This window comes from Nocardioides sp. NBC_00163 (assembly GCF_045206295.1).
GTDB lineage: Bacteria > Actinomycetota > Actinomycetes > Propionibacteriales > Nocardioidaceae > Nocardioides.
The window spans coordinates 5,376,199-5,491,541 of sequence record NZ_CP108155.1 but is presented as its reverse complement, the minus strand read 5'-3'; the positions used below and the strand labels follow the sequence as shown (position 1 = coordinate 5,491,541).

101 protein-coding genes (2 of these 101 only partly in view) are annotated in these 115,343 nt (G+C 67.3%); 49 read left to right on the top strand and 52 right to left on the bottom strand.

Annotated features, from left to right (window positions below):
• Together OG801_RS26270 and OG801_RS26265 are read right to left on the bottom strand one after the other, a co-directional pair.
• Positions 1-3, bottom strand: partial view of a nitroreductase family deazaflavin-dependent oxidoreductase gene (locus OG801_RS26270; protein ID WP_406031988.1) — the beginning only. It extends 375 nt beyond the left edge of the window; the window shows 3 of its 378 coding nt (coding positions 1-3); it begins with the start codon at positions 1-3; the stop codon falls past the left edge of the window.
• 1 nt (position 4) lies between these two features.
• Positions 5-352: a nitroreductase family deazaflavin-dependent oxidoreductase gene (locus OG801_RS26265; RefSeq protein WP_406031987.1), complete on the bottom strand. Its 348-nt coding sequence runs from the start codon at positions 350-352 to the stop codon at positions 5-7.
• Positions 353-539: 187 nt separating this feature from the next.
• Here OG801_RS26265 and OG801_RS26260 point away from each other — a divergent pair, with 187 nt between their 5' ends.
• The 4 genes from OG801_RS26260 (at position 540) to OG801_RS26245 (ending at position 2,109) form a co-directional block, all read left to right on the top strand.
• On the top strand, positions 540-923 hold the full coding sequence (locus OG801_RS26260) for an MmcQ/YjbR family DNA-binding protein (protein WP_406031986.1): 384 nt from the start codon (positions 540-542) through the stop codon (positions 921-923).
• A 96-nt stretch (positions 924-1,019) separates the two neighbouring features.
• Positions 1,020-1,151 (top strand): hypothetical protein, encoded by a 132-nt coding sequence (locus tag OG801_RS26255; protein WP_406031985.1) that lies wholly within the window; start codon positions 1,020-1,022, stop codon positions 1,149-1,151.
• Between the two features lie 15 nt (positions 1,152-1,166).
• Positions 1,167-1,574, top strand: a complete 408-nt coding sequence (locus OG801_RS26250; protein ID WP_406036307.1) for a putative glycolipid-binding domain-containing protein — start codon at positions 1,167-1,169, stop codon at positions 1,572-1,574.
• A gap of 124 nt (positions 1,575-1,698) precedes the next feature.
• Positions 1,699-2,109, top strand: a complete 411-nt coding sequence (locus OG801_RS26245) for an MmcQ/YjbR family DNA-binding protein (RefSeq protein ID WP_406031984.1) — start codon at positions 1,699-1,701, stop codon at positions 2,107-2,109.
• 380 nt (positions 2,110-2,489) lie between these two features.
• Here OG801_RS26245 and OG801_RS26240 read toward each other — a convergent pair whose 3' ends face one another.
• Complete coding sequence (locus OG801_RS26240) at positions 2,490-2,915, bottom strand: MmcQ/YjbR family DNA-binding protein (RefSeq protein ID WP_406031983.1); 426 nt, start codon at positions 2,913-2,915, stop codon at positions 2,490-2,492.
• A 368-nt stretch (positions 2,916-3,283) separates the two neighbouring features.
• Here OG801_RS26240 and OG801_RS26235 point away from each other — a divergent pair, with 368 nt between their 5' ends.
• From OG801_RS26235 to OG801_RS26205, 7 genes are all read left to right on the top strand, one after another.
• Complete coding sequence (locus OG801_RS26235; protein WP_406031982.1) at positions 3,284-4,210, top strand: hypothetical protein; 927 nt, start codon at positions 3,284-3,286, stop codon at positions 4,208-4,210.
• Entirely contained in the window at positions 4,195-7,692 is a 3,498-nt protein-coding gene (locus OG801_RS26230) for a DEAD/DEAH box helicase (RefSeq protein ID WP_406031981.1), read from the top strand. Before OG801_RS26235 ends, OG801_RS26230 begins: the two co-directional genes overlap by 16 nt.
• A 520-nt stretch (positions 7,693-8,212) precedes the next feature.
• The gene (locus OG801_RS26225; RefSeq protein WP_406031980.1) at positions 8,213-9,760 is read left to right on the top strand and encodes a hypothetical protein; all 1,548 of its coding nucleotides are present in this window, start codon (positions 8,213-8,215) and stop codon (positions 9,758-9,760) included.
• A gap of 674 nt (positions 9,761-10,434) precedes the next feature.
• The gene (locus OG801_RS26220) at positions 10,435-10,827 is read left to right on the top strand and encodes a DUF433 domain-containing protein (RefSeq protein WP_406031979.1); all 393 of its coding nucleotides are present in this window, start codon (positions 10,435-10,437) and stop codon (positions 10,825-10,827) included.
• Positions 10,827-11,333 (top strand): hypothetical protein, encoded by a 507-nt coding sequence (locus OG801_RS26215; protein WP_406031978.1) that lies wholly within the window; start codon positions 10,827-10,829, stop codon positions 11,331-11,333. The genes OG801_RS26220 and OG801_RS26215 overlap by 1 nt, the downstream gene beginning before the upstream one ends.
• Before the next feature lie 1,138 nt (positions 11,334-12,471).
• Complete coding sequence (gene hrpB / locus OG801_RS26210) at positions 12,472-15,021, top strand: ATP-dependent helicase HrpB (protein ID WP_406031977.1); 2,550 nt, start codon at positions 12,472-12,474, stop codon at positions 15,019-15,021.
• A gap of 37 nt (positions 15,022-15,058) precedes the next feature.
• On the top strand, positions 15,059-16,792 hold the full coding sequence (locus OG801_RS26205; RefSeq protein ID WP_406031976.1) for a helicase: 1,734 nt from the start codon (positions 15,059-15,061) through the stop codon (positions 16,790-16,792).
• Between the two features lie 85 nt (positions 16,793-16,877).
• Here the strand turns inward: OG801_RS26205 and OG801_RS26200 are convergent, their stop codons facing one another.
• Entirely contained in the window at positions 16,878-17,210 is a 333-nt protein-coding gene (locus OG801_RS26200; RefSeq protein WP_141793738.1) for a hypothetical protein, read from the bottom strand.
• A gap of 163 nt (positions 17,211-17,373) precedes the next feature.
• Between OG801_RS26200 and OG801_RS26195 the strand changes: the two genes are divergently transcribed.
• Complete coding sequence (locus OG801_RS26195) at positions 17,374-17,754, top strand: RidA family protein (RefSeq protein ID WP_406031975.1); 381 nt, start codon at positions 17,374-17,376, stop codon at positions 17,752-17,754.
• Between the two features lie 80 nt (positions 17,755-17,834).
• Here OG801_RS26195 and OG801_RS26190 read toward each other — a convergent pair whose 3' ends face one another.
• Positions 17,835-18,317, bottom strand: coding sequence for a VOC family protein (locus OG801_RS26190; protein WP_406031974.1), 483 nt, complete (start codon positions 18,315-18,317; stop codon positions 17,835-17,837).
• 579 nt (positions 18,318-18,896) lie between these two features.
• Between OG801_RS26190 and OG801_RS26185 the strand changes: the two genes are divergently transcribed.
• From OG801_RS26185 to OG801_RS26165, 5 genes are all read left to right on the top strand, one after another.
• Positions 18,897-19,910, top strand: a complete 1,014-nt coding sequence (locus OG801_RS26185) for an NAD(P)-dependent alcohol dehydrogenase (protein ID WP_406031973.1) — start codon at positions 18,897-18,899, stop codon at positions 19,908-19,910.
• A 131-nt stretch (positions 19,911-20,041) separates the two neighbouring features.
• Entirely contained in the window at positions 20,042-20,644 is a 603-nt protein-coding gene (locus OG801_RS26180) for an antibiotic biosynthesis monooxygenase family protein (protein ID WP_406031972.1), read from the top strand.
• A 136-nt stretch (positions 20,645-20,780) separates the two neighbouring features.
• Positions 20,781-21,176, top strand: coding sequence for a hypothetical protein (locus OG801_RS26175; protein ID WP_406031971.1), 396 nt, complete (start codon positions 20,781-20,783; stop codon positions 21,174-21,176).
• Positions 21,173-23,077 (top strand): caspase domain-containing protein, encoded by a 1,905-nt coding sequence (locus OG801_RS26170; RefSeq protein ID WP_406031970.1) that lies wholly within the window; start codon positions 21,173-21,175, stop codon positions 23,075-23,077. Before OG801_RS26175 ends, OG801_RS26170 begins: the two co-directional genes overlap by 4 nt.
• Positions 23,078-23,316: 239 nt before the next feature.
• Positions 23,317-25,194, top strand: a complete 1,878-nt coding sequence (locus OG801_RS26165) for a tachylectin-related carbohydrate-binding protein (protein WP_406031969.1) — start codon at positions 23,317-23,319, stop codon at positions 25,192-25,194.
• Between the two features lie 651 nt (positions 25,195-25,845).
• Here OG801_RS26165 and OG801_RS26160 read toward each other — a convergent pair.
• From OG801_RS26160 to OG801_RS26140, 5 genes are all read right to left on the bottom strand, one after another.
• Entirely contained in the window at positions 25,846-26,544 is a 699-nt protein-coding gene (locus OG801_RS26160; RefSeq protein ID WP_406031968.1) for a pentapeptide repeat-containing protein, read from the bottom strand.
• A gap of 268 nt (positions 26,545-26,812) precedes the next feature.
• Positions 26,813-27,889: a hypothetical protein gene (locus tag OG801_RS26155; protein ID WP_406031967.1), complete on the bottom strand. Its 1,077-nt coding sequence runs from the start codon at positions 27,887-27,889 to the stop codon at positions 26,813-26,815.
• 184 nt (positions 27,890-28,073) lie between these two features.
• The gene (locus OG801_RS26150) at positions 28,074-30,968 is read right to left on the bottom strand and encodes a metallophosphoesterase (protein ID WP_406031966.1); all 2,895 of its coding nucleotides are present in this window, start codon (positions 30,966-30,968) and stop codon (positions 28,074-28,076) included.
• Between the two features lie 119 nt (positions 30,969-31,087).
• A complete protein-coding gene (locus tag OG801_RS26145) occupies positions 31,088-31,687 on the bottom strand; it encodes a response regulator (protein ID WP_406036306.1) in 600 nt (199 codons plus the stop codon).
• Positions 31,688-31,752: 65 nt separating this feature from the next.
• Positions 31,753-32,901, bottom strand: a complete 1,149-nt coding sequence (locus tag OG801_RS26140; protein WP_406031965.1) for a sensor histidine kinase — start codon at positions 32,899-32,901, stop codon at positions 31,753-31,755.
• 132 nt (positions 32,902-33,033) lie between these two features.
• Between OG801_RS26140 and OG801_RS26135 the strand changes: the two genes are divergently transcribed.
• The 5 genes from OG801_RS26135 to OG801_RS26115 all read left to right on the top strand — a co-directional run bounded on the left by OG801_RS26135 (position 33,034) and on the right by OG801_RS26115 (position 39,439).
• Complete coding sequence (locus tag OG801_RS26135) at positions 33,034-35,160, top strand: MMPL family transporter (RefSeq protein ID WP_406031964.1); 2,127 nt, start codon at positions 33,034-33,036, stop codon at positions 35,158-35,160.
• 336 nt (positions 35,161-35,496) lie between these two features.
• Positions 35,497-36,804, top strand: coding sequence for an MFS transporter (locus OG801_RS26130; protein ID WP_406031963.1), 1,308 nt, complete (start codon positions 35,497-35,499; stop codon positions 36,802-36,804).
• Positions 36,805-36,835: 31 nt separating this feature from the next.
• Positions 36,836-38,068, top strand: a complete 1,233-nt coding sequence (locus tag OG801_RS26125; RefSeq protein ID WP_406031962.1) for a cytochrome P450 — start codon at positions 36,836-36,838, stop codon at positions 38,066-38,068.
• A gap of 1 nt (position 38,069) precedes the next feature.
• The gene (locus OG801_RS26120) at positions 38,070-38,276 is read left to right on the top strand and encodes a ferredoxin (protein ID WP_406031961.1); all 207 of its coding nucleotides are present in this window, start codon (positions 38,070-38,072) and stop codon (positions 38,274-38,276) included.
• Complete coding sequence (locus OG801_RS26115) at positions 38,273-39,439, top strand: NAD(P)/FAD-dependent oxidoreductase (RefSeq protein ID WP_406031960.1); 1,167 nt, start codon at positions 38,273-38,275, stop codon at positions 39,437-39,439. The genes OG801_RS26120 and OG801_RS26115 overlap by 4 nt, the downstream gene beginning before the upstream one ends.
• Positions 39,440-39,504: 65 nt before the next feature.
• On the opposite strand, the gene OG801_RS26110 is transcribed toward OG801_RS26115, so the two are convergent.
• Positions 39,505-41,148 (bottom strand): AMP-binding protein, encoded by a 1,644-nt coding sequence (locus OG801_RS26110; RefSeq protein WP_406031959.1) that lies wholly within the window; start codon positions 41,146-41,148, stop codon positions 39,505-39,507.
• Entirely contained in the window at positions 41,145-42,260 is a 1,116-nt protein-coding gene (locus OG801_RS26105; protein WP_406031958.1) for a hypothetical protein, read from the bottom strand. Before OG801_RS26105 ends, OG801_RS26110 begins: the two co-directional genes overlap by 4 nt.
• Positions 42,261-42,511: 251 nt before the next feature.
• Here OG801_RS26105 and OG801_RS26100 point away from each other — a divergent pair, with 251 nt between their 5' ends.
• Positions 42,512-43,657, top strand: a complete 1,146-nt coding sequence (locus OG801_RS26100) for an LLM class flavin-dependent oxidoreductase (protein WP_406031957.1) — start codon at positions 42,512-42,514, stop codon at positions 43,655-43,657.
• Here OG801_RS26100 and OG801_RS26095 read toward each other — a convergent pair.
• Entirely contained in the window at positions 43,645-44,586 is a 942-nt protein-coding gene (locus OG801_RS26095) for a LysR family transcriptional regulator (RefSeq protein WP_406031956.1), read from the bottom strand. The two genes, OG801_RS26100 and OG801_RS26095, sit on opposite strands and share 13 nt — an antisense overlap.
• A gap of 114 nt (positions 44,587-44,700) precedes the next feature.
• Here OG801_RS26095 and OG801_RS26090 point away from each other — a divergent pair, with 114 nt between their 5' ends.
• The 4 genes from OG801_RS26090 to OG801_RS26075 are packed head-to-tail and all read left to right on the top strand — an operon-like array spanning position 44,701 to position 47,987.
• The gene (locus OG801_RS26090; RefSeq protein WP_406031955.1) at positions 44,701-45,654 is read left to right on the top strand and encodes an ornithine cyclodeaminase family protein; all 954 of its coding nucleotides are present in this window, start codon (positions 44,701-44,703) and stop codon (positions 45,652-45,654) included.
• A 4-nt stretch (positions 45,655-45,658) separates the two neighbouring features.
• Complete coding sequence (gene dapA, locus OG801_RS26085; protein ID WP_406031954.1) at positions 45,659-46,591, top strand: 4-hydroxy-tetrahydrodipicolinate synthase; 933 nt, start codon at positions 45,659-45,661, stop codon at positions 46,589-46,591.
• Positions 46,588-47,469, top strand: a complete 882-nt coding sequence (locus OG801_RS26080; protein ID WP_406031953.1) for a fumarylacetoacetate hydrolase family protein — start codon at positions 46,588-46,590, stop codon at positions 47,467-47,469. The genes dapA and OG801_RS26080 overlap by 4 nt, the downstream gene beginning before the upstream one ends.
• Positions 47,466-47,987 carry a flavin reductase family protein gene (locus OG801_RS26075; RefSeq protein ID WP_406031952.1) on the top strand — a complete coding sequence of 174 codons (522 nt, stop codon included), beginning with the start codon at positions 47,466-47,468 and terminating at the stop codon, positions 47,985-47,987. The genes OG801_RS26080 and OG801_RS26075 overlap by 4 nt, the downstream gene beginning before the upstream one ends.
• 131 nt (positions 47,988-48,118) lie before the next feature.
• Here the strand turns inward: OG801_RS26075 and OG801_RS26070 are convergent, their stop codons facing one another.
• Positions 48,119-48,313: a hypothetical protein gene (locus OG801_RS26070; protein WP_406031951.1), complete on the bottom strand. Its 195-nt coding sequence runs from the start codon at positions 48,311-48,313 to the stop codon at positions 48,119-48,121.
• Between the two features lie 434 nt (positions 48,314-48,747).
• Here OG801_RS26070 and OG801_RS26065 point away from each other — a divergent pair, with 434 nt between their 5' ends.
• Positions 48,748-49,077: a hypothetical protein gene (locus tag OG801_RS26065; protein WP_406031950.1), complete on the top strand. Its 330-nt coding sequence runs from the start codon at positions 48,748-48,750 to the stop codon at positions 49,075-49,077.
• 151 nt (positions 49,078-49,228) lie between these two features.
• On the opposite strand, the gene OG801_RS26060 is transcribed toward OG801_RS26065, so the two are convergent.
• A complete protein-coding gene (locus OG801_RS26060) occupies positions 49,229-49,819 on the bottom strand; it encodes a hypothetical protein (protein WP_406031949.1) in 591 nt (196 codons plus the stop codon).
• A 155-nt stretch (positions 49,820-49,974) separates the two neighbouring features.
• On the bottom strand, positions 49,975-50,886 hold the full coding sequence (locus OG801_RS26055) for a LysR family transcriptional regulator (RefSeq protein WP_406031948.1): 912 nt from the start codon (positions 50,884-50,886) through the stop codon (positions 49,975-49,977).
• A 115-nt stretch (positions 50,887-51,001) separates the two neighbouring features.
• Between OG801_RS26055 and OG801_RS26050 the strand changes: the two genes are divergently transcribed.
• Together OG801_RS26050 and OG801_RS26045 are read left to right on the top strand one after the other, a co-directional pair.
• Complete coding sequence (locus OG801_RS26050) at positions 51,002-52,288, top strand: MFS transporter (protein ID WP_406031947.1); 1,287 nt, start codon at positions 51,002-51,004, stop codon at positions 52,286-52,288.
• A complete protein-coding gene (locus OG801_RS26045; protein WP_406031946.1) occupies positions 52,246-53,067 on the top strand; it encodes an alpha/beta fold hydrolase in 822 nt (273 codons plus the stop codon). The genes OG801_RS26050 and OG801_RS26045 overlap by 43 nt, the downstream gene beginning before the upstream one ends.
• On the opposite strand, the gene OG801_RS26040 is transcribed toward OG801_RS26045, so the two are convergent.
• A complete protein-coding gene (locus tag OG801_RS26040; protein WP_406031945.1) occupies positions 53,052-53,795 on the bottom strand; it encodes an SDR family oxidoreductase in 744 nt (247 codons plus the stop codon). The two genes, OG801_RS26045 and OG801_RS26040, sit on opposite strands and share 16 nt — an antisense overlap.
• A 102-nt stretch (positions 53,796-53,897) precedes the next feature.
• On the opposite strand from OG801_RS26040, the gene OG801_RS26035 reads away from it, so the two are divergent.
• Positions 53,898-54,737 (top strand): helix-turn-helix domain-containing protein, encoded by an 840-nt coding sequence (locus OG801_RS26035; protein ID WP_406031944.1) that lies wholly within the window; start codon positions 53,898-53,900, stop codon positions 54,735-54,737.
• 18 nt (positions 54,738-54,755) lie between these two features.
• Here OG801_RS26035 and OG801_RS26030 read toward each other — a convergent pair whose 3' ends face one another.
• From OG801_RS26030 to OG801_RS26010, 5 genes are all read right to left on the bottom strand, one after another.
• Positions 54,756-55,601: a hypothetical protein gene (locus tag OG801_RS26030; protein ID WP_406031943.1), complete on the bottom strand. Its 846-nt coding sequence runs from the start codon at positions 55,599-55,601 to the stop codon at positions 54,756-54,758.
• Between the two features lie 3 nt (positions 55,602-55,604).
• A complete protein-coding gene (locus tag OG801_RS26025; RefSeq protein WP_406031942.1) occupies positions 55,605-56,246 on the bottom strand; it encodes a hypothetical protein in 642 nt (213 codons plus the stop codon).
• Positions 56,247-56,289: 43 nt separating this feature from the next.
• The gene (locus OG801_RS26020) at positions 56,290-57,654 is read right to left on the bottom strand and encodes an NAD(P)-binding protein (RefSeq protein ID WP_406031941.1); all 1,365 of its coding nucleotides are present in this window, start codon (positions 57,652-57,654) and stop codon (positions 56,290-56,292) included.
• Between the two features lie 73 nt (positions 57,655-57,727).
• Positions 57,728-59,116, bottom strand: a complete 1,389-nt coding sequence (locus OG801_RS26015) for an aspartate aminotransferase family protein (protein WP_406031940.1) — start codon at positions 59,114-59,116, stop codon at positions 57,728-57,730.
• Complete coding sequence (locus OG801_RS26010; protein ID WP_406031939.1) at positions 59,109-60,629, bottom strand: CoA-acylating methylmalonate-semialdehyde dehydrogenase; 1,521 nt, start codon at positions 60,627-60,629, stop codon at positions 59,109-59,111. Before OG801_RS26010 ends, OG801_RS26015 begins: the two co-directional genes overlap by 8 nt.
• Before the next feature lie 119 nt (positions 60,630-60,748).
• On the opposite strand from OG801_RS26010, the gene OG801_RS26005 reads away from it, so the two are divergent.
• Entirely contained in the window at positions 60,749-62,338 is a 1,590-nt protein-coding gene (locus OG801_RS26005; RefSeq protein ID WP_406031938.1) for a PucR family transcriptional regulator, read from the top strand.
• A 50-nt stretch (positions 62,339-62,388) separates the two neighbouring features.
• Here OG801_RS26005 and OG801_RS26000 read toward each other — a convergent pair whose 3' ends face one another.
• The 4 genes from OG801_RS26000 to OG801_RS25985 are packed head-to-tail and all read right to left on the bottom strand — an operon-like array spanning position 62,389 to position 68,339.
• Positions 62,389-64,884: a beta-glucosidase gene (locus OG801_RS26000; RefSeq protein WP_406031937.1), complete on the bottom strand. Its 2,496-nt coding sequence runs from the start codon at positions 64,882-64,884 to the stop codon at positions 62,389-62,391.
• Between the two features lie 53 nt (positions 64,885-64,937).
• A complete protein-coding gene (locus tag OG801_RS25995; protein WP_406031936.1) occupies positions 64,938-66,743 on the bottom strand; it encodes a sulfatase in 1,806 nt (601 codons plus the stop codon).
• 38 nt (positions 66,744-66,781) lie between these two features.
• Complete coding sequence (locus OG801_RS25990; RefSeq protein ID WP_406031935.1) at positions 66,782-67,402, bottom strand: TetR/AcrR family transcriptional regulator; 621 nt, start codon at positions 67,400-67,402, stop codon at positions 66,782-66,784.
• Between the two features lie 10 nt (positions 67,403-67,412).
• Entirely contained in the window at positions 67,413-68,339 is a 927-nt protein-coding gene (locus OG801_RS25985; RefSeq protein WP_406031934.1) for a formylglycine-generating enzyme family protein, read from the bottom strand.
• 134 nt (positions 68,340-68,473) lie between these two features.
• On the opposite strand from OG801_RS25985, the gene OG801_RS25980 reads away from it, so the two are divergent.
• Positions 68,474-70,021, top strand: a complete 1,548-nt coding sequence (locus tag OG801_RS25980; RefSeq protein WP_406031933.1) for a sulfatase — start codon at positions 68,474-68,476, stop codon at positions 70,019-70,021.
• A 35-nt stretch (positions 70,022-70,056) separates the two neighbouring features.
• On the opposite strand, the gene OG801_RS25975 is transcribed toward OG801_RS25980, so the two are convergent.
• Genes OG801_RS25975 through OG801_RS25965 form a run of 3 tightly spaced genes read right to left on the bottom strand, consistent with a single transcriptional unit; the run spans position 70,057 to position 73,804 of the window.
• Positions 70,057-71,226, bottom strand: coding sequence for a family 1 glycosylhydrolase (locus OG801_RS25975; protein WP_406031932.1), 1,170 nt, complete (start codon positions 71,224-71,226; stop codon positions 70,057-70,059).
• Positions 71,223-72,029 (bottom strand): alpha/beta hydrolase, encoded by an 807-nt coding sequence (locus tag OG801_RS25970; RefSeq protein WP_406031931.1) that lies wholly within the window; start codon positions 72,027-72,029, stop codon positions 71,223-71,225. The genes OG801_RS25975 and OG801_RS25970 overlap by 4 nt, the downstream gene beginning before the upstream one ends.
• Complete coding sequence (locus OG801_RS25965; RefSeq protein WP_406031930.1) at positions 72,026-73,804, bottom strand: sulfatase; 1,779 nt, start codon at positions 73,802-73,804, stop codon at positions 72,026-72,028. Before OG801_RS25965 ends, OG801_RS25970 begins: the two co-directional genes overlap by 4 nt.
• 89 nt (positions 73,805-73,893) lie before the next feature.
• Here OG801_RS25965 and OG801_RS25960 point away from each other — a divergent pair, with 89 nt between their 5' ends.
• Positions 73,894-75,045, top strand: a complete 1,152-nt coding sequence (locus tag OG801_RS25960) for a serine hydrolase domain-containing protein (RefSeq protein WP_406031929.1) — start codon at positions 73,894-73,896, stop codon at positions 75,043-75,045.
• Here the strand turns inward: OG801_RS25960 and OG801_RS25955 are convergent.
• From OG801_RS25955 to OG801_RS25935, 5 genes are read right to left on the bottom strand one after another with little or no spacing between them, the layout of a single operon-like run.
• Positions 75,038-75,982 (bottom strand): DUF3068 domain-containing protein, encoded by a 945-nt coding sequence (locus OG801_RS25955; RefSeq protein WP_406031928.1) that lies wholly within the window; start codon positions 75,980-75,982, stop codon positions 75,038-75,040. The genes OG801_RS25960 and OG801_RS25955 overlap by 8 nt on opposite strands.
• Positions 75,983-76,018: 36 nt before the next feature.
• Positions 76,019-76,861, bottom strand: coding sequence for a dipeptide/oligopeptide/nickel ABC transporter ATP-binding protein (locus OG801_RS25950; protein ID WP_355018450.1), 843 nt, complete (start codon positions 76,859-76,861; stop codon positions 76,019-76,021).
• A complete protein-coding gene (locus OG801_RS25945; protein WP_406031927.1) occupies positions 76,858-78,681 on the bottom strand; it encodes a dipeptide/oligopeptide/nickel ABC transporter permease/ATP-binding protein in 1,824 nt (607 codons plus the stop codon). Before OG801_RS25945 ends, OG801_RS25950 begins: the two co-directional genes overlap by 4 nt.
• A complete protein-coding gene (locus OG801_RS25940; protein WP_355018448.1) occupies positions 78,678-79,619 on the bottom strand; it encodes an ABC transporter permease in 942 nt (313 codons plus the stop codon). Before OG801_RS25940 ends, OG801_RS25945 begins: the two co-directional genes overlap by 4 nt.
• A 6-nt stretch (positions 79,620-79,625) precedes the next feature.
• On the bottom strand, positions 79,626-81,155 hold the full coding sequence (locus OG801_RS25935) for an ABC transporter substrate-binding protein (RefSeq protein WP_355018447.1): 1,530 nt from the start codon (positions 81,153-81,155) through the stop codon (positions 79,626-79,628).
• Between the two features lie 131 nt (positions 81,156-81,286).
• On the opposite strand from OG801_RS25935, the gene OG801_RS25930 reads away from it, so the two are divergent.
• The 3 genes from OG801_RS25930 to OG801_RS25920 all read left to right on the top strand — a co-directional run bounded on the left by OG801_RS25930 (position 81,287) and on the right by OG801_RS25920 (position 83,177).
• Positions 81,287-81,892 (top strand): TetR/AcrR family transcriptional regulator, encoded by a 606-nt coding sequence (locus tag OG801_RS25930; RefSeq protein ID WP_355018446.1) that lies wholly within the window; start codon positions 81,287-81,289, stop codon positions 81,890-81,892.
• Positions 81,889-82,251 (top strand): DUF202 domain-containing protein, encoded by a 363-nt coding sequence (locus tag OG801_RS25925; RefSeq protein ID WP_355018445.1) that lies wholly within the window; start codon positions 81,889-81,891, stop codon positions 82,249-82,251. The genes OG801_RS25930 and OG801_RS25925 overlap by 4 nt, the downstream gene beginning before the upstream one ends.
• 80 nt (positions 82,252-82,331) lie before the next feature.
• Positions 82,332-83,177, top strand: a complete 846-nt coding sequence (locus tag OG801_RS25920; protein ID WP_406031926.1) for an SDR family NAD(P)-dependent oxidoreductase — start codon at positions 82,332-82,334, stop codon at positions 83,175-83,177.
• An 84-nt stretch (positions 83,178-83,261) separates the two neighbouring features.
• On the opposite strand, the gene OG801_RS25915 is transcribed toward OG801_RS25920, so the two are convergent.
• On the bottom strand, positions 83,262-84,311 hold the full coding sequence (locus OG801_RS25915) for an Lrp/AsnC family transcriptional regulator (RefSeq protein ID WP_406031925.1): 1,050 nt from the start codon (positions 84,309-84,311) through the stop codon (positions 83,262-83,264).
• A gap of 150 nt (positions 84,312-84,461) precedes the next feature.
• Here OG801_RS25915 and OG801_RS25910 point away from each other — a divergent pair, with 150 nt between their 5' ends.
• The 4 genes from OG801_RS25910 to OG801_RS25895 all read left to right on the top strand — a co-directional run bounded on the left by OG801_RS25910 (position 84,462) and on the right by OG801_RS25895 (position 89,338).
• Positions 84,462-85,757 (top strand): MFS transporter, encoded by a 1,296-nt coding sequence (locus OG801_RS25910; RefSeq protein WP_406031924.1) that lies wholly within the window; start codon positions 84,462-84,464, stop codon positions 85,755-85,757.
• Entirely contained in the window at positions 85,747-87,039 is a 1,293-nt protein-coding gene (locus OG801_RS25905) for an amidohydrolase (protein WP_406031923.1), read from the top strand. Before OG801_RS25910 ends, OG801_RS25905 begins: the two co-directional genes overlap by 11 nt.
• Complete coding sequence (locus OG801_RS25900) at positions 87,036-88,451, top strand: amidase (RefSeq protein WP_406031922.1); 1,416 nt, start codon at positions 87,036-87,038, stop codon at positions 88,449-88,451. The genes OG801_RS25905 and OG801_RS25900 overlap by 4 nt, the downstream gene beginning before the upstream one ends.
• Positions 88,452-88,531: 80 nt before the next feature.
• Complete coding sequence (locus OG801_RS25895) at positions 88,532-89,338, top strand: alpha/beta hydrolase fold domain-containing protein (protein WP_406031921.1); 807 nt, start codon at positions 88,532-88,534, stop codon at positions 89,336-89,338.
• Between the two features lie 15 nt (positions 89,339-89,353).
• Here OG801_RS25895 and OG801_RS25890 read toward each other — a convergent pair whose 3' ends face one another.
• Positions 89,354-89,782, bottom strand: coding sequence for a DUF309 domain-containing protein (locus tag OG801_RS25890; RefSeq protein WP_406031920.1), 429 nt, complete (start codon positions 89,780-89,782; stop codon positions 89,354-89,356).
• An 82-nt stretch (positions 89,783-89,864) separates the two neighbouring features.
• Here OG801_RS25890 and OG801_RS25885 point away from each other — a divergent pair, with 82 nt between their 5' ends.
• The gene (locus OG801_RS25885) at positions 89,865-90,410 is read left to right on the top strand and encodes a YciI family protein (protein WP_406031919.1); all 546 of its coding nucleotides are present in this window, start codon (positions 89,865-89,867) and stop codon (positions 90,408-90,410) included.
• 28 nt (positions 90,411-90,438) lie between these two features.
• On the top strand, positions 90,439-90,789 hold the full coding sequence (locus tag OG801_RS25880; protein WP_406031918.1) for a UBP-type zinc finger domain-containing protein: 351 nt from the start codon (positions 90,439-90,441) through the stop codon (positions 90,787-90,789).
• 49 nt (positions 90,790-90,838) lie between these two features.
• Here the strand turns inward: OG801_RS25880 and OG801_RS25875 are convergent, their stop codons facing one another.
• Together OG801_RS25875 and putP are read right to left on the bottom strand one after the other, a co-directional pair.
• A complete protein-coding gene (locus OG801_RS25875; protein WP_141804077.1) occupies positions 90,839-91,042 on the bottom strand; it encodes a cold-shock protein in 204 nt (67 codons plus the stop codon).
• A gap of 216 nt (positions 91,043-91,258) precedes the next feature.
• On the bottom strand, positions 91,259-92,767 hold the full coding sequence (gene putP, locus OG801_RS25870) for a sodium/proline symporter PutP (RefSeq protein ID WP_406031917.1): 1,509 nt from the start codon (positions 92,765-92,767) through the stop codon (positions 91,259-91,261).
• A 182-nt stretch (positions 92,768-92,949) separates the two neighbouring features.
• Here putP and OG801_RS25865 point away from each other — a divergent pair, with 182 nt between their 5' ends.
• Positions 92,950-93,402, top strand: coding sequence for a hypothetical protein (locus tag OG801_RS25865; RefSeq protein WP_355018435.1), 453 nt, complete (start codon positions 92,950-92,952; stop codon positions 93,400-93,402).
• A 293-nt stretch (positions 93,403-93,695) separates the two neighbouring features.
• Here OG801_RS25865 and OG801_RS25860 read toward each other — a convergent pair whose 3' ends face one another.
• The 3 genes from OG801_RS25860 to OG801_RS25850 form a co-directional block, all read right to left on the bottom strand.
• Positions 93,696-94,154: an ArsI/CadI family heavy metal resistance metalloenzyme gene (locus tag OG801_RS25860; protein ID WP_406031916.1), complete on the bottom strand. Its 459-nt coding sequence runs from the start codon at positions 94,152-94,154 to the stop codon at positions 93,696-93,698.
• Positions 94,155-94,320: 166 nt separating this feature from the next.
• Entirely contained in the window at positions 94,321-95,079 is a 759-nt protein-coding gene (locus OG801_RS25855; protein WP_406031915.1) for a class II aldolase/adducin family protein, read from the bottom strand.
• A 96-nt stretch (positions 95,080-95,175) separates the two neighbouring features.
• The gene (locus tag OG801_RS25850; protein ID WP_406031914.1) at positions 95,176-96,267 is read right to left on the bottom strand and encodes an ABC transporter substrate-binding protein; all 1,092 of its coding nucleotides are present in this window, start codon (positions 96,265-96,267) and stop codon (positions 95,176-95,178) included.
• A 100-nt stretch (positions 96,268-96,367) separates the two neighbouring features.
• Between OG801_RS25850 and OG801_RS25845 the strand changes: the two genes are divergently transcribed.
• Together OG801_RS25845 and OG801_RS25840 are read left to right on the top strand one after the other, a co-directional pair.
• Positions 96,368-97,615, top strand: a complete 1,248-nt coding sequence (locus OG801_RS25845) for a hypothetical protein (protein WP_406031913.1) — start codon at positions 96,368-96,370, stop codon at positions 97,613-97,615.
• Complete coding sequence (locus tag OG801_RS25840; protein ID WP_406031912.1) at positions 97,602-99,155, top strand: ethanolamine ammonia-lyase reactivating factor EutA; 1,554 nt, start codon at positions 97,602-97,604, stop codon at positions 99,153-99,155. The genes OG801_RS25845 and OG801_RS25840 overlap by 14 nt, the downstream gene beginning before the upstream one ends.
• A gap of 28 nt (positions 99,156-99,183) precedes the next feature.
• On the opposite strand, the gene OG801_RS25835 is transcribed toward OG801_RS25840, so the two are convergent.
• From OG801_RS25835 to OG801_RS25805, 7 genes are all read right to left on the bottom strand, one after another.
• Positions 99,184-99,339 (bottom strand): hypothetical protein, encoded by a 156-nt coding sequence (locus OG801_RS25835; protein WP_355018429.1) that lies wholly within the window; start codon positions 99,337-99,339, stop codon positions 99,184-99,186.
• Between the two features lie 137 nt (positions 99,340-99,476).
• The gene (locus tag OG801_RS25830; protein WP_406031911.1) at positions 99,477-101,033 is read right to left on the bottom strand and encodes an ethanolamine ammonia-lyase reactivating factor EutA; all 1,557 of its coding nucleotides are present in this window, start codon (positions 101,031-101,033) and stop codon (positions 99,477-99,479) included.
• A 10-nt stretch (positions 101,034-101,043) separates the two neighbouring features.
• Positions 101,044-102,168 carry a hypothetical protein gene (locus tag OG801_RS25825; protein WP_355018427.1) on the bottom strand — a complete coding sequence of 375 codons (1,125 nt, stop codon included), beginning with the start codon at positions 102,166-102,168 and terminating at the stop codon, positions 101,044-101,046.
• A 31-nt stretch (positions 102,169-102,199) separates the two neighbouring features.
• Positions 102,200-103,435 (bottom strand): MFS transporter, encoded by a 1,236-nt coding sequence (locus tag OG801_RS25820; protein WP_406031910.1) that lies wholly within the window; start codon positions 103,433-103,435, stop codon positions 102,200-102,202.
• Positions 103,436-103,445: 10 nt separating this feature from the next.
• On the bottom strand, positions 103,446-104,576 hold the full coding sequence (locus OG801_RS25815; RefSeq protein WP_355018425.1) for an ABC transporter ATP-binding protein: 1,131 nt from the start codon (positions 104,574-104,576) through the stop codon (positions 103,446-103,448).
• A gap of 27 nt (positions 104,577-104,603) precedes the next feature.
• On the bottom strand, positions 104,604-106,382 hold the full coding sequence (locus tag OG801_RS25810; RefSeq protein ID WP_355018424.1) for an iron ABC transporter permease: 1,779 nt from the start codon (positions 106,380-106,382) through the stop codon (positions 104,604-104,606).
• Positions 106,379-107,368, bottom strand: a complete 990-nt coding sequence (locus OG801_RS25805; protein WP_355018423.1) for an extracellular solute-binding protein — start codon at positions 107,366-107,368, stop codon at positions 106,379-106,381. Before OG801_RS25805 ends, OG801_RS25810 begins: the two co-directional genes overlap by 4 nt.
• Before the next feature lie 437 nt (positions 107,369-107,805).
• On the opposite strand from OG801_RS25805, the gene OG801_RS25800 reads away from it, so the two are divergent.
• The gene (locus OG801_RS25800; RefSeq protein WP_355018422.1) at positions 107,806-108,546 is read left to right on the top strand and encodes a FadR/GntR family transcriptional regulator; all 741 of its coding nucleotides are present in this window, start codon (positions 107,806-107,808) and stop codon (positions 108,544-108,546) included.
• Here the strand turns inward: OG801_RS25800 and OG801_RS25795 are convergent.
• From OG801_RS25795 to OG801_RS25780, 4 genes are all read right to left on the bottom strand, one after another.
• Positions 108,537-109,820, bottom strand: coding sequence for an MFS transporter (locus tag OG801_RS25795; protein ID WP_406031909.1), 1,284 nt, complete (start codon positions 109,818-109,820; stop codon positions 108,537-108,539). The two genes, OG801_RS25800 and OG801_RS25795, sit on opposite strands and share 10 nt — an antisense overlap.
• Positions 109,813-110,901, bottom strand: a complete 1,089-nt coding sequence (locus OG801_RS25790) for an MFS transporter (protein ID WP_406031908.1) — start codon at positions 110,899-110,901, stop codon at positions 109,813-109,815. The genes OG801_RS25795 and OG801_RS25790 overlap by 8 nt, the downstream gene beginning before the upstream one ends.
• 110 nt (positions 110,902-111,011) lie before the next feature.
• Positions 111,012-112,040 (bottom strand): cupin domain-containing protein, encoded by a 1,029-nt coding sequence (locus OG801_RS25785; RefSeq protein ID WP_406031907.1) that lies wholly within the window; start codon positions 112,038-112,040, stop codon positions 111,012-111,014.
• A 47-nt stretch (positions 112,041-112,087) separates the two neighbouring features.
• Positions 112,088-113,122: a cupin domain-containing protein gene (locus OG801_RS25780; RefSeq protein WP_406031906.1), complete on the bottom strand. Its 1,035-nt coding sequence runs from the start codon at positions 113,120-113,122 to the stop codon at positions 112,088-112,090.
• A 222-nt stretch (positions 113,123-113,344) separates the two neighbouring features.
• On the opposite strand from OG801_RS25780, the gene OG801_RS25775 reads away from it, so the two are divergent.
• Together OG801_RS25775 and OG801_RS25770 are read left to right on the top strand one after the other, a co-directional pair.
• The gene (locus OG801_RS25775; RefSeq protein ID WP_406031905.1) at positions 113,345-114,739 is read left to right on the top strand and encodes a vWA domain-containing protein; all 1,395 of its coding nucleotides are present in this window, start codon (positions 113,345-113,347) and stop codon (positions 114,737-114,739) included.
• Between the two features lie 81 nt (positions 114,740-114,820).
• Positions 114,821-115,343 carry the 5' end (the start) of an NAD(P)/FAD-dependent oxidoreductase gene (locus OG801_RS25770; protein WP_406031904.1) on the top strand. It continues 713 nt past the right edge of the window, so the window shows 523 of its 1,236 coding nt (coding positions 1-523); it begins with the start codon at positions 114,821-114,823; the stop codon falls past the right edge of the window.

Sequence of the window (115,343 nt, the reverse complement as noted above, 5' to 3'; positions counted from 1 at the left end):
CATCTCAGTCTCCTACGAGTCTCAGGTTCACCATCGGCAGTCCCTCGACCTCGTGACCGACCGCCGTCTCGATCGCACCGCGCAGGCGCCGCCAGGCCTTCGGATGTGCCTTCTGATAGTGACCCAGCACCACAGCGGACTCCTGCTCCGAGAGTAACGTCGCCTGCGCCGCGACGCTCGTACGCTTCCCGATGCTGACGCGGCATGCCGGCTCGGCCAGGAGGTTCCGATACCACTGCGCCCCGGTGCCGAAGCCGCTCACGACGACGATCTCGTCCACGCTCGGCCGCTCCACGACCTCGAGGCATACATACCGCGGGACCCCTGATCGGCGTCCGATGTGCTCGAGCATCAATATCCGGGATCCGAGAAGCCACCCGGCCCGGTGTCGATAGAGCCAGATCGGCGCACGTACGACAGCGCGGGTCCGCAACAGCCGGGACACGACCGAGTCGACCATGGACGTCACCGAACCGACCTTACTCACCGGCTTGGTCGATCCAGCCCGATCGAGCAGCGCCACAAACTACGCTCCAAGCATGGCAACGCTCCAAGACGTGGCTCGGATCATCGGCGAACTGCCCGAGGTCACCGAGGGCGAGCGCTACGGGAACCCGACCTGGTCCGTACGCGGCAAGGGCTTCGCCTGGCTCCGCCCGTTCAGCAAGGCCGACCTCAAGCGTTTCGGCGACCAGACCCCGCCCGATCCTCCGATCATCGCGGTCAACACCGCCGACCTGCACGAGAAGGAAGGCGTCCTCGCCGCCGGTATCGACGGCGTCTTCACCATCGAGCACTTCAACAACTACCCCGCCGTACTCATCGAGCTCAGCGTCATCGACCCCGGAGATCTCCGCGACCTACTGGTCGACGCCTGGCTCGCCGCCGCCCCAGCTGAGCTGGTCGAAGGATTCGACGGCTGAAGCTCTGACTCGCCGAGATCGTGTGCGTGACGGGGCGAGACATACCGCCCACAAGATGCGCCACCTCGCTTGGGTGTTTGCTGGTTTACTCCCGACATGGCATACGAGGAGCTCCCGCCGTTCGCTGCGTGGCAGTTCGTCGACGCCGTCGACGGGTTCGAGGTCGTCTATCGAGACGCCTCCGGCATCCGTGGATACACCTCAGCCGTCGAGGCGGGCCAGGCCTAAGCGGTCCACTATGAGATCTCGGTTGATGCCCTCTGGCGTACGCGCGAAGTCCACGTCCACAATGACACCGCTCGCGGGCGACGGTCCACTGTACTTGTCTCTGACGGCAAAGGTTCCTGGACCGTCGATGGCCGGTCGGCGCCCCAGCTCGACGGGCTCTACGACGTCGACCTCGAGGCCTCTGCCTGCACCAACACCCTTCCCGTCCACCGGCTGGACCTACCGCTAGGCGACGTCGTCACCGCGCCCGCCGCCTACGTCCAGGCACTTGACCTTCAGGTCAGACGCCTCGACCAGTCCTACCGACGCCTCGACGACCACCGGTTCGACTACCACTCCGAAGGCGGTTTCAACGCCGTGTTGGTGTACGACAAGTATGGGCTCGTCCTCGACTACCCCGGGATCGCGAGGCGCTTCGCCTGAGAGACGAACCGTCCTGAGCGCACCGGCCGAGCACACAGCTCCAGACTGCTCTCTCGTTCCGCACAGGTCGCGTCGCGAGGACCTACCCACGCGTCATCCGCGCAGTCGCTGACAGACTTGCGGCATGTCCCGGCCGCCGCGCATCGAGCCCGCCGCCGACGTAGTCGCCAAGGTTGCGTCGACCGCGTTGTCGCTTCCCGACGCCTACGAGGAGGATGCCTGGACCGGCGTCAGGTGGCGAGTCAGGAAGAAGACCTTCGCTCACGTCCTGGTCGCCCAAGAGGGGTACACGTCGGCGTACCGCGATATGACCGGGGTGATCGAGCCCACCACGGTGCTGACCTTCCGATCCTCCGGCGACGAACTGCTGGCCCTGGTCCACGCCGGGCCACCGTTCTACCAGCCTCCGTGGTCGCCCACCGTCGTCGGCATGGTGCTCGACGGCGATACAGACTGGGAAGAGGTGGCCGAGCTGGTGACCGAGAGTTACCGGTTCTTCGCTCCTAAGAAGCTGAGGCACCGGCTGGATCGATGATCGTACGGTCCGTAGGGCGGTCACTGTGACAGAGCGGGGTCGTGCCTGAGCGTCCGCGCGGCTGCCGCGACCGCCGCCATTGGAGCCTGTGCCAGCTCGGCATCGCTGCACGCCCCCAGCAGGACCGTACCCCGGAGATGCTGATCGCGCGTGCCAGGCGCATCGAGCCCGTCGGTCGGCCGATCGAGCGTCAGCGCCACTCCTCCCCCGGCTCCTTCCTCCTGGGCCGCGTGCCCGATCACCCATGTTGGGGGTCAGCCACGGCCGCGCGATCGCCGTGCTGCCCCGGCCGACGGCTGATGCATAGAGCCCCGGCCCGCCGTCTGTGCGGTCGGGGCCATGCGACGCCTGCGTCATGGCGCCGCCAACGAGTCCTCGCTCTAGTCCGGTAGGTGCTCCCCGAGCCAGGTCGCTCTTCGGCGAGCTGACGCGCGCGAAAGCCAAGCCTCCTGTACGACCTCAGCGAGCTCGTCATAGCTGATCTCCCCAAGCCGGCTCGCTCGGACCAGAACCGACAGGTGGCCGTCGAAGTGCGGAGTGGTGAAGAACGGCGAGGACTCGTCCTGCACCATGGCGAGCTTGTCACCCTCGTTAGGCACCCAGAAGACGATGACGTCGTCGTAGCGCTGGCCGGTGTCCGGGTCGAACGCGTCAGGACGCGGATTCCGGAAGAAGACGAACGACTTTCCGCCCACTTGATAGACGGGCCTGTTCTGGGTGCCCGCGTAGACGCGGACGTGGGGCATGCCAAGGGCAAGCTCGTGCACGTCCTCCACCCGCGCCGACCGGCCGCCTGTTCTCCTCACACAGTCAGGTTAAGTGTCACGGTCAACGCGCGGGCGACCTCCGCGTGCGTCACTTCGCCCAGAATGACGCACGCTGATGCCCATCCGCTCATCCGCGCCGAAGGAGCGGAGCGACGAGATGTCGATCGCGCTGGTGCGACCAAGAGATCCAGCCGTTCATCACTCAAGAAGCGGCCGCACTGTCCAGGACGTTGACTGACAGCATGTCGACATCGAAGGGCAGGCGCGGGTCGACTCGCGCCGCTGCCGACACGATCCACGTGATACCGCCGCCACTCGAACGCCCTTGTTTGCCGCATACCGAAGGAGCCGAGGCATTGGAGTCGAATCATGCATTCACGGCGGGACGACTGCGGGATGATTGTCCGATGACAACCTCGCCCCCAGCCAGCGCTACGCCAGCGCTGCCAGAACCGACACCGACACAGTCCGAGCAATACTCACTCACCCATGGGAAGCTCACAGTCGGTGACTATCTGCCGAAGGCGTCTCACGACGGGAAACCGGGCGCAGGAAAGTGCGAATGGAGCTCGCACGTCAGCGTCGCTCTGACCTCCGACGAGATTGGCGCGCTCGCCTGGGTGCTTATCGACAGCGTGATGAAGGCGCGGTTCGGCCCGGCCGTCCAGCTTTACGACGTGTGGCGGGAACACACTCTCGACGGAACTACGATCCCGGAACCCGATCGCCAGACCATCGGATCATTCGTCAAGCCGGTCTTCGGCCTGCCCGGCGCCGACAAGAAGAAGAGCAAGGACCACCTCCACGGGCACATCGGCGAGTGGCTGTGGCACCTGCTGACCAAGGACAACCCGACAGTGAGAGCCCAGCCGGCCCCAAAAGGCGACGTCACCGACTCCGGGGGCGACGGCTACACCATCTACGAGACCGCGAACAGCGAACTTCGGTTCCGGCTTTGGGAGAGCAAGAAAAACACCGGGAAAGGTTCACTTTCGACGAGTCTGAACCAGGCCTACGGTCAACTCGGCGAGCACGGCCAGACGTATGTTGCCAAGATTGTAGGAGCCTACGCTCAGGCATCAGGCGAAGGCGCAGCGGAGCTGAACAGTTTCATCACTGAGATTCCCAGAGCCTGGACGCAAGGAGACGTCATTGTCGGTGCCGGCGTCACGCTGGCTACCCACAGGCCCCTGCCAAACAAACCGTTCAAGAAAATGGCAGGGAAGCTTCCCCTACTCGACAAACCAGGTCAGCTGCGCGGTCTCGCAACCAGCATCGAGTGCTACGAGGAGCTTGCCGACACAGTCCGGAGGTACGCGTGGACCGCGCTCTAGCCGAAGAACACCTCAGAGGTGCCTTCGGTGACGGCGAGCTAAGCGAGCTGCCCACCGTCGCCGAGCTGACCAGCCTCGTCGCTGGCTTGGAGATTGAGTTGGTCCGCGGCCTGACCGCTACCGGGTTCAGGGCCGAACTCCAGCCTGTGAGACAGGCAGCTTGGTATCTGCATGGGATCGCGTCAACTACAGAGTCTTCGCGCTACCCGGCTGAGCAGCGCCGCCGGGCGTTCGCTGTAAGCGCCCATGTGCTCGACCTGCTCTTGGAGGACCCGACGGAAACAGGCCGCGACCGCCTGGTCACGGCGTTCGCCGCACAGGCCGGATACCACCGCGCAGACGAGAGCCCGAACGCTGGAGCCGTTCGCCGCAGGCTTCACCAGGACCTGCAGCAGACGCCTGGTTTCGCGGACGGCGCCGAGGTTGCCCTTCACGCCGGCATCCTCTTCCTTGGGCTGGACATTGCCGCGCTCAACCAGAGTCTTCGCAGTTGGGCAGAGGAAGCGTCTGCACTCACTCGCGGTGCCGAGCTCGTCGACCTCGACGGCACGATGTTCGGTCCGACGCAACGGATTCTGCGCGGCGAGGCAGACCTCGTCCGATATCTGCGCGAAGGCAACCTGGATGCTCTCGGCGCAGCCCGAGAGCATCTGCGCCTCGTGGTCGACGCGGAAGTAGGACTCACCGACCTCGATACGCGTTGGGTCGCCGCACACCTCCTCACCTTGGCCGAGGGACTCAGCGTCAGCAGCATCTGGGCAGCTCTTCCACCTGAGGTTCCCGATGCCGTGAAGCAAGCGTTCACCCTGGATAGGCAGCCGGTTCTGACGCTCTGGCCGCCGCAGCGGAGTCTGGTGGCTCACCCGACGATGAGTCCGTTGGATCAGCGAACTAGCCGACTCCTCGTGTCGGTGCCGACGAGCGCGGGAAAAACGCTCCTCGCTCAACTCATCATATGCGCGCACACCGCGCAGATGACCGGCGACGTCTGCTACGTGACTCCGCTTCGCAGCCTAGGGCGGGAGATGCGGCAAACACTGGGATCCCGTCTGCGATACCTTGACCGCAGCCTCGGGGCCGACCTACCCGACGGGTTCGGCGCTCAGGACTTCTTTATGTCAGACGAAGACTCGACCGGCGGCTCACCACTCCCCCAAGTCGAGATCATGACCCCGGAACGGCTCATGAACGCGCTGAGGCAAGCGCCTCACGACGTCTTGAGCCGCTTCAGCCTCTTCATCATCGACGAGGTCCACCTGATCGCTGACTCCGGCGGACGTGGCCTCCTTCTCGAAGGGCTACTGTCCCTGCTAGACGCGAGCGGCGCCAGGCTGATGCTTCTGTCCGGGGTCATGGGCAACGCGGCCTCGTTGGCAGCGTGGACGTCCTCGGGCACGGGAGACGTTCTGTTCACCGATGACTGGCGTGCTCCGCGACGGCTGCACGTCCTGACGACGACCGACAAGATCGAGGCGACTAAGACCTTGGTTCCCGGCCGTCGCGGCGGGCCGGGCCAGACCCGCTACGACCTGCGTGCCAGGTTGGCTGTGCGGCCGACCAGTGCAACCGAACAGCACTTGGCGACCAGCAGCGCTACCCCGATTGGCCAACTGTTCGTTCGCGCGGACAATACACGCGTGACCGGGAGTAACAAGACCTCTCCGGGGTACGTGACCACGGCGCGAACCGCGACCCTCCTGCTTCGAGCAGGCAGCCTCCTGATGGTGGTTTCGCAACGCGCAACGGCGCGTGATGCCGCGAAGGTCATGGCGTCCGAACTTGAAGACGACCCCCATTCGCAGGGTCTGGCGGATGCGCTGGCTGCTCGCCTGGGTAGCGACCACCCTCTCATCGGCACCGTCCGCAAGGGCATCGCCTACCACCACGCAGGCTTGCCGGTCGAGGTCCAAGAGGCTGTCGAGGACGCGATCCGCAACGAGACGTTGAAGGCTGTCGTCGCCACCTCGACCCTGACCGACGGGGTGAACCTGCCGGTCCGCACCGTGGTGATCGCGACAACCGAGTATGACGGACAGGCCCCGGGGCAGCGAATGACGCCGGCTCAGCTTCTGAATGCTGTCGGTCGGGCCGGTCGGGCCGGGAAGGAGTCTGAAGGCTGGATCGTCCTGGCACTTCCAAAGCGTCTCGAATCGTCGGATTTCGCAAGGCTCACCCCTGCGCCGGCTGACCTCGAAGTCAAGTCCACGCTTACAACTGACTTTGGGCTCGAGGCGTTGGCCGAAGCGGAGAACCTTGTCGCTCAGACCCAGGACGCAATCTTTCGATTGGCTCCGGACGGCGCGGCCGGTGGTTTCGTCAACTACGTGTGGTTCATTCTTCACACCCTCGAGCTCGTGCCGAACCTCAGCGAGACCCGAACGTGGCGCGACCTAGTCGGCCGGCTGTTCGCTTTCACCCAGCTGCCCGCACCTTTGAAGGAACGGTGGCTGGCTCTGGCAGAGCTCGTCGCAGCCAGGTACGAGCAGACACCAGTCGATTCTCGTCGACGCTGGGCTCAGGCCGGCACGAGCCTCGGGTCGGCGGCGGTCCTGGAAACGATCGCAATTGCGCTAGCCGACAGGGTCCAGGTCCGCGGCGTCGAGAGTGGGCTGGGACTCGAGGACACGCTGGACCTGTTGGCAGAACAGAATGTCTACGACCACTTACTCGCCCTGCCTGAGGCTGAGCGGTACTGGCGGTTCCGTCTGACTCCTCGCGGGCAGAAAGTGGACATGCCTCCCGAGGCGGTTCTTCGTGACTGGGTTGCTGGACGCGACCTGACCGAGCTTGCTAACGACCACCTGTCCATGGTGCAGGACCCGGCGTTCCGGCTCGAGCAGATGGTCGACGGTATCGGCGAGGCCGTGCAGCACTTCTTGTCTTGGACAGTGGGCCTGGTGGTCGCTCAAACAAACGAGATCCTGGTGTCACGGTTCAGCGCTGCTGAACTGTTGCCGAGCGTGGCGGCTCACCTACGGTACGGAGTGGATACGCCGCTGGCCATCGAGCTCCTCGTCCGCGACGTCAAGAGCCGGTCGCTCGCCCGAGACCTCGGACGCCTTGCGCAGGACAGCGGCCTGAACGAGGCTGGATTGCGGGAGTACCTGAGCCACAAGCACATCCAAGGCTGGCGTGCAGAACTAGGAGCGACACCGACAGACGTACTAGACCTTCTTCAGTTTGTTCAGGGTGGGGACCGCCACAAGTTGGGCGAAATAATGGGGACAGGTGTGACCACAGCGCAGGTCCGTCTCGCTGGCGCCGCACAGGACGCGACGGTTCCGGTCACCGTCACACCGTCCGAAAGCGGTGACGAGCTGCGGGTACGAGCCGACAATATGGAACTTCTCGGTATCGTCGCTGTTCGCGATCACTCCGGCGTAGCGGCGGTCGTCGATAGTGGTTTGCTCCTCGATTTCACCCTCCAAGACTCAACCCTGACGATGAAACGAGGCGAAGCTGGACAACTCAGCTTCCTCTGACCGCTGCGATACGTCATACCGCCGCGATCCGGACGTGCTCTCCGAGAAGCCCGCCTCGCCCATTCCGCCCACAGAGACAGCCTCGAACGACCAAGCGACGAGCGACGCGCCGGATCTGACACGTGGACGATGCGCAGCACGGACTAGTGTCGCGGTCCCGCCTTCAGCTCCTCGATGACGGACGGCCGCGCCGACGGAGGTCCACCCGGTGCTGGCAGGCCAAGGCGTATACACCCTTTTCGAACGCTTCGCCGGGGCGGGCGCACGGTGGTCACTTCGGGTCACCGGTGTCCGAGTCCCGGGGCCGCGTTGTCTTGGTCGTTGATCGATCGGGTAGACCCGTCGTATGACAAGGAACCGAGGTTCGGTCGGCAAGAGCAGGGGCAAGAGGCAACGAAGGGGCGGTGACGACAAAGCGCGACGAGTCGCGACTCGTAGACCGGACGGCCCCGAAGGCAGCAGTGGTAAGCGTCGCAGCTTCTCGCAACGCGTTGGGACTAAGGGTGAGCTCGCGTTCCGTGTGTTCGCGGAAGCGCATGGACTGCTGGCGACGAAGTGTGAAGAGGACTTCGGCATCGATTTCATGTGCCAAGTTGATCTGGACGCCGACAGCCGCGGAGCGAGCGACGTCGCGAACACGCTCGTCGGCTGTTGCGTGCGAGCGACGACGTCATCGGACAAGAAGGTCAAACTCAACGTCGGCGATGCACGCAACCTGCTGAACTCGCGCACACCACTGATCTTCATCCTGGTCGCACTCGACCAAGGAGGAGTCGCGTCAGTCCACCACCGGCTAATCGACGCGGACTTCAGTGATGAGCTGACGGAGTTCCTTGCGGGTACAGCCGCGGAGATGTCCGTCACGGCAGACCGTTGCGCGAACGACGACGACTTCGACGCCAACCTTCAAACGTGCCTGGGCCACGGTTTCAGCGAAACCATTCGACTCGGGCTCGCCGAGCGACGTCTGAGCAAGATCCTTCCGGCGGCGTCGGTGGAGATCAAGCGAAGCCCTCAGGGCCAATTGACGTTGGTCGAGACGGTCCACATGTTCGACTACTACGAGAGCGGCACTCCGGAGCAGGAGCGCGCGATCGTGCACGCGGCATTCGGCTCGATCGAGCACGGCGCCGATCGCTTTCGCGCACTCGTTCCGAAGCCCGAAGTCCTCAAGTACCTCCGGAACCTTCCTGCTCCGACAGTACTTTCGGGATTCCTGCCAGAGTCGTCGGTCGAGCTGCGGTGCTCGTCCGCCTTCGGGTCCGTGCACGCGGAGTTCGTCCGGCGCAGGACGCGAACTCATTGGGCCTACGTTCACTCCTCAGGCCTCAGCTTGATCACCTCGCATGCCAAGCTTGTCGAGGGGAAGCGTGTGCACGAGACCGAGGTCTTCATCGACCCTCTCGTCGACACCAAAATGGAAGACCTCGGGTCCTTCGCCGATTTCCTCGCCGCGTGCGGACCGGGCTCCACGCTCGTTCAGTTGGGCGATGACGGAAAGCCGGACGGGGCAGGTTTCGCGACGGATGCCACGTTCGCGCCGTTGCACACCGTCGCCAGGTTCGTCGCCAGTTGGCGGAGATGCACAGCGATTGAGGGCTGGCCACGGGAGTCGGTCTCGCTCAGAGACGTCACGGACGCCGAGGTTTTTCATTCCCTTACCGGCCTCGCAGCGATGTTGACCGACGAGCGCGTCATCGCCAGGTACTCGTTCTATCTGGCTCCCGCTCAAGAGGACAGAGATGTTCAGGACCTGAACCCTGCTCCGGTGCGGGCTAGTCTGCCTGTCATCGCGAATCTGTCGGGAGACACGGTTCTCGTGCGGTTCAACGTGACCGCGTCGACTCTCAGCCTAGATGGGGAAGTCTGCGGCATGCGGTTCCATTCGGTGCAGGGCGCGGTTGCCGAGAGGCGGGCGCTGGTACAGAAGTCGACCATCTTCCCCGAGGCGGTTTACGGCGGCAATGACACCACCACAGCCTTCGGTCCCGACCTACAAGAGGGCCGGGTGCCTCGCGAGATCGAGGCGGTGTCGCTGAGTTGGGACGAAAGTGACGACGTCGAGTGAAATCGTCTGGGCCGACCTGAGGACGCTTCCTTCTGTGTTAGGAAGCGGGCTGACGCCCGACCATGCAGCGACGAATGCGCGTCAGACCTACGTCTAACCGCCGCCTGTCGGCGCGACCTCGATGCGAACACCCGCGTCCGGGGGCGACTGCACGATTCTGTCGAGAGCCGCGCGAAGTCGCCATGGAGCTGAGCTAGGCCTGCGAGTCAGGCCATCCTGCTGAAGGTCGGCAACCGAACTACCGGGAAGCTTCCGGGCCCCTTTCGGCAGCACCGGGACGTGTCGGTGCTAGCAGGTACGCCTGGAGTTGCACGCCACGAACAAGTTTCGAAACACGCAGGATGTGAACTCCGTACATGCCAGAGGACAACTGGGGCATACTCGGGACCATGTCTCGCTTCCCTGTCGGCTTAGCCGCCGCGTCGGCTGGTTGCTATGAGGCGTCTCGTGCCGCTGCACTGTCTGGGGTTCCAACTCGCACCGTTTACGACTGGGCGCGCAAAGGGATCGTTGTGCCTAGCGTGTCTCCGGTACAGGAGAAGCTCTGGTCATTCGCTGACCTCATGTCGCTGCGGATAGTGGCGTGGCTCCGCAAACCCAAGGGCAGTGAGGACGATCGGCTGCCTGCGAGTCCGATGACGCAAGTGAGGTCGGCGCTGACGCAGCTCGCGCAGATGAACATCGACTTGTGGAGCGAACACGAGCCAGGAAAGACATCCCTCGTTGTCGATCAGCGAGGCGACATATTCCTGCGCATGCCGAATGGCTTCGCCGACACGAGGGGCAATCACGCGCTCCCCCACGACAAGCACTTCGGACTTCTCGATCCATTCGAGTTCGAGGGACACACCGGCCCCGACCTCGTACGCCCTCGGTCACACTTGAGGATTGTCCCCGAACGTGTGGCCGGCGAGCCGCACGTGGAGAACACGCGGCTCACGACTCAGACGCTCGCCGGTCTTGCCGCGCGCGGGTACAGCATCGCGAAGGTCGCAAGCATGTATGAGGTGTCCGAGGACGCGGTCTGCGAGGCAGTCGACCTAGAGACGGCACTCGGCGCCGCCTGATGTCCGAGTCAGTGCTGAGGCTGGTACTGGACCAGAACTTCCCTCAGCCCCTGCTCCGAGACGTCGGGGAATGGATCCCCCCGGAGGTCGAGATCGTCCACCTCGGCAATCTTGATGATCGGCTCCGCACAGTAAGCGACCGCGAGCTCTTCATCGCACTGCACCAGCTCGGGTATGACGGGCTGATCACGAGCAATTGGAAGATGCTCAACATTCCCATGGAGGTGGCTGCAATCATCGCCACAAAGGCAGTTGTGATCGCGATGAGAAGCATGGGCCATGACCCGATTAGAGCAGCCGGAGCCCTCCTGCTCGAGCTACCGGGATTGGTGGAGCGAATACGCCCAAATCGCGCCAACGTCTTCTTACTTCACTACGAGCGCCGCCGACCCGAGGACGCTTGGGAGTACCTCAAGCGAATAGCAGATCGCGAATCTCTCTCCCCTCAGGGTCTGCTCGACCGTGTCCGGGTAACCAGCGAAGAACTCGCGAACCCAATCCTCTAGCGACCCCGATCAACAGCAGCATCAGGAGTTCCCCGAATCGGTGCCGACTAGCAACGCGGCAGGTGCGCAACGCGGCCCTCCGCGGGAACGACTCGAGGCCCTTTCGCTACTGCATCTGCCGCTGTTGCGTGCATTCCCGCAGTGCGTCACACCGCCGCGTCGGGGTCGCGAAGTGTATAGAGCGATGTTAGGGGCTGTACTCACGCTTGTTGGCCGATAATTAGGGTTCGGCCGGCATCGGCACACGGCGTGGCGCCTCGGCACCCCTCCAGACAACGATCAACTCGTGACCGTGTCCCGTGTGAGCGCTCGGCTTGGTTGCCGTGAACTTCACGCCACCGCCTGATTCTACGACCGGAACGGCAAGCATCCCGGAACCACTTGCCGAGAAGCCGTCATGCACGATTGGCCCGCCAAGAAACTGGATGGACGGTGACGTGATCCTCACGTCGTGAGCGGACTCGGTCCCGCTGTTACGCAAGACGAAGTTCCCGTTGGCTAGCGACTCAACCTGCCATCGAACGCGGTTGGCCAACGACTCACTTTCTGCGCGCTCAGACTGCCGTTGTTGTTCGGCCTCAAGAAGGTCGTTGGCGCGCCTGGCTTCCTTCGCCTGCGTCCGCGCGTATTTGACAGCTCCAAACGAGACGCAAAGAGCCAGCCCAGAGAAGATCAAGCCAAGGGTCGCAACCATGACCAGATGATCGCAGGAGTCGGCAGTAACCGCATCGCCACCGGCCATGGAGTATCGCTGCAGCAAGGCTGCAGGCCGGCCCTATCCCGGTGGATCGAGGCTAAGTAAGACCAGCGTTGTTAGCCGGGAAACCATGCGTCACTCCGCCGCCAGTGGGGCGCACAAACTGTGTCGAGGCTTGAGGCGGTGGTGGACGGAAGTGCAAGCGGTCGATGCTGCACCGATCGGCTGGAGCGCTGGGGACACCGGATAGCGACCGGCTGCGGACGCGACGAGCCTGAGACACATGGCCCTTTCAGTACTGCTTCCCACATCCACCAGTCCCAGATCGTCACCTCCGATGCGATGCGTCGGACGATGGGCTCGTCTGCTCGGGCGTCGTCGTGATGACAGCCCTCGGCGCCGACGCGACACCGGCCGAGGCACGTCAGGCACACTGCAGGAGTGTCCGACCCTCTGCGCAATCTGCTCGCCGCGCCGCCCGATCTCCCGGTCACCGCCGGCTTGGCCGCTCTCGACCAGGCGCTTCGCACCCGCGGAGTCGCGGTGGTCCACGCTCCGCCGGGCACCGGCAAGACGACCTTGGTCCCGCCCGCGGTCGCCGAGGTTGTCGCCGGACGGGTCGTCGTCACGCAGCCCAGCCGCATCGCAGCCCGTGCTGCTGCCCGTCGGCTGGCGCACCTACTGGGCGAACCGGTTGGCGAGACGGTCGGATACTCCGTGCGCGGAGACCGACGCACCAGTCGACGTACACGTGTCGAGATCGTCACGACCGGCCTGCTGCTTCGGCGGATCCAGCACGATCCCGAGCTGGTCGGCGTCGGGGCCGTGGTGCTCGACGAAGTGCACGAGCGCCACCTCGACGCCGACCTGACCTTGGCGCTGCTCATCGACGTCCGGGCCCACCTGCGCGAGGACCTGTCCCTGGTGGCGATGTCGGCCACCATCGAGGCCGAACGGACCGCCTCCCTGCTCGGTGGGGACGACACCGCTCCGGTGATCCGCGTCCTGGGTGCTCTGCACCCGGTCCAAGCGGTCTGGTGCCCGCTGCCTGCGGGGGTACGCCGCACCGACGACCGGGGCATCACCCCGGCCTTCCACGACCATGTCGCCGCGACCGTACGTCGTGCGCTCGCCGAGCACGAGGGTGACGTCCTGGTCTTCGTGCCGGGTGTCGCGGAGGTCGAGGCGACCGTACGCCGCCTCGCCGGCGTGGACGCGTCCGTCCACGCCCTGCACGGACGTCTGTCCGGCGCCGAGCAGGATCGTGCGCTCAGCGAAGGCCCGCGTCGACGAGTGATCGTCTCGACCGCGGTCGCCGAGTCGTCGCTGACGGTACCTGGGGTACGGGTCGTGGTGGATGCCGGATTCTCGCGCGAGCCGCGCACTGACCACCGTCGCGGACTGGCTTCTCTGGTCACCGTCGCGGTGAGCCGGGCAGCGGCCGAGCAGCGGGCGGGTCGGGCCGGACGGCTGGGGCCGGGCGCCGTGCTGCGTTGTTGGTCCGAGGCGGAGCACGCGCATCTGGCCGCTCACCCGGAGCCCGAGATCGCGACCGCCGATCTGACGGCCTTCGCCCTGGAGGTGGCGTGCTGGGGCAGTGACGACGTTCACGACCTGGCGCTGCTCGACCAGCCACCGGCGCATGCGATGGCGGCAGCCAAGGAGGTGCTGGTGGATCTGGGGGCGATGACCGAGGAAGGGAGAGCCACCTCGCGGGGCCGGGTGATCGCTGGCGTACCGGCCGATCCCAGGCTGGCGCGTGCCCTCATCGACGGGGCTGGTCTCGTCGGGGCCAGGCGGGCCTCAGAGGTGGTCGCGATGTTGAGCGAGGACGTGCGCGCTCCCGGCGGCGACCTGGTTGCTGCGCTCCGGTCGCTCCGTGGCAACCAGCGTGCGGGCTCGTGGCGCAGCCAGGCCACCCGCCTGGAGAAGATCGTCGAGAAGCAGGGTCCCACAGGCGGCCGGAGCAGCGCGTCGGACCATTCCCAGGCAGCCCGAGGACTCACCGATGACGTGGCGGTGGGGCTGGTGGTGGCACTGGCGCATCCGGACCGGATTGCGCGCAAGCGTTCGAGTGCCCCGAGCTACCTGATGGCGTCCGGGACGGGCGCGGCGCTCGATCCGCGTGCTTCGGGGCCCTTGGTCGGACTGGAGTGGCTCGCGGTCGGAGACGCGGAGCGGCGGCCCGGGCAACGTGAAGCCCGGATCCGAGCGGCGGCCCCGCTCACCGAGGACCTCGCGCTGGAGGCGGCCGGGTCCCTGTGGACCGAGGTGGACGAGGTCACCTGGACCGGAGGGCGGGTGCTGGCTCGCCGACGTACGCTGCTGGGCGCGATCGAGCTCCGCTCCGTCCCGCTCAGCGATCCACCGGCCAACGCCGTGACCGAAGCGATCCGAGAGGCGGTGGCGAGCGAGGGAATCGCTCTCTTCACCTGGTCGGAGGCGGCCACGGCGCTGCGCGCCCGCCTCGACTTCCTACACCGTGCGCTCGGTGACCCGTGGCCCGATGTGAGCGACGCGGCACTCACTCAGAACCTCCAGTCGTGGCTTGGGCCACAGCTGGCACGGGTTCGCTCGGCCCAGGATCTTCGTCGCGTCGACGTCGCTGCCGCGCTGCGGGCGATGGTGCCGTGGCCGCAGGCAGGCAGGCTCGACGATCTGGCTCCCGAGCGAGTGCAGGTCCCCAGTGGGTCGAGCGTGCGGATCGACTACTCCGCCGACCAACCGGTGCTCGCTGTGCGGATCCAAGAGGTCTTCGGCTGGACCGCAGCGCCGGTCCTCGCGGACGGCCACGTCCCGCTCCTGCTGCATCTGCTCTCCCCCGCGCGACGCCCAGCAGCCGTCACCGCAGACTTGGAGTCCTTCTGGGACAACGGCTACCCCGGCGTTCGTGCTGATCTGCGCGGGCGCTATCCCAAGCACGCCTGGCCGGAGGATCCCCGCAGCGCACCAGCCACCGCGCGTACGAAAAATCCCCGCCCCCGAAGATGAGCGGCGGGTCGACTCGCCTGGAGGATAGCGTCTGGGTGTGGCCAATCCTCGCCGATCCAGTGCTCGTCGCCGCGGCGGGCGCCCGCGCCGGAGCGGGACGCGACAACCGACGAAGCCGTTGCCGGCCGTCGGCCCGGGCGAGCGGCTGTGGGTGCTCGACGTCCCTTACGGCACCCAGGTCGAGGGCGCCACGTGGCACCCGGGAGTCAAGACCCACCTGTACGTCGGGCACGCTGTGCCGGCGCACCTCGCACCCTACGCTCCGGGTCCGTACACGCTCGGTCGGTTCATCGAGAGCACCCTCAACCCCGACCTTCCGACGCAGAGCCTCGAGGCGACCGACGCGCTCGAGCCGCGGCGGATCCAGTACGAGGCTGCTGACGCCATCGCGGCGCGGGCTGCGGCGGGCGGGCGGCAGTTCCTGCTGGCCGATGAGCCCGGCGTGGGCAAGACGATCTCCGCGGTCCTCGGGGCGACAGCGGTGGGCGACCTCCGCGGTGCGCGACGGGTGCTGGTCATCGCCGACCGTCCCGCCGCGATCACGATCGGCCACTGGTGCCGCACGATCGCGGCGCTGGGCGACGGCGGTCTCGAATGGGTCGTGATCACATGGGACCGACTGGAGAAGGTCAAGGACCACGCGTGGGACGTGATCATCGCGGACGAGGCCCACGCGCTGCGACGTACGACGACAAAGCGGTGGAAGCTCTGGGCGCGGATCTCGGGCCACGGGCGGCCGCACGACAAGGCACCATTCGTCATCGCGACGACCGCGACGCCCGGACACACGCCGCTCGACCTGCCATATCTCGCCCCGGCCTATGCGCAGGTCCTCGGCGAGCCGATGCAGGAGTGGACCTCGGCGACCCAGCCCGGCGCCACGTTCGCCACCGCGCTCGAGCGCAACGGCGTCGGGGTCGAGCGCGGACGCTACGGCGCAACATGGACCGCCGACCCGGCGCGGCGCGCCGCGGACCTCAAGCTGGTACGCGGCTGGCTCGAGGACGAGCGGCCGCCCGCGATGCTGCACCGCGCGGCACCGTGGGGGCCGGTGCCGATCTCCGGCATGCCGGTGGCACTCACGCCGCCGGAGCGGACGGCGTACGAGGCCGAATGGGGAGAGTTCTGCCGCGAGATGGACATCGCCCGGCGTGGCCGCAATGTCGCAAAGGGGCGGGCAGCGCTGCTGCGCTTCCGGCAGAAGGCCGGGCTGATACGCGTCGACTCCACGGTCGCCTGGATCGTCCAGCAGGTCGAAGCTGAGCGACAGGTGGCGTGCTCGGTCGAGTTCGTCGCGACCGCCGCCGACCCGATCGCCGACCGGCTGCGTGACTCCGGCCTCGAAGTCGCCACGATCTACGGCCGCGACCGGTTCGACGCAGAGGCCGAGCGGCTCCGGTTCCAGACCGGGCAGGCGAAGGTCTGCGTCTTCACCACGGTCGCCTCGATCAGCCTGCACGCCGACGAAATCCTCGCCGACGGTCGCCGGGCGAGCAGCGAGCCGCGGGTCGGTGTCTTCCACCAGGCCCGCTTCTCGGGTATCGCAGGACGGCAGGTGACCGGCCGCACCCACCGCGACCACCAGCTCTCGCCATGGCACATCGCGTACGCCGAGGGCACCGTCGAGGAGCAGGTAGGCAGGGTGATGGTCGAGCGGATCGCTGCGGCCTCTGCCACGGCGGGAAGCGACACCACCGGCCTCACTGCCCTCGCCCAGCTCCTCGGCGCCGACTGGCTTCCCTCCACCACCCTGACCGAGGACGGCGCCTGAGAGGTGGCGCGGCATTCGCCGCGAGCGCGCTACATCGCCGCGATGGGTCACTCACCGAAGGGACGGGCTGTCGAGGTCTCCCTTCCTATGGCGTCGTCGTGGCAAGAAGGCGTCGCGCACGACGACCCAGATCGCTCAGATCCACCCGACCCTCCTCAGCCGCGGCCGCCAGACGCGCGGCGAGGTCCATTGCCTCGTCGAGCTCGGGTGCGGTGACCGCGGACTCCTGGCCCATATCGCGAAGGATTGTGATCTCGGTCCTGGACGCGATCAAGGGATCGGTGACCCCGTCGATCCAGACTCGAGTGCGGCGGCCATCGCCGCGTTCCTCCCCGGTGATGCGCTCCAGGGCGAAGATACGGTCGGCGCGCGCGAACTTTCCGAAACCCAATGCCACCATCCGGGAGTCCGATGCCATGTAGTCATCTTGCCATTACGCATCGAACTTTGATTTGGCGTGCAACCCCGGCTGACAGAAGGGGTCCCGCGTCATACCGCCGCCTATCGGGTAAGAACACTGCAAGCCGAGAAACACCTCAGCGGGGACCTTTTGATGGGACGATCAGAACAGGAGGTCTGAGATGCCGCGTCAGATCATTACGACATCAAACGCACCGAGCTCGTCGCTCTTCAGCCAGGGAGTCAAGGCCGGCTCCCAGGTGTTCATCTCGGGAACCACCGGTATCGACCCGAGCACGGGTCGCACGACCGGCGACAGCATCCAGGCCCAGACCCGCCAGGCGTTTGCGAACTGCGAGGCCATCTTGCGAGAGGCCGGTGCGACCCTCGATGACGTCGTCGAGGTAGGCGTGCTGCTCACTGACCCGGATGACTTCGCCGGTATGAACGAGGAATACGCCCACTGGTTCCCCGTCGATCCGCCCACCCGCTACGCCGCCAAACTAGGAGCCGAGATACCAGGGCTGCTCGTCTCGATTCGCATGACGGCATGCCTTGCCTGACCGTCAGGTCCATGGTTGATCCACGTCCTGCGCCTCAGGTCTGGGCCTGCGCACTTCGCCGCGAGTGGCGTACGCCTTGGCTAGAAGTTGAGTCGCGGTTGGTCATAGAAGTTCGGCGGCCCGGGCCCGCGCCCGAACTCAACTCCGGCGAAGATGCCAGGTGGTCCGGTGTGTGAGCCGGCCACAAAACGCAGGATGGTCCCATCCGGATCCGCCACATCCATAGCGATGCCGAACTCCCCGCGATCGTGAATCTCGCCGTGCGCGATGCCCAGATCAACACACCGAGCGACCACCATCGACATCTGTTCGGGCGTGCTGACCATGAACGCACAGACATCGAAACCGTCCAGCACCGGGCCACTCGCACAGTACTCGCGCTGACGAAGGCCGATCACGAAACCGGCAGCGTGGTCGGCAAGCACGATCCCCCGGACCGCCGAGTCCTCGTAGAACTCAGCCGCCAACTCGAGGCCGAACAGGTCGGAATACCAACGAGCACTGCGAGCCAGATCGCTCACCGGGAGCTTGATCTGGCGCACGCCGACAATCGGGAGCTTCATGCCTCGCAGCATTCCGCAGCCACGAGGCACCAGTCGACATGAGTACGCGTGTTTCACCATCGGTGATGAGCGCCGCCGCAGGTGTGGAACTTTCCGCCGCTTGTCGGCCCGCTCGATGCGCCGGCTCCTACAGACCGGCGGGCGCGTTGCCTGGACGGGGCAAGACGGCTGAGCGCTAGGAGTAGCGGTGGCTCTTCGCCGCGTGGCCTTGCTCGCGTGTGCAGGTGCGTCCATTCATCGAACGGTGGCCACACAGCGCCTCGGCGGGCGAAGGTGGAGCAGCCGACATGGCGGCCTGGGCCTTCGCAGGTCGAACCGCCGCTCTGGTCGGCGTCGAGTCGGCGGTCGACGCATCTTGCCTTTCGCGATACCGGGCCTCGCGCATCGCCCGCATTGCGGCGTCCTTGCTCATTGTGTAATCACCTGACGAACTCTAGGCGTGCGTACCGACAGTTTCGTTCAGGCGCGGCGCCGACAGCCGCCGCCGCTTCCCATCCCGGCAGCCCGGGATCCACGAAGGCACCTCCTGTCGGCTTTCGTGTTCATCGGTCGAGGACGCCGTCCCAGTACGCTCCGACCATGAGAGCGATCGTTCAGGGCCGCTACGGATCCGTCGACGACCTCAGCCTGAGCGAAGTCCCTCGGCCGGACCCAGCCGAGGACGAGGTGTTGGTCCGGGTCCGGGCAGCGTCCGTACATCCGGATGTGTGGCACGTCGTGGCCGGCCGGCCCGCGGTCCTCCGCCTCATGGGCTCCGGAGTCAGACGCCCCCGCGAGCGCGTACCCGGGACTGACGTCGCTGGGGTGGTGGAGTCCGTCGGTAGCGCTGTAACCCGGTTCGAGCCGGGTGACGAAGTCTTCGGGGAGACCATTCGCGGTATCCAATGGCGCAACGGCGGTGCGTTCGCCGAGTACGCCACGGCCCCCGAGGAGGGAGTGGCGCTCAAGCCTTCCGGCGTCAGCTTCGAGGAGGCGGCCGCGGTGCCGACCGCCGGGCTCATCGCCTTGAATAATCTGCCCCGACGACGGGTGCCCTTCGGGTCGCGAGTCCTGGTCAACGGCGCTGCGGGAGGCGTCGGCGCGATCGCCGTACAGCTTGCCAAGGCCTACGGCGGGCATGTCACCGGTGTCGACCACGCGAGCAAACTCGCACTCGTGCGCTCCCTTGGCGCGGACCGAGTCATCGACTACACCTCTGAGGACTTCACGCGCAGCGGTGAGCAGTGGGACCTCATCTTCGACGTGCCCGGCAACCACTCCTTCAAGGCGATCCGCCGTGCACTTGACCCGCGAGGGAGCTACATCCTGATCGGGCATGACGCATTCGGGGCAACCGGCCACCGCTGGCTCGGCAGCATCCCGCGCGTCCTCGGACTCGTGGCACGCTCGGCGGTCTCCCCCCAACTGCGCGGAGGGTCCTTCGCGTCACCAGACAAACGGCAGCTGATGGGCACCCTTGCGAGTCTCATGCAGACCGGCCAGCTGCGCGTGGTGATCGACCGGATCTTCCCTCTGAGCCAGGCGCCGCAGGCATTGCGCCACCTCATGTCCGGTCAGCCTCTTGGACGGGTCGTAGTCCGCATCGACGACTGAGGCACCGCGTCCAACCACTGCGAGCGGACATCCGAGGAGCTTGGCTATGGCGTCCCCGCACCCAGAGGAGTAGACAGGGAACTACCGGCGGTGCCGGTCGGGCACTGCCCTGTCCTAGAAAGGAGCGGGCCGTGTACGCACGTTCCAGTACGTTCCACGGGAACCCCGGCAACATCGACGCGGGCATCACATTCGTCAAGGACGAGGTCGGGCCCATGCTCGACAGCATCGAGGGCTGTCGCGGCCTCTCGATGCTGGTCGACCGCGAGACCGGGCACTGCATCGCAACAAGTTCGTGGGAAGACGAGGCGGCCATGCGCGCCAGCGATGAGCAGCTTCGCCCGGTACGCGATCGAGGGAAGGACATCCTCGGCGGTTCCATGCAGATCGACGAGTGGGAGATCGTCGTCATGCACCGTAGCCATCACGGCGAGTGCGCCCGAGTCAGCTGGCTGCAGGGTGACCTCGACGCCATGGCCGAGACCTTCCGGGTAGGGATCCTTCCCGAGCTCGAGCAGACCGCTGGATTCTGCAGCGCCAGCCTGTTGATGAACCGGTCGTCCGGCCTGGGTTGCGCCACCACAGCCTGGGAGTCCCGCGCCGCGATGGAAGCCAGCCGCTCGGCGGCCGACAACATGCGCAGCCGGGCCGCGAGCGACGCGGGCGGCGAGATCGTCGACGTGCACGAGTTCGACCTCGCGTACGCGCACCTGCATGTCCCCGAGATGGCCTGACGTCCACGTCTTCGCCGAGCCCGCCCTGGCCGGGCTCGGCCACCGTGTCGGTGAATCCGCTGACGAGCCCCCGGTCTGGGAGGAGACTGACCATAAGGGAGTCCTTTGAAGCGAGGAGCCGAGGATGAGTCGCCAGATGACCATCACGATCCACGATCCTGATGTGGAGCGTCTCGATGAGCTCAGTTCGGTCTTGCGCCGGGAGCTGCTGGACCTCGGCGTCGATGATGTCGAACGCGCGAGCGCGGGCGAGGCGCCCGCTGGCGCCCGGGGCGTCGACGTCGCGGAGATCGGGGTTCTGCTCGTGGCTTTCCAGGAGTCACTGGTCGCCGTGACCGCCATCGCGGGGGTGATACGGGGGTGGATGTCCTCTACTCGCGGGGCCAACGCGGTCGAGCTCACCATCGGCGACCAGACACTCAAGATCGACTCGGCGTCGCGGGAGCAGCAGGATCGACTCATCGACGAGTTCGTCGCAGCCCTGCACGGGTCAGGGAAGCCGGACCCACCTGCCTCCTCACCGGTGCCATGACCGCGGGTCGGCGCAGCGCGCTGGTGGTGGCGAACGATACGTACGACGACCAGCGGTTGAGCAGGCTTCGCGCGCCCGCCACCGACGCCGAGCAACTGGCAAGCGTGCTCCGGAACGCCGAGATCGGGGGATTTGAGGTCGAGGTGTCACTCAACGAGCCGGAGCATGTGGTCCGGCGCAAGGTCTCGAGCTTCTTCGATGACCGCGGGCCGGACGATCTCCTCCTGCTGCATCTTTCGTGCCACGGGGTGAAGGATGAGGACGGGAGGCTCTACTTCGCTACGCCGGACACCGAGATCGACCACCTGGACGCCACGTCCCTGCCCGCCGACTACGTGAACAGGCAGATGACGAAGAGTCGATCCCGGCGCATCGTGCTGTTCCTGGACTGCTGTTACAGCGGCGCATTCGCGCGCGGGATGATGAATCGCGGCGATGAGCGCATGGACATCATGGAGCGTTTCGATGGCCGCGGGCGGATCGTGCTGACGGCGTCGAGCGCGATGGAGTACTCATTTGAGGGCGACCAACTTGCCGGCGAGGGCAAGCCGTCGGTGTTCACCTCGGCTCTGGTCGAGGGTCTGGCCACCGGCGAGGCGGACCGGGATCGTGACGGTTTCGTGTCAGTCGACGAGTTGTACGACTTCGCCTTCGACCGGGTGCGGACCGTCACGCCGTCGCAGACGCCGGGCAAGTGGGTCTTCGACGTGCAGGGGGACTTCCACATCGCCCGCAGCAACCGTCCGCCTGAACCGGTGGACCTGTTGGCCGACTTGCGTGGGGCCATCTCGAGTCCGTTCACCAATGTGCGTCTCGGTGCAGTGGAGGAGCTGGCCGCGTTGCTGGACGACGCGGACTCCGCTCGCGCCGCCGCGGCCCGCATGGCGCTGGACGACATGGCTGAGCATGACACACAGAGTGTCGTGCGAGGGTCGGCCGAGCGAGCTCGTACGCCCGGCGACGCCCCGCCCCAACCGTCACCGGCCGCCCCCGAGCAGCCGACAGTCGTGCCACCCCTACCGGACACACCCGCACCGGCAGCCGAAGCCGCTGTCGCGCGCGAGCCCGAGCACAGCCCGCAGCCGGTGGCAGCTGCCGAGCCCCAGCCGCCCGCGTGGGTTCCGGCCGTCGCGTCAGTAGCTGCCGTGGCGCTCCTGGCTGCGATTCCGTTGCCGTTGCTGGCCGAGACCCCGTCGTCCTGGGACTCGTTCGCGGTCGTCGCGCCGTTCGAGGCGGCGGTTGCCGCCCTTGCCCTACTCCTCGCTGCGGTCCGGCTCCGCAGTCAGCGGTTGGCCACCGCCGACGCAGCCGGGCTGTTCATCGTTGTCGGGGTACTCATGGGCGCCGCCGGCATCGGACTGGTGAAGTTCTCACTCGAGGAGATCGGCGCCATCGGTGTTGTTCTGGGTCTTCTCGTCGTGTGCGGCGGAGTGGGGGCTGTCGTGGCAGGCCGGGCGTGCTTGAGCGTGTCGCCGAGGGATCGCGACCTCGGTCCTGTCGAGCCGGTCTGGCTTGTATCGGCCATGGCGGGCGCTGGACTGGCGACGCTCGCGCTGTTCATCCCGTACGACGGCTTCAGCTCGTACTGGACCGAGGTCGAGGAAGGCGCAAGCGCCGAGTTCATCTTCGAGCCGGCGGCAGTGGTCGGTTGCCTGGCCTTCGGCATGCTGTCCCTTTCCTCCCGGCGTCGGTTCGCCACCGCCGTCCTGATCTCTGCCGGTGCCCTCACCGCAGTCCACTACGTCGGGGTCGTCATAGCGGCCTGGGTGGCGATCGGCGAGGAAGGCGAGGTGCGTTCCGCCGGGTGGGTCGGCATTGCCGGGGGCCTGCTGGTCGCCTTCGCTGCATGGCAGATCCAGCAGTCGCTGACACGGGACGGCCCGGGGTCTGGCACAACCTGACCCGCTCAGCAGGGGCACGTCAACATCGCCTAGATAGGGCATGACTCCGCACATCAGCAGCAGTTCCATGGGTTATGGCTTTCTTTCCTGCGTCTTTGGCCGACTTCGGCCACGGCTCCATGACTCTGGGCGACGGAACGAAAGCCCTGGGTAGCCGTCCACTGATGGCCCTTCTTGTCGATTGGGATAGCAATCCCAGCAAGATCGCGAGTTTCCATGGACTCGGCTACTACGAACAGTTGGCGTTCGGCAACCCATCGCCGCCGTTCTCGACGGCCGACCCGATCAACCCGGCCAGCCTCTCCGCGTACTTTCAGGAGAACAGCCTGGGCCGCTTCGGCTACACCCGGGTGGGCCTCTTCGAAGTCACGATGGGATCAACGGTTCCGGACGGGGTGCCGTCCAAACGCTGCAGGCAGGTGCTGGAGACGTTTCCGCCTAACATGCTTGCGCAGCACAACGTCGACGCTGACGCCGTGCTCGAGGAGAGCGAACTCAGCATCGTGATGGTGGAGAACTTCGCCGGCGCGTTGCCGGGCATCGCCTTCAACGAGGCGTTCACCCTGTCCGGCAGCACCACCCCCTTCCTCCCTGACGGCATCCAGATTCGGATCCGATTGGCGGGAGGCGGCCCCCTGACGCCCTTCTATCAATTGGCCCACGAAGCTTCCCACCTGTTGCGCACGATCGACATGTACAACATGGGCCAGCAGCCCAACAGCGGCAACGTGCTGATGACGCTGATGAGCTCCTTCTCCTTCACCAGCGACGATCAGGTCGTCGTGCACCTCGACATGTGGCACAAGATGCAGCTCGGCTGGGCGGAACCACGCCGGTTCGCGCTCAAGAGCCAACGGTCCGAGGACGTGCGCGACGACACCGCCGACGGGGCCATCATCCTCTGGGACGAGACCCGGCGGGACAGCGAGTACTTCCTCGTCGAGCGTCGCAGGTCCGACGGGCCGGCCCGGCGTTACGACGCTGACTTCCCCGGTGACGGCGTCTGCGTCTGGCGAGTGCAGAAGTCGACCCCGAACGGACCCATCGTCCAGAACCTGCGCCCGCCTGACCTGCTGGCCGGCGTCCAGGGAGTCTGGCAGGTGGGCCAGGAGACGCCTCCCCTTGTGTGGTCAGACGGGACGACGACAAATGTGACCCTCAAGTTTGCCGCGGCCCCGGACGGCCGCGTGCGCGTCTCCTGGGGTGAGGCGCTGACCCACGCCAGCTCGGTGCGGCACCTGCGGCTGTTCCATGGAGGCAACGGCTCCGACGGCGTCGGTGGTCTCACCCGCCAAGGGGTCTTCTTCGGAGTGACGACCGAAGGCAACCTGGAGTGGAATCGCTACAACGGCCAGGGCGAACAGGCCGGTGACCCGCTGGCCCTCCAGTCGTGGTCCCCCAACACCGGGAACCTGATCGGCCGCGGGTTCGCCCACCTGAAGCAGGTCGTCGGCGCCGGGGACGGGGTGATCTTGGTGGTCCACCCCGACGGGACGCTGCGCTGGTTCGGCTACGACGGTGCCGGCGAGCCCGACATCACCGGCGCCGCGGGGTTCGTGCCGAACTCCGGCAACACCATCCGCAGCGGGTTCGAGAACGTGACCAAGATGTTCGTCGCGCCGCGCATCGGCATCGGCATCCATGGGTTCAACATCTTCACCGTCGAGACCGATGGCTTCCTGCGCTGGTACCGGTACACGGGCAACGGCGAGCACGACCCGGCCGGCACGACGGGCTGGCACCCCAACTCGGGAAACATCGTCGGGCAGGGCTGGCAGGGCGTACGCCTGGTGTACGCCTCGGCGAACGTGTTCTTCGTGGTCACCGAGGACAACCTGCTGCGCTGGTACTCCTACTCCGGCAACGGTGAGGAGGACCCATCCGGCGTGCTGGGCTGGGCCGCGAACACCAGCAACCCGATCGGCCGCGGGTTCGGTGACATCGTGCACCTCTTCGGCGGTGTCACCAATCAGGGTGGCTTCGGGCACAGCATGTTCGCAGTCAACCGAGCCGGGGACCTCCGCTGGTTCCACTACCGAGGTCAGGGCGAACGGGACGAGACCGGCGCGAGCGGGTTCATCGCTCGCTCGGGAAACGTCATCGGCACCGGCTGGTGAGCGCAGCCCGAGCTTCTGATCGAAGACGTCGACGATACGAGTGCGTCTATCCGGCGCGAGTAGCGCGCTGGAGACCACACGAGGTCGCCGACTGAATTGTTCCTACTTGCCAAGCCGAGATTCCGAATGGACGAACTCGTCCCTATCAACCGGATCATTGGGTCCGTCCTTGAGCGCTTGACCTTGATCGCACAGCGACTCTCGCCGCCCATGCCTCGACAACGCGCACATCAGGGGTGTCGATGCCCGTACCGAGGACGGGACCTGTCCAAGTTTCCGGAGCGAAGACCCCTTCGGACACCCCAAGCTCAGGGGCAACCAAGACGGGCACTCCAGCAGCAAGGGCAATCCCAACCTCGGCCTGAAGCCAAGAACTTGTCCAAGTGGCGCCGACCACGTGGCTTTGCTGCGGGCTGCCGTCTCGCCATGTTCCAGACGCGATGAACATCTGACCGAAGCCCAGCACTAGGGCGCCATCCGCCGTCGTGATCCGGTCGATCAAACTTTTCCACGGATCGCGCGAATATGAGTCGCTGCGAACCTGATCAACATCGAAGCCCAGTCCGAAAAGACGCTCATGCCATCGATCGCTCAAGGCACGCTGCGAGGGGCTCAGGCTCGACGGCTCACACAAGAAGATCCTGGGCGGCGTCATGATGGACGATCTGCTGTCGGGACTACTGCATCGCGACGCCCGACCAAGCCGTCATCGAGGAGAGCAGCAACTTCATCCGGCACCCCCTCCGCTCCCTCGAACCTGGCTCCGCCGATCCGGGCGCCCTCAAACTTCGCACCGTCCAGCACGGCCCAGCGGAAGTCGGCATTTCTGCAGTCGGCACCTACGAAAACTGCCTTCCTTAGGTGCGCTTCCAAAAATACGGCCTCACAAGCGATCACGGCCTTGAACGAGGCGTTATCACACCTCGCGCCATACAGGTCCGCCCGAGAAAGGTCGACCGCCGCTGCATCACCCGCCTTCTTCCCGAGGTAGGCGTTGCTGAGATCGCAGTTCTGCAGATCTGAATCTTGCAGGTCGCGTGCGTAGCGCAGGCCGTCGGCGAGTACCTTCTGCAATCGCGGGGGTTGCTCCTCGCGAAGCATGCCAGCCATCAGTTCGGTCGCTTCCTTAACGTATGGCCTGCCCAGCGCCCCCTGTTCGGTGCGGCGATCAAAAAACCGCCGTAGAAGCACCGCGCCCGCCATGCGAGAGGTCGCATTGTCGGATGCCAACGCCTCCACCGTCGAAGCGAACGAAGCACCCACTTCGGCCAGGCGGTCGCGTCTCGATCGATAGTTGAAGTACTTGAATAGCCCGAAAACTGCTGCGGCGAGGCCGCCGACAACCGCCACCCAGCCTTGAACTGTCTCGGGAGACAAATGGGACTCCACTCTTGCGCGCCGATCCTGGCTAGGACTCTAGCCAGGCCGACAGAAGACAGACAGCGACGCGCCACGGCTCCAAGTGCCGGGCGCCTGATTCCGCCTCCTGTCGGCGCCGACTGTTGCCTACTTCGGGCTGCTCGGAGCTGGACGGATCAGCAGGCCGAGACCAGGTCTTTTGGCGGTGAACTGGGTATGGAGCCAGTTCCGCTGGCCTTTGTTGCAGGAGAAATCCCCATTAGCTGAGTTGACCAAAACGCAGGTTGCGATTCAAGGCTGACTTTGCGTCCCAGTCGAACTCGGTGTGAAGTACGGCTGTGAGGTCCATCTGCTCGTGCCGGCCGAAGTTCACGCACGCCGCGGTCTGCTTCGGGCCCGGGTACGGCAGATGCAGGGAGGTTCCGGCCCGCACCTGGACCGGAGATCGTTGCAGCGCCGAGACGTCCGGTGAAAGCACCTGCTCGGCGTCAAGGCTAGGTTGCACCAGCGCAACAGCGAGCGCGTTGCCACTGCGGTTGTCCACGTCGAAGCCACGCTCGCCGAGTTCCAAGGACACTCCTAGCATCGTGACTGGCTTGCCCGTGACTAGCCGGACCGGCAGTCCAGGCGTGGGGTGGTCGTAGGCAGAGCCGTGCGGTCGACGCAACGGCGGGAACGTTTCCGCGCTGCTGGAGTGCAGGTGAAGCTGGCGGACCGCCTCATAGTCGTCGATCGCGCGGTAGAACTGGTTCGACGCCGTCCAATCCGGCATGTCCACGCCGACACCGAGGATGGCCGCACGCCACTTCGTCGAAGTCGCGTTCTTTCGCTGCGTATGGTCGCGGTTGCCCTGGCAGGTCAGCTGAAAGCTCGCTAGCACTTCGCGCTGCAGCAGCATGAGCGCTTGCACCAGGCAGCGAGCCAGGTCTTTCGGCTCCCCGAGCGCCAGCCAGGTCAGGCCGTACATGACCTCGGCGCGGGCAGCGTCGAGCGGACGATGGCGAGCGTGCCCGATCGCTTCGGAGAAGGCCTGCCTTGCGTTGCTAAGCATCTCGGCACGATCCTCTGGCCGTCGGTGAGCCGGTGAGGCGTCGAGCAGCAGTCGGCCACCGGAGATCATCGCAGCGTGGTAGGGATCCTTAGCCTGAACATCGAGCTTCCCCTCGATGCGCTCAAGGTGCTCGTCGACCTGCTTCTGTCCAGAGACCACAGCCCCCAGCAGCGCGGTAACGACGTCGGCGGCATCGCCTCGCGTTAGGTCACGATTCTCAATGGCGGCGCGCAGGACACGCATGCCGCCCTTGGCGACCAGCGTGGTCACAAATACCTCGATCATCACCGACTCCTCTCGCCTTCAACCACTATCGCTGATCGCCACGCGCCCCACGAGGCGTCCCTGTAATCGTCAAACGGGCCTATCTCATGCCCCTGCAGGCGAGCAATGGGCGCCGAGGCGGGTCCGCAGGGAGGTCCGTGCGCCTCGAGACGAGGAGGCAGACAAAGTTGCACGATCCCAGGTCTTAGTCCGATGCGCGCGTCTCGCGCGACTGAGAAAGATCAGTCACGCGCGAGGCCGCATCCGGGAGACTGATCCTCGCCACCACTTCGATCTCGACCGGCTGGTCGCCACGGACGCGGTGGATCTTCACCACGGCCTCGGTGGGTGAGGTCTCGAACTCGAGGAAGTGCTTGAAGAACGGCGGCTCGTCGAGCGAGTAGATCTCGGAGACGAACTTCTGGATGGGCCCGAATGGCGGGTTCAGGCCGGGGAAGGCGATCTGCGCCCGGCGTCTGGTCCGCCGATCGACGCTTTCGACCTGGGCAGCTTGGCCCTCCTGCTCGGCGTCGATGATGGCCGTCGCGGCCGCTTCGCTGATGAAGTCGAAGTGCGTCGCGGCGCCCTGGCGGTAGCGGGGACTCACCCACGCCTTGGGATCCAAGATCAGCAAGTACGCGCCGAGGAACACCAGATGGGCGAGGAAGACGGCGGCGCCGACCGCGACGACAGTGAAGAAGGCCGCGCCGACCGCCACGGCAGGCCACCACGTCCTGAGCTCGTTCGCAACCTGGCCGGGTGCCGAGAAGCCCGGTACGTCGAGCAGGCCCGGCACCGCCGCCCCCAGCAGGAGCACCCCGAGGGCGAGGACGGCGACGACCAGCAGCGGCATGTACAGGCGCTCGTGCTCGCGTCGCACCCAGTCGACGACCAGCATGCCGATCACGGTCACCACGATCAGCGCTGGCAGCGCGAAGGCGGCCCGCATCCACTCCGAGTCGACGGCGTCGGCGATCCACCACCAGAGCACCAGCGTCACAGGCGCCGCAAGGAACATGAGGGGCTGAACCAGCCGACGCCGCCAGCGGATCCACGCCTGCGCCCGGCGTACGGGCTCATCGTGCAGGCGGCGGGTGAGGAAGTCCGGGGCCAGAACGGCCGCGAGCACCACCGCCGCGATCACCGCCGACGGCACGAGTCCGAGCAGGCCACTGAGGAACAGCACGGTCAGGCCCTCGCCGCTCATCACGCGCAGCATCTCGCCCGAGACGACGGCCGTCTGCGCGAGCACGGCCCACACGACCGAACGCTCGAGCCAGCTCGCGGCCCTCGCGCCGTTCACGGTGGTGACGATCCGTTTCCGCCACCCGATGATCGCCAGGACGGCGTAGAGGTCGACCGCGACGACGAGGACCCAGGACACCGTACGTCCTTCGTCCGAGCCTCCCGCGTCCAAGCCCATCGGCAACAGAGCCAGGACCACGAGAGCCGCCAGCACGCACGCGAATGCGACGTGATGCCAACCGGGCACCCGCTCGACGGGGCTCCACCACCTCGACCAGCGCACGCACCAGGCGTTGAGGCAGATCCACAGGGTGCTCGACCCGAACAGCACCAGCAGCGCTCCGGCCGCATCGGGCAGATAGTGGTGCAGGAACAGCGTCGCCAACACCCCGACGACCAGCGCTTCGAGACGCAGGAGCAGGCGGCGTACGAAATGACTGTGTCCGGGACGTTGCGGCATCAGGTGCAGCAGCATCAGCACGATCATCGCGGCGATCGCCGCACCCCCGGGACCGACTCGGACGACCTGGTCCCCGAGCTGGAGCTGACGGCTCCACCCGGTCTCGGCGAGCCACCGGCCCAGGACCACTCCCCCGCCGAACATCACGACGGTCAGCAGCAGCCGCCAGATGCTGGGGACCAGCTGCTGGGCGAAGTACGCCAGAGACTCGGCCGACCCCGGGAAGATCCTGGTCGGCCGAAATCGAAGGTCGGTTCGCGCATCCGAGGCGGCCGTCCGGATGGGATGGGTGGCGTGGGTGTACGCGCCGCCACCACCACTGACGATGTGCCATAGGCCGTCGCGTGAGCTGTCCGGCGTCGTCGGGTCGTACAGCTGGAAGTTGTGCGTGTCACCTCCCACCGTCGCGACGTAGCGGTGCTTCCTGTCGGTCACGACGTCGTAGACGGTCTCGCCGGGTCGTCCGGCCACCACACCCTTCCGGCGCTCACCGTTGACGAGCAGCGGCTTGCCGGTCATCAGGATCTTCGGTTTCTCGCCGCTCAGCGAGCTGAGCCAATCGAGCTGCGCCCCGTCGATGGTCCCGTCGATGCCGGTGTCGATGCACACCAGGTCCACGTGCTCGGCCTCGATGACGAAGTACGGCGCCGGCTGTAGCGTGGCTTCTGGTGCCGGATCGCCACCCGGGGCTGGTTCCCCCCACCGCGCCGGCGCGGCTCTGCCGGCCGGTTCGCTGGGGGTGCGCCACATGATGCGGCCGAAGCGGTCCCGGATCAGCTGCCATCGCCCCAACGGCTCGTCGAACGACGGCGCCAGGAGATCGCTCGGCCAGGTCGGCGGTGCGTCCGCCGCGTACAGGAACTGGTGGGCGAAGCCGTAGAGGCCGTCGTACCAGTCGTGGTTGCCCGGCATCGCATAGACCGGGACGTTCTCAGGAAGCGAGAAGCTGTCGCGTACGTCGAGGGGCGCCTTGAGGTCCGGCACCCGGTTCGACCGGTACGGCTTGTAGAAACCGTCCACGTAGTCGTTGACGTTCCCGGACGGGTAGATCACGTCGCTCAGGACGAGTACGAAGCCGGCTTGTTCCGCGGCTCGCGCCAAGGCGGGCGCGACCACGTACTGGGATGGGTCCTGCTCGCCGGTGTCACCGATCACGAGGAACCTCGAGACCCCGGCGGCGGGGATCGTCAGGGGCTCGTCCTTCTTCGTCCAGTGCGCACGCAGGTTCTCGACGAGCCCCTGCGTACCGCGTCCCAAGACGTCGTTGACGGACTCGATGAGGGTGCGTGCGGCGATCCAGGAGAGGCTGTTCCACTTGGTCGGGTCGTTCTGCAAGTAGTCCCGCGTGCGGGCCCAGTCCTCGGTCCCGGTCTCGGAGTCATCGCCCAGAGTCATAGACATCCCCTCCGCAGAACGGAACTGGTCGGCCCGCCCGACCGCATGTAACAGGTCTAAACAGATCCCCGCGCGGCGCTACGGTAGCGCGAACCATCTCCTCAAGATGCGGTACGGCCCTATTCCTTCACGCGCTTGGTCTCGTACGCCCACATCGCGACCTCGACTCGGTTGCGGGCGCCGATCTTGTTCATCAGCGCGGCGACGTGGGTCTTCACCGTGCTCAAGGTGATGTTCAGCTCCTCGGCGATCTCGGCATTGGTGCGGCCGCGCGCGACGGTGAGCAGGACCTCCTCCTCGCGCTCGGTGAGCGGCTCGATCGGCTGGGCCGGCGGCGTGGCTCGCTCCAGGCCGGCCAGCGTGGTGAGGAGGCGGCGGGTGATGTTGGGCGAGATGAGCGCGTCGCCGTTCGCGGCTGCGTTGATCGCCTGGACCAGCAGCTCGGGGCCGGCGTCCTTGAGCAGGAAGCCTCGGGCGCCGGCCTTGAGGGCGCCGTGGACGTACTCGTCGAGGTCGAAGGTGGTGATGACCACGATGGCGAGCGGGTCCTCGACGCCGGGGCCGGCGAGCCGGCGGGTGGCTTCGACGCCGTCGATGCCGGGCATCCGGATGTCGAAGAGGCAGACGTCGGGACGCAGCTCACGGGCCATCGTCACTGCCTGATGACCATCGATCGCCTCGCCGACGACCTCGATCCCGGGCTGCGCGTTGAGGATCATCGTCAGGCCGGTACGTACCAGGAGCTGGTCGTCGGCGACCACCACCCGGATGGTCCCCTGGCTGGTCACCGAGACACCTCGCGCGGCAGGGTCGCCTCGACGGTCCAGCCGCCGGCCGGGTCCGGCCCGGCCTGGCACACGCCGCCGAGCAGCTTGGCCCGCTCAGCCATCCCGAGCAGGCCGTAGCCCACGCTGGTCGCGGGGCGGGCTGCTTCTCCGTCGTCGTGCACACGCAACCGTACGACGCCGGCCTCGCCCCGGACCTCCACACTCACCTTCGTGGGGTAGAGGGCGTGCCGGATCGCGTTGGTGACCGCCTCCTGACAGATCCGGTACACCGACACCTCGACCGGCTGCGGCAGGTCGGCGAGATCGCCCACGCACTGCACCTGCACCAGGGGGCTCATCCGGGTCAGCTCGTCCAGATCGCCGATACCCCGCTGCGGGCCGTATTCGACTGGCACTGCGTCGGCCGTCTCGCCATCGCGGAGCACTCGGACCATCGTGCGCATCTCGGACAGCGTCTGGGAGGCCTCGGCCTCGATCACCGCCAGTGCCTCGAGGGCCGCGGCCGGGTCTGTGGCCGCCACCGCTCGTCCCGCCTGCGCCTGGATCGCGATGGCGGAGACGTGGTGCGCGACGGTGTCGTGCAGCTCGCGGGCGAGGTCGCCGCGCTCGAGGGTCCTGACCTGCTGGACCTCGCGCTGGCGCGCCACCGCGCGGTAGCGCATCGCGGCCCCGAGGGCGAACGACGCGACCACCACCATGGCGCCGCCGATCAGGTCCCCGACGTTCTCGGTCGCGGCGAGTCCCAGAGTCACCGGGACGGCGACGATCGCTGTCCCGATCAGTGCCTCGCGTCCTGATGCCCAGCGGTACAAGGAGTAAGGCAGCAGCAGGACGCAGGCCATGGTGTTGAGCCCCACCTCGTCGACGCCGCCGAAGAACGTCGGGATCTGCAGCACCATCGCGCCGCCGCCGAAGCCGACCACGGTCGCCAGGAGTGGATGAGTACGCCGCCAGAGCAGGGCCGGGATCACCAGGAGCGCGACCACTGTGGCCAGGGGACGCCACGGTACGTCGGCGCGGAAGATCGCCTCGCCCACGGCCGTGACCAGCAGGGCGCCGACCAGGGCCCAGTCCCACCACGCCCGAGCCGGCGGGTCCGGGGCACGGGGCTCGGCTAGGACTGAGCGGAAGAAGGCGGTCACCACCTCTCGACCCTAGCGAGCGGACGGCCTCGTCGTACGGGGCACAAGCACGATCCTCACCTCGTACTTTCGGCCGAGGAGGCCACTGCTCCTTGGCCCGATGTGGATCGTTCGTCGCCGGGCCACGGTGGAGGCATGACCAATTTCCTCTACCGGCTCGGCCGGTCAGCCGCGACCCGTCCCTGGACCGCCATCGGCGCCTGGGTCGTTCTCGCGCTCGTCGTCATCGCCTCCTCCGCCGCCTTCGGGCGCGAGCTCGAGGAGAGCTTCGAGGCACCTGGCCTCGACTCCTACCAAGCCGCGGAGCTGCTCTCCGAGGCCCAGGCCGACGAGGGCGGGATCAGCGCCCACGTCGTACTCGAAGCGCCGGACGCCACGACGCAGGTGGCGCCCGTGGAGGCGGCACTCGCGGAGCTCCCGGGTGTGTTGGGTACGACCAGCAGCGTCTCGCCGGACGGTGACATCGCGCTCGTACGGGTGCAGTACCCGGCGATCGAGCACCTCGAGGCCTCCGACCTGGACAACCTCAAGGACGCCGTCGCTGACCTGCGTGACGATTCGTCGCTGACGCTGGAGACCGGCGGCGATCTGTTCTTCGCGTTCGAGGAAGCACCCACCGGGCTCGGCGAGGTCGCGGGGATCGTCGTCGCGATGATCGTCCTGCTGATCGCCTTCGGCTCCTTCGTCGCGATGGGGCTGCCGATCGGGATGGCGCTGTTCGGTCTGGTCATCGGCATCACCTCGATGAAGCTGGTGACTTACCTGATCGACATCCCGGCGTGGGCACCGGAGCTCGCGGCCATGGTCGGGCTCGGCGTCGGCATCGATTACGCGCTCTTCCTGGTCACCCGGCACCGCGAGAACCTGGCTGCGGGGATGCCGGTCCCCGAAGCAGTCGGCCGAGCCCTGGCAACAGCAGGACAGGCGGTGATCTTCGCCGGCGGCACGGTCGTCGTGGCGATCCTCGGGTTGCTCGTCGCGGGGATCCCGTTCGTGACCGGTGGTGGGGTCGCCATCTCCGCGATGGTGCTCGTCATGGTGCTCGCCTCGGTCACGTTGCTGCCGGCACTTCTCGGACTGGCGGGGCACCGGATCAACGGCCGCCGGCGACGGGTCGACGGCGGGGTGCACCGGCCGAGCACCGGCTGGTACCGGTGGGGTGCTCACGTGACCCGCAACGCGACGGCGTACCTCGTCGGCGGAGCGGTCCTCATGATCGCCCTGGCCGCACCCGTTCTCGCGCTCAACCTGGGCTTCCCGGACGACGGGACCAAGCCCGAGTCGAGGACCGAACGCCGCGCGTACGACCTGATCGCCGACGGTTTCGGGCCCGGCGCCAACGGGCCTCTGGTGATCGCGGTCGACATCTCGAAGGACAAGTCCGTCGTGGCGCCGCTGGCCGAGGCGGTGGCCACGGACCCGGGCATCACCGCGGTCGCCGAACCGATCATCGACCTCTCCGCGGGCGTCGCGACGCTGGTGGCGCAGCCAACCACGTCACCCCAGGACGTCGCCACCCAGGAGACCGTCACGAGGCTGCGCAGCGAGGTCTTCCCGACGGTGCTCGACGGCAGCTCGGCGACCGCCCGTGTCGGCGGTCAGACAGCGACCTTCGCCGACCTCGGTGACCGGGTGCAGGAGCGGATGCCGCGCTTCGTGGCCGCCGTGCTGCTGCTGTCGTTCCTCCTGCTCGCCGTGCTGTTCCGGTCGGTACTGGTGCCCCTGAAGGCGGTCGTGCTCAACCTGCTGAGCGTCGGTGCGGCGTACGGCGTGCTCGTCATGGTCTTCCAGTGGGGCTGGGCGGCCGGCCTGATCGGGGTTGAGTCGACGGTGCCGATCGTGTCGTTCATCCCGCTGTTCATGTTCGCGATCCTGTTCGGGCTCTCCATGGACTACGAGGTGTTCCTGCTGTCGCGGGTACGCGAGCAGTACCGCCGCCACGGCGACAACACCCGCGCCGTGATCGAAGGGATCGCCGGCACCGGCCGCACCATCACCGCAGCCGCACTGATCATGGTCGCGGTCTTCTCCGGCTTCGTCCTCGGCAGCGACCCGGTGGTGAAGATGATGGGCGTAGGACTGGCCACAGCCATCTTCCTCGACGCGACCGTCGTACGCCTGATCCTGGTCCCCGCGACCATGAAGCTCCTGGGCAACGCGAACTGGTGGCTGCCGAGGTGGCTGGACCGGCTGCTGCCGGAGCTGGACTCCGCGTCGGTGGAGAAGCCGGCCGAGGAGGAGGCAGCCGACCTACTCTTCTGACCCCAAGGGAGCTAGGTCGAGGCTGAGCGATGCCAGACCTCGACGTGGCTGACGCTACCGCCCTGGCTGGCAGACGCGTTCGACGGCTGAACCGCTGACACTTCGAGTTGGTGTGCCTGGCTCGCGACGCATACCGCCACAAAGACGCAGAACAGTTCGAGCATCCGGAACTCGCGATCCCGACAGACCACACCACGTACACACGGTCGCCGACTGGCATAAGAGATCAGTGATACATCGATGCGCGAACTTGTCTTGGTCAGTGATGACTCGATCTCCCTACTGTGATGAGGGACACATCGACGTCGGTGTGCGGAACCGTAGAGGAGCAGCACCATGACCACCTACTCACCGCCTGCCCAACCAGACGGCGGCGCTGCTCAGCGCAAAGAGCTCAACCGTCGCACGCTGGTCGGAGTGTCCCTGGGTAACGCACTCGAAGTGTTCGACTGGACGGCGTACGCAGTCCTTGCACCTTTCTTCGCGAGCCAGGTATTCAACCCTGCGGATCCCACCTCGGCGTTGTTGTCGACTCTCTTGGTCTTCGGCGCAGGATTCGTAGTTCGACCCTTCGGAGGCGCCCTGTTCGGGTGGATCGCCGACCGCCGCGGACGACGCGCGTCCCTCATGGCTGCGATCGCATGTGCCTCAGTCGGTATGGCGCTCATCGCAACGGTTCCGACCTACGAACAGGCGGGCATCTGGGCCGGTCTGGTCCTGCTTGTGGCGCGTCTGCTTCAGGGCCTGGCACACACCGGGGAGGTGGCGGCGGCCTACACATACGTCGCGGAAGAGGCGCCGTCGGAACGGCGCGGGTTGTGGTCGTCTGCGATCTACGTCAGCGGATACATGGCGATCATGGTCGCAACCATTCTCGGCGCCGTACTCGCGACCACGCTCTCGGACGCATCGATGAACGCATGGGGCTGGCGGCTGCCATTCGTCCTCGGCGCCATCCTTGGGGTCGTCACACTCGGCTTGCGCCGGAGGATGAACGAGACGGAGCTCTTCGAGCGCCACGTCGGGACCGAGGTCGTGCGCCGTTCCCTGATCAAGGACCTGTGGATGCACCGGGCCGCCGGCCTACGGGTGTTCGTGCTGATGGGATCTCTCACCGCGATGTTCTACGCGTGGGTGGTGAGCGGTCCGTCCTGGGCGACGTCGGTCGCGGGACTCGAACGCTCCTCAGCTCTTTGGGCAGGTGTTGTCGCCTTGGCAGTCGGCGTCGTGGCCCTGCCCGTGTTCGGCGCGATGTCGGACCGTTTCGGCAGGCGGCTCAACGTGGTCCTGTTCGGTGTACTCACCGCCGTTCTGGCCTTCCCTCTCGAGTGGCTGGGACGCCAGGGACTGGCGCAGTTCCTGGTCGCGATGACGGTCGCGGTGCTGGTCTATTCCCTTGTCGCCTCGGTGTTGCCGGCGGTGCTGTGTGAGCTCTTCCCGACGTCCGTACGCGCCTCAGGTGTGGCAGTGCCCTACGCCTTGTCGGCAGTGGTGTTCGGCGGCACCGCGCCCTACCTGCAGCAGTGGGCAGCTCAGTCCGGCCACGGCGCACTCTTCACCGGGTATCTAGCGGTCGCCGGGCTTCTCGGTGCGGCCCTGATGGCAGTGACCCCCGAAACACGCGACGTCGACCTCAATCACTGACTCCACCCACCGACCACATCGGGAGTACGCCATGTCATCCACAGACCACACGCACACAGCCTGTCCGTACGCGGCGACAGGACAGGAGATCCAGCAGGGTCTTGACCATCACGGATTCGACCACCTGGATCCACAACTTGGCGAGCGCACCCTCTGGGCGACGTACCAGGCACTGCTCGAACGCCCGCATGTTCACCGGTCTAGCCGCCACGGAGGCTTTTGGGTGCTGAGCCACTACCAAGATGTGAAGGGAGCGTTGCGAGACTGGGAGACGTTCTCCTCGGCAGACGGGCACCGGATCCCGCACGTCGAGGGTATGGGGACGATCCCGATCGACTTCGACCCGCCGTCGCACGGGCCATACCGAGACCTTGTCGTTCACGCGCTCCGACCTGACCGTGTCCGGCAGCTGCAGCCGTTCGTCAAGACCACGATCGAAGGTCTTGTCGACCGACTGGTCGCCGCCGGCGGCGGCGATGTCGTCACCGAGCTGGCTCTCCCGTTGCCGTTGACCGTCCTCCAGGAACTCGTTGGCTTCTCGGCTGACGCCGTGGCCCAGTTTCGAGAGTTGACGGCCAAGGTGTGGGCGGAAGGTTCTCCCGAGGCTCAGCTCAGGGGCCGCGCAGCGCTCGCAACTCTGATCGAAGACGAGATCATCAGCCACAAGCGAGACCGCCCGGACGACTACTTGACATGGCTCATCGATGCCGAGGTGGAAGGGCGTCCAGTGCGCCACGACGAAGTCGTTTCAGCTTGTCTTTCGCTCGCCGTCGCTGGGCACGAGACGACGATGAACTCTGTCGGTTCTCTGGTCTACCTACTGGCGTCCGTGCCCGACGTCCAGGATCGACTCCGTCGGGATCCTGGCCAGGCGCCCGCGTTCGTGGAAGAGATGCTTCGGCTCCGGACGCCGTCGCAATGCAGCGCGCGGCGCGTGGCTCGGGATGTCGAGGTCGATGGTGAGGTGCTCCAGGCTGGTGACTGGGTGCTGCTGCTGAATGGCGCGGCGAACCGCGACGAACAGCAGTTCGACCACCCTGATGAGTTCGATCTCGACCGTTCCGCACGAGGTCACCTCGCTTTCGGGTGGGGCATCCACCAGTGTGTGGGATCGGCCCTGGCGAGGATGGAACTCCGTATTCTCCTCGAGACGCTCGCCCGGCATCCGCGGCTTTCGCTGGCCGGCGAACCGACGTTCAGCGCGCTCGAGGCAGGTAACCACTACGGCCCGACTTCTTTGCCGATCCGTTTCGAGGAGGCGTGACATGGGGATGAACGTGACGATCGACCGACAGGCGTGCAACGGATACGGCAACTGCCTCGTGGCCGCCCCGGACGTCTTCGACATCGATCCTGAGACCAACGTTGCAGTGTTGCTGTCTGGCAAACCGGACGCGCAAGACGATGCCGCAGTGCTGGAGGCAGTGGCCGACTGCCCGGCCCGGGCGCTCAAAGCGGAAGCACGCCTATGAGCGGCACGATCATCGTCGGTGCCTCCGTGGGCGGCATCCGGGTGGCTCAGGGCCTGCGCGCCGCCGGCTACGATCGCCCGATCACCCTGGTCGACCACGACACCGAGGCACCTTACGACAAGCCACCCTTGTCGAAGCAGGTAATGCAGGCTGACGGCGCAGCACCACCGCAACTCGTGGAGGCCGGCCTCGCCGAGCTCGGCGCACTGCGCAGCGGCGTGGCCGCGGTCGGCCTCGATCCTGACCAGCGCCTGATCACCCTCGCCAACGGTGAACGACTCGACTTCGAGAATCTCGTGATCGCGACCGGTTCACGCCCGCGGACGCTTCCCTTTGCCTCGCCGGACATCGTGCGCTACCTGCGCACGTACGCCGATGCCCGACGCCTCCGCGACGACCTCGGCCGGGCACGACGGCTTGTGGTGATCGGAGGTGGCTTCGTCGGCACCGAGGTCGCATCAGCTGCGCGGGCCCGTGGGGTGGAGGTCACGATCGTGGAGGCGGGTTCGCGACTCGCGGCCCGCGCACTCCCCCGGGCGCCTGCCCAGCACCTTGCGGCCCTCCACCAGGCTGCTGGACACGAGGTGACCTTCAACCGCCACGTCGCCGGCGTCGAGGTCGCAGGGCGCTCCCGCGTCGTCGTGCTCGACGACGGGCGTCGACTAGCCTGCGACCTGGTCCTGGTCGGCATCGGTGCCGAGCCGGCGACCTCGTGGCTTGTGGGGTCGGGCCTCAAGCTCGACGACGGCGTGGTGTGCTCCGAGACGCTCCTCGCCTCGAGGGACAGTCCGATCTACGCGATCGGTGACGTGGCTCGCTGGTGGAACCCGGCCTACGAGCGGCTCATGCGGCTGGAGCACTGGTCAGCTACGCGCGAGCAAGCCACGATCGTGGCCGCCAACATCGCCCACGGGACGCCGATCCGTTCGGCCGCTGTCGTCCCGTACGTGTGGTCCGATCAGCTTGGTGTCCACTTCCAGCAGGTTGGCGACGATCGCCTCGATGACGTGGTCGTCGAGCAGACGACGGCAGGACCGGCGAACAAAGGCCTCCTCTTCCGCTATCTCCGATCCGGCAGAGTTGTGGGTGCGACTGGCTTCGACGCACAGCGGGAGATCGCCCTCATCCGGCGCGACCTCTGCACCTCGTGGTCTCGCACATAGCCAGTGAGTAAGCAGTGAGTGGGGTCCAGGCCGTTCGGCCTGAACCCCACTCACTGCCTGTCGTTCTACTTCCCTGCAGTGGAAGGCTCGCCGGAGCCTTCAAGCGCCCGCAGCTCTCTGCGCAGGATCTTTCCCGAGGCAGACTTCGGCACGCTCTGGACGAACTCGACGAGCCTGACCTTCTTGTACGGCGCGACCTGCCCTGCGACGAAATCGATGATCTGCTCGCCGGTGAGCTGCTGGCCGTCCGCAGGCACGAGGTAAGCCTTCGGCAACTCCTCGCCGGTGGCGGGATCGCGGACTCCGATGACCGCGGCGTCTGCGATGCCGGGGTGGCTCAACAAAATGCCTTCCAGCTCTGCCGGCGCCACCTGGTACCCCTTGTATTTGATCAGCTCCTTGAGGCGGTCGATGATCGTGACCGAGCCGTCTGCCGCCACGGTTGCGATGTCACCTGTGTGGAGGAAGCCTTCTGCGTCGATCGTGCTGTTCGTCGCCTCTGGCCTGCCCAGGTAACCGGCCATGATGTTAGGGCCGGCGCAGCAGAGTTCACCCGGAGCACTTTGACCGTGCGCAGGGATCTCGAGCTCCTCACCGCTTGCCGGATCCAGCAGTCGGCACGTCATGTTCGCAATCGTCCATCCAACCGAGCTGTGCGCTGCAGGGGTGTAAATGGGCGCGAGGTGGCTGACCGGACTCATCTCACTCATACCGTAGGCCTGACACACGGCACAGCCGAGTCTCCCGGCAACCGCCGAGGCCAGCGCGTCGTCCAGCGGAGCAGCACCTGATACGAGCAGCTCGACCGAGCCGAGGTCGAACCGGTCGACCTCCTCGGCCTTGGCGAGTGCGAGGACGATCGGTGGGGCGACGAACAAGTGGGTGATGCCGTGTTCCTGGATCAGCCGCAGGCATGGCTCGAGGTCGAAGCGAGGCACGGTGATCACCTTGGCCCGCTGACGGATCGAGAGATTCAGCACGACCGTCATCCCATAGATGTGGGAGAACGGCAGCACGCCCAGGAGCGTGGATTCTCCGCTAACGCCCAATAGCCCTGAGATCTGACAGACGTTCGCCACCAGGTTTCGATGGGTGAGCATCACGCCTTTCGGACGTCCCGTGGTACCGGAGGAGTAGGGCAGGACCGCCAGCTCTCCGGCCGGGTCGGAGACCGGCTCGCCGAACAGCGGGTCCTCCCGTCTGAATGCCCGAACGACACCGTGCTCGATGTCAGTGTCATCGAGCACGAGGACACTGCTCGCTCCAAGGCCGACCTGAGCAGCCGCCTTTATGACCACGTCCCGAAGACGATCGACAGTGAGCACGGCTCGGGCACCGGCATCCTCGAGCTGGTGCGCCGTCTCCTCGGCGGTCGACAAGACGTTCACCGGGGTGATCGTCATCCCCGCTCGAATCGCGCCGAGGAAAGCGACCACGAACTCCACAGAGTTGGGCGCCATCAGTCCTACGACGTCACCCGGGCGCAGGGTCTTCGACAGCCCGGCGGCGAATCTGTCGGTCAAGTCCTTGAGCTCACCGAAGGTGAGCACTTGGCCCGTCGCGCCATCTTCCAGGGCAACCCGGTCAACCTCGGTCGGGCCCAGGTCGCCCAGCAGGAACTCCACCAACGAGACCTCCGGGATCTCGACGGCGTCGTGCGGGCTCTCCAGATGGGTTCGACGCGTGTCGGTCGTCAACTGGTCGGTCATCGGGATCCGAACGTCGCGAGGTTCGTCTCGAAGCCGGCCTGGGCGCCGAGGGCGAGGATCTCGCCGTTCTCGATGTCCTCTTGCCACACCAATGATCCGGTCGAGGTGTGAAGGGGGTGGTCCTGAACGGTGAGGATCCGAGCGCCTTCCTCACCGATGCGGTGGGCGTGTGCTGCCCACCCCGGCGCGGACAGCATCAGGTCGCCCGGCCCCCAGTCGAAGCGCTCCCCTTCCACGATCGAGTAGCCGCGGCCGGCGAAGTGGTAGTTGATCGCCGAGCTCATGTGCCGGTGGGTGCCGCCATCGAACCGTCCACCCACGGCGGTGATGGTCGCGAAGAACGAGGGCGTGGTGCCGTTGAGCCGTCCTGTGGCCGGGTTGTAGAGCACGTAGAGCGGGCGACCGGTGTAGCCCGTAGTCAGCCCCAGGACGCCGCTGAGGTGCTGGCCGACCGCCGACCACGGGAAGTGCAGGGGAAGGTCCTCCACGTAGTCGGGGTCGATCAGGTGCTCGTAGGGCAAGAGTTGGCTGCCGTCCTCGCCAAGCGGAATGGCCGGTGCGAGGTCCTTCGCCCGTGCCCCGGAGGTGGGCGCGGGCTCCGCGTCCGCGGCTGCCCGGCCGCCGTAGTCCTCGTAGAATGCCGAGATCGATTCCAGGAGCGCGGCGTTGGAGTACCGGATGTAGTGGTAGGGCGCTGTGCCTTCGTTACGGATCGTCTCCAGCGACATCGTCGGCTTGGTCCACACGTCCTGCTGGGTGAGGCGCATCGTCCGCTCGCCCACCGCCAGGACGCCCTCGCCTGCCAGGCACATGCCGAGTCCAGTGGTGTTATCGCGCGTGGTCACGGTCTGTTCTCCGGGAAGCAGCACGCCGAGTGCGACCTGCGTGGCGGGGGCGAGCCCGCGGACGCCAGCTGGCGCCTGCGGGTGGACGATCAGGGCCTCCCGGCGGCCGCGGACGTCGGGGTCCCCATCCTCCAGGGCCCGAAACGTCTCCTCGATTGCTCCGGCCGTGATCATCAACGGCGTCCACTGCGTCCTCGGCGTGCGTGGGTCGGATCGGGAATCGAGGAGAGTCGCCGTGGGCGCGGGCGTGGTGGTGGGCGTGGACATGGCTGATGCCTCCGAATGTTTCGTTAGCGCCACACCGACCATCGGGGTGGCATCCATCACACTAGGAGCGCCTCCGCCCATCAATCCAAGACCAATGATCGCATCTCGCCATAAGTCTCGGCTTATGCATTGTCGTGAGAAAAGGCTCTTCTTATGGGTTCATCCCGGGAATGCTGCTTGTGCTTGGGATGTCTCGTGACCGAGGGTGACAACAGTCACATCTCAATCACTCCCACCTCGGAGGTCCCGCAATGAAACCCCGCGCCACGGAGAGCCACGAGCTTCACTTCGGCTACTTCTTCCCCTCGGGCAAGACCAACTTCCTCTACTCCGACGAGGCTGCTCGCCGCGCACCGGAGATGACCAAGGACAACCTCCTGGCCCTTGCTCAGGCCGCCGAAGCGGTCGGTTTCGACTCGCTGTTCATCGCCGACAACTGGTCTGGTCACCAGCGCGCGGCCGAGCTCGCCGGGCATCAGTCACCGGCGTTCCACGCACCCATGCTCGCCATGGCACTGTTCGCCGCGACTCAGCACATCGGCGTGATCTCCACCTTCCACACCACCCACCACAAGCCGGCGCACATAGCCCGCATGGGAGCCACCCTCGATGCCTTCAGCGAGGGCCGTTGGGGATGGAACGTCGTCACGGGGTTCAGCGCCGACGAAGCGGCGCTGTTCGGAGAGAGCTTCATCGAGCACGACGAGCGTTACCGGATGGCGGCCGAGTTCGTCGACATCGTCACTGCACTCTGGACAGAGCACGAGCCGATCGACGTCGAGGGGAAGTACTACCGAGCACGCGGCAGGATCAAGCTGCCCCGCCCCAGCCAAGACCCCTACCCCTACCTCGTCAGCGCCGGCGCTTCGCCCGCCGGAACCGACTTCGCATCCCGCTACTGCGACCAGCTCGTGGCCCTGGGCAACACCGTCGATGTCGTTTCCGACACCGGCCATCGCCTGAGCGACCTCACTGCGCAATCTGGTCGCGACGTGGGCCTGTGCCCGTTCTCGATGGCGATCATCCGTGAGGGCGAAGGCGAAGCCGAAGAGCTGTATCACCGGCTTCTCGAGACCTTGAACGTCGAGGCGACAAAGGAGATTGCCGCCGACGTACTCGGCTCCATCGAATCCTCGCGCGCCATGTACGACAAGATGGGCGAGGAGCAGGCTACACGCGCCTTCGGGGGTGCAGGCTCGATGCTGAACTTCATCGGCACTGCCGAACAGGTCACTGAACAGCTTCTCGAGGTCAAGTCCGCGACGGACGCCTCCACCGTGCTCATCAACTTCCCCCTGTGGAGCCCGGACGAGCTGAAGACGTTCAGCCCAGTCCTGGATCACCTTCGGGAGGCTGGCGTCTGGACGCCGCCGGAGTCGCGCGACTATTCGTGGTGAGTCTCCAGTAGGTCCCTTTCCGCCGTGGCGGTGACTCCCTCCCGTATCGCTGCCACGGCAGCACTCTGCAACGGCGAGAAGTGCTTGTCGTCACGGTGGATCAGCGTGACGTGCTCCTCCAACTGCAGGTCGTCGACGGCCAGCTCGACCAACGCGCCAGCAACCAGCTCGGCACGGACTGCATACGCGGGCGCGATCAAGGCCCAGCCGTTGGCGACCGCCGCGTTCTTCATCGCTTCAGCGTGACCTAGCCGCAGCAAGAATCGCGGCTCCTCGTGGCCGGCGGCACGCAGCTGGGTCACAAGATTGCGTTGGTACACCACGGTGTCCGGGGCACCGACCAGCGGAAGCCGCAGGGCCTCGGCTGCGCTGAGTCGGGCGCCGTCCGGCACCAGTCCCGGTGCCGCGTACACGCTCAGCGAAAAGCTGCCCAGCAGCTCGGAGGCGATGTTCTCCGGAAGGCGCCGCTGATCCCAGTTCAGGACAGCCATGTCGCACTCGCCACTCTCGACGGCGTGGACCACTTCCTCCGGGCGGGAGATCGAAACCGTGATGTCCGCGCGCGGCCGCTGACGACCGACCTCGGCCATGATCGGCGGCACGATGTAGGTCCCCACCGCCATGCTCGAGGCGATGATCACGCGCCCGGTCTCGCCACTGGCCAGATCACCTACGTCACGCCGAACCTGGGCTGCACCGGCCAGAACCTCACGGGCCCAGCGTTCCGTGCGCTCGCCCGCCTCGGTCAGCACGAGCCGGTTGCCCTGTCGCGCGAAGAGCTTGGCGCCAACCCAGCCTTCCAGCGCGCGCAACTGCGCGGATACGGCTGGCTGCGCGACCAACAAGACCTCTGCTGCCCGCGTCACGCTGCGTTCCTCGACCACGAGTCGGAAGATCTCAAGCCGGCGTAGGGACAACTGCGGATCCATTCGAACCTCTCATTCGATTCTGCTTATGATCTTATGCCAACAGTGATAGTTGCGCATATGGGCTGTGGGGAATCAGTGTAAGAGGCGTCACAACGATCAACAGAGAAGGACCCCATGCCAACCCAGACTCGAGGTGCCACGGGCGTCGCGCCGGCCTTCACAGACGCCGACGTCGCCGCGGCGGTGTCGATGCGATCCGCGGTCGATGCCCTCCGCAATGCCTTTCTTGCGGTGCACGGCGATCGAGCGCACCCGATCGCGAAGACGATGCGACAGTGGGAGGACGGCAAAAGCAGCGCCCATGCGCTCGGAGCGGTCGATCTCGATTCTGGCTTCGTCGGCTTCAAGTGCTGGGTCAACACCCCACGCGGCGCCCAGGCCGTGATGACGCTCTTCGATGCTGAGAGTGGCCAGGTACGTGCGACGTTTGCCGCCGCGGAGCTCGGCATGTTGCGCACCGCCGCGACCGCGGCGCTTGCGACCGACTCCATGGCCGCGCCCGACGCCGAGGAGATGGCACTGCTCGGGACCGGCCGCCAAGCGTTCCACCAAGTTCTAGCGCTCAGCGCCGTTCGACGAATCAAGCACGTCCATGTTTGGAGTCCGCGCCCCGCGAGCCGACGGGACTTCTCGGATCGACTCGCGAGCGAGCTCGACGTCAACGTGACCTCGCACGACACCTGGGTCAAGGCCGTCAGCGGAGTCCCCATCGTGACGACCGTGACCCGTGCGAGCGTTCCCTTCATCGAGTCCGACCACCTGGCTACAGGTGCTCACCTCAACGCGGTCGGCGCCATCCTGCCGACCAACGCCGAGCTCCTACCGTCGGTCGTCCAGGCCAGTGATCTCATCGTCGTCGACGACCTGGAAAACGCCCGCCGTGCATCCGCTGAGCTGCGCATCCTCGGAGACGACCTTCCAGGCGTGACCAGTCTCGGGGCCCTCCTCGCTCGCGACACCTGCATGACCGCCTCACCGCGACTGACCCTCTACAAGGGCCTAGGGAGCGGCGTCGCCGATGTCGCCATTGCGGCCACTGCCTACCGCCACCACACCGAGAGGTTCTGACAAGATGCGTTTCCGTAACGACCCCGCACTGATGTCCGGCTCCATCGCACCGCTCATCACTCCGTTCTCTGCCGCCGGCGACCTCGACGAGACCAGCCTCGCCAACCTCGTTGAATGGCAGCTCCGCGCTGGAACCCACGGCATCTCGATCGGCGGCTCGACCGGAGAGCCGTCGGCCCAGACTACCCAGGAGCGTGCCCGCGCTATCCAGATCGTGGCCGGCGCCAACGCGGACCGCGTGCCGTTGCTGGCAGGGACCGGCTCGGCCAAACTCAGCGAGACCCTCGAACTGACCCAGGTCGCCCAAGACAGCGGCGCTGACGCCGCCCTGGTCATCTCGCCGTACTACGCCCGCCCGACCCAAGAAGGCATGTACCGGTGGTACGAGGCGGTCGCCCGGGAGTTCCCCGACATGCCGATCGTCATCTACAACGTCCCCTCGCGCACTGCGGTCGACGTCGCACCAGAGACGGTGGCTCGGCTCTTCCGTGACTTCGAAAACATCGTCGGAATCAAGGAGACCACCAAGGACTTCGAACACTTCTCCCGGGTGATGGCCGCCTGCGGCGAATCGCTACTGGTCTGGTCCGGAATCGAGCTCCTCTGCCTTCCCCTGCTCTCGATCGGCGGCATCGGTTTCATCAGCGCCACAGCCAACGTCGCCCCGAATGCGGTAGCGAGCATGTACAACGCGTGGCTCGAAGGAAAGGCAGACGAGGCCCGTCGACTGCACTACGCCCTCCACCCGCTCGTCGACCTGTTGTTCGTCGAGACGAATCCGACGACCGCGAAGTGGGTCCTCGAGAACGAGGGACGGATCGCCGACGCCCACGTACGCCCGCCGCTCGCTCCAACCACGAAGGCCGGCGAGGCAGAGGTCCGCCGCCTGCTCGAGGACGCCGAAGCACTCATGTCGATCGAGCGAGGGATCCGATGAGGCTCGCCACCGTCCAGTCCTCGACCGGCCGCCATGTCATTGCCCAACGTGACGCGACTCAGCCCGCACACGACATCACCGCGCTTGCACAAGGAGACATCAAGCATGTCCTACCCCTCGATCTCGCGGGTCTGAACCTGGTCCGCTACCCCGTGGTCGACCTCGGCTCCTTCACGTGGCTACCCCCGGTCCCAGAACCACGCCGCATCATCTGCATCGGCCTGAACTACCGAACTCACGCAGCCGAGGTCCGCAAGGACGCGACCAAGTGGCCCACCGTATTCACCCGATTCCCCTCTACGTTCGTCGGGCATGAAGCCGCGCTCCTCCGGCCCGACATCTCCGACACCCTCGACTGGGAGGGCGAGGTCGTCGTAGTGATCGGACGCGGTGGCCGCCGAATCCACGCCGAGCACGCACTCGACCACATCGCCGGCTATTCGATCATGGGCGAGAACAGCGTTCGGGAATTCCAGCTCCACACCGCACAGGCCGCACCGGGGAAGAACTGGGACTCCTCCGGGTCCTGGGGGCCTTGGATCGTGTCCCCCGATGCATTTCAGGCACCGCCGGAGGTCATCACGCGCCTCAACGGGGTCGAGAAGCAGCGCGGAAATCTCGGTGATCTGGTCTTCGACGTACCGACGCTCATCGAGTACGTCAGCACCTGGACCGCTCTCGAGCCGGGCGACGTCATCGCTACCGGCACTCCCGCCGGCATCGGACACCGCGAATCCCCACCCCGATACCTGCAGCCCGGCGACGAACTGACAATCGAGCTCGCGGGGCAGTTCACCCTCACCAACCCCGTCGTGAACGAGCCCAGTGATCTCGCTGCACACCCCAACACCCGCCAGTCCGAGGAGGCACTCCGATGACCAGCGCAGCAACCATCCTCAACGACAACGCAAAGGAATCGATCGACATGCGACAGCAGCTGCGAGAGGTCATGTCCGGGGTCTGCACCCCGGTCTCGGTCGTCACCGCCCTCGAGGGGTCGGTGCCATTCGGCTCGACCGTCAGCGCCTTCACATCACTGTCCCTTGACCCGCCCATGGTCCTGGTCGCATTGGACCGCACCTCGGAGACACTCGCCGCTATCCGCGCCTCCGGCACTTTCGGACTCAACGTTTTGGCAGCTGCTCAAAGCGGTCTCGCCATGCAGTTCGCGAAAAAGGCCACTGACAAGTTTCGCGACGTCCTCTGGCACAACGAAGCAGGGGTCCCCCGGATCGAGGGCGCGTCTGGATGGGTCCGATGCACCGTTCATGATCTGCTTGATGGCGGCGACCACATCATCGTCAACGGCCTGGTGCGCGCCGCCAGTCACACCCCGGAGACGTCACCGCTGACCTATCACCGTCGCCGCTTCGGCACGCACGCCGAACTTGCCTAGACGCGTCCTGCGTGCGTGCGGACACCCTGGCTCTACCAGCTCAGCACGTCGGCTGGCGCGCACCCAGGATCGGGACGCTGCGGACACAGCGAGCACCGGACGCCCCCGCGTGCTCCATCGCAGCGGCGCCGTCATTCCAGCACCAGCATGCAAATCTGCGTGACCCGCGAATCGTCAGCGAGGGTTGCGGATCCGGGATAGCCCGGCCAGACCGATCCGGGTTGAGCGCCGCCGATCACTCCTTGATGTCCAGCTCGAAAGAACGTGGCATCAGGGATGTGATCGGTACGCGGCAAGAATTCGCCTTGCTGCGCCCGTTCGGCCATGCCAACCCCAAGCACTTCAACGATCAGCCCACATCCTGACGGTCTCCACCGCCGACTTGCACGAGAAGGGAGGCGTGCTTGCGGCCGGTATCGACGGCATGTTCACGATCCCACGTTCCGACAATGACCCCGCTGTACTCATCGAACCCAGCCTCATCGAACGCTGGGCCTCCTGGATCTGCGGATCGACGCCTGGCTGCTGCTGCGCCAGCCGCACTGGTCGAGGCGTTCGACGGCTGAAGCGCTGGCCTCGTATGGAAAGCCCCCAGATTGGCGTATAGCAACGCGTCGATGCCGGACAGATGATGAAAGTGCTAGCCCTAAACGACATCTCGGCCTTCCGGCCATTCGTCTGGTTGAGCGGACCGCCAACCACAAGCTCGGTGGCACGGCAGGGCAGGTCAGGGCCATCGAAGACGGAAGGAACAGAGACCATGAGGATTTGGATCGGAAGCTGTGCCATGGCGGCGGGGCTCATGCTGGCGGGAGCCGGGGCCGCGAGCGCGGGAGAGGTGAACGGCAACGGCGGCGAGATCCCCGCGCCGGACCGCGCATCGTCGGAGTGCGTGTTCTCAGGCCAGGACACCGCAGACTCCATCGAGGGCAACCCGGAGGGCTTCGACGACGACGGACTGGCCGTACGAGGCAACCAGAGCCCAGGTGGCACCGACCGCTACCACGGGACGCAGAGCTACGGCATGTTCGCCCGAGCCGGACTCAAGGAGTTCGTCCCGTCTCCCGGCGAGGCATGCAGGGGCCGCTGACGGCTCGCAGCGACCTGTCGGTCCGGTGGACGGTGACGCGAACGCCTCGCTCCGGCGATCGACCACGCGGACCTTCGCGCCGTGCTCGTGGGCCTGCAGCGCGAGCGTGAGACAGGTGGGCCCAGCACCTACGACGAGTACGTCCGGGCGCTCATGACATGCCGACCGGGCACCACCAGTCGAGGGTCGAGGGGTCGGCGTCTAGCAGGCCGGGATCCGCGAGCACCTCGTCACGGTGCAGCCCGGGCACGACCTTGAAGTCGATCGATCCCGGCTCGCTCACCAGCGCGAGCACCCTCCACAGCGACCGGGCGTAGTGCTCGGCAAGGTCTGCTCCGTCCCATTCATAGACACCGCGGTAGCGGCCGCGCTCGTCGGCGGCGAGCCAGAGCTTGGAGACGAATCCCGGGAACCCCACGAACAGCGGGGTGTTCAGCCAGCTCTCCCACCGGAACAGGACGTGTCCGCGCCCGCGGACCCGGCGGAGCCGGAAGGAGACGACCAGGAGGCACGGCTCGACAGGTGGCACTGCGACCACTGTCTCTCGGTACACCGCACCGGTGGTGCCGTCGGCGAACCGGAGTCGGCGCCCCACGTTGCCGCGCGGCCAGTGCACGACCCCGGTGGCCAGCATTCGCGCCGAATCGACGACACAGCGTGCCACCGCACGCCATGCCGTCGCGGCTGGCAGCGGTCCTGCTCGGGAGCCGCCGAGGGTCGACTTCGGCTTGTCCGTGCTCATCGGCGGATCCTCTCGTCAGAACGGGTGACGACTTCGTGCTTCCAAGGCAACCCGAGGAGGTCGTGGCCGACGAGGGGCCTTCGTCCTCTCACTCGGTGACAGACGCCCTCAGGCCATCCGCGACCCACTCGACGGGAACGGCCAGCTGCGGCCGATCAGGCACTCAGGAGCAAGGCGCCGTCGGGCACCGTGATCCAGCCGTGCGCCTCGGACAACGCGCGTGCGCTGCGTCTCAGCACGTCGAGACCGGGGTGATCGAGGTCCGCGCGCCAGCGCATCGTCCAGGGAAACAGTGCCACGGGCTCGACGAGCGGACGCATGACGATGCCCTCGACCGGCGCCTGGCTCTCCAGGGCCAGCCCGGGCGCGCCGTGCAGCCGTAGGTGCGCGGCGAGCTCGGCACCGCCGAGGACATGGGGATGCCCGTCCGTCGGGTCCACGCCGAACGGCGCGAGGAGCTGACCCATCGCGCGAGCCCATGCGGGAGTCACGTGGTCGCCGGAGCGCGTGCACACCTGGGCCGTCCGGAGGGCCTCGAGCGGTATGGCGTCGAGCGCGGTGAGCTCGTGGTCGTCGGGGAGCAGCACGATGATCCGCTCATGACGGACCGCCTGCCCACGCGGGGCGGCGACACCCTGTGGGGTGGTACCGAAGCCGACGTCTGCCCCGACCACCGTGTCCGCGGATCCGCCGCCGAAGCGGACGATGAACTCGATGTCAGGGGCCGTACGCCGAGCCGCGTCCAGCACCCGAGCAGGCGTCGTCCCCGGCGCGACGGCGTCGATGACGAGGCTGCCCGTGTCGGAGCGCAGGTCGCGTACGGCACGGTCGTGCAGCGCGATGAGCTCGCGCGCCCGGTCCACGAGACGCCGGCCCTCCGGCGTGAGCGCGACGCGGCGCGAGGAGCGGTCGAGGAGGCGGACGCCCGCGGCGCTCTCGAGGCGGCGTACGTCTCGGCTCAGCGCCTGCTGGGCGATGAAGAGCCGGTCGGCCGCGCGCCCGAAGTGCAGCTCCTCCGCGACCGCCACGAAACGGCGCAGGAGCCTGATCTCGAGGTCGGCCGCCACGGGCCCATTCTGTCCGGTCGGCGAACCGGGCGACAGCGGATCGACAACAGAAGTGCGTCGATCCGCGCTTCGCCGGTGTTGGACGTACATCCGAAGCCGCGAGCAACCTGAAGGCATGTCCTCATCGAGCCCCGCACCGGAGAGCCCGCGCGTGATCACCGCGCTGCACGGTGGAGTGGGCATGCTCGTCGCGGTCTGGGGCGCGGGGCTTCCTGTCCTCGACGCCCGAGTCGATCTCGGCCCCACGCGACTCGGACTCCTGCTCCTCACCCTGGCACTGGGCGCGGCGATCGCGATGCCGCTGGCGGGTCAGCTCGCCCATCGCTGGAGCGACGCCGCCGTGCTGCGCGTCGCTCTCCCCACGGCAGCGCTCCTCCTCGCCACGATCGGGGCGATGCCCGCGGCCGAGCCGATGATCGCGCTCGCCGCCGTCTTCGGCCTCTGCTGCGGCGCCATCAACGTCGGGCTCACCTCGCAGGCGACGGCCGCCGAGCGCGCAGCGGGACGACCCGTGATCGCCCGGATGCACGGATTCTGGACGCTCGGCGCCGTCCTGGGGTCGTCGGCACTGGCAGCGGCGCTGCGCGCCGGCGGCGACAGCATCCTGCTCCTGCCAGCCGCCGCGCTGAGCGCCGGCGCCCTGCTCACTCTGCTGGCGCTGCGGCTTCCGATCGGCCGCACCGGCACCGAACCGGGCACTGCCGCGGATCCGAACACGGCGGCCTCTCAGGGACCGACCCCCGCGGTGAGCCCAGTGCTCGTCGGCGCCGGTGCCGTGGCTGCCGCCGCCTTCGTGGTGGAAGGTGCCGCAACCGACTGGGCGGGGATCCACACCACTCGCGTCCTCGGTGAGGAACCGGCCGCCGGAGCGACGATGTACGCCGTCTTCTTCGCTACCATGACCGTCGTCCGCTTCGCTGGAGACCGTCTGCGTGGCGCCGTCGTCGCACCGGTCCTGGTGGCGGCGGCCGCGGGCGTGACCCTGCTCGGGTTCGTACTCGTCCTCCTCTCCCCCGTCGTCGCGGAGGGTGCGCAGGTCGTGGTCGCCACGGGAGGATGGGCGCTCGCCGGCGCGGGTACGGCTCTCGTCTGGCCGATCGTGATCGGCAGCCTGGGCGCCACCCGGCTCGATCCGCGGCGGCTCTCGGTCGTCACCACGATCGGATATCTCGGCGGGTTCGTGGGGCCGGTTCTCATCGGCGGACTCGCCGCCGGGGTGGGGCTGGCCGGCGCGATGGCGCTGCCTGCGGCGCTCACGGTCCTGCTCGCGGCTGCCGCGCCGCCCCTTGTCTCCCGGCTCCTGCGCCTGGAACCGACCCGCCCACTGCCATCACCGATACCGACACCGAGGAGAACGCCATGCACGCACCCGTCCAGATCGACCTGCCCGAAACGCGCCTGAACTACGAGCTACGCGGATCCGGGCCCGCCATCGCACTCGTCGGATCACCGATGACCGCCGAGGAGTTCGCCCCGCTCGCCGAGGCGCTCGCCGCCGACCACACCGTCCTCACCCACGACCCGCGCGGCCACGGCGGCAGCGTCCTGGCCGATCGGTCCGTCGGCTCCGCCCCCGAGCAGCGCGCGGACGATCTCGCCGAGCTCGTACGCCGCACGGGCCTCGGCCCCGTCGCGATCCTCGGGTCCAGCGGCGGTGCCGTGACGGCCCTCGCCTTCGCCCAGCGCCATCCCGAGCTCGCCACGACGATCGTGGCACATGAGCCCCCGCTGCTGGAGCTCCTCGACGACCGGGAGGAGCAGCGTGCGATGACGGACAGGATGAGGCGTCGGTACGCCGACGGCGACGTGGTCGGCGCGTGGGGCATGTTCTTCGAACAGGCGAACATCGTCGTGCCGGACGGCATGCTCGAGGCCATGTTCGGCGGCGAGCGCAGCCCGAGCGCCCTCGCGGAGGAGGCGTTCTGGTACGCCCAAGAGCTGCCGGCCTCCGTGCGGTGGGAGCCGGACGAGGAAGCGCTGCGCCGCGGCCCTCGGATCGTCCTCGGCATCGGCGAGGAGTCGGCTGGTCAGCTGTGCGAGCGTACGACCGAGGCGCTCGCCGCGCGGCTCGGCCTCACCGCCATGCGGTTCCCCGGCGACCACACCGGTTTCGTGGACCATCCGGAGGCCTTTGCCGCGCGGTTGAAGGACGCACTCGCCTACCCTCACGCGCTCCGCTGAGCAGCCGGGCGGATGACGATCTCGTTGACATCGACGCCGGCCGGCTGGGCGATCGCATAGCTGACGGCACCGGCAACGGCGTCTGCGGGGATGCTGGCGGCCCGGTACGCCTCCATCGCGGCTGATGCGACCGGATCCGTGATGTGCTCCGCCAGTTCGGTCTCCACGACTCCGGGCGAGATCGTGGTGACACGGATGCTCGGATCGGACTCGAGTCGTAGGCCCTCAGTGAGTGCCCAGGCCGCGTACTTCGTGGCCGAATAGACCGCCGAGGTGGGAACGACCTCGTGGGCACCGATGGACGCGATCGTCACCAGATGGCCGCCGCCCTGCGCCTTGAAGTGCGGGAGGACGGCAGCGATGCCGTGCAGAAGGCCCCTGACGTTGACGTCGAGCATGCGGTCCCACTCGTCGACCAGCAGTGCGTCGAGCCGCGACAGCAGCATCACCCCGGCGTTGCCGACCACGACGTCGAGGCGTCCGTGGCGCGCCACGACGGAGTCGACCAGGGCGGCGACTGCAGCCCGGTCGCTGACGTCGAGACCGTGGGCCTCCGCGCTGTGTCCGCTGTCGCGGAGCTCGGCGGCGACCGTCTCGAGGCGCTCCGTACGCCGAGCGGTCAGGATCACGTGGTGGCCCTCGGCAGCCAGGCGCCGAGCGGTTGCCTCGCCGATTCCACTGCTGGCACCGGTGACCAGAATTGTCTTGGATGTCTTCGTTTCTGTCATGCCTCAAACGCTGCCGCCTTCAACAGCCGCCATGAAGGCCGCGCTGTACCTGGGAGTAGCGCACCCACCCATCGACGCCTCGTTCGCCCTAGCATCGGAGTCATGGCCTCGACTCCCCTTGGTGACTATCTGCGCAGCCGGCGCGCCCTGGTGAGCCCCGACGACGTGAAGGTGCCGAGCCATGGAGTGCGCCGTGTCCCGGGTCTGCGTCGGGAGGAGGTCGCGATGCTGGCGGGAATGAGCGTCGACTACTACGTACGCCTCGAACAGGGCCGCGAACGTCACCCGTCGGCCCAGGTGCTCGATGCACTCAGTGACGTCTTCCGACTCGACGACGAGGCCCGGTTGCATCTCTACCGGATCGCCGGCCTGGCACCGGCATCGTCCCGTGCGATCCTCCCCGAGCGCGTCGATCCCCAGCTGCTCCAGCTGCTGGAGCTGTGGCCGGACACCCCTGCCCTCGTGCTGGGCCGCGCCTACGACGTGCTGGCCGGGAACCGTCTGGCGTACGCCCTCTTCGACGGGTTCCGTCACGGCGCCAACCTGCTCGTCAAGGTGTTCCTGGACCCCACGGCGCGGACCTTCTACCCCGACTGGGAGCAGGCTGCAGCGAACACGGTGGCGGGCTTCCGCCTCCTCCACAGCGACGCCCCTCACGACCCACGCATCCGTCAGGTCCTACGCACCGTCAGCGAGCAGAGCTCAGACTTCACGCGCCTATGGGCCCGGCACGATGCGCGCGGCAAGCGCCATGAGTCCAAGCGGTTCCACCACCCTGACGTCGGCGAGGTGACGCTCCGGATGGAGGCCTTCGACGTCCGTTCCGGCCCCGGGCAACAGCTCGTCGTGTACCACGCCGTTCCCGGCTCACCCAGCGCCGAGGCGCTGCGGCTGCTGGGCACGCTGGATGCAACCAGAGCTGAGGAACAGAAGACCACCTGACACCCGATCAAGCCCGAGCTAGCTCGGTGGGGAGTTCCGAAACTGGAACTGGACCCGCACGTCGTCGTCGAGCCGGACGAGGATGGTGGTGCCACCGGCGCTCCAGGTGTCGGGCACGAGGAACATCCGGTCGTCTCCCTGGATCAGCAGCCTCAGCTTCCAGTAGCGGAAGCGGTAGTCGTCCTCACCGGCATCAGGTCGTACGACCTCCTCGACCCCGGCGGTGGCCGGGACGTGCAGCCGCTCGCGGGTATCGAGGACGACGCTGGGCAGGCTGCGCAGGTTGCGGGCCTGCTCCATCGCCAGGCCACGGCCGGTCCATTGAGCGGTCGTGGCCGTCGCCCAGATCACGCAGGCGGCGACGCCCACCCAGAGCAGCACGATCCGCGGTTCGAGGCGACCACCGCGCAGCCGCAGGGCGTACGCCACGAGTGCCGCGCCACCGCCGAGCAGGACCGGCGTCACCAGGGCGTAGTAGGCCCAGCCACCGACGATGGAGAAGCCCGCCAGCAGCAACGTTCCGGCCGCCAGGAGGACCAGCCCGACGCCGAGGACGATCGTGACGAGCCGGCCGAACCAAGGCTCCGTGGACTGTCGCCGAACCCAATGGTGGAGCGCCACCACCGCGACACCGCCCAGCACCAGAACCAGCATCGGGGTCAGCAGCGGCTGCGGGCTGCGCATGACGTACGCGCGGGTGCTGAGCCCGATCACGTCGACGTCGAGGCCGAAGTAGTCGTACTGGGCGCGGGCGGCGACGTACCCGAAGTAGAACAGCACGCCGCTGATCACGGTCACCGGCGCGACGAAACTCGTCGCCAGGCTCACCCAGCGATCGATCCCCGTCGGCGGCGTATCGGACATGGCTCAGCCAGATTCGGCCGGGTCCGTCGACTCGGACGACTCGGACGACTCGGACGACTCGGACTCCGTGTCGACCTCTGGCGCGTTGAGGAACGCCTCGGTGTCGCCACCCTCGACGTCCTCGAGCTCGCAGGGCTCGGACGGGCAGGTCATCTCGCCGCTGAGCCGCAGCACGGCGTCCTCACCCTCCTGCTCGTCGGTCCAGGGAACCAGCGAGAGCATCGCCACCTGGCAGCTGGTCGAGTCGGCGGTGAAGACGAATCCGTCCAGGCAGGACGCACCGTCGCACGCCGCATCGGCCGGCTCGAAGACCTCCGGCTCGACCTCGTAGCCGGTGACGACGACCGAGACGCCCTCGGGCACCGACGGGTCGTTGCCGCTCGGCCAGAGCCAGCTCACGTCGGCGCAGACCACGCCGGGGCTGCCGTCGAGCGGGTACGACCCGCCACCGATCGGCAACGTCGGCACGGCCACCGCCGGCTCGTCGGGATCCGTCGGATCGTCGGGATCAGGATCTCCCTGCCCGGTCTCCGCAGAGCTCGCATCCGTGACGTCCACCTCCGACTCTCCGTCGGACGATCCGCACGCGGCGAGGAGCAGGAGTGCGCACGTGATGACAGCGAGGAGCGGACGGTTCACCAGCATGAACAACACCTCCTGAGAACAAAGACGGTGCCGGGACGTACGCTCAGGTCAGCTGAGCCAGCTGAGCGAGTCCGGGTTTCGTGTGCTTCGCCAGCCGTTCGCGCGCGTCGTCGAGGGCAGCCGATGCGGGATACCCGGGCGGGACCCGAGTCGGGTTGAGCGCGACCCCGTCCGACCACGCCTTGATGTCCGGCTCGGACGAGAACGACATGGCCGCCTGGGTGCCCAGGACATTCATCATCGCCCAGGTCGCCATCGTGTCAGGGAACGGACTCGGCGGGCAGAGCCGGTTCTTCTCGGCGTCGGCATCGCGGGTGGCCTCGACGTATCCCGTGACGGCGGCGCCGAAGCAGGGGAAGCCGGCCCGGATCGGCTGCAGCGTGATCGCCTCGGGGCGCCAGACCGGTAGCAGGGGCGGATACTTCAGGCCGTCCGCCGCGCAGTGCACGACCAGGGCGTCGTCGGCGATGGCGAGCGATCCGTCGGCGAAGGTGAGGCTGCCGCGGTCGACGTGTCGGATGTGGCCGCGGCGTACGACGTTCTCGAGCGTACGCAGCTGCTCGAGCTCCCACGTCGCCAGCGTCGGCGCCTTGGCCATCGTCGGCATGACCGTGCGGTCGATGCGCATCATGATGCCCGCGTCCTCGAGCCGCAGGAACAGGTCCTCGAGCGACGTCGACCTCTCGGCGATCTGCATCGTGTCGGCGGCCATGCCGAGGAAGATCGCGGGATCGGGCTGGATGAGGGCCCGGTTGAGCATCCACGGGTCGCGCGGCCGCACCCAGCAGATCGCGTCGGGGTCGACGCCACGCGACAGCAGCCAGATGCACGCGTCGGTCGCGGTCTTGCCGGATCCGACGATGACGTACTGGCTCGGTGTCTCCTCGAGTCGCGCGAGCTCGTTGACCGGCAGCACCCGGGCACCCTCGCCGACGCCGAACGGCGGCGGCTTCTCGGCGGGGATGCTCGGGGCCAGGTAGCGGGCGTCGACGACCCGCGCCCCGGGCATCTCGAGACGCTCCCCCGAGATGCGCGAGACGACGGTGCCGTCGCCGGCGTACTCGCTGTTCGGGAAGAACTCGACCTTGCCCGACTCCACCATCCGCTCGAGGATCCGCGCGTAGTAGGCGCAGATCTCCGCCTGGGTCGCCCGCTCCTGAAGGCCCTTCTCGGGTCCATGCTGGTGCAGCTGCCCGCCGCCGAGCAGCGTCGAGGGGACACCGTAGAAGGCGGAGGACTGATGGAGGCGTACGAAGGGGTACGCCTCCAGCCAGTGCCCGCCGACACCGTGGCGCCGGTCGACCAGCGCCACCCGCACGTCGGCGTGCTCGATCAGAGCGTCTGTGAACGCCATCCCCATGGCGCCGGCACCCACCACCAGGTAGTCGACCTCGACCGTGCGGCTCATGCCTCCACCAAAGCACGGCGAGGAGCCGCCCGGTCAATAGCCAGTTGGGACTATGCCGCAGACGGGGTACAGCTCAGCTCGAGCTGTCCGAAGCCCGCGCCTCCCCCAGAGCCTCACCGATCAGTCGGATTCCTCGGCGTACGTCCTCAGCCGCGGTGTTGATCGGGGGCACTGTGTGGATGCGGTTGAAGTTCACGAACGGCAGGACGCCCTTCGCGTTCGCGGCCAAGACGACCGCGCCCATCTCGCGACTGGAGCCGCCGTAGGGCGCGAGCGGCTCCCTGGTGGCTCGGTCGGACACAAGCTCGATGGCCCAGAAGGCACCCACACCTCGTACCTCGCCGATCCACTCGTGGCTCTCCGCCAGGGCACGGAGCTCGGGCCCGAAGACCTCTTCGCCCAGGGCGGCGGCGTGATCGACGATCCCCTCGTCCTCCATCACCTCGATCGTCGCCACCGCAGCGGCGCACGCGAGGGGATGACCCGAGTACGTCAGGCCGCCGGGGTAGGGCCGCTGCGCGAACGACTTGTGGATCGCCTCGCTGATGGCGACACCTCCGAGCGGGACGTACCCGGAGTTGACGCCCTTGGCGAACGTCAGGAGGTCGGGTACGACGTCGGCGTGCTCGATGGCGAACCACTTTCCGCTGCGCCCGAACCCGGCCATCACCTCGTCGGCGATGAGCACGATGCCGTGGGCATCACACAGCTCGCGTACCCCTCTCAGGTAGCCGGGCGGCGGGACCATGATGCCGGCGGTGCCCGGGATCGACTCGAGGATGATCGCCGCGATGGTCGAGGCCCCCTCGAGGGCGATCACCTGCTCGAGGTGTTCCAGGGCGCGCTGGCACTCCTCTTCCTCCGTGGTGGAGTGGAACGGACTGCGGTAGAGGTAGGGCCCGAAGAAGTGCACGTTGCCGGTCGAGCCGTTGTCGTTCGGCCAGCGGCGGGGGTCGCCGGTGACGTTGATCGCCAGCTGGGTGCCGCCGTGGTAGGAGCGGTAGGTGGAGAGCACTTTGTGCTTACCGGTGTGCAGCCGCGCCATCCGGATGGCGTGCTCATTGGCGTCCGCACCCCCGTTGGTGAAGAAGACCCTGTCCAGATCGCCGGGCGTGTGCGAGGCGATCAGCCGGGCCGCCTCCGATCGGGTGCCGTTGGCATACTGCGGCGCGACGGTGCAAAGGGCAGCGGCCTGCTCCTGGATCGCCTCGATGATCCGCGGGTGCTGATGGCCGAGGTTGGTGAAGACCAGCTGGGAGGTGAAGTCCAGGAGCTTGCGACCCTGGCCGTCCCAGACATAGGAGCCTTCTCCGCGGGTGATCACGGTCGGCTTGATCAGTTCCTGGGCGGACCAGGAGTGGAAGACATGCTGCCGGTCCAGCTCGTAGGCGCGGCCGGCGTCCTCGGTCAGAGCTCGCATGCTCGTGCGCGCGTTCGCAGGCGCGGAGATGGTCTCAGTCATTCTGCGGGAACCCCAGCTCGAGGCCGCCGACGGGCCGGGCGGCCGGATTGATCCAACGGGAGGTGACGACCTTCCCTCGGGTGAAGAAGTGGACGCCCTCGACACCATGGGCGTGGGTGTCGCCGAACAGCGAGCGCTTCCAGCCGCCGAAGGAGTAGTACGCCACCGGAACCGGGATCGGGACGTTGATCCCGATCATGCCGACCTGGACGTCGGCCTCGAAGCGGCGGGCGGCGCCGCCGTCGTTGGTGAAGATCGCGGTGCCGTTGCCGTACTCGTTGGCGTTGATCAGCTCGACGGCCTCGTCATAGGAACCGGCCCGCACGACGGAGAGGACCGGTCCGAAGATCTCCTCGCGGTAGATCTCCATGTCCGGGGTGACGTGGTCGAACAGCGTCGGACCGAGCCAGAAACCTTTCGCTGCTCCGTGCGCTTCGACGTCGCGGCCGTCGACGATGACCTTCGCTCCGGCTCGCTCTCCGGAGTCGATGAAGGAGGCAACCCGGTCGCGGTGTGCCTTGGTGACCAGCGGTCCCATGTCGGCCTCGACGGCACCGTCGGTCTTCTTGGCACCATCGCCGATACGCAGCGTGCGGGTCCGCTCGGCGATCCGGGCCACCAGGTCGTCCGCGACAGGCTCGACAGCGACCAGAACACTGATCGCCATGCAGCGCTCGCCGGCGCTGCCGAAGCCTGCGTTGACCGCCGCGTCCGCGGCGAGGTCGAGGTCGGCGTCGGGCAGCACGACCATGTGGTTCTTGGCACCACCCAACGCCTGGACCCGTTTTCCTGTCTTGCTCGCCTCTTCGTAGACGTACTGGGCGATCGGTGTGGAGCCGACGAAGCTCACCGCGTCGATGTCGTCGCTGCGGAGCAGGGCGTCCACCGCGACCTTGTCGCCCTGCAGGACGTTGAAGACACCGTCGGGAAGCCCGGCCTCCTTCCAGAGCCTGGCCATCCAGATCGCCGCTGACGGATCCTTCTCGCTGGGCTTGAGCACCACCGCGTTGCCGGCAGCCAGCGCGATCGGGAAGAACCACATCGGCACCATGGCCGGGAAGTTGAACGGACTGATCACCGCCACCACGCCGAGGGGGTCGCGCTTGGAGTGCACGTCGACGCCGGTGGAGGCCGACTCGGAGTGGCCGCCCTTGAGCAGATGAGAGATCCCGCAGGCGAACTCCACGACCTCCTGACCGCGGGAGATCTCCCCCAGAGCATCGGAGTGCACCTTCCCGTGCTCGGCGGTGATGATCTCCGCCAGCTCCTCCTTGCGAGCGTTGAGGAGCTCACGGAAGGCGAAGATCACCTGCGTACGCCGGGCCAGCGAGGTCTTCGCCCAAGCCTTGCCGGCCGCCGCGGCGGAGTCGATGACGTAGCGGGCATCGCGTTCGCTGGCCAGGGCCACTCGGCCACTGACATGGCCGCTGGCGGGGTTGGTGACATCGGCCCACTGCTCCGAGGTGCCGATGAACTCGGCGCCGTCGACCCAGTGTGGGATCTGCTTGGTCATGGGGTCTCCTGTTCGGTCCTGATGCCACGATCCTGGTGCTGGGCGTGGCCCTTCTCGGGAGACATTCCGTAGGATCTGCGCCGGATACCCAACGATCTGTCGGGAAGGAGGAGGTGGTCATGGCCCTGGTGACGGTTTCCCGGGTACTCGAGATGCCCGTCGTTCGAACGGCCGCACCAGAAGTGATGGCGGGGCGAGCTGGGCTCGACCGCGAGGTCCGCTGGGTGCACTCCGCCGAGCTGGCCGAGATCGGCGCCTTGTTGCGCGGCGGCGACCTGCTGCTGAGCACGGGTATCGCTCTGCCCGAGGACGCCTCTGAGCTCGTGGCGTACGCCGACTCCCTCGCCCACAGCGATGCCGCAGGGCTCTTCATCGAGCTGGGCCGCCGTTGGTTCGAACTCCCTCCAGCTCTCATCGACCGATGCGACGATCTCGGCCTCCCGCTGATCACGCTCGGTCACGAAGTCCGATTTGCCGCCGTGGCCCAAGCCGTGGGTGAGCGCATCGTCGACGAGCAGCTGGCAGACCTGCGCGAAGCCCAGCGAGTCCACGACACGTTCACTGAGCTGAGCATCTCCGAGGCAGGTCCAGCCGAGATCCTTCAAGCCGCCCAGCGCCTGTGCGGGGCCGCCGTGGTGTTGGAGGACGATCAGTTCAGAGTGCTTGACTATCGCCCCGGCCCCGATGATATCGATGCGTTCCTGCGCGACTGGAGCACCCGTTCCCGGCGCATCTCGCTTGAGGGCAGATCCGCATGGGACGCAACGAACCACTGGCTCGTGACCCGCGTCGGGCGCCGCGACCGCGGCTGGGGCAGACTCATCGTCCAGTCCGACCAGCGTCCCTCCCCTGGTTTGGTTGCTACCGCGGAGCGGGCCGCCGCGGCGTTGGCGATGCACCGGCTCCACGACCGTCAGCGCGACAGCGTGGTTCGACGTACTCACCACGAACTGCTGGTGGCTCTGCTCAACGACCCGAACGACCCCGACCTGGTGCGTCGCTGCGAGCTGGCCGGGCTGCCGGTCCACAAGCGTCAGTTCGTCGCCGCGAGCGTACGCGCGCAACCGCGCCCGTCCGACACCGCAGGCACGACCCGCGTGGATGAGGTCGTTGCTGCGATCACCCACGCCCTCAGCGCCCGCCAGGTTCCCGGACTCGTCGGAATCATCGACCAGGATGTGCGCGTGCTGTTGTCGCTCTCTCGGACGGCGGACGCAGACCTCGTCGCAGACCAGCTCGCCGCGACCATAGTCACCAAGATCCCCGCGACGATCACCGCAGCCCGCCCGGTGGAGGACAGCAGCCTCATCGATCACACCCTGCGCGAGGCCCAACAGGTCATGGACGCACTCAAGCCGGACCAGCTCGCAATGACCTCGACCCGGGCGTATCGCCTGGAGGACGCGCACCTTCGGGGTCTGCTCACGCTGCTTGCCGGGGACGATCGTGTCGCGCTATACGCCGACCGCGAACTCCATGCGCTCGAGGCGTATGACGAACTGCACGGAACTGATCTGCTCGCCGTGGTCCGAGCGCTGGTGAACAACCCGGTCAGCAAGTCGGAGGCCGCAGCCAGCCTGCATCTCTCGCGGCCCGCCTTCTATGACCGCCTCGCCAAGGCCGCTCGCGTGGTCGGCGCCGACCTTGACGATCCCGACATCCGGGTCTCACTCCATGTAGCCCTGTTGCACCGGGATCTCCCCGCCTGATCAACAACCGGGACCATGAGTGGAGACCACCGCCCTCGGGTGCGGATCAGCTAGGAGCCGACCACGACAGTGGCCTGGAGCGGGAGCTCGTCGACGCTCGCACCGACCAGCAGGTCGAAGGCGCCCGTCTCGTACCACCACTTCCCGTCGACCCAGGCCGCAAGGCTACGCGCGGGCACATCGACCTCCACCCTGACAGCCTCACCAGGATCGGCGCGCACGACGCTCCACCCCGCGAGCCAGCGCACCGGGCGGGAAACCTCGCTGGATCCACGCGCGGCGTACACCTGAACCACATGCTTCCCCGGTCGGTCCCCCGTGTTCCTGACCGTGACGCTCAAGGAAAAGGGCTCCCCGCCGACCACCTCGGTCGGAACCGTCAGATCCGACATGTTCCAGGTCGTGTAGCCGAGACCGTGGCCGAAGCAGTAGGCCGGCGTCGCGCCTTGCTTCAACCACGCGCGGTGCCCGATGTCGATTCCTTCGGCGTAGTGGACCTTGCCGTCAACGGGGCGATCCGGCCCGACCGGCACGGCCTGCTCGTCGCCAGGCCATGTGGTGGGCAGTCGCCCGCCCGGCTCGCGCTCGCCTGCCAGCACCTCTGCAAGAGCGGTTCCTGTCCGCTGGCCACCGAACCAGGTGACGAGCACAGCGCTGGCACGGTCGTGCCACGGCATCAGCACCGGGCTGCCAGCGTTGACCACGACCACCGTGCGCGGGTTCGCCGCGAGCACCGCCTCCACCAATGCGTCCTGACCTCCGGGCAGCGCTAGCGAGGTGCGGTCGATCCCCTCACTCTCGGTGCGCGAACTCGTGCCGACCACCACCACGGCGACCTCTGCCGCGGCCGCCGCAGCGACCGCTTCGGCGAGCATCAGCTCGTCAGGCCCTGACCGCGGCGCCATGCCGATCATGATCGCGTGGACCATCGGGAGCGGCGCGGTCGTCAGGTCACAGACAGCGACCAGGTCGATCGGAGTGCCCTCCACCAGGTCGACCGGCACCGCGGTGACCGGTGGCGCGAAGATGTTGGCAGTGATGTCGGAGGTTTCCAAGCCACCGTCACGGGAGCCCGCGCTCTCGGCGGTGCTGAATCTGTCGATGACGGTCTCGCCATCGATCGACAACGAGACATGGCCGGCCACGGCGACACCCACATCACAACGCTGCGTGATCGCAGGCGTGTATCTGGTCTGCATCGTCAGGGTGGTCGCGCCCTCGGGCATAGTGCCCATCCACGCCAGCTCGGCGCTGAGCCGGACCTCCTCGAGCAGGACGGTGCCATCAGCCGCGGAGAAGACGACATGGACTCCTGGCGTCTCGGCGACGGGGTCGCCGAGCAGGTCTCGATCGAGCGGGAAGATCTCCGTCGGGGCAGGAACGCCCATGTCGAAGGAGATGCTGGCATCAGGAAAGTGTTGGCGCAGGCCCTCGAGGGGCGAGATCACCCGGCCCGGAACGACCGTCGCACTGCCACCACCCTGACTTCGCGCGCACATGGCATTCGGGCCGATCACGGCGATCGACGCCGGGGCGAGACTCCAGGGCAGCTCGTCGGCATTGCGCAGCAGGACCATGCTCTCGGCGCCCAGCTCGGTCACAATGCTCAGCGGCTCGGGGGCTTCGCCGGCTGCCCTGGACGCGGGCTCCACGCCGTCGAGCGCACCCACGCGAGCGGCCAGGCGGAGGACGCGCAGCACCTTCTCATCGATCGTCGATTCCGCGACCCGACCCTCGCGGACCGCCTCGACAAGCGCATCGCCCCACGGGCTGAGCAGATCGGGCATCACCACGTCTTGGGCGGAGTTGGCCGAGGCGTCCGTGGTCTTCACAGCGATCCAGTCCGACAGCACCACGCCATCGAACCCCCACTCGGTCTTGAGCGGGTCGCGCAACAGGTCGTTCTCGCTCATGGTCACGCCGTTGACCCCGTTGTAGGCGGACATCACCACCCACGCCCTCGCCTCCACGATCGCGTCCTCGAATGCGGCGAGGTAGAGCTCCCGCAGAGCGCGCTCCCCGACCTCCGAGCTCGCGGTGTGTCGCTCGATCTCATAGTCGTTGGCCACATAGTGCTTCGGGCACGCGGCAACACCGTGTGCCTGGATACCCTCGACATAGGCGGCCGCGAGACGAGCGGTCAGCAGCGGGTCCTCGGCCATCGCCTCGAAGTGGCGGCCCCCGTAGGGCGAGCGATGCAGGTTGATCGTGGGACCGAGCACCACATCCGCGTTCTTGCGTAGCGCCTCCCGACCGAGCACGTCACCGTAGCGACGCGCGACATCGACGTCCCAGGTCGCACCCAACGCGCTCCCCGACGGGAGATTCAACGACGGATTTCTCTCGTCACCGACCTCGCCGCGGACCCCCGCGGGTCCGTCGGAGAAGACGATCGACCGCAGACCGATGGAGTCGTCGGCAGGCAGCGACCAGAAGTCCGCGCCTGAGAGCAGGCGCACCTTGGCCGCGAGGTCCAGCTTGCCGAGACGCTCGCAAAGCTTCGCTTCGAGCTCATCGGAAGGGATGGACGGATTCAAGGACGACATGGCTCTCCTCGGGTCGACGGAGTTGCCAACCTACCAACCGAGTACTCGGTAGGCTAGCCTTTCGCTCGACTCTCTGCGAAGAAGGCCGCCCAGGGCCCCACCGCCACCGAAGGCTCGTACCGGCCGGCGACCCGCAGTTGGAGGTACTCGATCGCCTGGGAGAGGTAGTCGTCGTCCTCCCCATCCACCGATAACGACCCCACCCGGTTTCGCAGCCGTCGCGGGTCGAGGCATGCCAAAGCGTTGAGCGCTTCCAGCCGTACGCCGAACGGGAGATCGCGTCCAGCCAGCCGCACCAACGCGTCGATGCCGACGATGTCATCGAGGTCCAGGCAGGCCAGAGCCTCGGCGAGCACGACCTGTACGGTCGCGTCGGCTTCGGCAGCGAGCCTGGCCGCCACGGCACCGGCAAGCAGGACGTCCCCGGAGGAGTCAGCAAGCATCAACATCCCCATCGCCGCCCAGCGCCGCAGGAGGGGGTCGGGATCGCCCAGGCGACCGCTCAGCACTGGCGCATTGCCCGGATCCTGTGCCAGGGCGATGTCCGATAGCTCCAGGACGGCGGCCAGGTCGTAGGCGCCCGGGGCCCGGCTCGCGTCCCACCCCTCCGCAGGCGCTCCCTCAGGAAGGAATCCGTTGTCATTGATGGTGAGCATGTGCTCGCGCAGGGCGGTCGCCAGCCTGCCCTCGACCTCCGCGAGCGACGGGTCCCCGGCACGATTGACCACCTGGTCCGGATCGGCCTCGAGGTCGTAGAGCTCGACAGATGGGCGCGGCAGCCAGAACCGGTCTTGTTCGGGAGTGAGTCGCCCCGCCAGATGCTCGGATTCCCAGGAGCGGTAGCCCGCGGCGGCCCAGGCGAAGGCGTTGTACTGACCACCGGGACGGTGGGGCATGAAGTTGCGCACATATCGGTGCCGCCCGTCCGTCACCGTCCTCACGAAGTCATAGCGCTCATCCATTCGATTGCGGGCGCCGAACGACAACGACCCCACCGGTGACACAGGGCCGGCCAGGCTCGGCTCGGACATGTGCTCGGGCACAGTTCCACCGGCCAGATCGATGAGGGTAGCCGGGATGCTGGTCGTGGTGACCGCCGCTCGCACCCTGGTGCCCGGCGGCGGGAACCGCTCCGCGAACCGTCCAGGGGCGTGCACGAGCAAGGGCACCCGGAGCCCCTCCTCGTAGCAGTGCCGCTTGGATCGCGGATTCACCCCACCGTGGTCGGAGGTGTGCACCACGACCGTCGAGTCGGCCAGCCCGTCGTCGGCGAGCTGCGCAAGTAGCTCGCCGACGACAGCGTCCATCCGCCCCACGTCCTCGTAGTAGCGCGCGATGTCATCCCTGATCTCCGGGGTGTCCGGCAGGTACGCCGGGACACGCACCGCGGATGCGTCGAGCACCGGGCGGCCCGCCCGGAAGACGGCGGACTCATGGGTCCCGTCGATGTTGAACACCGCCAGGAAGGGCTGTCCCTCGGCGCGGTTGCGCCAGTGCGCCCGGTCGGAGCACTCGTCCCACAGCTCGTCCGCATCGACGTCGGCGTTGTAATCGGTCTTGGAGTTGTTGGTGCAGTAGTAGCCCAGTGAGCGCAGGACCTGCGGGTAGGTCGTCATCCACACCGGCAGGGTCGCCCGCGCTCGCATGTGGTTGGCCGGCGCGTGCGCCTCGGGAGGGACGCCCGTCAGGAGGGCGAACCGCGAGGGTGCGCACACCGGCGCGGGCGAGTAGGCGCGCTCGAAGAGCACCGACTCGGCAGCGAGAGTATCCAGGTTCGGCGTGCGGGCGAGAGTGTCGCCATAGCAGCCGAAACGCGGCGGGCAGTCCTCACTGACGAGCCACAGCAGGTTTGGTCGCACACTGCACCCTAGCCGACCGAGCAGTCAGTAGGCCAGTGTCAGTGCCCTGATGGCGCGATGTCGCGGCGCAGCATCGCGGTGAAGTCGGCGAAGGATCCGGCCAGATCGACCGACGGATCCACCAGCCACTGGTTCTCCAGGCCCTCCGATGCGGCGATCAGCATCGTGGCGATCGCGCGGGGATCCACGTCTTTACGCACCTGTCCCGCATCAATCCCTTTCTGCAGCGCGGCGGAGCAGAGGTCACGGAAGTAGCTCGTACGCAGTACCACCCACTCGTGGGCCGGATGATCAGCCCTGGTCGCCTCAGCAGCGGTGAGATGCGCCAACTGCACCATGTTGCGGTTCTCGGCGTTATGCCGAACGAGCCCCTCGAAGAAGTCGAACAGCTGATCCGCGTCCAGCTCGGCGATCTTCTCCACCTGCATGCCGACGGCCTCGAGGTCGCGCGTGTCCCTCTCGACGAGGACGGACATGAACAGCGCGGACTTGTTGGGGAAGTGATGCAGGAGCCCCGGCTGAGAGATGCCCACTTCGGCAGCGATCTTCGCCAGGGAGGTTCCCCGGTAGCCGTATGCGCCGAAGTGCTCGAAGGCGGTGTCGATGATCCGTGCCCGCGAGAGCTTTCCCGAACGCTCGGCAGATTCCGTACTGGCCATGCCACCCAGCCTAGGCGACCGGCAGCGACGCGGTCCGGAAACCCGCGTTGCCAACGGACGAGTCGGGGGTGTTCGCGGAGCGTGCCGCATTTCGGTAGCGGTTGCAGTAGGAGTCGTGGCACAGGTACGAGCCGCCGCGCAGCACCTTGGCACTGCCCGAGGCAGGACCGCGCGGACGGAGCCGCGGCGACCGGGCGTAGTAGCCGGGGTCGAACCAGTCGGCACACCACTCCCAGACGTTGCCGACCGTCTGCCACAGCCCGTACCCGTTCGGGCGATAGCTACGCACCGGGGCTGTGGCAAGCCATCCGTCATCCCTCGTGTTGATGTCGGGGAACGAGCCCTGCCAGATGTTGCAGGGCCACGCCCCCACCCCCTCACCCACCGGACGCTCGTCGCCCCAGGGGTACCGCGCGTCAGGCAGGCCACCACGCGAGGCGACCTCCCACTCAGCCTCGGTGGGGAGTCGGCGACCAGCCCATTCGCAGTACGCCACCGCATCGTTCCAGCTCACATGGACGACCGGATGGTCAGAGAGGCCCTCGAGGGAACTGTGGCGCCCCCCGGGATGGCGCCAGTCGGCGCCTCGAACACCCAGCCACCACGGCGTCCTGGCCGCTCTGCTGATGACGTCACCCGGATCGGCCGCCAGCGCCAGATGGAACACCGCCGAGTATCCAAATCGCTCTGCCTCGGTGACATGACCGGTTGCCTCCACGAACGACGACCAGGCCTCGTTGGTCACCGCCGTGCAGTCGATGTCGAAGTCCTCGATCTCGACCGCGTGCACCGGCGTCTCGCCGTCGCCGGCCTTGCCGTCACCGTGCATGTCCCCGATGTGGCGGACCCCGCCAGGGACGGTGACCTGCTCGATCACGTGCCGTCCCGCCCCGGCCTCGGCCATCCCCGCATCAGGAAGCCAAGGAGCGGAGGTCACGAGCTCCTCCGCCACTGACATCCGGTCGGGGCCACAACAACTCTCACTCATGACCACCTACGGCCTTTCGGAATCACGACGCGGCAACTAACCTACCGAACAATAAGTCAGTTCACAATCAGCCCGGAGGCAACGTGAAGATCATCTACGTCGACGTGGACACCCTGCGTCCGGACCACACGGGGCCTTACGGCTACCAACGTCGCACGACGCCGAACCTGGATTCGATGGCGGTCGACTCGGTGCGGTTCGACCACTACTACTGCTCCGACTCGCCCTGCCTGCCGTCGCGCACTGCGCTCATGAGCGGTCAGTTCGGGATCACCAACGGGGTGATCGGGCACGGCGGACCCGCCGCGCAGTACCGGATGGACGCGGGACACGCGATGCAGTTCGACCGTCCGCTGCTCGGGCAGTGGCTTGCCTTCCATGGCTACTACACCGCGGCGGTCTCCAGCTTCGCGGAGCGGCACCGCGCACACTTCTTCCACGGCAACTTCCGCGAGAGTATCCGCTCGACCCCCGAGATCGGTGACGAGCCTGCTGACGCCGTCACGGACGTGGCGATCGACTGGATCGAGCGGAACCGCCACCGCGAGGACTGGTATCTGCATCTGACCTATTGGGACCCGCACACCGACTACCTCCAAGACGTCCGCTGGACCGAGGCATCTGCGGCGGCGGGGCCAGCGCCGGACTGGCCCGACCAGGAGGCCATCGACGCCCACCAGGACATCTACGGGCCGCGGACGGCGAAGGACCTGCACTACTCGATGGTGCCGCGCACCAGCCCGGTCCCCCACAACATGCCCGACCAGATCGCGACCCGCGCCGACTTCGAGCACCTGATCAATGGGTACGACGGCGGGATCATGTTCTGGGACAGCCAGTTCGGGCGCCTGCGGGCAGCATTGGCCGAGATGGGGCTCACCGACGAAGTGGCCATCGTGGTCAGCGCCGACCACGGCGAGTCGTTCGGGGAGCAGGGCTCGTACGCCGAGCACGGTCTCGCGAACGAGCCCACCCACCACCTTCCGATGGTGGTGTTCTGGCCAGGCGTGACCGACAAGGCCGAGCAGCGCGAGCACGACGCACTGCTCTACAACATCGACTACGCGCCGACGATCTGCGAGTTGCTCGGGCTGCCGATCCCGGAGAAATGGCAGGGGCGATCGTTCGCCGACGCCGTGCGAGGGCAGGAGATCGAGTCGCGCGACCATCTCGTCTGGGGACACGGGGCGCACACGTATCAGCGCGCCGTCCGCACCCGCGACCACCTCTACATCCGCACCTACCACCCCGGCGCGTTCAAGGCCGAGCTGGAGTCGCTGTTCGACATGAACGCCGACCCCCACCTGACCACGAACCTGATCGACTCCGAGCCGGACCTGGCGGATCGGATGCGCGCCCGGCTCTTCGAGTGGTGGAGCTTCCACGCCGGTACGCCGGGCGCGCTGCCCGACCCGATGCAGATCTCGCTGCAGCACGGCCCGACGCTCTACAACGACCCCGAGGACTACATGGCGCACCTTCGTGCCACGGGGCGGTCCGAGCAGGCCGATGACCTCTACGCCCGGCTCCACCCCGGCAACGGCGCGGTGCGCGCCTCCTGGACGACCGAGGGCCCGCCCCTCCGTCCGGAGGAACGGGCCCTGTTCAAGGCCTTCGCGCAGCAGAAGTGACCGGCCGCGGCCGGCCCCGGCGCTGCTTCAGCAGGTCAGGGCCGGCCGCGCCGGGCGACGCCGCCGAGCCAGGCCAGGCTCGGCTTCGGCGTCCGCACGAACGTCTCGCGGTCGACCGAGATCAGGCCGAAGGTCGGACCCCAGTGGCCCCACTCGTAGTTGTCGACGGCGCTCCAGTGCAGGTAGCCCCGGACATCCACGCCGTCGGCCATGGCATCGCGGAGGTGGCCGAGCGCAGCCTCCGTGTAGTCGATCCGTCGCTGGTCGTCGTCGGTCGCGATGCCGTTCTCCGTCACCAGCACCGGAACGCCGCCCGTCACTTCCCACGCATGCCGGACGGACAAGCCGAGCGCGTCGGGCCGGTACGCCCATCCCGTGATGGTGTTGTCCGGGCTGGGCGGATGCGGAATCGGACCGTCCGCGCCGACAAGCTGGCTGGTGTAGGACTGAGAGCCGACGAAGTCGTCGCCGCGGGCGGCCTCGAGGTAGAGGTCCTCCCACACCCAGGCCGTCTGCCGCAGCATCTCGCCGTGCTCCGGCCCCGCCGACTGGAACGCCTGCTGCGCGATCGTCCAGCCGACGGCGGCATCGGTGTGACGTCGCAGCGCGTCGACTGCCGCCCGGTGCACCTCAACCATCGTGGCCCCGCTCCTCTCATCCGGGGCGGGGAGTCCTCCAGCGAGCGCTTCGAACCCGTCCGGACCAGAGAGCAACCGGCGAACCGAGTCCATCACCGCCACCATGTTCGGCTCGTTGATGGTGCATACCCAGTCGACGTTTCCGAGGATCGACGACGTCCGTTCGACGTACCGGGTGAACAGTGCGACCGCGTCCGATCGCCCCCAGCCGCCCCCAGCCGCGAACCAGCGCGGGTTGCTGAAGTGGTGCAGGGTGACCACCGGCGTGAGGCCGAGCTCGAGCGCGGTGTCGATCATCCGGCGGTAGTGCGCAAGAGCCGCGGCCGAGAAGCGTCCCTGCTCCGGCTCGATCCGGGCCCATTCGACGCCGAACCGATAGGCGTTCAACCCTGCCTCCGCCAGCAGCGTCATCTCCTCGCGATAGCGGTGGTAACTGTCGAGGGCATCGCCGCTTCGCTCCGGGAGGAAAGACTTCTCAGCATTCTCCAGCTCCCACCAGTCGCTGTTGAGGTTGTTGCCCTCGGTCTGGTGGGGTGAGGTGCTGGCTCCCCAGAGGAATGTGGTCATGCGGGGTACTTCCCGTCATCGATCTGGCCGGCCCCTTCGGAGCCGGCGGTGGGCGTGAGCAGGAACTTCAGGATCAGCTCCGCGGTGCGGTCGAAGGCGGGGTTGCCCTCGGGGCGTGGCAGGAAGAACCCGTGTCCGGCTCCCTCGAACTCGACCAGTTCGCAGTCATTGCCGGCAACTGTCATCGCCTGCCGGAACTCCCGCACCAGACGGAGAGGAACGATGCGGTCACGCGTGCCGTGCAGCACGAGCGACCGCGGAACGCCGGGACGGACATGGTGTAGTGGCGACGCATCCCGCGCGGCCTCGGGCGTCAGACCCACCAAGCGCCGCGACAAGGCGGCCAGGAGTCCGCGTCCGCAGCACATGTCCACAGCCGGGTTCAGGAGCACGAGGCCGTCGTACGCCGACGGCTGGTCCCCGCTCGGGGGCATGGCCAGGGCGAGGGCGAGCTGGGCGCCCGCGGACCCGCCGCCGATCGCGATCCGGTCAAGGCCGGCGTCGGCGGCGATCTTGCGGAACGTGCGGTCCGCCCGGGCCGCATCGGCCAGGCAGTCCGCCGGCGACAGGGCACCCGATCCGACCAGTCGATAGGCGGAGCTCGCCGCCAGAATCCCGGCGTCGGCGAGGCGCCGGGCGTGCGGCAGCAGCATCGACGGCGCCCCCTTCATCCAGCCGCCGCCATGGAACAGCAGGACCGCCGCTCGCGGACGCCGCGCCGGCGAGCAGACGTGCAGGTCCAGCTGGGTGACACCGTCGGCCGCGACGTACCGCTCGATCTTCTCTGTGAAGGACTCGGTCATACCGGTGTCTGGTCAGGCTCGGCCAGGGCGGCGTTCAACTTGTGCAACAGCTCGGGCGACAGGGCCGGCGTAGTGGCAGCGAGGTTGTAGGGCGTCATCCGACCCACACGTGTCCGCAGGTCGTCGTGGGCGAGGATCGGCATGAGCGCGACGATGACGGCACGACCGCGCTCGTCGTCGAGGAGCTCGTCGAGGGTGCTCAACGCGCTCAGTCCGTCCCTGGCGAACACCGAGGGCGGAGGCAACGGCCGTGAGGACGCCGCCACCTGCTCCTGCTGCTGGCGGGCGAGCAGGTGCTCGGTGGTGACCGCTCCGGCCACCGGGAGTCCCAGCCTCTCGAACTGACTCGGGGGCGCTTCGCTGGCTCGCAGCAGGTCGACCATGAGTTCGGCCATCCGCAGCTCGAGGTCGTCGTCGACCAGCGGCTGCCGCTGGGCGGGGTCGTTCGCCAGGTCGAAGAGCATCGTCCCGAAGGCGTGGGGATTGCCCCAGCTCGCACCTGGCACCTTCAGCACCGGGACTCCCTTGGTGAAGCCGAACGGCCCGGCCAGCTCGGCGTCGCGGAGCTCGCTGGGGTCGAACCGGCTCTTCATGTGCGTCGGCATCAGGGTGTACTCCTCCAGCGGGGCGTTGGAGGAGTCGACGCTCGCGCGCATGTAGACGTAGCGCCCGTCGGTCACGTTGATGTGTCCGCCGAAGACACCGAACAATCCGGCCTCGCGCACCGGGTCGTCGGCCGCGACCGCCCCCGCCAGGGGCTGACCCTGCATGTCGGGGGTCGGCGCCAGGCCGAACCAGTCGAGCAGGGTGGGACCGAGGTCGATGGTCTGCACCAGACTGCCTCTACGCTCGCCGCGGGAGCCGGCGCGCGGGTCCCAGATGAACAGCGGCGTGTGGATCGTCTCGTCGTACCAGGGCTGGACCGACTTGCCCCACCACCCGCGTTCACCGAGCAGGAAGCCGTGGTCGGTGCAGACGATGAGCATCGTGTCGTCCCACAGGTTGTGCTCGTCCATCGCGTCCATGACCCGGCCCAGCGACTTGTCGCACATGGTCAGCAGCGCGGAGTACTCGGCGCGGATGTGCTCGACGGCCTGCTCGTCGTCAGTGACCCGGCCGTACGCCGGCCAGTCGTACTCCGGTCCGTCGTACTGGTGCACGTAGTGCGCGCGGTGCTCGTCGTAGCTGAAGAACGGCTCGTGCGGGTCGAAGGTCTCGATCTGGAGGAACCAGTTGTCGTCGTCCTGGTTGGTCGTCAGGAACTCGAGGCCGGCATCGAAGGTGAGGGTCTGGCAGTGCCGGTCCTCGGTGGCCATGTACTGACGGTTGATCGTGTCCTGACGGGCGCCCCCCATGCCGCGCGACGCATTCGCCAGGACCTCGGGGTCGGCCACGTGGCCCTTCCACTTGTCGCCCTCCTGGCCACGGAAGAGCTCATAGCTGTCGAACCGGTTGTGATAGGTCGCGCCGCCGTCCTCCCAGTAGTGGTAGTGGTCGGTGCTCAGGTGCGTGTAGACGCCCGCGCGGGAGAGCATCTCGGGCACCGAGTCGTCGAACGGCTCGAGCGGCCCCCAGCTGCGGTGCAGGAAGTTGTGCCGACCCGTGTGCAGCTCACGGCGCGCCGGCATGCACGGCATGCTCCCGGCGTAGCAGTTGTCGAAGGTGACCGAGCGCTGCTGCAACCGCTCGAAGTTCGGTGCGTGGATGCCCTCGGCGCCGTATGGCGGGAGGTATCGACGGTTCAAGGTGTCGAACATGACCATGATCGCGCGCACGACGGTTCCTTTCGGGAGAGGTGCCCACTAACCTACTTACCAATCAGTCGGCCAGCAAGGCCCGACGTCCACCTCCAAGGGAGAAGCACATGGCAACCGTCCATGGCACCTGCACGCCGGAGTTCGAGCTCGTCCGGGACGCGTTCACGAGCCACTTCGACCAAGGCCTCGAGGACGGCGCCAGCGTGTGCGTCACGCTCGAGGGTCAGGTCGTCGTCGACCTCTGGGGAGGCACCGACGGCAGCGGCGATGCTTGGCAGTCCGACACCCTCGTCAACGTCTGGTCCGTGACCAAGACGATAAGCGCGACCGTGATGCTGATGCTCGCCGACCGCGGGGAGCTGGACCTGGAGTCGCCCGTCGCGCACTACTGGCCCGAGTTCGGCACCCATGGCAAGGACGAGGTACTGGTCCGGCACGTCCTCGCGCACACGGCCGGCCTGCCGGGCTGGAGCGTCCCGATCGCGCCGCGCGACCTGGCCGACCACGAACGCGTGACCACCGCGCTGGCCGCGCAGGAGCCGTGGTGGCAGCCCGGCACACGTTCGGGCTATCACCCGCTCACGCAGGGCTTCCTGGAGGACGCCATCGTCCGCCGGATCACGGGCCAGAGCCTCGGCGCGTTCTTCGATCATGAGGTCGCGCAGCCGCTGGGTACGGACTTCCACATCGGCCTGCCTGCAGCGGACGACGCACGCGTGGCTCGGATCACCGCTCCGGCCTTCGGTATCGGCGGCGACCCGGCGGCCGCGGTCGACGATCCAGCCGAGGCCGAGCTGGCAGATCGCGTCACCTCGAGCTGCCCGCTGATCGGCGACGAGCCGAACGAGCGGTGGTGGCGAGAGGCGGAGATCCCCGCGGCGAACGGCACCGGGAACGCGCGCTCGATCGCACGGGTTCATGCGGCCCTCGCCTGTGACGGCGCCGTCGACGGAGTCCATCTGCTGAGCCCGGCCATGCTCGACCGCGTATTGGAGGAGCAGAGCAGCGGCATCGACGCTGTGATGGGCTACCCGTTGCGATACGGCGTCGGGTTCGGGCTGGTCAGCCCCGAGGTGCCGCTGAGCCCGAACGCCCGGTCGTTCTGGTGGGCGGGCTGGGGTGGCGCCATGGCGCTGGTGGACCGGGACGCCCGGATGACCGTGAGCTATGCGATGAACAACATGTCGTCCCAGACCCAGGACCTACGCGCGGTCAACCTGATCTTCCACGCATACGCCGCGCTCGAGACGCTCACGTGACGCGGCGGGAGCGGACCTTCGACACACCCAGCACGAAGAGACCGGCGAGAAGACCGAGTAGCCCGAGCGCCAGGAGCGCGGCCGGAATCTGAACCGTGAAGCGCTGCAGAGTCGCGGCACGCTCACCGTACTTGTCCGCGTTGGCCTTGACCTGCTCGTCGGTATAGGCGAGCTTGCCGGCGAAGAGGGTCCGTACCGGCTCACCGTCGACACTCAGCCGGTCACGTACGTCCTGCACATCGTTGAGGATCGCGCCCGTGCGCGGCTCGACGTACAGGGTCCGGTCGACGCCGTAGGTGCGATCGGCGGACACCTCACCGTCGGTCGTCAGCCCGACGGCCTTGGCGTTGACCTTCTGGCTGCCGACGACGGCATCGGCGACCTCGATCTGGAATCGGTAGGCGTTCAGACCCTCGACATCGGTCGTGCCGCGGTAGGCGGCCTTCACCTCCTTGCCCAGGACGTTGTCCCACACCTCATAGCTCTTCTTCTCAGTCCCGAAGGGGAACCGCAGCACCAGGCCGGTACGGCGGTCCTCCTCGATCGCCTGGTCGACGACCTCGGCGAAGCTCTCACAGCATGGCTCAGCCTTCCCCGTGGACGCGTCCATCGCCGTGCGGGCCATGCTCTGCTGCACGATGACTCCCTCGGCAGTCAAGCGCGTGGTCGCCGTGAACCAGACGACAACTCGTCCCGGCGCCTTCTGCGCCGCCTCGAGGTCGCCGACGGTGTATTGCTTGACGGAGACGTCGGAGGTGACCTCTGTCTGGGTCGATGGGACGAACACAGTCGCGCCGCTGGCGCGCATGGTGGTCATCTCGCGTGGGTCCTCCTCCGCGACCGCGAGCTGGGCGGAGCCGAAGAACCGCAGGACCAGGGCTGCGGCAACGAGGAAGGCACCGACGCTGATGAGGACAACGGGCAGGTGGCGACGCATGGGGGTTCTCCTAGAGACGAGAGGTGGGGCCGAGTCCTAGCGGTGAAGGGGGTCAGCGGACGCGACTTCGCGACGCGCCTGCCGCATTGCCCGGCGCTCGCGCTGACGGACCGGGTCGGCGACCGGTGAGGCGAGCAGCAGCTCTTCAGTGAACGCGTGCTCCGGTCGGGAGGTGACCTCCGCACACGACCCGAACTCGACCACCCGGCCCTGCCGTAGAACAGCCACCCGATGGCTGATGTGCCGCACCACCCCGATGTCGTGCGACACGAACAGGTAGGCGACCCCCGTTCGCTCCTGGATGTCGACGAGCAGCTGCAGCACCCGATCCTGAGTTGACAGGTCGAGCGCCGAGACCGGCTCGTCGCAGACGACCAGCTCTGGTTCCAGGGCCAGCGCGCGAGCGATCGCCACCCGCTGTCGCTGCCCCCCGGAGAACTCCCTGGCGAAGCGGTCGGCCGCACCGGTCGGCAGACCGACCTGGTCGAGCAGCTCGACCACGCGACCGCGCGCGGTCGCCCGGGTCCACCCCGCCGCGCGGAGCGGCTCCGAGAGGATGTCTTCGACCATCATCGCCGGATTCAGCGACGTGTACGGGTCCTGAAAGACCACCTGGATCCGCGCAGCCAGCGGTCGCCGCTGCGCCCTGGTCAGGGACTGGATCTCCTGACCGTCGTACCGGATGCGACCGGAGGTGACCGGGGCCAGTCCCAGCACTGCCCGCCCGATCGTCGTCTTCCCTGAGCCGGACTCACCGACCAGACCGACCGTCTCGTGCGGGCGTACGTCGAGAGTCACGCTGTCGACCGCCGTGAACGTGCCGCCCCGGCGACGTCCCGGGTAGCGGACCACCAGGTCGTCGATCTCCAACAGGCTCATCGGTGCATCTCTCCAGTTCGGGCGTCGTCGCACGACGACGGGGTCTCGACGTACTCGGGGCGGACGTGGTGCTCGTCGGGTACGGCGTCCAGCAGCATCCGCGAGTACTCATGCCGGGGGCGAGTGAAGAAGTCCTCGACCGAGGCGGACTCGACCACCTGGCCGTTGCGCATCACCGCGACGTCGTCGCAGAGGTCGGCGATGACTCCGAGGTCGTGGCTGACGAGGATGATCGACATGCCGAACTCCTCCTGCACGCTGCGCAGAAGATCAAGGATCTCGCTCTGCACTGTGACGTCCAGGGCTGTGGTGGGCTCGTCGGCCACCAGGATCCGCGGCTCGGTCGACACCGCGCCCGCAATGAGCACCCGCTGCGCCATTCCGCCAGAGATCTGGTGGGGGTAGGAGCGCATCACTCGCTCGGGATCATGGATGCCCACGCGCGCCAACAGCGCGACTGCGCGCCTTCTGGCCTCGGACCGGACGACTCCCCGAGCCCGCAACGGCTCCATCAGCTGGTATCCGATGGTGAAGGTCGGGTCCAGATTGCTCATCGGCTCCTGCGGGATGTAGGCGATCGCGTCGCGCACCAACGTCGCGCGATCGCGCGGCGGGAGCCGGAGGATCTCGGTTCCGTCGAGCCACACCTCGCCGGCCATCAGGTTCGCCTGCCGCGGCAACAGGTCGAGCACCGCGAACGCGGTCTGCGTCTTGCCCGAGCCGGATTCACCGACAACGCCCAGTGTGTGACCGCGACGCAGCTTCAGCCCGGCCCCGCACACCACCTCGGCGACGCCATCGCCGGTCGGGTAACCGATGGTGAGGTTGCGGACGACGAGGATCTCCCCATCGATGGGCGGAGCCTCAGCAGAGGCCGGGACCGACTTCAGGTGCGCTGTCGTCGCGCGTGCCGCACCACCACCGCCACCGCCACCACCACCGCCGCCGTCCGCACGTTGCAGCGCATCGCGCGCGCCGCTGGCGATGAGGAAGAAGGCGGCCACGGTGATGGCCATCGCCAGACCGGGCCAGATGAACAGGACGTCGTTGGCGCTCATGGCCGCGAAGCCCTCGCCGAGCATGCCGCCCCAGGTGATCGTCGTGGCATCGCCCAGGCCCAGGAAGTCCAGCCCCGTCTGTATCGTGATGGCGACACCTGCCAGCACGCTGATCATCAGGACGAGCGGACCGCGCACGACGCGGAAGACGTGGCGCGCGACGATGCGCACGTCGGAAAGTCCGGCCACCTTGGCGGCATCGATATAGAGGTCGTTTCGCACGGCATGCACCTGGGCACGGAGCAGGCGGAAGACCGCCGGCGCCATCATGCATCCCAGAGCGGTCATCGAGATCCACATCGAGGTGCCCAGGCTGGACACGATCGCCAGCATGACCACGATCGCGGGGAGAGACATGACCATGCTGGCCAACCAGTCCAGCACCAGGTCGACGCGGCCCGAGTAGTAGCCGGCGACGAGTCCACCAGGCACCCCGAGCAGGATCGCCACCGTCAGGGCGATCACACCGCTGAACATCGTGGCCTTCGTCGCCACGACGAGTCGTGCGAGCACGTCACGTCCACCACTGTCGGTCCCGAGCAGGTGGCCGTCGGCGCCCGGAGGCTCGTTGCGCCGGTAGAGATCGGCACGCCAGGCTGCTTCCGGGGCGGCCCAGTCGATCGCGATCGCCGCGACGAGAGCACAGAGGACGAGGACGAGCAGCACCACCCCGACCCGCGATAGCGGGTTGCGCAGGATCATACGAAGCGTCGACGTGCGCTCCGGGGCGTCCAGTGCTTGCGCGGAGATCTCGATGCTCATGCTGTCCTTGCCTTGGGAATGAGCCACATCTGAGCGAGGTCGACGAGAAGGTTGACGAGGATCACGAGGCCGCCGGTCAGCAGAACCATGCCCATGATCACCGGACGGTCGCCCGCGGCTGTGGCGTCGACCGACAGCACGCCGAGCCCCGGAAGGGCGAAGACCTTCTCCACCATGAACGCACCGCCCAGCATCGCGACGAATCCGAGCGAGAGTGACGTCAGCCAGGGAGGCGCCGCATTGCGGAGCGCATGTCGGAACAGGAGCGATCCGCCCGAGATGCCGCGCGAGCGAAGCGTCCGCACATAGTCGGCTTCGAGTACGTCCATGAGAGACCCTCGGGCCTGGAGCGTTGCGCCTGCGACGCTGCCCAGCGTGAGCGCGAGCACGGGCAGCACGAGCGACCGCAGCCACTGAGCCGGAGACTCGCTGAGCGGCACGTACCCGAACACCGGGAACACATCGAGCTTGACCGCGAAGACCAGCAGAAGAAGCAGTGCCAGCAGGTACGCCGGCAGCACGTGCCCGATCACGGCGAGCAACTGCACGAACCGATCGACCGATCTCCGTCCGTAGACGGAAGCGACCGCAAGCACCAGGCTGAGTCCCGAGATCACCATCATGCTCAACGCCACCATCGACATCGTCACCGGCAGGTTCGCCGCGATCTTGTCCGCGACCGGCTGGTCACCGATGTAGGAGGTCCCGAGGTCACCGCGCACCACCCCACCGACCCAGTCACCGAACTGCGTGAGCATCGGGCGGTCGACGCCGAGGCGGTGGTTCTCGGCCGCCACCTGGGCATTGGTTGCCTCCGGCCCGAGGATGTTGCGAGCCGGATCGCCGCCACCGATTCCCGTGATCACGAATCCGACGACGCAGACCGCCACAAGCAGGATCGATGCGGCGACGCACCGCCTGAGCAGAATTGTCAGCATGACGAGTCACTTCTCCGAACGCTGGAACCGGACCAGATCGATCCCCTGGGTCTGCGGTTCGACGGTGACGCCGTCCACCGAGACCCAGTTGGTCGAGCTTGCGAACATCGGCGCGAACCAGGCGTTCTCGACCAACCATGTGTTGATCGCGCGAAAGGCCTGGTCCTGAGGCGCGCCGGGAGCGGCCTTCTTCGCGACAGCGAGCAGCTTCGCCAGGGCAGGATCTTCACTCTCGTACGGGTTGAAGGTCGCGGTCGGCAGCACGGAGAGCTGGATGTCCTGCCACGGCGCCTTCGTGCCGAGCGACATGAAGAACATGGGGAACTTACCGTCCTGCATGGAGCTGAGCAGCTCCGTCACCGGCACCTTCTGCCAGACCACCTTGATGCCGATCTCGCCGAGCTGCTGGGTGATGGCGGTGTTGAGAGCCGGGCTGCCGACGAACTGGCTCAGGTCCGGCATCGTTGCTATGAAGCCGCTTGCGAAGCCGGCGGCGGCCATCAGGTCCTTCGCCTTGGCGAGATCGCGCTCGTACTGCTGGTTGAGCTTGTCGTCGTACACCGCTCCGCCGGGTGCGAAGATCTGGGCGGACAGGGTGGATCCGCCGGGCAAGAGCTCCTCCGTGAACAGCTTGCGGTCGACGGCGAGGTTGATCGCCTGACGGACCCGGACGTCGCCGAGCGGGGCAAGCACGTCACCGGCACGGTCCGCCAGGATCAGGCCGTACCAGGCGCCTGCGGACTCCCGGACCGTGAATCCGGCTTCCTTCACAGGCTTCAGCTGCTGACTCAGGACGGCGGCGGCATCGATCTGCCCGACCTTGAGAGCGTTGAGGAGTGTGTTCGGGTCGGCCAGTTGTACGAGCTTGAGGTGGTCGAAAGGGTAAGCCTCCGCGTCCCAGTAGTCCTCGTTGCGCTCGAATACGGTTGTGCCGGTCTGCGACTTGTCGGCGCTGTAGAGGTAGGGCCCCGAGGTGACCGGCACCTTCGTGAGGTTGCCGGACTTCAGCGCGGCCGGCGAGGTCATGATCCCCAAGTTGTCGGTCAGGTTGACCAAGAGCGCCGGATCTGGCTCTTTCAGCTTGATCACGAGACGGTCCGGGCCTGGGGCGCTGACGCTCTTGATGGCGTCCGCCACGGTGCTTCGGGGGCCGTCCGTCCGCCCGAACCAGTCGATCACCGCCTTGGCAACCGTCGCGTCGAACGCTGTGCCGTCACTGAAGGTGATGCCCGAGCGTAGCTCCAGGGTGAGTTCGGTCCGCGTGTCGTCGTAGGTGAAGGACGTTGCCATTCCGGGCTCTGGCGTGCCGTCCGGGGCCGGATGAAGCAGCGTGTCGTAGGCCGCCTGGCAGTACAGGCGCCCGGAGCCGCAGTCCATCTGGGTCGGGTCGAAGGTCGTCAGCGGGGTGGGCGTCGCGAGGGTCAGCGTGTCCTTGGACGCACCATCCCCTTCCGAGGATCCCCCGCATCCAGCGAGCACGGTCGCGCTCAGCGCAGCGGCGGACAACAGGGCGACGAGTTTCGTGGGCTTGCGCAAGGTCGCACTCCTCGGGCGATTGGCGGGTCTGGAGACCCGCATCGGTCATGGTGCGGTGTGGCGGGCGCCACATGCCTGGGCTAACCTACCTATCATTAAGTCGGTTTGCAACGGTCGCATTGAGGAGTTCCATGGCACGCACCCAGGAAGCGGATCGCGCAGGCAAGAGACGCCGCGCGCAGATCGTCGACGCAGCACTCGAGCTCTTCGCGGCCCGGGGGTACGACGCGACATCGCTCGCCTCCGTGGCGCGCGCGGTGGAGATGAGTCAACCGGGCCTGCTGCATCACTTCGACGGCAAGGAAGCCCTGCTGGCCGCCGTCCTGGACGAGCGGGATCAGCGCGCCTTCACCGCCAGCGACATCGAGAGCGACTACGACGTCAGCCCGTTCGAGCGCGCACTCGAGGTCGCCGAAGCCATGGTCGCTTGGAACGCGCAGCACCGCGACCTGGCGCGGCTGGGCCACCTGGGGGCGGCCCACCACCCACCCTTGGCGACCGCTTGGGCCAGGGAACGCACCATCCGGTTGCGCGCCCAACTGGCCGCGGTCGTTTCCCGTGGCATCACCGACGGCACGGTGCGCCCGACGGCGGATCCAGAGATCGTGGCCACCTTCGTGATTGCCGGCGTCGGAGGACTCGAGGCTCAGTGGCTCGTCGACGAGGACTTCGACATGGTCGCCGCCATGCGCGAGTTCACCCAGATGCTCCGCCGCGACCTCCTGGTCGCCTTGTGACGCGCCGGCCTCGGTCGGTCTACGACCACGGAGACGAACCGGATCCGCGCTTCTCGCTCGCCAACGAGCGCACGTTTCTGTCCTGGATCAGGACCAGCCTGGCCCTGATCGCAGGTGCCGTGGCATTCGCTGCTGTCATCCCGGACCTTCCACACGCGGCACGGGCGGTGAGCTGCGGAGCGCTCTGCATGGGCGCCCTGATCTGCTCGCTGGCGGGTTGGCGACGCTGGCGGCACACCGAGCTCGCGCTGCGCACCGGAGCTCCGCTGCCGGGGTCGGCACCGACCGCCACCTTGGCGGTCTCGACAGCGGCCGCTGCCTGCGTGGTGGTGGCCTGGGTCGCCGCGATGACCTGGTGAAGCCCGCGCGTACGCCCCCGCTACTGGCAACTCGGCCAGTAGGTCAACCCTTCCTGTTACAAGCAAACGAGGAGAAGCTCATGCTCGAACCCGAGGTCTTGAAAAATCGCACCGCTGTCGTCACGGGAGCGGCCAGTGGTATCGGCGCCGCGCTCGCCGCCGAGCTCGGCGCGCACGGCATGGCCGTCGTGGTCGCCGACATCGACGTCGAGGGCGCCCACCGGACCGCCGCGGCCCTGGAGGAGCGCGGAACCGCCGCGCTCGCGGTCCGGGTCGACACCAGCGATGCCGATTCCGTGCAGGAGCTCGCCGAGGCGGCGTACGCCACGTTCGGATCGGTCGAGCTCGTCTGCAACAACGCTGGCGTCCTCACGTTCGGCAACGTGGCCGACTCCCCCGTCGACGACTGGCGTTGGCTCTCGTCGGTGAACGTCGAAGGTCTGCTCAACAGCGTGCACGCCTTCGTGCCACGGATGCGCACCCAGAGCGGCTGGCGCCACATCATGAACACGGCCTCCACCCATGCCTTCCTTCCGGACCCGGGATACACCGGGCTCTACAGCGCGACCAAGCAGGCAGTGGTGGCGATCAGCCGCGGTCTTCGCCAGGAGCTGGCACCAGAAGGCATCGACGTCACCCTGCTCTGCCCGGGCCAGGTTGCCAGTCGGATCCTGGACTCGCAGCGCAGCCGGCCGGAACGGTTCGGACCCAACGCAGCGGAGCCCTTCGGAACCGGGGTCATCCCGATCGGCACGATCGAGCCGGAGGAGGTTGCTCGGCAGGCCGTCACCGGTCTCCTAGCCGGCGCCGAGGTCACCTTCGCGCTCGGCGAGTCCAGCGTGTTCCGCGAGCAGGTCGCAACCTGGTCCCGCATCGTCGACCAGGCGATCGTTGTCGACCGCGCGGTGACGGGTTCGACTGGGTGACGTTTGGCTCCCATGGACGCCCGAAAGCGCGCGGATTGGGTCCCTGTTCAGCCACATGAAGGCACCATCTCGTCGGGTTCGGAGTCAGTGCCTGCGGGGCAGCGCTCCGATGGGTGCCAGCGCGTGCGACGTGGAGATCTGGTGAGAGAACCGCCCGTCCTGTGTGAGGACTGCGCCGGAGCGTTTGGCGACGGAGGGGATGAGCCAGGTCTCGCAGAGTTCGATGCGCGGGTGGGCGTTCTCGATACGTGTCAGCAGTGACTCGAGGTCTTGGGCGTGGTGGAGCCACACGGTGATCGCGAGGTTCATCCGATCGAGGATGGCGGCGGACAACCGCACTCCCGGGACCTCCGCGATGCTGGCGCCGACGGTGCCCAAGTCGGTCGTCGGTACGCGGTACCAGAGTGACGCGGCCGTGGTGTAGCCGAGGGCATGGTGGGCGAAGTCCGTCTTCGCCGTGAACCAGGGAGAGCCGAACAGACGGTGGATCGCACGGGTGACGCTCGTGGTGGAGAGCCCCAGCTCGGCAGCGATCTCGGACGCCGGTCGGCGCGCGTCCGACAGCAGGCTCTGCATGACGCTGACGAGGAGCGGTGTGGGAGCAGAGGGTTCACCAGCGAAGCCCTCTGCCGCGCGGCGCAGGGCGTTGATGACGTCAGGGGCGAGGACATCGAGATGTGAGCGCGCCCCGTCCTTGTAGAGGTTCTGTACGAAGCGGGTGCGCGTCGCGCGGATCCCCGGGATGCTCGCGATGCTCTCGGAGATGAACGCGTCGGCGGTCGCGATACTCGCATGCACCACCGTGAGCAGCAGATCGCGGGAGCCGGAGGTCCGGGCGATCTCGATGACCTCTTGGAGTGGAGTCAGCGCGGCAACGACCTGCTCACGCTGCCCAGCACGGACGTCGACTTCGACGAGCGCCATCGCCGGAAGCTCGACTTCGAGATGCTCGGGCTGCTGGTAGCAGACCGTCCACGCCAAGCCGGCATCACGCAGTCTGGTCCAACGGCGGGCAAGCGTGGTGGGGTCGTAGCCGAGGATCTTGCCCAGCTGCATCCAGCTGATCCGCGGAAAGATCTGCAGGGCATTCGCCAGCTGCTTGTCGACGACATCGATGACCGATTCCTGCACCACGTACGCGAATCTAGCCCATATCCGGATGGCTGAGGTTCCTTTACGAACCGAATCCCGATGACCTGCCTACGATCCCGGAAATCTTCGGACTCAAGGCGGGCCCGGCTCGGCGCGTGCAAGCACCGTGCATTACGTCATCAGGGAGCATCTGTGAGCAAGACCTCGCCACAACCGGCGCTCAGCCGAACTCAGAAGAAGCCGCGGGTACGGCTGCAGCGGGACGCCAAGCTCGCCGTCCTCCTCTTCTTCCTCGGGTGGGTGATGAGTTACGCCGACAGGCAGCTCATCACCCTCGCACTGCCGTATATCGGCGAGGATCTCTCGCTCACTCCGACACAACAGGGCATGCTCATCTCGGCGTTCTTCGTGACGTACGCGATCGTGCAGATCCCCGGCGGCATCCTCGTCGACAAGGTGGGCGCGAAGCGCACCGCTGTCACGGGCGTGCTCGCCTGGTCCGTCTTCACGGTGGCGACGGGGACCGCTGGATCCTTCGCGGTGATGCTCGCCATCCGGGCGCTGTTCGGCATCGGCGAGGGCGTGTATCCCGCGGCATCCGTGAAGGCCGTTGCCGAGCGCACCAGTTCCGAGCAGCGCATGACCGCGACCGGGTGGATGTACAGCTCGAACGCTGTCGGCACCATCGTCGCCGCGGTCGCGGGAGCGGCGCTCATCGGCGCCATCGGCTGGCAGGGGGCGTTCTTCATCCTCGGGGCCGTCGGCGTGCTCGTCGCGGTGGCGATCGGCTTCTTCCTCCCGAACGCCCGCGCCGACTCCACGGCGGCCATCGAGGTGGAAGAGCAGTCGGACTCGATGATCACCTCCAAGGATCTGTTCCGGTCCCCCGCACTCTGGGGGCACGTGGCCATGTTCTTCGGATACGGGGTCGTCGCATGGGGCATGAGCGCGTGGGTGCCCAGCTATCTCGTCGACGCCCGTGGCATCCCTCTGGGCGTGGTCGCGACGGCTGCGGTGATTCCGGTGCTCGCCGGCGGGGTCGCCTCGGTGCTGGGAGGGCGCCTCGTCGACCGGCTGGGCGGTCGGCACCGCCTGATCATCATCCCGGGGATGCTCGCAAGCATCGTGACGTTGGCGATGATGACGCAGGAGCTGCCCGTCCCCGTCTTCGTCACGCTGATCGGGCTGCTCTCGTTCTTCAGCGGAATGTGCTACATGCCTGTGTTCTCGAGCCCGGTCCGCGGCCTGCCCACCGCGGTCGTCGGGACGGCGTACGCCACGATCAGCACCGGCAGCCAGGTCGGCGGCATCCTCACCCCCACGATCATGGGCGTCGTCGTGGAGAACGTCAGCTGGGAGGCGGCCTTCGGCGTCCTCATCGCCGGTTGCGTGATCTGCCTCGTCGCCGCGATGCTCGTGCCCCGCGGGCCGGAGGAGTTCTTCGCCACCTTCACCCGTCGACAGACGGTGACGCCCGATGGCGCCTGACCCTCAGTCCTGGCCCGTGCCGTCGGGCTCCGTGGTGGACCTGTATCGCGATCTGCACCGTCATCCCGAGCTCAGCGGCCAGGAGACACGCACCGCAGCGCGCCTGGCATCAGAGCTGGCCCGTCGGCAGATCGACGTCACCGAAGGCATTGGCGGCACCGGAGTGGTCGGCATGCTCCGGAACGGTGACGGCCCCACCGTTCTCCTCCGCGCCGACATCGACGGTCTCCCCGTCAAAGAGCTGACCGGCGCGCCCTACGCGTCTGCCGCCAGCGGCGTCGACAGGAACGGGGCGACCGTCCCGGTCATGCATGCCTGCGGCCACGACATGCACGCGGCCGCTCTCATCGGCGCTGTCGATGTCCTGCTGGAGCGTGCCACCGAGTGGGCAGGCACCGTCGCCATCGTCTTTCAACCCGCCGAGGAGACGGGCGAAGGCGCTCTCGCCATGATCGCCGACGGACTCCCCCAGCTCGTGGGGACACCGGTCGTCGCGCTGGGGCAGCATGTGTCGCCGGTGCCGGCCGGTGCCGTCGTGGCCGCCGCGGGCATTTATGGCGCCGCGTCGGACAACTTCCGTATCCGCATCCATGGGGTGGGTGGCCACGCATCGACCCCGGAGGCGGCCGTCGACCCGATCGTGGCCGCGGCGGCGACCGTGATGCGGCTCCAGGCCGTGATCTCGCGGGAGACCGCGGCGCAAGAGCCCGCCGTCCTCACGGTGTCATCGATCCATGCGGGTCGTGCCGAGAACGCCATCCCGGACGAGGCGGAGCTCACCGTCAACCTCAGGAGCTTCAGCGCCTCGACCCGACACCGCCTCATCACCGCGATGCGTCGGGTGATCGATGCGGAGTCGGCGGCGGCAGGGATGACCCGGCGGCCGAGCATCGAGCGCATCAGCGGCGCGCCCCTGCTCCTGAACGACCCAGACGCCACACGCCGCACGTTCGGCGCGCTCGGCGAGTCCGCGCTCGACACACACCTGGTCACCCAGCCGATGACCGGCAGCGAGGACTTCGGCGCGCTCGGCGAAGCGCTCGGCTGCCCCAGCGTCTTCTGGCACTGGGGTGGCACAGCACCCGACAGATACAGCCCGGCGGAGCTCGCCACGCTCTTGGCCGAGGCACGCTTCCCCGAGCACGTTCCGATGAACCACTCCCCCGAATACCTGCCAGATCTGGAATGGGCCCTCCCCGCCGGCATCCAGGCCATGAGCGCGGCCGCCCTGCACTGGCTTCAACAGCCCACTTCCGCTCCCCTAGACCAAGGAACACGATGAACGATCTCATCTACCTCTCCGCCACCGAGTGCATCGAGCGATTCCGCACGGGCGCACTCTCACCCGTCGACGTTCTCGAGGCGCAACTGGCCCAGGCGGCTCTCGTCGACGGCTCGCTGAACGCCTTCACCGAGACGATGGCAGATTCCGCTCGTGCACGAGCGGAGGACTCGGAGCGTCGCTACCGCGACGGCACCGCGCGAGCGTTGGAGGGCGTCACGGTCGCCGCGAAGGAGAAGCACCAGATCGCCGGCATGGAGGTGGTCGAGGCGTCGAATGCCTGGGCCGGCTACACCGCAACGGCGAACGCGCCCGTCATCGACAGGCTCCTGGACGCGGGCGCGATCATCCATGCGCGGACGGCTACCCCCGAGTTCTCCATCGCCGCCTTCACGCACTCCGATCGGTGGGGAGTGACTCGCAACCCCTGGAACACCGCGTTCTCCCCGGGCGGTTCATCCGGTGGGTCCGGGGCAGCCCTTGCGGCGGGGATGACGACTCTCGCCACCGCATCCGACATCGGCGGGTCCACCCGTGGGCCGGCGGCGTTCACGGGGAACGTCGGCTACAAGGCACCTTATGGGCGGATTCCGGGAGCAGGTCCCATGAGCGTCGACTACTACCGCGGCGACGGTCCGATGGGACGTACGGTCGACGACGTCGTGCTCTTCACGAACGTGATCAGCGGGCCCGACCCGCGCGACCACGTCGCGCTTCGGCCCAAGGTCACTCTGCCGTCCAGCTACCCGGGGGTCGAGGGACTACGCATCGCACTCAACCTCGATCTCGGCGGGTTCGTCGTCGCCGACGAGATCCGGGAGAACACCCGTCGCGTCGCGGAAGAGCTCGCCAAGGCCGGCGCAGAGATCGTCGAGGTCGACTTCACCTGGACACGCGAACTCATCATCGGCGCCGCGATGCCGCACTTCGGCCACATGATGGGCGCCATGGTCCACGATGCGATCGGCGGGAAGACGTCGGACCTGAGCGACTACGCCCGTGACTTCGTCGAGCAGACCCGTGAGATCCGCGCGACGGCAGCGATGTTCGATGCTGCGAAGGCCGAGTACGCCGTCCAGCAGGAGCTCGCGCGCGTGATGACCGGGTTCGACGCCCTCCTCTGCCCGACCACGGCGGCGGTCGGGTTCCCCGCGGGCGACACGCTGATCAACGGGATCGACATCGACGGCCACACCGTCTCCGGCCTCGAAGGCACGCTCACCCTTCCGTTCAACATCACCAATCGCTGTCCCGTCCTTGCTGTGCCCAGCGGTCACGCCGAGAACGGGATGCCGACCGGTGTGCAGATCGTCGGCCACACCTACGACGACGCCACGGTCTTCCGCGTCGGAAAGGCAGTCGAGAGGCTGCTTCCGTGGGCGTACACCGACGAGCACCGCCCGCAGTTGTGAGTGCGTCGATGAGGCTCGTTGCTCTCTACCTTCGGGCGAGGAGCAGACGACATTTCACCACCGTCGATGGTGCCCGTCGGATGCTGGCGAGGGAGAAGACCACCTCGGCGCCGCCGGAACGACTCCGGGCTCGACATGCACTGACCTACGCCCTGCACGAGGGGTTCGGGTGTTGGACCGTCGAACCGCAGCACCCGGACCCCAGCCGGACGGTGATCTATCTGCACGGCGGCGCCTACGTCAACGAGATCTTCCCGCAGCACTGGAGACTCATCGAGCAGATCGCCGACGCAGGTGCCCGAGTGGTCGTCCCGGTGTACGGGCTCGCCCCGCAGCACGGATACCAGGACGCCTACCGTCTTCTCACCGCTGTCTACCGGAGCACGCTGTCGACAACGCGTCCCTCTGACATCGCCATCGCCGGGGACTCCGCCGGCGGGGGCCTTGCCCTGGGGTTCGCTCAGACCCTCATCAGCACCGGGCTGCCACAGCCCGGCCGGCTGGTGCTCATCTCGCCCTGGCTGGACCTCACCCTCCAGAACCCCGACATCGAGCGCGTCGCCCGCAAAGATCCCTGGCTCGCAGTGCCCGGAGCACGCGAATGCGGCCGAGCATGGGCCGCCGGCGATGACCCACACATTCCGCAACTGAGCCCGCTCTACGGAACCTTCGCCGGTCTCGCACCCATCGACGTCTACAACGGCACCCGCGACATCCTGCTCCCCGATGTACTGCTCCTACGTGACCGCGCACCGGACGGTGCCGCCATCACACTGACCATCTGCCCGGGCGGCGTGCACGTGTACCCACTCACGCCCACGCGGGAAGGACGGGCCGCATCCGCCCGGATCGTGCAGTCCCTCGCCGACGGCAGACCTGAGGCCTGACGCTTCCTGTGTCAGTCAGATGCCCTGCACCCGGCCCCGAGAGCACGCGACGAGTTCGCCGAGGTCGAGACCGTACGTCGGACCAGCACCCTGTTCGTACGTCTCGAGCCGACGCGCCGCCCGCTCGATCAGCCGGGAGGCGCCGACGGTGTTGCCGCGCTCGTGGTGGGTCAGGCCGACACACAGCTGGGCGAGGCCCTGCCACAGCTCGCGCTCCTCCTCCGGGCACGACTTCCACCGGACCTCGAGGGCCTCGTGAGCGGCGAAGGGGCGTCCGTCGTCGAGCAGGCTGCGGGCGTACGCCAGGGTCTCCGCCGGCGGGAGCGGTTCCTCGGAGATCGGCTCGACACCGACTGCGCCGTACGGCAGCGGGCGGCCGAGCGCGTCGCGTGGCCGAGCCTGCTGCGCACGCCCCTGTTCGTTCCGATCGCGATCGCTCACCATGTCAGCCCTCCTCGACTCCCACCCTACGGACCCGCTGAGATAACCGATTGCGCGGGACGGCAGGGCCGGTGAGTCTCAGCCCATGGAGTTCTTCTGCTACCACCGCGACCGCCCGGGGTCGACGCCGCTGCGCACCGAGATGGTGGAGGAGCACTGGGCCTACATGGACCGGTTCGCAGCGAGGATGATCGCCCGCGGCCCGACCTTCACCAGCGACGAGACCCTGACCGGGAGCGTGCACATCCTAGATCTCCCGGATGCCACCGCCGCTCGCGCGTTTGCGTTCGAGGAGCCGGGCTACCAGGCCGGCGCCTACCGTGACGTGCTGCTGCGGCGGTGGCACAACACGCTCGGCCGGACCATGTGGGACTTCGGCGACGGCCGGACTGACCGCAACCGGTACCTCGTACTCGGGTTCTGCGAACCCACGCCAGACGACATCGACCTGCCGGACGGCAACGAGCTGATCGCCTGTGGACCGCTCCTGTCCGACGACGGAGCCGCCGTGTTGGGGGCGGCAGTTCTGCTGGAGACCACCTCCGCAGGCGATGCGCAGCAGACCCTCTCCCCCGCTCGTTTCGCTGCGATCGAGGTCCACCAGTGGGACTTCGGCGGGCGGCCCACGTAGAAGGCCTCCTACCGGTAACGTGAGCGGCATGACCGGCACACCAGGGATCAACGTCGCTGCCCCGCCGTCCGGCACAGGATGCGCCGAGTGCCTCGCGAGCGATTCCGGATGGTGGTTTCACCTTCGACGGTGCGCCGAGTGTGGGCACGTGGGCTGCTGCGACAGTTCCCCGGCGCAGCACGCCAGCCACCACTTCCGCGAGACGGGCCACCGCTACATGCAGAGCTTCGAGCCCGGCGAGACGTGGTTCTGGGACTTCGAGAGCCAGGAGGCGCTCCAGGGACCGGCGTTGGCCGAGCCGACGAGCCGACCCGAGCCGCAGTCACCACCTGCGCCGGCGGATCGCGTCCCACAGGACTGGCGGACGCGCCTGCACTGACGCACGAAGGGCCCCGACCGCAGCTGCGGTCGGGGCCCTTCAGTGAAAATCAGGCGACGCGGACGTTCTCGGCCTGCGGGCCCTTGGGGCCGGCGGTGACGTCGAACTCGACCTTCTGGTTCTCGTCGAGCGACTTGTAACCGCTGGTCTGGATAGCGGAGAAGTGAACGAACACGTCCTCGCCGCCACCGTCCTGCGCGATGAAGCCGAAGCCCTTGTCAGCGTTGAACCACTTGACGGTGCCCTGAGCCATGATCTTTTCCTCTGTTCGGTGCAAGGGACACTGTGTCCCAAGCCGCTGAAGACATCCATCTGTGCTGATGTCCAGCGAACCGAAAACCAGATAAAAGATACAAGCCGCGACGTGGTGTGCGGCCAGGATGGCTTACAGAGCCATCCCTTCAACAAGATCAACAGTACGCCATCAGGCCCGGGATCGTCGTTTCCACGAGATCCCGGGCCCGTCGGATCAGACCCGCGCCGATTCCTCGCGCGATCCAGCAGCGTCCAGCAGCCGGATCGCCTCGTCGAACTCAGCCTCGATGTCCGGGTTCTCCCGGTACGTCGCGAGGCTGACCACGACCGCCACGATCGCGTTGAGCGCGAAGCCCGGCACGATCTCGTACATCTGCGAGCTGAGCGCGTCGATGTTGCCCCACACGACGACCGTCACGGCGCCGACGACCAGACCGGCCAGCGCGCCGGCCGCGGTGAGCTTCCGCCACCACAGCGCCAGCAGGATGATCGGGCCGAAGGAGGCACCGAAGCCCGCCCAGGCGTACGCGACCAGGTCGAGCACCGTCCCGCTCTTCGGCCACGCCAGGACAGCAGCCACGACGGCGACACCGAGCACGGCGAGCCGGCCGAACAGGACCAGCTGGCGGTCGGAGGCGTCGTTCTTGAAGACCGCCTTGTAGAGGTCCTCCACCAGCGCCGAGGAGGTCACCAGGAGCTGCGAGGAGATCGTGCTCATGATCGCGGCGAGCACGGCGGCCAGCATGATGCCGGCAACCAGCGGGTGGAAGAGGATCTGGCCCAGCGCGATGAAGACCGCCTCCGGGTCGGTGAGCTCGGCGTCGGGGTTCTGCTGGTAGTAGGCGATGCCGACCAGGGCGGTGCCGACGGCGCCGAAGAGGCTCAGCAGCATCCAGCCGATGCCGATCCGCCGCGCGGACGCGGCCTCCCCCGCCGTACGCAGGGCCATGAACCGGACGATGATGTGCGGCTGGCCGAAGTAGCCCAGCCCCCAGGCCGCCGCCGAGATGACACCGAGCGCGGTGGCGCCCTCGACCATGCTCAGCCGCGACGGGTCGACGGCGCGGACGCTGTCCAGGGTCTCGCCGATCCCGCCGGTCACGAAGACACCGACGACGGGCACCAGGATCAGCGCGAGCAGCATGATCGCGCCCTGCACGAAGTCGGTGTAGGAGACCGCGAGGAAGCCACCGAAGAGCGTGTACGCCACCACCACGCCGGCCACCACCAGCATGCCGGTGTGGAAGTCCGTGCCGAAGGAGCTCTCGAAGAAGACGCCGCCGGCGACCATGCCCGAGGACACGTAGAAGGTGAAGAACACCAGGATGACGGCCCCGGAGGCCATCCGCAGCAGCCGCGAGCTGTCCTTGAGCCGGTTCTCCAGGAAGCTGGGCACGGTGATCGAGTCACCCGAGACCTCGGTGTACGTCCGCAGCCGCGGCGCCACGATCTTCCAGTTGAGCCAGGCGCCGACGGTCAGACCGACAGCGATCCAGCCCTCCATCAGCCCGGTCGCGTAGATCGCACCGGGCAGGCCCATGAGCAACCACCCCGACATGTCGGAGGCACCCGCGCTCAACGCACTCACCATCGGGCCGAGATCGCGCCCGCCCAGCATGTAGTCGTCGAGGTTCGAGGTGCGCCGGTACGCCCAGGCGCCGATGCCGAGCATGGCGACCATATAGGCCACCAACGCCAGCATTTGATAGGTCAGGTCTGACATCGAGAAAACTCCAAGATCGGGGGAATGCCGCCGCAGAACCTAACCCGTAGACCGCGTTTGACTGTGATCGGCATCCCACGACTGCGCTACGCCACGCCTGAGGTCGCTTGTCATCGGCTCGGACGACGGCCAGGCACGGCTTCCGATGCGCGGCGACGTCGGATGCCCTACGGTCTCCCGACGTGACTACGACTGTCGTTGTGACCGCGATGGGCATCCTCGCCACCCTCCTCGGAGCCTGGTGGGGCGCGTACTGGCAGCACCGGAACTCCCGCGACCTCCAACTGCTGGACGCCAGGGTCCGCGTCTACGGCGAGTGCGCCGCAAGCCTGTACGAGTTCGAGCGCGTCACCTACAGCCGCGTCAAGGCTCGCCTCGCCGACCTCCCCGCAGCCGAGCGAGAGTCGCTGCGCCAGGAGGCGTACCGCAACAACTCAGCCGCTCGCGCGGCCATCGGTCAGCTGAGCATCCTCAGCGCGGGCGGGAAGATCCCCAAGGGATTCGAAGCCCTCCGTCAGGCGATCGGCGACCTCAACGACGCACCTGGTCTCGACGAGCTCAGGGAGCGGCACGACGAGATCTACGTGGAGCTCGACCGAGTCCTCGAGCAAGCGCGCGCCGACCTCGCGCGCTAGCTCGCCCGGCGGTACCCGTTGCTGGTCGCGGGCTCCGATCGATCACCCACAGCAAACGGCTGGCTGCCGCAACGATGGGCGACGGGCTGCAGATCGGGCGATGGCGACGGCACGGGTGACTGCCTTCTTCCAGGTGCTGGGGTGGCAGCAGCGAGCGATCGCAGCCAGCCGGGCATTACGGGCGTGCTCGATCCGATCGCCGATCTGCTGTTCGGCAACCGCGCTGGTGAGGTCTACTGGTCTCACGGGATCTCCTCCTCTCGGATGATCGTCGTTTCTTGCCCGGCCGACAGTCAGCAACAGCCGGCCTCGGCCGGCACAGGCGCAGCCTCGGCGGAGGACCCGCAGCACGATGACCCACCGGCCTCAGTCGCGTTGAAGGTCTCGCTGTCGGCGAGCACGGTGTAGACCTCCCAACGCTCACCGTTCGGGGCGTTCTCGACCCAGAACTTGTCCTGCTTGGCGTAGCAGCAGGTGGTGGCGCGCTCGTCGACCGAGGCGAACCCGGCGGCGTTCAGCCGGTTCTGCTCGGCGTCGACCGTGTCGGTGTCGGCCACCTCGACGCCGAGGTGGTTGATCGTGCCACCCCGGCCGGCGTTCTCGACGAGGACCAGCTTGAGGGGCGGCTCGGTCACCGCGAAGTTGGCGTAGCCGGGCTTGGTCTTGGCCGGCTCGACACCGAACAGGGTCGAGTAGAACGCGACCGACTCCTCGAGATCGTCGACGTTGAGCGCGAGCTGGATGCGGGACATGGCTCCTCCTGAGTGAGATATCGATGGTTGTCGATATGAGATCTTGCGCCTCATATCGACAACTGTCAATGCTTTTAGAAGGGCCGTAACTCGAACCGGCGCCGATTCGGAGCGCACCGAGGACCGGGCCGTCCGACCTCCCTGGGCGCCGCAGGAGCTCAACTCGTCACTCGCGCTCAGCCGCGATCCGCATGAGGGCGAAGCCGGCGGCGGCGAGGCTGGCCGAGTGGAAGCGCCAGATCAGTCGATCATGGAACGCCGAGCCCAGGTCCGGAAGCTGTTCGAGGTCCTCGTCCGTCATCGGCTGAGGAGTTCTGCCGGCACTGGCAGCGCGGAGGATCATCTGGGCCAGGGCGTCCATGCTCAGCGCACGACCAAGCGCCTCCTCGACGCTGGTGCCGGTGGTCACGATGCCGTGACCGCGTAGAACACAGCTGCCCTTGTCCCCCATCACGTCGACGAGTTCGCGTCCCAGCTCAGGAGTGTTGACAAGGACGCTGCGAGGGTAGGTCGGAATCCCCTCGCGGGCCATCCGCGCGGCTCGGATGTCGTACGCCCCGACGACCGGCGTCAGTTCGAGTCCGGCCAGGCTCAGAGCGACAACGGCAGGCGGATGGGCGTGCAGCACGACCTCCACGTCGGGCCGAGCGCTGAGGATCTCGGTATGGATGTGGACCTCGTTGGGCACCGCCCACCCATCGTCGACGTCGAGCAGATTCCCGGCACGGTCTGTCGCGCGAATGTCATCGGGGACCGTGAAGAGGAGTCCTTGTTCCTCGGGCCCGCGACAGCGGATGAGCAGGCCGTCTCCGTGTCGGCTGCTGATGTGGCCGAGGATGTCCTCGCACAGGCCACGGAATCCTGCGATGCGACAACCGGTGGCGATCCGGTGTTGAAGGTCTTGACGCAGTCCAGTGCTGGTCATCGAGCGCTCTCCGTCCTGAAGTGTAAGTCGGCGAGGAGGGCCCTGGAGTGATCCGGAGCCCTCCCTGCCGAGGCTGTCCTCGCACCCCTAGCCGGCTCAGCCGCCCACGAGCTCGCGGTAGGCGCGGTCCCAGCGGTCGTAGTCCTCGAGCATGTCGCCCTCCGGGACCGGGATCGTCTCGACGCCCTCGAGCGGATCGCCCTCCTGCGGCACGGCGGTCGAGCGGAAGTCCTCGGCGATGTACTGCTGCCCCTCGCTGAGCAGGAAGTCCATGAAGAGCGTCGCCGCGGCCGGGTGCTTGGCCGTCGCCATCAGGCCGGCGCCATTGGGTCGGGTCACGACCGGGGCGACGTACTCCTCACCACGCTTCCACGTCACCGGAGCCTTGTCCTCACCAGCCAGGCCGTCGACGGTGTGCGAGTAGCTGGACAGGACCACGTGCAGCTTGCCTGCGGCAAGCATGTCGCCCATCGTGCTGTGCCCCTTCTCGACCGACGCGTTGGCGGCGATGTCGGTCCACATCTTGTCAACCTCCGCCTGAGACTTCCCCTGGTCGAGGTAGTAGTTCGAGACCGCCGCGAACCAGTCGACGTCGCCGATCTCGAGCGCGACCTTGCCGTCCCATTTCGGGTCGGCGAAGTCGGCTACCTCGCCTGGGATCTCGGAGGACTTCACCTTGTCGGTGTTCCAGGCGACGACGAAGGCGTTGAAGCGGTCGGCGGTCCAGCCTTCGAGCTGGCCGTCCTCGCGCACCGCGTCGCGGTACTCGCTCTCGTAGTCGTAGAGGAAGCCCTCCTGCGCCAAGATGTTGAGCTCGCCGGAGTTGGTCTCGACCAGGTCGGTGCTGACGTTGCCGGAGTTGCCCTCGGTCGTCAGCCGCTGCAGCACGGTCTCGGAGTTGCCGCGCGTGGGCTCGACCGTGATGTCGTACTTCTTCTCGAACGCCTCCACAAGAGAGTCCATGTCCGTGTTGGACGTGTAGAGGACGAGCTTGCCCTCCTCCTCTGCCATCTCGACGAGCTTGTCGGTCCGCTCCTCGCCCGAGAGCCCGTTGATCTCGTCGTACACCTCCTTGGCGTGGTCATCGACCTTGGGTGCGCCCACCCCTGCGGTCGGCGACCCGCCACATGCTGTCAGCACCATCGCGGCCGCCAGAACGGCGGCGGCCAGTGGGGTCTTCCTCTTCATCTCATCTCCTGGGGAACCGGCAGCAACCCTTTTGGGTTGATGGTATAACCATTACAGTGATGCCTATCACATATAGCGAGCCACCGGAAGAGGAGTGAGCGTGTCGACCGAGACAACGACCGAGACGGTATGGCAGGAGCCGACCGAGCACCGCAGGGCCGGCTTCGGCGACTTCCAGAAGCAGCCCATGCCGTACGACACGTTCATGGAGTCCGAGGGGATCCCGGTCTTCCGCGGGCTGGGCGTGCGGACGGCGACGGACCTCCCGCGCGAGGACTGGGACCGCAAGGGCGGGCGCGGCAGCTACATCCAGACGTACGGCACGGAGACCAAGTGGGGTCACTTCGTCGTCGAGGTCCCGGCCGGTGGTGCGCTGAACCCCGAGAAGCACATGTTCGAGGAGATCTACCTCGCCGTCGAGGGCCGCGGCACCTGTGAGGTCTGGCAGGAGGGAGACGTCAACAAGCACGTCTTCGAGTGGCAGCGGGGCTCGATGTTCTCGATCCCGATGAACGCCTGGTTCCGCATCGTCAACGCCACCTCGAAGCCCGCGATCCTGATGGCGGGCAACACCGCGCCCAACGTGCTGAACCAGCTCAACAACGTGGAAGCCGTGTTCAGCAACCCGTTCGTCTTCCGCGAGCGCTTCAGCGGGGCAGACGACTTCTTCAAGTACCGCGAGGAGATCGAGCCCGACCCGGTGCGCGGCCTCGCGATGCGGCGTACGAACTTCATCCCCGACGTCATCGACTGCGACCTGCCGCTGGACAACCGCCGCTCCCCCGGCTACCGCCGCGTCGAGCCCTACATGACCGACAACCAGTTCTACTACTGGATCGGCCAGCACGAGAACGGCCGCTACTCGAAGGCGCACGCGCACACCTCCGCCGCGATCCTGATCTGCCTGAAGGGCCACGGCTACACCTACACCTGGCCCGAGCACCTAGGCCCGACGCCGTGGGCCGACGGCAACGGCGACCAGGTACAGCGTCTCGACTACGAGCGGTTCGGCTTCATCACCGCCGCGCCGGGCGGCCAGCGCTGGTACCACCAGCACTTCAGCGCGTCGAAGGAGCCGTTCCGGCTCAGCGCCTGGTTCGGCCCGCACAACCCGGGCCGCGACCCCGGCGCCCCCGGCGCCAAGCACACCGACTACACGGCCCGCGATCTGCACGAGGGCGGCACCGCCATCGCGTACTGGCAGGAGGACCCGCACATCCGCACGGAGTACGAGGCGACGCTCGAGAAGAACGGCGTCGAGCTCCGGATGGATCCGAGCTGGTACGAGCGTCCCGAAGGCATCGACTGGGACCCGAGCGAGCGCCAGATGGCCGATGGCCTTCAGTGAGCCCTCGGAGCTGACTCCGATCGGCCACACCGGCGGCCGGATCTTCACCAGCGGAGGGCGCAGCCTGGTGCTGGAGGACGACGAGATCCGGCTCGTCAGCGTCGGCGTCGACATCGGCTCCTCGACCACCCACATGGTGCTGTCCCGGATCGTTCTGGAGCGGCGGGACAACCGATACCTGGTCACCTCACGCGAGGTGACGCACGAGTCGGACGTTCTGCTCACGCCCTACCGCACCGGCGACACGGCCGGCGACACTCTCGACGGCGAAGCGCTGCGGGAGTTCTTCGATCGGCAGTACGCCGAGGCGGGTGTGTCGCCGGACGAGATCGACACCGGCGCACTGATCATGACCGGCGTGGCCGTACGCCGCGCCAACTCGCGCATCATCGCCGACGTGTTCTCTCAGGTCGCGGGCCGGTTCGTCTCCGTCAGCGCCGGCGACGCGCTGGAGACGCAGCTGTCGGCCTTCGGGTCGGGAGCGGCGTCCAGATCGGAGGCCAACGGCAACCGCACGATGAACATCGACATCGGCGGCGGCACGTCCAAGATCGCCGTCTGCGGGGATGGTGAGGTGCAGGCGGTGACCGCGATCGACGTCGGCGCCCGCATCCTCGCCTTCGACACGGAGGGCCGCGTCACCCGTATCGAGGAGGCCGCCCGTCGGCTCGCGGCCGAGGCCGGTCTCGAGCTGGTGATGGGCGCGGCACCTGATGCCGATGGCCTCTCGCGGCTCGTCGAACTCATGGCGGACCACCTGTTCGCCGCGATGCAGAGCGGTCCGACGCCGCGCGCGACGGCTGACCTGATGCGCCTGGATCCGCTGCCCGCGGGTCCCGCTCCGGATGCGATCTCCTTCTCCGGCGGCGTGGCGGAGTACGTCTACGGGCGCGACCAGCGCGACCACGGCGACCTCGGTCTACGCCTGGCGACGGCGATCCGTGAGCGCGTCTCCGAGTGGGGGCCCGAGCTGCAGGTCGCCGAGCAGGGCATCCGTGCCACCGTCGTCGGCGCCTCGCAGTACACGGTGCAGGTGAGCGGGACAACGATCTTCGTGGAGCCGGCCTCGCTGCTGCCGCTGCGCAACGTACCCGTGCTCATGCCACGGCTGCCGCTGACGCATGAGGAGCTCGATGCCGACGAGATCACGGTGGCCGTGAAGGAGGCCCTGCAGACCTTCGACTCGCTGCCGAAGAAGCAGCCGGTCGCCCTGTGCTACCGCTGGGAGGGATCGGCCACCTTCGGCCGGCTCGACGCGTTCTGCCGAGGCGTGGCCGCGGGCATGGCCGAATACACCAGCAACGGCCTGCCGTTGGTGCTGGTCGGCGACGGCGACGTCGGCGGGCTGGTCGGCATCCACGTCAATGAGGAGCTGGGACTGCCCACATCGGTGGTTTCCATCGACGGGCTCACTCTCCAGGCGTTCGACTTCATCGACATCGGCGAGCTCCTGGCGGCATCGGGTGCCGTACCTGTGGTGATCAAGTCGCTGGTCTTCCCGGCCACCGCGGCACTGGGTCGCGAGGGGGCAGCCGTCTGACGGCCCGGGCTCGGCATCGGCCCGGGGGTCACTCGCTGACGGGAACCTGCACAGTCATGCGGAACCTACGGGCGAACGCGGCGAACGCGGCCCGCAGATCGCGCTCGCGGTAGCGGCGCACACGGACCTCACTCGGCTGGATCATGAGGGGGCTGACAGCGTCCTGGGTGTAGAGCTGGTTCATGGTTTCCTCCGCTTCGGTGCCTGGATCTCAGGCGCCCGACCACCATAACCACGAAATGGTCTAACCAATGCGATGGCGGCTACGTGTGCTTGCTCACGTAGCCGCCACGACACTGGCGCGCGGTCGCTGTTCCCCGCTCAGCCGATCATCCGGTCGCCGAAGACCAGCGACTTGATGGTGACCGGGACGGTGCCCGACGGCTGACGTACGCGACCGAGGTCGACGTAGTCGAAGTCGCGCAGCTGCAGCCCGTCGAGCACGAGCAGGCCACCGTCGACACCGAGCTCGTCGCGCAGGATCCGGCCGAGGGTCAGACCGATGTCGGCATCGAGAACGAGGTAGGTCGCACAGCCGTGCTCGAGACGCGCCGCCAGGCCCTCGCGTACGCCCTCGGCCAGAGCCCGCAGTCGCGGGTAGGCCGGGGCGCCGCTCCACGTCAGCGCGAGCGCGATGTCGTCGCTCGGCTTCACCCCGAAGGCCGCCAGGTGGCCCCGGATCGCACCCGCGATCGTGCCGGCGTCCACGGGACCCATCGGGTCCTCGCCGAGCGTGTAGGCCGGCGCGACCACCTGGAGGTTGCGCTGCGGCAGGAGGGTCTCCGCGTCGTCGCGGTGGGTGGTGATGCCACTGAGCTGGACGGTGTACTCCGAGGCTCCGAGCACGGTCGCTCTGATCCGCTCGGCCGCGGGGAGCAGGGTCAGTCCGGCGTCGTCGACCCGCTGCCGCAGCGCCGTGCCCAGCCGTAGGCCCAGATCACCGAAGTCGCGGGTCTCCGCACCATAGACGTACTCCCCCACTCCTCCGGAGAAGACCAGCCCGTCCAGGGCGACGAGGTCGACCGGGAGGGGCTCGGTGAGCCACAGGTCGGGGTCGCCTTCGCCGCCGAGCAGCGCGAGCACGGCGTCGGCCATCTCCTCGGCCACCGCCGTCAGGCCGGGGTCGTCGACCTGTCCGCCGAGCGCGAGCCCGACACCGGCAGAGACGCCGTGGCGCCGCCCGGCCGGCTCCAGCCGCGTGATCCGGCCGGCGTCGTGGGCCAGCAGCCGCCCCCCGACATGCAGAGCCGCCGTCGCGAGCACCTTGCCGTCCTCGACCAGGCTCAGCTTCGTCGTGCCGCCGCCGATGTCGACATTGAGCAGCCTGCCACCACGGTCGTGCGAGGTCTGCACCGCACCCGAGCCGTACGCCGCCAGCATCGCCTCCATGTGGTGCCCCGCCGTGGCGCAGACCAGGTCTCCGGCCCGCTCCGCCACGACCGTGCCGATCGCCTCGGAGTTCTCCCGACGCAGCGCCTCGCCGGTCAGGATCACCACCCCGGTGTCGATCTCGTCGGGACTCAGCCCCGCCTGCCCGTACGCCTTGTCGAGCAGGTCACCGAGCGCAGCGGCATCGATGGTGAGATCGGCGGCGTAAGGCGTGAGGTAGAGCTCCGACTGGTAGAGCGTGTCCCGCTCGACCACGATGTAGCGGCTGGTCAGGTCCTCACCCTTGCGCCGCAGCACCAGCCGGGAGAAGGCCACCTGGGTCCCGGCGGACCCGATGTCCACGCCCACGCTGAGCATCTCCACGTTGTCCCGCAGCCAGATCGGGTTGTCGGCGAACGCGGCGGCCAGGTCCCGCGCGTCGAGCTCGTCGTGCGCGTGGTCGTGCCCGTGGTCGTGGTCGTGGTGATGCCCGTCGTGAGCGTGGTTCATCGGGTCGGTCTCACTCCCCGTGCTTCGGCGGCAGGTCGGCGAGCTCGGCCTCGTACGCAGCGTCCATCTGCGGGGTCAGGCCGTTCTCGGCCAGAGCCTTGGAGAAGGTGTCGCGCACGAGCGAGGACTCGTCGGCGTAGTCGATCTGGTCGCCACCGATGCGCTGGCTGATCCAGGCCTTCGGGACGCCCTGGGCGTTGCGGATGGAGACGACCTCGTGCTTGAAGGCGAGGTAGCGGGCCGGCTCGGAGCCGGTGTTGAAGTGCTGGTGGTACCACATGTTCGGCGGCACGATCATCGAGCCGGCCTTCCACTCGTAGCGCCTGGGCTCCTCGCCCTCGGGCCACATCAGCGAGTAGCCCTCACCCGACAGGATGATGACGTGCGCACCCGGGCCGTGACGGTGACCCTTCTTGTACGTCGCGGTCGGGAACTGCGAGATGTGGCTGTTCATCGAGCCGCGCGCCATCGAGAAGCGGATGTGGCCTCCGCCGGCGCCGCGCTCCTTGGCGGCGATCAGCGGGAGGCTGACCGAGTCCCACACGAAGTTGGTCTTCAGCAGAAGCCCGTCCTGCTCGTCCTTGTTGTCGAAGTAGTCCGGCTCCCCGTTGAACCGGGAGGGGAAGTCGTAGGACGTGTTGAAGACGAACTCGGGGTCGTCGTACATGTTGATGATCGGCGGAGCGTTCGTCGAGGAGACGAAGCGGGCCACCTCGGTGCCGGAGCCGTTGAAGTGCTGGTGCACCGTGTTGAGCGGGATCGCGAAGATCGAGCCGGGACCCCACTCGAAGGTCACCTTCTTCCCGGCGTCGTTCCACACCGAGGTCGAGCCGTGGCCCGACAGCACCAGGATCATCTCCTCGAAGAGCTGGCGCTGCGGCTCGAGCGCACCACCTGCGGGGATCTCGGCGACGTAGCAGTCGTTGGAGGTCCGGGATGCCTCGTGGTTGATGAACACACCCCGGCCACCGCGGCGGGCCCACGGTTTGAGCTCGACTGTCTTGAGGTCCTCCACGTAATGGGCCGCGATGATGTCGAGGCCCTCGTCGGCGACCCAGCGGACGTACGGGCTGTCCTTCTCGGTCTTGAACTTCTTCGCCAGATCGTCGGAGACGATCGCGTCCTTCTTGGCCACTGTCATTCCTCTTTCACTGTTTCGGATTTGATCAAGCTTGTTGGTGGGCGGGGGCCTTCGCCCCCGCGTATTCGCGGACGACGTTCGCCCGAGGCAGGAAGGTCACGGCGTACAGCGCCGTCAGGATCCCGCCGGCGGTGAGCGCTGAGACAGGTCCGAGCGACGCGGCGACCTTGCCCATCAAGGCGTCACCAAGCGCCGGGCCCCCGCGCGAGGCCATCTGGTAGATCGAGGTGACCCGGCCCCGCACCTCGTCTGGCGTCTCCAGCTGCACCGCCGCGTGCCGGATGGTGGTGGTGACGGCGTCGAAGGCGCCGAGCAGCAGGCAGGCCGGCAGCGCGACCCAGAACACCCCAGCGTGCGCGAGCAGGATGGCCGCTCCCCCGTACATGACCGTCGCCGCCAGCAGGATCCGGCCGAGCCGGTTGCTCCTGGAGACGAGCTTGAAGATCGTGTACGACGCCAGCAACGCTCCCGCGGACGGAGCCGCCGCGAGGATGCCATAGCCGCTCGGCCCCACGTGCAGGATCTCGGTGGCGACCGCCGGCAGCAGCACCCGGTAGGCACTGAACAGCGTCGCCGAGAGGTCCAGCGACATCAGCATCCAGATGATGGAGCGGCCCCTGATGTAGTCCACGCCGTCCTTCATCTGCGCCCATATCGACTCGTCCTTGGGCGAGCCCGGCAGATGAGGCACCTCGATGAACGCCAGCGCGACTACCATCGCGAGGTAGGACAGCGCATCGAAGCCGTACATCAGCTCCGGTCCACCCACCGCGATGAGCACCCCACCCAGCCCCGGGCCGATCAGGATGGCCAGCTCGCGGGACGGGTTGAGCAGAGCGAACGCCTGGGGCAGCTGTTCGCGCGGCACCATCGCCGGGATCAGAGCCTGCCGGGCCGGTGAGTCGAAGGTCGCCGCCGCCGTGATCAGGATGACCGCGACATAGATGAGCCAGATGTTCACCGCACCGGTCGCAGTCAGGACCGCCAGTCCCAGCGCGACCAGCATGGCGACCGCCTGCGCCGCCTGGAGCAGCTTGCGCCGATCCAGGCGGTCGGCGTAGACGCCACCGAGCGGCGAGAGCACCAGCAGAGCGACCGCCTGGGCGGCCCCCACGAGACCGGTCTGCGCGTACGAACCCGTCAATTGATAGACGTGGTAGAGGACGGCCGCGATGGTCCCGCGGGTGCCGATCTCCGACAGGATGACTCCAGCCCAGTAGAGGTTGAAGCCGCGGTGCCGAAGAACCTCAGGGAGTGCCAAGGCGGGGATCTCAGTCGGCCGGGACGAGCGAGATCTTGTCCGCCTCCAGGTGGAGGTAGACGTCGGTGCCCGGCGGGACCGACACCGACGGCACGGTACGGGCGCGGATCTCGGTCTTGCCGACTCCGACGACGTGGTCCACCGCGTCGCCCAGGAAGGCGCGGGTGGCGACCTTGCCCTGCCAGAGGTTCTCGGTCGCCATCGGGCGCTCGGTCGAGATCCCGACCGCCTCCGGTCGGATCGAAGCCACGACCCGGGTGCCGGTGGGCACCTGGGCACCGCTCGACAGGGTGAGAGTGCCCTCGTTCGTCTCGACCGTGTACGCCTCGCCCGTGCGGTTCGAGACGGTGGCCTCGATGAAGTTCGACGTGCCGATGAACTCGGCGACGAACTGGCTGTTCGGGTTCTCGTAGATCTCGCGCGGCTTGCCCAGCTGCATCACCTCGCCGGCCTTCATGACCGCGATGTTGCTGGACAGGGAGAGCGCCTCCACCTGGTCGTGGGTGACGTAGATCGAGGTGATGCCGAGCTCGCGCTGGAGCCGCTTGAGCTCGAAGCGAAGCGACTCACGCAGCTTCGCGTCCAGGTTGGACAGCGGCTCGTCGAGCAACAGCAGCTCGGGCTCGATGATGATGCCGCGTCCCAGCGCGAGGCGCTGTTGCTGACCACCGGACAGCTTCGTGGCCTGACGCTCGGCGTACTGCCGCAGCTCGAGCGTCTCGAGCACCCGGTTGACCCGGTTCTCGATCTCCTTCTTGCTGGGTCGCTTGGTGCGTGGCATGACCTGGAGCGGGAACGCCACGTTGTCGAAGACGGTCATGTGCGGCCAGATCGCATACGACTGGAAGACCATCCCGAGGCCGCGCTGGTTGGCCGGCACGTTGACCGACTTGGCACCGCCGCCTGCGGCGAAGAAGGTCTTGCCGCCTACCGCGATCCTGCCGCTGTCCGGCTTCTCCAGACCCGCGATGGAGCGCAGCGTCGTGGTCTTGCCGCAGCCCGAGGGGCCGAGCAGGGTGAACATCTCACCCTGACGTACCTCGAAGCTGACGTCATTGATGGCGAAGACGTTGTTCGAGGCCGTCTTCCCCTTGGTCTTCTCGCCGGGGAAGCTCTTGACGAGGCTAGTGATTTCCAACATGAGTGTTTCCTCTCAGAACCGGGCAGGTCAGTCCTGCTGGAGGCCGACCTTGGCCCCGAGCTTGTAGGCGATGGATACGAGAAGGACCAGCGTGAGCACCATGAGCACACCGATCGCCGAGACGACAGCCATGGAGCCGTTCTCCCACTCCTCCCAGATCACGATGCCCAGCACCTCGCTGCCGGAGGTGTAGAGCAGGATCGAGCTGGAGAGCTCGCGGAAGGAGACGACCAGGATGTAGATCCAGCCCGAGAGGAGGCCTGGCATCAGCAGCGGGAGCAGCACCCGGCGGAACGTCTGCCACCAGGTGGCGCCGCTCATGTACGCCGACTCCTCGAGCTCGGCACCGATCTGGTGCTGAGAGGTGACGGCGTACCGCATTCCGTACGGCATGTAGCGGGTGAAGTAGGCGATCCCCAGCAGCCACAGCGTGCCGTACACCCCGATCGGGAAGTTGAGATAGGTGACCAGCAGGGCCACACCCATGATCAGGCCCGGAATGGTCAGCGGCACGAAGGTGAACCCGTCGATCAGCTGACGGCCAGGGATCCGGGTCCGCACGGTGATCCAGGACGCGACCGCCATGAAGGCCATCACCACAGTCGCCGATCCGACACCGAGGATCAGCGAGTTCTTCAAGGCGCGCAGCACGGTCGGGTTCTCGATCACGTCGCGGAAGTTGTCGAGCGTGAAGCTTCGGAAGGCGTCCATCGACGGCAGCTGGTAGTACGGCTGGAAAGAGCAGTACACCAGGACCGCGAGCGGCAGCACCACGGCGATCAGGAAGTACCCGATGACGACGGCGCCGGCGATGGGACGGTACTTGCCGAGCTCGATCGGCCGCGGCCTGAAGGCCTTCCCGGTCACGGTCTGGAAGCTCTTGGAGCCTCGACCGATCAGGTTGGAGAAGGTGACCCCGATCAGCGCCAGCGCCAACAGCCCGACGGCGAGCGCGCCGGCCGTGTCGTAGCCGATCGGCCATCCGCGCAGCTCGAAGTAGATCTGGCTGGTGAACACGTAGATGTTGGCGGGGACACCCAGCAGCGCCGGGACCTCGAAGCTCTCCAGGCTGCGGACCGTCATGATCAGCATCGCGCCGACGATCGCCGGCAGGATCAGGGGGAGGGTGATCCTGCGGATGACCGTGATCCGAGAGGCGCCCGACATCTGCGCGGACTCTTCGAGCGAGGGGTCCATCGCCCGGAAAGCGGCGACCATGAGCAGGAAGACGATGGGTGACAGGTGCAGGCCCTCGACCCAGATCATCCCCCACACGCTCTCGATGTTGAAGAAACCTTCACCGATGAGCGGCAGCTTCTCCAGATAGCGATTGAGGAGGCCGATGTCCGTGTCGGCGAGCAGGATCCAGGAGACCGTGTAGAGAATCCCCGGGATGACCAGCGGGATGATCGAGGAGGCGAAGAACAGTGCCTTGAACGGCACGTCGGTTCGCACGATCAGGTACGCCAGTCCGGTGCCGACGACCAGCGAGAGGATTGCGGAACCGAACGCGAACCACAAGGACGTCCCGACGAGCGAGAACACCTTCGAGTCGCCGTAGGCCTCGCTGAACGCACCGAGGGTGAACTGTCCGGTCTCAGGGTCGAGGAAGGTGACCTGCAGCAGATACCAGAGCGGAACCACACCGAACCAGAAGATGACCGCGGCGACCAGCACCAGGATCAGTGTCTTCGGCGTCAGGATCCGCCTCAGCAGCGAGGGCGTGCCACTGTCCGTACCGGGATCGACCGGCGACTTCCTAGCTGGTGCCGGTGCTCTCTCTTCGGCGGGAGCCGTGGTCGTCATCTGCCAGCACCTCCCGCCCCGCGGAGCAGGTCGTCGTACGCCTTCGTCCACTTCTCGTTCTCGTTGACCATCTTCTCGGTGTCCACCGGGATCACCTCGACGCCTTCCATCGGGTCCTTGGCGCCCTCGGGCACGATGGCCGGGGTGAGGCCGAGATCGATGAGGACCTGCTGCCCCTCCTCGAGCATCCAGTCGGCGAAGAGCATCGCGGCCGCGGGGTGCGAGGCGTTACGGACCAGGCCGAAACCGTTCGGTCGCGCGATCGCCGGCTCCGCGATCGGCTCGTAGGCCAGCGGGGCTCCCGAGTTGATCTTCTGCTGGACGATGTAGGTGTAGTTCGTCGCCGCAACATCGAACTTCCCCGAGACATGCAGGTCGGACATGGTGGTGTGGCCCTTCTGGACCTCGGCGCCGTCGACCATGTCGGCGAAGAGCTTGTCGATCTCCTCGTCCGACTTGCCCTGCTCCTGCCAGTAGCCGTAGAGAGTCAGGTACCAGTCGTAGTCCGACAGTTCCATCGCCAGCCGGCCGTTCCACTTCGGGTCGGCCAGGTCCTCCCAGCTCTTGGGGGCCTCCTCGGCACTGACTGCGGTGGTGTTCCAGCTCGGCGCGAAGATGTTGTAGCGGGTGGCGGTCCAGTTCTCGAACTGCCCCTGCTCGCCCACCATGTCCCGACGCTCTCCGGAGTATTCAGCGAGTGCGCCTTCGCTGTTGAGGGCGAACAGCTCCAGCGCGTTGGTTTCGACGATGTCCGCACCGGCGTAGTTGGAGCTGTACTCCTTGAGCACCTTGGTGAGCACGGTGGTGGACTCGGCGCGGGTCAGGTCGACCGCGACATCGAAGTCCGCCTCGAACTCCTTCTCGAGCAGGAGCGCGATGTCATCGGTCATCGAGGTGTAGATGGTGAGCTCACCTTCGTCCTCGGCGGCCTCGACCAGCTTGTCCCGACGCTCTTGACCGTCGAGTGCGGCCATCTCCTTGAACACGGCTTCCGCCTCTGTGGGTTCGCCGGACTTCTGTCCCCCACTGACGGGGGATCCACCGCAAGCCGTGGCAAACATCAGGGTCGCTGCAGCTACTGCGGTGACACAGGCCAGTCTGGGTCTCAATTGGGGTGCTCCTTGACTCGTCGCCCGACCCTCTTACGGGATGATGGTCAGACCATTAGCACTATATGTAACACAACACAGCAGCGGTGTGAAGGGCGTCACGGACTCTTAACTCAGCCATCGTCGGCTTCTCTGGTTGTTTGAGCAACTGGTTCTTTCGCTGCCCGGAAGCGTGGGAGACGGGCGCATGCCCCAGGTCGGCAAGCCGGGCCGAAGTCCCCACAGACGCCCGCGAGAGGTGTACGGTTAACCCACAGTCCATTGGCCCAATCGCGTCTCGGAAAATCCGCGACGAGCCCCAGGAGGGATCCGCCTTGACAACCTCGAGTTCCGGCGCAGCCGGCGTCGAGATGTTCGCCAAAGTCAGTGTCGACCGGGTCTCGCAAGTGATCGTCGACCAGATCAAGCTGCTCATCCGCGACGGCCGCCTCACCCCGGGAGACCGTCTGCCCAGCGAGCGCGACCTGTGCCAGCGCTTCGGGGTCAGCCGAGTCACTGTTCGCGAGGCACTCCGCGTGCTGGAGGCCAGCGGCCTGGTCGAGATCCGCGTCGGCGCCCGAGGCGGCGCGTTCGTCACCACGCCGTCCACTGAACGACTCGGCGCCGGCCTGGCGGACCTGCTCTCCCTCGCCCCGCTGACCGCGTCCGGCGTCACCGAGGCTCGCAAGATCGTCGAGCTGGGCATTCTGCCGCTGGTCGTGACGCGTGCGACCGACGAGGACATCACCGACCTCCTGGCGATCATCGAGGAGGCCGAAGCCGCACTCGCCGCGGGTGAATACACCATGGGGCTGTCGGCCGCTTTCCACGTCCGTGTCGCCAGCTGCACCCACAACCCCGCGATCGAGATGCTGGTGCACAGCTTCCACGGCCCGATGCTGATGTCGCTGCGTCAGGCACAGATGGCCGCGCCCACCATGGGACACAAGGGCACCGAGGAACACCGTGCCCTCGTCGAGGCGATCAAGGCGCGAGACGTCGATGCCGCTGTCGCAGTGATGGGCACCCACCTCGAGCGCACCGCCGAACGCACCGCCGAGGACACTCACGCCTGATCGAGGATCGTCGGGTCCGTTGGTTTCGACGCTGTCCCGGCTCGTAGTCGGCGCAGTGTCGGCGCGACCAGTGCTGCCGCGCCGACGGCGGTCACCGACGCCACCGCCAGCCCCGCGCGCGCTCCCCACTGGTCACACACCCAGCCGATCAGCGGCATGCCCAGCGGCGTCGTACCCAAGAAGACGAAGCCGTGCAGGGCCATCACCCGCCCGTGCATGCTCGGCTCCGTCCCCAGCTGCAGCAGGGTCTTGGAGAGGGTGTTGAACGCCAGGTTCGCGATCCCCATCAACATGACCGCGGCCATCGCCACCCACAGCCACGGGGCGACCGCGGCCAGTGCGTTGGCCACCCCGAAGGCACCGCCGGCCAGCAGCAGCCGCCAACTGCTGACCCGCTCGGTGGCGGCGGTGCCGAGCGCGCCGATGACCGCTCCGACCCCGAGTGCCGAGGTCAGCCATCCATAGGTCTGCGAGTCACCGTGGAACGTCTCCTTGGCGAGCACCGGCAGCACAGCCCGGAAGTTCTGGCCGAACAGCGCGATCGCGGCGACAAGGATCATGCAGGCGCGCAGCTCCGCACGGGAGAAGACGTACACGAGCCCTTCGCGTACGCGGCCGTGCTTCCGCTCCCCCGGCTCCGCTGACGCGGAGCTGGTGTCGATGAGGAGGAGCCCCCAGATGACGGGTATGAAGGAGGCCGCGTTGATGGCGAAGGCCCATCCCGAACCCGCGACGGCGATCAGCGTGCCGGCGACCGCGGGACCGACCAGCCGGCCCAGGTTGTGCACGGTCGAGGCGAGCGCCTGGGCGTTGACGTAGTCCTGCGGCCGGGTCACCTCGGCGACAAAAGCATGCCGGGCAGGGTTGTCGAAGACGGTCACGAAACCGAGCGAGAGCGAGAGCCCGAAGACCATCCACAGTTCCACGGAGCCCGAGAGCACCACGCCCGCGAGGACGGCCGCGAGCACCAGGCTGGCAGCCTGGGTGCAGATGATGACCCGTCGACGGTCCCAGCGGTCGACGAATGCGCCGCCCCACAGCCCGAAGAGCAGCACGGGCAGGAACTGCAATGCTGCCGCGATCCCCACGTCGACGGCATCCCCGGTGAGGTCGAGGACCAGCCAGTCCTGGGCGACCCGCTGCATCCAGGTGCCGATCGTGCTGACCGAGTGACCGGTGATGAAGATCCGGTAGTTCCGGTGCCCCAGCGAACGAAGCGCCCACGGCCAGCGCCGGCGTCCCTCCGGCTCGACGGGCTCCGTCGACTCAGTCACTGACGACCTTCTCCTCGGCTTCGATACGGGCGAGTGCCCCGCGCAACCTGCCGGCACTCAGCGCCGGCGCCATCACCAGGACCCCCGCGGCCGCGATAGCGGCCGACAGTGGCATCACGAGCACCAGCCCCGCGACCCCGAACGGCGCCACGAAGAGCGCCGCGGCACGGAAGGTGCCGGTGACCGCGATCGCCTCGCCGCGCTCCTCGGGGTGGACCGAGTCGCTGGCGATCGCCGGCCCGAGTGTCTGCAGCGTCCCCGACGAGAGTCCGGAGATGCCGAGCGCGAGACCGACCAGCCAGGCGTTGCCGGCGAGGAAGCCGACGACGCCCAGGCTCGCTCCCGTCACTACCGCGCCGATGGCGAACGCGCGGGCCAGAGCGGCACGCGACGTACGCCCGGCGACGGCCGAGCCACCCACCGAGCTCGCGTTGGCGACCGCGACCAGGGCGCCGACGACGGTGGACGAGTGTCCGGCATGGGTCAGCACGACCGGAACGTACGATCCGAGCAGGCCGCGCCAGGCGCCGGCGGTGACGCCTGCCCAGCAGCCCGCAGACACCCCGGGGCGTCGCCACAGGCGCTCTTCGCTGCGGTCCTTGACCCGCTTGAACGGGCGCAGCCGGTCCATGAAGAGGGTCGGCACGAATGCGACCGCGGCCATGACCGCGCCCCACCCCAAGGCGTACGCCGGGCTCCGGGCCGAGAGGAGACCGGCGATCAGCGGACCGACGAGCAGCCCCGTGTTGGAGACGAAGTTGACCGCCGCCAGCGACTTCACCGAGGAACCTTCGCGACGTACGGCGTGGGTCTGGCTGCCGGTCCAGAAGCAGGCACGGGCCACTCCCTGCAGCAGTTGAGCGATGACGAACGGGACCACCGCCGCGTCGACCGCGACCATCCCGTTCGAGACCCCCAGGATGAGAGTCGCCGCGGCAACGAGGGTCCAGTCCGGGAGGACCCGCATGACCACGCCCAGGCCGAGCCGGGCTGTCATCTGGGCGATCGCCGAGATGGCGGTGAGCACGCCTACCTCGACCGCGTTGTAGCCGGCGTCGATCGCCAGCAGCGGCAGTGCCACGGAGGCGAGTCCGAGAGCGCAGGAGAACAGCGCGGCGCCCCCCGCGGCTGCGAGGGTGTCGCGCGACGGAGAGCGCCGGAGTCTCCGGTGGATCGGCACCGGGTTCGGGGTCAGACCGGGCTCTTGGCGAGCTCGCCGGCACCGGTGTATTCGGGCGCATCCTCGAAGAAGTGGATGTTGTCGTAGCCGAGCGTGCGGAAGAGCCGGTTCTGCGACTGGAACAGGCGCACCGTGGAGCCGTCGTTCGCGAAGATCTGCACCACGTGGTTCTGCGGCACATAGATCGTGTCGCCCTTGGTGAAGTCGAACCGCTTCGGCTCCAACGCCGTCCGCGCGTAGTACTTCTCGGCGATCTCGGCCTCGACCTCCCACATCAGGAAGTGCCCGTCGCCATCGAGGGCGTAGAAGACCTCGTCGGCCATCTTCCAGTAGCGTCCCGACCTGCTGCCCGGATTGATCTTCAGCTCGTAGGAGTCGGTGCTGTGGATGCGACCGTCAGTCTTCTCCGGCGACGCGATGATCCGCTGGTTTCCCAGCTGCGTCATCTCCCAGGTGGTGTCCTCGACGCTGATGACCTTCTTGCGGTCCAACACACCGGGAGTCCAGATCCGGCTCCACTCCTCGCGGGGACCGAACTCCTCGGGCCGGTCGATCGGTCCGCTCTTGCCCTGCTGGATCAGACCCATGAACATCCAGGTGCTCTTCGCCTTCACCACCAGCGCAAGGGCGTTCTCGTCGTACGGGTTGAAGTGCTGGTGCACGGAGTCGGTGTGGACGTAGACGAGGTCGTCCTTCTTCCAGTCGTAGCGGATCCCGTCGTGGATCTCATAGCCCGCCCCTTCCAGGATGTAGAAGGCAGCCTCGTTCTGGTGACCGTGGCCACCGTTCTGCCCGTGCCCGTCGACGCCCGTGAAGTGGACCTGGATCGTCTGGGTCAGGAACTGCTCGTCGCCGGGCCCGACCCGCCACGCCGTGTGCGAGGTCTTGGTGTTGGCCGAGTGGCCGACGCTGCCGTCGTCGACGACGATCGTGTTGTCACGCACTCGCGGGTTCGCGAGCTGTTCCTGACGGAACTCGTTGAGTCCGTACGTCGCCGAGTCGAGCCCGCGAACGAAGGTACGCACCTTCTTCTTCGCCATTGGTTGCCTCCTGTTGGCCGTTGGGTCTGTACCGTGCCGGGCTGCCGTCAGGCGTCGACCGTCGCTGCCGACTCGGGAACCTGGAGCGCGTCGTACGCCGGAGCGTTCTCGACGTAGTGGACGTTGTCGTAGCCGAGCGTTCGGAAGAGCCGGTTCTGTGACTGGAACAGGCGCACCGTGGAGCCGTCGTTGGCGAAGATCTGCACCTGGTGGTTCTGCGGCACGTAGATCGTGTCGCCCTTGGTGAAGTCGTAGCGCTTCGGCTCGAGCGCGACGCGGGCGTAGTACTTCTCGGCGATCTCGGCCTCGACCTCCCACATCAGGAAGTGCCCGTCGCCATCGAGGACGTAGAAGACCTCGTCGGCCATCTTCCAGTACCTGCCCGAGCGGCTCCCCGGCTCGATCTTCAGCTCGTAGGAGTCGGTGCTGTGGATGCGACCATCGGCCTTCTCCGGCGACGCGATGATCCGCTGGTTGCCCAGCTGCGTCATCTCCCAGGTGGTGTCCTCGAGGCCGATGACCTTCTTGCGTTCCTTGACTCCCGGGGTCCAGACGTGGCTCCACTCCTCGCGCGGGCCGAACTCGTCCGGACGGTCGATGGGGCCGCTGCGCCCCTGCTGGATGAGGCCCATGAACATCCAGGTGCTCTTGGCCTTCACGACCAGGGCGACAGCCTTCTCGTCGTACGGATTGAAGTGCTTGTGCACCGAGTCGGTGTGGACGTAGACGAGGTCGTCCTTCTTCCAGTCGTAGCGCTGATCGTCGTGGATCTCGTAGCCCTTGCCCTCGAGGATGTAGAAGGCGGCCTCGTTCTGGTGGCCGTGGCCATGGTTCGAGGACTGCGGGGGCAGCTCCACGAAGTGGACGTGGATGGTCTGGGTGAGGAACTCCTCGTCACCGGGACCGATCCGCCACCAGGTCTTGGACTGTGCGCTGTCGCCGGAGTGGCCGACCTTCGCGTCGTCGACGACGTACTCGTCGTTGCGAACGCGGTCGTACGAGAGCTGCTTCTGCCGGAACTCGTTGAGCCCGTAAGTCGCGGAATCAAGCCCGCGAACGAAAGTACGCAGCTTCTTGGCCATGCATTTCCTCCTGCCGTCAGTGCCATGGCAGGCGTCAGATCGTGGTCGACCTGATCTGCACTGCGATGCATAATGGACTGACCATTAATCTAGGCGTGATCCGCGCCACTGTCCACCCGTCGATTCAAGGATCCGGTCCATGCCCTGGTTCACCTCCTCCACCTCCCTCGCCGGCGCGCTCGCCCAGGAGCGTGCGCTTGCGGAGCTCGTCGGGGCTTCCTGATGAGCGGCTCCGCGGACGGCTCAGGCCTCCTGGAACGGCATCTGGAGTTCGTCCGTGCGCTCCGTACGGCGGGACTGTCGGTCTCCCTCTCCGAGGACCTGGACTCTGTGACCGCACTGGCCAGGGTTCCTTGGAGCAACCGGGCGATGGTCCGCGACACGTACGCCGCCACGCTGGTCAAGAAGCACTCCCAGCGTTCCACCTTCGATGCGCTCTTCGACCTCTACTTCCCGGCGATGGTCGGCGACGGCGGCGGCCGGGCGTCGGACCCACCCGCCCACGAGCCGGTCGGCGACAACCTCGATGTGCTCGACACGATGCGTCGCCGGGTCCGGCGCGCCCTGCGCGAGTCCGACCTGGACGACCAGCTGCTGCGTCAGCTCGCGGCGGAGTCGGTCGGCCGCTTCGGCACCGATGCGGGGCGCACCAACGGCGCATCGCCATGGTCGGCGTACGAGACCCTGCAGCGCCTCGACGTGCAGCACCTCGTCAACCAGCTGGTCGAGGGGCTGATGCGCGACGGCGTCGAGCGCGAGCAGGCCGACAAGTTTGCCCAGCGGCGACTGACCGCGTTCATCTCGGCCGTGCACGCCGACATCGAACGACGCGCCGCTGAGCGGAAGGGGCCGGACCGCAGGACTGCGGAGCAGGTGCGGCCGACGATCGACAAGCTGGCATTCTCCGAGGCGCGCCACGCCGACCTGGCGGCGATGCGCCGCGAGGTCTACCAGCTGGCGCGGCGGCTGGCGACCCGGTTGGCCAAGGAGCGGCGCAGCCGCGGCGGCGGTCCGGTCGACTTCCGCCGGACGATCCGGGCATCGATGGCGACCGGCGGCGTGCCGCTGACCACGCACCACCGGCCCAAGCGCCCACATCGCACCGACCTGGTCGTGCTGTGCGACGTCAGCGGCTCGGTGGCACACTTCGCGCACTTCACGCTGATGTTCGTGTACGCCCTGCGGGAGGCGTTCCAGGGCATGCGGGCGTTCACGTTCGTCGATGACGTGCACGAGGTCACCGACGAACTGCGCCCCGACGCCGGCCCGGAGGAGGTCATCGCCGGGCTGGCCGGCAGCACCCGCGAGGCGGCGCTGGCGGGACGTACGCACTATGGCCGGGTCTTCGAGCGGTTCGCCGCCGAGCACGGCGAGGCGGTGGGACCACGTACGACACTCCTGATCTTGGGCGATGCTCGCGCCAACTACGCCTCGCTCGGCGACGGGCCCCTGCGGGAGCTGGCAGCGGCCGCGAAGCGCACCATCTGGCTCAACCCCGAGCCGGAGCGCAACTGGGGTTCCGGGGACTCGGCTGCGATGGTCTACGGCGACATCGTCGAGATGGCGGAGTGCCGCAACCTCCAGCAGTTGGCCGGGTTCGTCTACGACCTGGCCTGAGCGGCGTTCTTACGGTTGACCCCTACCTTCCACTCCCCATTCGATGTTATGGTCTAACCAATTGACCAATAGGAGCGAAGAATGAGCAGGACGCTGATCATCGGAGCCAGTCAGGCGGGCCTGCAGGTCGCCACCACGCTGCGCGAGTTGGGCGACGACACCCCCATCACCCTGGTCGGCGGCGAGACCCACCTGCCCTACCAGCGCCCCCCGCTCTCCAAGGCCTACCTGGCCGGGAAGGTCGGGCTGGAGGGGCTCACCTTCCGCGGCGAGCAGTGGTATCGCGACAACGCGATCGACCTGGTCCTCGGCGAGAAGGTCACCGAGGTGACCCTTCCCACCGACGGGAGCCGCGGCATCGCGATCACCGCGGCCGGACGACCGCTCGAGTTCGAGCGGCTGGCACTCACCGTCGGCGGGCGAGCCCGCCGGATCGCAGTGCCCGGTAGCGACCTGGACGGCGTCTGCTACCTGCGCCACCTCGACGACGCGGGCGACCTACGGAGCCGCATGGACTCCGCAGAAAACGTCGTCGTGATCGGCGGTGGCTTCATCGGTCTCGAGGCCGCCGCCGGCGTCCGAGCAGCGGGCAAAAGGGTCACCG

What these genes read in the sequence shown, in the direction of transcription:
- OG801_RS26265 (WP_406031987.1), bottom strand. Translation starts at nt 352, where the DNA reads ATGCTCGAGCACATCGGACGCCGATCAGGGGTCCCGCGGTATGTATGC.
- OG801_RS26260 (WP_406031986.1), top strand. Translation starts at nt 540, where the DNA reads ATGGCAACGCTCCAAGACGTGGCTCGGATCATCGGCGAACTGCCCGAG.
- OG801_RS26255 (WP_406031985.1), top strand. Translation starts at nt 1,020, where the DNA reads ATGGCATACGAGGAGCTCCCGCCGTTCGCTGCGTGGCAGTTCGTCGAC.
- OG801_RS26245 (WP_406031984.1), top strand. Translation starts at nt 1,699, where the DNA reads ATGTCCCGGCCGCCGCGCATCGAGCCCGCCGCCGACGTAGTCGCCAAG.
- OG801_RS26235 (WP_406031982.1), top strand. Translation starts at nt 3,284, where the DNA reads ATGACAACCTCGCCCCCAGCCAGCGCTACGCCAGCGCTGCCAGAACCG.
- OG801_RS26220 (WP_406031979.1), top strand. Translation starts at nt 10,435, where the DNA reads ATGAACATCGACTTGTGGAGCGAACACGAGCCAGGAAAGACATCCCTC.
- OG801_RS26215 (WP_406031978.1), top strand. Translation starts at nt 10,827, where the DNA reads ATGTCCGAGTCAGTGCTGAGGCTGGTACTGGACCAGAACTTCCCTCAG.
- OG801_RS26200 (WP_141793738.1), bottom strand. Translation starts at nt 17,210, where the DNA reads ATGGCATCGGACTCCCGGATGGTGGCATTGGGTTTCGGAAAGTTCGCG.
- OG801_RS26195 (WP_406031975.1), top strand. Translation starts at nt 17,374, where the DNA reads ATGCCGCGTCAGATCATTACGACATCAAACGCACCGAGCTCGTCGCTC.
- OG801_RS26190 (WP_406031974.1), bottom strand. Translation starts at nt 18,317, where the DNA reads ATGAAGCTCCCGATTGTCGGCGTGCGCCAGATCAAGCTCCCGGTGAGC.
- OG801_RS26185 (WP_406031973.1), top strand. Translation starts at nt 18,897, where the DNA reads ATGAGAGCGATCGTTCAGGGCCGCTACGGATCCGTCGACGACCTCAGC.
- OG801_RS26175 (WP_406031971.1), top strand. Translation starts at nt 20,781, where the DNA reads ATGACCATCACGATCCACGATCCTGATGTGGAGCGTCTCGATGAGCTC.
- OG801_RS26170 (WP_406031970.1), top strand. Translation starts at nt 21,173, where the DNA reads ATGACCGCGGGTCGGCGCAGCGCGCTGGTGGTGGCGAACGATACGTAC.
- OG801_RS26155 (WP_406031967.1), bottom strand. Translation starts at nt 27,889, where the DNA reads ATGATCGAGGTATTTGTGACCACGCTGGTCGCCAAGGGCGGCATGCGT.
- OG801_RS26150 (WP_406031966.1), bottom strand. Translation starts at nt 30,968, where the DNA reads ATGACTCTGGGCGATGACTCCGAGACCGGGACCGAGGACTGGGCCCGC.
- OG801_RS26145 (WP_406036306.1), bottom strand. Translation starts at nt 31,687, where the DNA reads ATGATCCTCAACGCGCAGCCCGGGATCGAGGTCGTCGGCGAGGCGATC.
- OG801_RS26135 (WP_406031964.1), top strand. Translation starts at nt 33,034, where the DNA reads ATGACCAATTTCCTCTACCGGCTCGGCCGGTCAGCCGCGACCCGTCCC.
- OG801_RS26130 (WP_406031963.1), top strand. Translation starts at nt 35,497, where the DNA reads ATGACCACCTACTCACCGCCTGCCCAACCAGACGGCGGCGCTGCTCAG.
- OG801_RS26125 (WP_406031962.1), top strand. Translation starts at nt 36,836, where the DNA reads ATGTCATCCACAGACCACACGCACACAGCCTGTCCGTACGCGGCGACA.
- OG801_RS26120 (WP_406031961.1), top strand. Translation starts at nt 38,070, where the DNA reads ATGGGGATGAACGTGACGATCGACCGACAGGCGTGCAACGGATACGGC.
- OG801_RS26115 (WP_406031960.1), top strand. Translation starts at nt 38,273, where the DNA reads ATGAGCGGCACGATCATCGTCGGTGCCTCCGTGGGCGGCATCCGGGTG.
- OG801_RS26110 (WP_406031959.1), bottom strand. Translation starts at nt 41,148, where the DNA reads ATGACCGACCAGTTGACGACCGACACGCGTCGAACCCATCTGGAGAGC.
- OG801_RS26105 (WP_406031958.1), bottom strand. Translation starts at nt 42,260, where the DNA reads ATGTCCACGCCCACCACCACGCCCGCGCCCACGGCGACTCTCCTCGAT.
- OG801_RS26100 (WP_406031957.1), top strand. Translation starts at nt 42,512, where the DNA reads ATGAAACCCCGCGCCACGGAGAGCCACGAGCTTCACTTCGGCTACTTC.
- OG801_RS26095 (WP_406031956.1), bottom strand. Translation starts at nt 44,586, where the DNA reads ATGGATCCGCAGTTGTCCCTACGCCGGCTTGAGATCTTCCGACTCGTG.
- OG801_RS26090 (WP_406031955.1), top strand. Translation starts at nt 44,701, where the DNA reads ATGCCAACCCAGACTCGAGGTGCCACGGGCGTCGCGCCGGCCTTCACA.
- dapA (WP_406031954.1), top strand. Translation starts at nt 45,659, where the DNA reads ATGCGTTTCCGTAACGACCCCGCACTGATGTCCGGCTCCATCGCACCG.
- OG801_RS26080 (WP_406031953.1), top strand. Translation starts at nt 46,588, where the DNA reads ATGAGGCTCGCCACCGTCCAGTCCTCGACCGGCCGCCATGTCATTGCC.
- OG801_RS26075 (WP_406031952.1), top strand. Translation starts at nt 47,466, where the DNA reads ATGACCAGCGCAGCAACCATCCTCAACGACAACGCAAAGGAATCGATC.
- OG801_RS26070 (WP_406031951.1), bottom strand. Translation starts at nt 48,313, where the DNA reads ATGGCCGAACGGGCGCAGCAAGGCGAATTCTTGCCGCGTACCGATCAC.
- OG801_RS26065 (WP_406031950.1), top strand. Translation starts at nt 48,748, where the DNA reads ATGAGGATTTGGATCGGAAGCTGTGCCATGGCGGCGGGGCTCATGCTG.
- OG801_RS26060 (WP_406031949.1), bottom strand. Translation starts at nt 49,819, where the DNA reads ATGAGCACGGACAAGCCGAAGTCGACCCTCGGCGGCTCCCGAGCAGGA.
- OG801_RS26050 (WP_406031947.1), top strand. Translation starts at nt 51,002, where the DNA reads ATGTCCTCATCGAGCCCCGCACCGGAGAGCCCGCGCGTGATCACCGCG.
- OG801_RS26045 (WP_406031946.1), top strand. Translation starts at nt 52,246, where the DNA reads ATGCACGCACCCGTCCAGATCGACCTGCCCGAAACGCGCCTGAACTAC.
- OG801_RS26040 (WP_406031945.1), bottom strand. Translation starts at nt 53,795, where the DNA reads ATGACAGAAACGAAGACATCCAAGACAATTCTGGTCACCGGTGCCAGC.
- OG801_RS26035 (WP_406031944.1), top strand. Translation starts at nt 53,898, where the DNA reads ATGGCCTCGACTCCCCTTGGTGACTATCTGCGCAGCCGGCGCGCCCTG.
- OG801_RS26030 (WP_406031943.1), bottom strand. Translation starts at nt 55,601, where the DNA reads ATGTCCGATACGCCGCCGACGGGGATCGATCGCTGGGTGAGCCTGGCG.
- OG801_RS26025 (WP_406031942.1), bottom strand. Translation starts at nt 56,246, where the DNA reads ATGCTGGTGAACCGTCCGCTCCTCGCTGTCATCACGTGCGCACTCCTG.
- OG801_RS26020 (WP_406031941.1), bottom strand. Translation starts at nt 57,654, where the DNA reads ATGAGCCGCACGGTCGAGGTCGACTACCTGGTGGTGGGTGCCGGCGCC.
- OG801_RS26015 (WP_406031940.1), bottom strand. Translation starts at nt 59,116, where the DNA reads ATGACTGAGACCATCTCCGCGCCTGCGAACGCGCGCACGAGCATGCGA.
- OG801_RS26010 (WP_406031939.1), bottom strand. Translation starts at nt 60,629, where the DNA reads ATGACCAAGCAGATCCCACACTGGGTCGACGGCGCCGAGTTCATCGGC.
- OG801_RS26005 (WP_406031938.1), top strand. Translation starts at nt 60,749, where the DNA reads ATGGCCCTGGTGACGGTTTCCCGGGTACTCGAGATGCCCGTCGTTCGA.
- OG801_RS26000 (WP_406031937.1), bottom strand. Translation starts at nt 64,884, where the DNA reads ATGTCGTCCTTGAATCCGTCCATCCCTTCCGATGAGCTCGAAGCGAAG.
- OG801_RS25990 (WP_406031935.1), bottom strand. Translation starts at nt 67,402, where the DNA reads ATGGCCAGTACGGAATCTGCCGAGCGTTCGGGAAAGCTCTCGCGGGCA.
- OG801_RS25975 (WP_406031932.1), bottom strand. Translation starts at nt 71,226, where the DNA reads ATGACCACATTCCTCTGGGGAGCCAGCACCTCACCCCACCAGACCGAG.
- OG801_RS25970 (WP_406031931.1), bottom strand. Translation starts at nt 72,029, where the DNA reads ATGACCGAGTCCTTCACAGAGAAGATCGAGCGGTACGTCGCGGCCGAC.
- OG801_RS25960 (WP_406031929.1), top strand. Translation starts at nt 73,894, where the DNA reads ATGGCAACCGTCCATGGCACCTGCACGCCGGAGTTCGAGCTCGTCCGG.
- OG801_RS25955 (WP_406031928.1), bottom strand. Translation starts at nt 75,982, where the DNA reads ATGCGTCGCCACCTGCCCGTTGTCCTCATCAGCGTCGGTGCCTTCCTC.
- OG801_RS25950 (WP_355018450.1), bottom strand. Translation starts at nt 76,861, where the DNA reads ATGAGCCTGTTGGAGATCGACGACCTGGTGGTCCGCTACCCGGGACGT.
- OG801_RS25945 (WP_406031927.1), bottom strand. Translation starts at nt 78,681, where the DNA reads ATGAGCATCGAGATCTCCGCGCAAGCACTGGACGCCCCGGAGCGCACG.
- OG801_RS25940 (WP_355018448.1), bottom strand. Translation starts at nt 79,619, where the DNA reads ATGCTGACAATTCTGCTCAGGCGGTGCGTCGCCGCATCGATCCTGCTT.
- OG801_RS25930 (WP_355018446.1), top strand. Translation starts at nt 81,287, where the DNA reads ATGGCACGCACCCAGGAAGCGGATCGCGCAGGCAAGAGACGCCGCGCG.
- OG801_RS25920 (WP_406031926.1), top strand. Translation starts at nt 82,332, where the DNA reads ATGCTCGAACCCGAGGTCTTGAAAAATCGCACCGCTGTCGTCACGGGA.
- OG801_RS25905 (WP_406031923.1), top strand. Translation starts at nt 85,747, where the DNA reads ATGGCGCCTGACCCTCAGTCCTGGCCCGTGCCGTCGGGCTCCGTGGTG.
- OG801_RS25900 (WP_406031922.1), top strand. Translation starts at nt 87,036, where the DNA reads ATGAACGATCTCATCTACCTCTCCGCCACCGAGTGCATCGAGCGATTC.
- OG801_RS25895 (WP_406031921.1), top strand. Translation starts at nt 88,532, where the DNA reads ATGCTGGCGAGGGAGAAGACCACCTCGGCGCCGCCGGAACGACTCCGG.
- OG801_RS25890 (WP_406031920.1), bottom strand. Translation starts at nt 89,782, where the DNA reads ATGGTGAGCGATCGCGATCGGAACGAACAGGGGCGTGCGCAGCAGGCT.
- OG801_RS25885 (WP_406031919.1), top strand. Translation starts at nt 89,865, where the DNA reads ATGGAGTTCTTCTGCTACCACCGCGACCGCCCGGGGTCGACGCCGCTG.
- OG801_RS25880 (WP_406031918.1), top strand. Translation starts at nt 90,439, where the DNA reads ATGACCGGCACACCAGGGATCAACGTCGCTGCCCCGCCGTCCGGCACA.
- OG801_RS25875 (WP_141804077.1), bottom strand. Translation starts at nt 91,042, where the DNA reads ATGGCTCAGGGCACCGTCAAGTGGTTCAACGCTGACAAGGGCTTCGGC.
- putP (WP_406031917.1), bottom strand. Translation starts at nt 92,767, where the DNA reads ATGTCAGACCTGACCTATCAAATGCTGGCGTTGGTGGCCTATATGGTC.
- OG801_RS25860 (WP_406031916.1), bottom strand. Translation starts at nt 94,154, where the DNA reads ATGTCCCGCATCCAGCTCGCGCTCAACGTCGACGATCTCGAGGAGTCG.
- OG801_RS25855 (WP_406031915.1), bottom strand. Translation starts at nt 95,079, where the DNA reads ATGACCAGCACTGGACTGCGTCAAGACCTTCAACACCGGATCGCCACC.
- OG801_RS25850 (WP_406031914.1), bottom strand. Translation starts at nt 96,267, where the DNA reads ATGAAGAGGAAGACCCCACTGGCCGCCGCCGTTCTGGCGGCCGCGATG.
- OG801_RS25840 (WP_406031912.1), top strand. Translation starts at nt 97,602, where the DNA reads ATGGCCTTCAGTGAGCCCTCGGAGCTGACTCCGATCGGCCACACCGGC.
- OG801_RS25835 (WP_355018429.1), bottom strand. Translation starts at nt 99,339, where the DNA reads ATGAACCAGCTCTACACCCAGGACGCTGTCAGCCCCCTCATGATCCAG.
- OG801_RS25830 (WP_406031911.1), bottom strand. Translation starts at nt 101,033, where the DNA reads ATGAACCACGCTCACGACGGGCATCACCACGACCACGACCACGGGCAC.
- OG801_RS25815 (WP_355018425.1), bottom strand. Translation starts at nt 104,576, where the DNA reads ATGTTGGAAATCACTAGCCTCGTCAAGAGCTTCCCCGGCGAGAAGACC.
- OG801_RS25810 (WP_355018424.1), bottom strand. Translation starts at nt 106,382, where the DNA reads ATGACGACCACGGCTCCCGCCGAAGAGAGAGCACCGGCACCAGCTAGG.
- OG801_RS25785 (WP_406031907.1), bottom strand. Translation starts at nt 112,040, where the DNA reads ATGGCGAAGAAGAAGGTGCGTACCTTCGTTCGCGGGCTCGACTCGGCG.
- OG801_RS25780 (WP_406031906.1), bottom strand. Translation starts at nt 113,122, where the DNA reads ATGGCCAAGAAGCTGCGTACTTTCGTTCGCGGGCTTGATTCCGCGACT.
- OG801_RS25775 (WP_406031905.1), top strand. Translation starts at nt 113,345, where the DNA reads ATGAGCGGCTCCGCGGACGGCTCAGGCCTCCTGGAACGGCATCTGGAG.